Here is a 112,770-nt window from a genome sequence, read left to right as displayed (position 1 = left end):
AGACCTCCCAGGCCGTTCAGGAACTGGGGGAGGCACGACTGCCCGCAGCGGCGGGGCGGAGAACCGCGCACGACGGCACGACTGCCCGCAGCGGCGGGACGGACAACCACGCACGACGGCACGACTGCCCGCAGCGGCGGGACGGACAACCACGCACGACGGCACCGCTGCCCGCTGCTACGCGGGACGGAGAGCCGCGTACGGCGGCACGACTGCCCGTAGCTGGGCGGGCTGGACGGAGAGCCGCGTACGGCGCGGAGGGACGTGTCGGGGGGTGTTCGCCCGCAGCGGTTGGCGCGTCAGCACACGGCACTTCTGTGGCCGACCGATTCCGCGCCGTTCCGAGGACGGACACCCCCCGGCGCGGCCCGACCCACGCCGAAACAGAACGCGCCACCCGAACCCCCACCGGACCCGCGCAGGCCGCCGCAGGCGTTCCGTGACCGCCCGGTAGGGTCCCCGCGTGATCGAATTCGTACGGAACGCCCGGCTCTGGTTCGCGCCCGAGGAGATCCGGCGGGAGGGCAGCACCCCCGACTACCGGTTCTCGCTGGCGAACGAGCGCACCTTCCTCGCCTGGCTGCGCACCGCTCTCGCCCTGATCGGCGGCGGATTCGCGGTGGACCAGTTCCTGCCCGACCTGCGCTGGGGCTGGCGGGTGGGCCTCGCGCTGGCGCTGCTCGCGGCCGGCGTGTTGTGCTCGCTGCGCGCGGTGAACCACTGGGTGCGCTGCGAACGGGCCATGCGCCGCGGCGACGACCTCCCCGTCTCCCGCTTCCCGGCCCTGCTCAGCCTGGTCGTCGCCGTGGTCGCCCTGGCGATGGTCCTCGTGGTCCTCGTCGGATGGGAGGGCTGAGCATGAGCGCCGACGCGGACCCGGACGCCGACCCGGCCGCCCCCGGCCGCGACCCCGGGCTCCAGCCCGAGCGCACAAGACTCGCCTGGCGCCGCACGACCCTGTCCGGCACCGTCGTGGCCGTACTCGCCGCGAAGACCGCGCTGCACGGCGGCGCGACCCCCGCCGCGGTCGTCGCGGGCACCCTGTGCTGCGCTCTCTGGCTGGCCTTCCTGCGCATCGCCCACGGTCGCATCCGCACCCTGGCCTCGACGAACAGACCCCGCGCCCTGCCCCCTCCGTACGCCACGGCGGCCACCCTGTGCACGGTGGCGCTGGCGGTGTGCGGCGCGTTCCTCGTCTTCTAGAAACCGATAGAAACCGAAGGGACGCCCCACCCCCGCCCGCCCCGCTACTCCCGCCCCACCGTCACCACGATCTTGCCCCGAGTCCGCCCCTCCTGGTTCAACCGGTGCGCGTCCGCCGCCCGCTCCAGCGGGAACGTCTCCGACACGTGCACGCTCACGACCCCCTGCTCCACCAGCTCAGTCAACCGCAGCAGGTCCGCGGCGTCGGGGCGCACGAAGGAGTACCGCCCGCCGTGGTCGACGACGTCCGCGTCGGCGATCGACACGAGGCGCCCCTCGGTGGCGAGCAGGTTCGCCGAGACCGTCAGCGTCTCGCCGCCGACCGTGTCGAACACGGCGTCCACACCCTCGGGCGCCAGCCCCCGTACCCGTTCGGCCAGCCCCTCCCCGTACGCCACCGGCTCCCCGCCCAGCCCCCGCACGAAGTCGTGGTTGCGCTCGCTCGCCGTTCCGATGACCCGCGCCCCCAGGTGGCGTCCCAACTGCACGGCGATCGAGCCGACCCCACCCGCGGCCGCGTGCACGAGGACGGTCTCGCCCCGCTTCACCTCCAGCGCCTTCACCAGCACCTGGTACGCGGTCAGCCCGGTCAGCGGCAGCCCGGCCGCCTCCTCGTGGGTGAGATTGCGCGGCTTGCGCGCGAGGGTGCGCACGGGCGCCGCGACGTACTCGGCGAAGGTCCCCCGGGACAGGAAGTCCTCACGGACGTAGCCGATGACCTCGTCCCCGGCGGCGAACTCCGTGACGGAGGCCCCGGGCCGCACGACGACCCCCGAGACGTCCCACCCGGGGATCACGGGGAAGACGGGCTGGAGGACGGCGTCGAGATGGCCGTCGCGGCACTTCCAGTCGACGGGATTGACGGCGGCGGCCCGTACCTTCACGAGCACCGAGTCGGGACCGACCCGGGGATCCGGAACGTCCCCGTACTCCAGGGTCTCGGGACCGCCGTACCGTGCGTAACTGATCGCCTTCATGGCTCCGACCCTCCGGGGTACCCGGGCACCACGCAAGCTGAATGTCCAAATATGCACCGATAAGGTGAGGTCCATGACCACTCTCCACCAGGAACACCCCGCCCAGGACCACGCTCATGACCACGGCCGGGACTGCGGCCACACAGAGGTGCCCCACGGCGACCACGTCGACTACGCGCACGACGGGCACCTGCACCGGCAGCACGGCGGCCACTGGGACGAGTGCGAGCCCTCCGGGCACACCACGCACGAGAGCCACGACCACCGGCACGGCGAAGGCTGCGGACACGCGGGTGTCCTCCACGGCGGCCACGTCGACTACCTGCACGACGGCCACCGCCACGCCGCCCACGACGGCCACTGGGACGACCACTGACCGACGGCGACCCGCCCCGCCCCGCCCCGCCTTCACCCGTCACCCGTACCCCGTACCCCGTACCCACACATCACGCCCCCGCCCGACGGCTCCCCGCGCGCCCGCGCGGGGAGCCGTCGTCCTATGGTGGCGCCGATCACGTTCCGCTTCCCTACTGGACGGCATACCGACCGGTCGGCATCATGAGTCGGGTACTGTTCACCTGCCCGTAGGAGCGACGATGAGCCCCGACCACCCGCCCGGACTCGATCTCGACCGGTTGCGCGGCCTGCTCGACCGCGAGCGGCCCGGCCTGGTGACCGGCCCGCTGTCCGGCCGGCTGATCGAAGGCGGACGGTCGAACCTCACCTACGCGGTCTCGGACGGTACCGCGCGCTGGGTCGTACGACGACCCCCGCTCGGCCATGTCCTGGCCACCGCGCACGACATGAAGCGCGAGCACCGTGTCATCAGCGCCCTGCACCCGACGGACGTACCGGTGCCGCGCCCGGTCCTCCTCTGCGAGGACGAGGAGGTCATCGGGTCGCCCTTCTACGTCATGGAGTTCGTCGACGGCACCCCGTACCGCACCGCCGACCAGCTCGCCCCGCTCGGCCCCGAGCGCACCCGGGCCGCCGTGCTGAACCTGGTCGACACGCTCGTCGAGCTGCACGCGGTGGACCCCGCCGCCGTGGGCCTGGGCGACTTCGGCCGCCCCGAGGGCTTCCTGGACCGCCAGCTGCGCCGCTGGGCCAAACAGCTGGACGCCTCCCGCAACCGCGATCTGGCCGGCATCGACGAGCTGCACGCCACCCTCGGCCGGGAACTGCCCGGCTCCCCCGCCCCGACCGTCGTGCACGGGGACTACCGCCTGGACAACGTCCTGATCGGCGGCGACCGGGACGAGATCAACGCGATCCTCGACTGGGAGATGTCCACCCTCGGCGACCCGCTCACCGACCTCGGCCTGCTGGTGATGTACAGCATGCCGCTCGGCATGCCCGACTCCCCCGTCTCCACCACGGCCCAGGCGCCCGGCCACCCCGCCCCCGCCGAGCTGATCGAGCGGTATGCCGCGCGCTCGGGGCGCGACGTGTCCGCCGTCGCCTGGTACACGGCGTTCGCCTGGTTCAAGCTCGCCGTGATCCTGGAGGGCATCCACTACCGCTACACGCTGGGCCAGACCGTCGGCCGCGGCTTCGACCGCATCGGCGACCTCGTCCCCGTCTTCATCGAGCACGGCCTGACCACCCTTCAGGAAGGCTGAACCGTCATGGACTTCGCGTTCGACGCACGCACCGAGGAACTCCGCGCCAAGCTGCTCGCCTTCATGGACGAGTACGTCCACCCGGCCGAACAGGTCGCCCACGAGCAGCGAGCCCGGCTCGCCTCCCCCTGGGACACCCCGCAGGTCGTGGAGGACCTGAAGGCCGAGGCCCGTCGCCAGGGCCTGTGGAACCTCTTCCTCCCCGACGCCGAGCACGGCGCCGGCCTCACCAACCTCCAGTACGCGCCGCTCGCCGAGATCACCGGTCGCAGCCCGCACCTGGCGCCGACGGCGACGAACTGCGCGGCGCCGGACACCGGGAACATGGAGGTGCTGACCCAGTTCGCCGACGAGGCGCAGCAGAAGCAGTGGCTCCAGCCGCTGCTCGCCGGTGAGATCCGCTCGGCGTTCGCGATGACCGAGCCGGACGTGGCCTCCTCCGACGCCACGAACATCACCACGCACATCGAGCGCGACGGCGACGAGTACGTCATCACGGGCCGCAAGTGGTACATCTCCGGGGCGATGAACCCGGACTGCCAGATCTTCATCGTGATGGGCAAGACCGACCCGGACGGCGAGGACATCCGCCGCCAGCAGTCCATGGTGCTGGTCCCGCGCGACACGCCGGGCGTGACCGTCGACCGGGCCATGCAGGTCTTCGGCTACGAGGACCACTACCACGGCGGCCACGCCGAGGTGACCTTCGACCACGCGCGCGTGCCGGTGTCGAACCTGATCGGCGAGGAGGGCGGCGGCTTCGCCATCGCCCAGGCCCGCCTGGGACCGGGCCGCATCCACCACTGCATGCGGCTGATCGGCATGGCCGAGCGGGCCATCGAGCTGATGTGCCGCCGCGCGGTGTCCCGCGACGCGTTCGGCAAGGCGCTGGCCCAGCAGGGCGTGGTGCACAACTGGATCGCGGACGCGCGCGTCACCGTCGAGCAGCTGCGGCTCCTCGTCCTCAAGACGGCCTGGCTGATGGACACCGTCGGCAACCGGGGCGCCCACACCGAGATCCAGGCCATCAAGATCGCCACGCCCCGCGCGGTGGTCGACATCATCGACCGGGCGATCCAGCTGCACGGCGCGGGCGGCGTGAGCCAGGACTTCCCGCTGGCCGAGCTGTACGCGGGCGCCCGGACGCTGATGATCGCCGACGGCCCGGACGAGGTCCACCAGCGCTCGCTGGCACGCCGGGAGATCAAGAAGTACCTCTGAGCGAGGCGGCGCCCCCCGGAACCCGGGGGGCCGTCACCTCACGGCCGCAGTGCCCGCAGCAGCAGGTCGGCCAGGTGGTCTGCGACCTCCTGCGGGCCGAGCGGGCCGTCGGGCCGGTACCAGGTGGACAGGTGGTGGACGGAGCCGAAGTGGTAGTCCACCACCAGGTCGGCCGGGGACTCCTTGGTGAAGACGCCGGCCTGCTGGCCCTCCTCGATGAGCGCCCGGAAGCGCTCGTGGTAGCGCCGGCGCTCCGCACGCACCTGCCTGTTCTTCTCCGGGCTCAGCTGGTGCATGGAACGGAAGAAGATCGACGCGTCGTCGAGGTTGTCGATGGTCGTGACGACGACGTCGGCCGCCGCGTCCCGCACCCGCTTCTCGACCGGATCGTCGGAGTCCGCGAACGCGTCCAGGCGCTCCTGCTGGAGGCGCAGCACGCGCGCGTAGACCTCGTGCAGGAGGTCGTCCTTGGAGCCGAAGTAGTGGTACAGCGCTCCCTTGGTGACGCCGGCCGCCTCCACGATCTCCTGGACCGAGGTGCGGTCGTAGCCCTGCTCCGCGAAGAGCCGGGTGGCGGCGGCCAGGAGCCGCTGCGGCACCGGAGTGCCGTCCCCGTCCGTGGTCCTGGGCACTGCCGTCACCTGCCTTTCCGTTCTAGACTGTCCGTCTTCACTGTCCGCCGTCGTGCCTACGGGAACGCAGTTCCCGACGGAGGATCTTCCCACTAGCCGTCTTCGGCAACTCGGGCAGGATCTCCACCTGACGCGGGTATTTGTAGGCGGCCAGTCTCTCCTCGCAGTACGCGGCGAGCGCGTCCGGGTCCGTCTCGGCACCCGGACGGAGGCTGATGTACGCCTTGACGGTCTCCCCGCGGTACCCGTCGGGCACGCCGACGACGGCTGCCTCGCGCACCGCCGGGTGGGTGTAGAGGACGTCCTCCACCTCGCGCGGCCAGACCTTGAAGCCGGAGGCGTTGATCATGTCCTTCTTGCGGTCGACGACGTAGAGCCACCCCTGGGCGTCCATGAAGCCGATGTCGCCGGTGCGCAGCTCGCCGCCGGGGAAGGTCTCGGCGGTGGCGTCGGGGCGCCGCCAGTAGCCGGGGACGACCTGCGGACCGCTGACCACGATCTCGCCCTGCTCCCCGAAGGGCATCTCGGCGCCCTGCTCGTCGACGATCCGGACGACCGTCTCGGGGCCGGGCACGCCGACGGCGAGCGTCCCGGAGACCGGGTCGACGGGCGCCTCCAGGTGCGGTGGCACCGAGGCGCACGGCGCGGTGCACTCGGTGAGTCCGTAGCCGTTGCGGATGTACGGCCCGAAGCCCGCGCGGAACTTCTCCACCAGCGCGGGCGGCAGCGGGGCGCCGCCGGAGGAGATGTTCGCGAAGGAGGCGAAGTGCTCGCGGGTGACGGACGGGTGGGCGGCCAGCGCCATGAAGGCGGTGGACGGGCCGACCGTGTAGTGCGGCCGGTGCTCGGCGAAGGCGTCCAGCACGACACCCGGCTCGAAGCGGTACGCCAGGACGAGCGTGCCCACGCTGTTCAGGCAGGCGCCGAACTCGCAGACCATGCCGGTGATGTGGAACAGCGGCGCCAGCGCGAAGTAGACCGGCGCCTCGGGAAGACCGAGCCCGGTGCGCTGGCGCTCGGCGTTGTACATGATGTTGCGGTGCGTGTTGGTGGCGCCCTTGGGCGTGCCGCTGGTGCCCGAGGTGTAGCTGATGAGCGCGGTGTCGCCGGGCTCGGGGTCCCGGCCGGCCGGAGCCTTGTGTCCGGCGCGGGCTGCCTCCGCGAGGCCGTCGGCGTCGGTGGCGCCCGGCAGCCGCTCGAAGGTCAGCACGCGCGCGTCCTGGCGGGTCTGGAAGTCCAACTCGCACCCCGTGAGCACGATCCGCACCGGCGAGTGGGCCGCCGTCTCGCGCAGGTACGACTCCCAGGCCCGGTCGGAGCAGATCAGCGCGGCCACCTCGCCGTCCCGCAGGACGTGGCCGACCTCCCCCGACTTGTACATGGGGTTGACGGGCACGACGACCGCGCCCGCCTTCCAGGCGCCGAGGACGGCGAGCACGAAATGCGGGGAGTTCTGGAGCAGGACCGCGACCCGCTCGCCGCGCTCCAGGCCGCGCGCGGCGAGGTGCCCGGCGACGGAGTCGCTCAGCTCGTCCACCTCGCGGTAGGTGAGGCGGCCGTCGAAGTACGCGAGGAAGGCGCGGTCGGGTGCCTCGGCGGCGGCCCGGCGCAGGGCGTGCACCAGGGAGGCGTCCGGGTCGAGCGGGGCTTTCTGGGCGTCGGTCAGCAGGTCCAGCCAGGGCTTGGCCGCGTAACGGGAGCCGGTCATCGGGCCGTCGCCTCCTCCCACTGCCGCTGGAGCCGGTTCATGCCGTGCAGCCAGCGGTCGGGCTCGGCGGCGCGGGCCTGGTAGTACTCGGCGGCCTCGGGGTGCGGCAGGATCAGGAAGCGGTCCTCCTCGATGCCCTTGAAGAGGGCGTCCGCGACGTCCTGCGGCTCGATCGCGGTGGGCTGGAGCACCAGTTCGCCCGCGCTGCCGCTCGCGGTGAGCATGTCGGTGCGCACGCCCTGCGGGCAGATGGCGTGCACCTTGACCCCGCGGTGGCGGTACGTGAGGGACAGCCACTCGGCGAACGCGTAGGCGCCGTGCTTGGTGACGCTGTAGGGCGCGGCACCGATCATGGTGAGCAGTCCGGCGGCCGAGACGGTGGAGACGAAACGGCCGCTGCCGCGCTCCAGCCAGTCCGGGATCAGTTCGTGGGCCGCCCGTACGTGTGCCATGACGTTGACGTCCCAGGCGAGCGCCCAGACGGCCTCCTCGGCCGCCTCGGAACCCCCGGAGCCGACGCCCGCGTTGGCGCAGTACACGTCGACCGTGCCGCCGAGCGCCTCGCGTGCCTCGGTGACGATCGTGGAGGCGTCGCCCGGGACCGCGATGCCGCCGATCTCGCCGGCGACGGCCTTCGCCCGGTCGGCGTCCAGATCGTTGACGACGACCCGGGCGCCCTCGGCGGCGAAGCGGCGGGCCAGCGCGGCACCGATGCCGCCTCCCGCTCCGGTGACGACGACTCCGGCATCCTGCACGGTTTCCACCATCGGTCTCCCTCGACACGGCTGCGACACGACTGCGACACCACATGCGGGCTCTGCCGCAGCGCCAGACTAACCAGTCGGTATGTGCGACGGAAGGGGCGAACCGCGGTCTACTCCATTCCGTGCGGCACGCGGCGCGGGTTAGCGTGCGTGCGCATGACACCCGCCGCGATCACGGAGGTCACCGCATGACGCTGTCCAGACGGAACCTGCTCGCCACGACGGCCGCGGTGGCGGCCACCGCCACGGCCGTCACGACCGGCACGGCACAGGCGGCACCCGGAGGCCACGGCGGCCGCCGGCTGCGCACCGGCTTCGAGCGCCTCGCCGCCGACGGCTACGCCCTCCTCGACGGACAGAAGGTCGGCGTCGTCACCAACCCGACCGGCATCGCCCGGGACGTACGCCACATCGTCGACGTCATGCACGCCGACGACCGCGTGGACCTGACCGCCGTCTTCGGCCCCGAGCACGGCTTCCGCGGCACCGCGCAGGCGGGCGGCTCCGAGGGCCGCTACGACGACCCCGCGACCGGGCTGCCGGTCTACGACACGTACCTGAAGAGCGGGCAGCCGCTCGCGGACATCTTCACCGCGTCCGGCGTGGACACCGTCGTCTTCGACATCCAGGACGTCGGCGCGCGCTTCTACACGTACATCTGGACGCTGTTCGACTGCATGGAGTCGGCCCGGCTGGCGGGCAAGCGGTTCGTGGTCCTGGACCGGCCGAACCCGGTGACCGGGCGGGCGGCCCTCGGCCCGATCCTGCACAAGGAGTTCGCGACCTTCGTCGGCCGGCAGCCGATCGCCCAGGCGCACGGCATGACGGTCGCCGAGCTGGCGCGGCTCTTCAACGGCGAGTTCCTGACGTCGCCGGTGCCGCTGGAGACCGTGCCGATGTCGGGCTGGAAGCGCTCGGAGTTCTTCGACGCCTCCGGGCTGCCCTGGGTGCCGCCGAGCCCGAACATGCCGACGCCGGATTGCGCACTCGTCTACTCGGGCACGTGTCTGTTCGAGGGCACGAACCTGTCGGAGGGGCGCGGCACCACCCGCCCGTTCGAGCTGATCGGGGCGGAGGGCATCGACGGGAGCTGGGCCGCCGCCGCGAACGGCCTCGACCTGCCCGGCGTGCGCTTCAGGGAGGCGTACTTCGCGCCCACCTTCTCCAAGTTCCAGGGGAAGACCGTCGGCGGCGTACAGCTCCATGTGCACGACCGGGCCGCCTTCGACCCGGTGCGCACCGGGATCGCCCTCCTGGTGACCGCCAAGCGGAGCTGGGACGGCTTCGCCTGGCGGCCGGACAACTGGATCGACAAACTCACCGGCTCCACGCAGGTGCGCACGATGATCGACGCGGGGGCGGACACCGACGAGGTGGTGGGCGGCTGGGAGAAGGAACTGGCGGCGTTCCGCGGGACGCGCCGCCAGTACCTCCTCTACAGGTGACCGTGCGACCGGCCGGTCACCGGTGGGACGTGAACTCCACGACCTGCTGGTAGGTCGGCCGGTTCTGCCAGCCGATCCCGCCGTGCTTGATGCCGCCGAGGGTGCGGTGGATCACCGAGTCGGCACACCACTGGTCGCCCGCCGAGCAGTTGTCGTCGCCGGGATAGACCTGGGCGGGCGTCCGGCCCGCCGCCTCCTTCAGGGTGGAGACCAGGGTGTCCCGGCAGGCGGCGAGGTCGCCGTCGCCGCAGTACGCGCGCGCGAGCGGTCCCTGGACGGACTCGCCGAGCACGGACCGGATGTCCTTGTCGACATAGCTCCACCAGCCGTACTGGAAGGCACTGCCGGCGTGTGCGCCGGTCGGGCCGTGCGCGGCGGACGGGGACTCGTCGACGGGGAGGTTGCGGGTGAAGGCGGTGTAGAGGTCGCTGCCGAGGCCCGGTTCGAACTCGGCCTTCACCAGCAGCGGCCACCAGGCGTCCAGGGTGCGGATCGCGTCGGCGTGCGCGTACTTCCTGGAGCCGGCCGAGGCCTCCGTGCGCAGGGCGCCCGCCGCGTGCCAGGCCTTGAGCCGGTCCACGGCCTCCTTGGCCGCGGGGTCGGTCACCGGCGCGGAGCCGATCACCTTCAGCAGGTCCGGCAGTACGTCCTCGGCCCGCAGGTCGGCGAGGCCCGCCTCGGCCATGGCCTGCACCAGTGCGGCGCGGGTGACGCCGCCGTCGGCGACCAGCTTCTTCACGCGGTCGTCGAGGAGGTTGCCGCGGTGGACGGAGCCGTTGCCCCAGGGCGCGGTGGCGTAGTCCCTGGCCTGTTTGTTGTTCCAGGAGACGTAGTACTCCTGGTCGAGGGAGTGCGGATGGGCGGACGCCGGCGTGTACTCGGCCGTGTTCGCGGCCGGGTCCCAGTCCTTCCACTCGTACGCCGCCCGCGCCCAGACCGGGAAGTCGGCGTCGACGCCGTTCGCCCGTACCGGGTTGTCGCCGCTGTTGTAGTACGCGGTGTGCTCGGAGTCGGCGTAGAACCAGTTGAAGGTGTAGTTGATGTTCTGCACGGCGCTGCGGAAGCGCTCGGGGCCGTTCAGGTACTCCGGGTCGTTCAGCATCTGGAAGCCGATGATCGAGTCGGCCTCGTGCATGAATGAGGAGCGCAGGGTGGTGTAGGCGACCTTCTTGCCGCCGACCGTGGCACGGTACTCGACCGGGCCGTACTCGGTGCGCCAGGCCCGCATCGTGTAGGAGCCGGCCTTGGTGCCGTCCGCGACGGTCGGCTTCCACGCGTTCTTCCGCTCGATCTTCTCCATCGGCGTGCAGGTGCCGCGGTGGAGGTAGTGGTAGTCGTCCTGGCACAGTTCGACCGCGTAGGTGTCGATGATGTCCTGGCCGGAGGTGGTCGCGCTCCACGCGTAGTCCTGGCCGCGGCCGAGTTCGACGTACATGCTCAGGCCCGCGAAGGAGGCGCCGCGGGCGCTGATGCCCGGGCCCTGGATCTCCTGGAGCATGAGGAGCTGCGGCGCGAAGTAGCCGGTCTGCGGACCGAAGACGGCGACCGGATGGCCGCTCGCGGTGTGCTCGCCGCTGACGACGAGGGCGTTGGACATACCGCGCCGGGCCGAGGTCACGGCCGCGTCCGCCGCCGTGGCGGAGGCGCCGGTCGCGCTCGACGCGGCGGCGCTGCCCGTACGGTCGTACACCAGCGGTTCCGCCTCGACCGAGCCGGCGTCGGGCAGGGCACGGCCCTGGGGGTCGTCCGGTGCGGGCAGGTACGGGAAGCTGCCGGCGTGCTGGGTGAGGACCGCCTCGGGGTCGTTGCGCTGGCGGAAGGACTCCCAGACCTTCGTGCCCTCGGCCACGCCGTACTTCTCCTGGGCGGCGAGCAGCGAGAGCGCGTTGCTGACCTCGCCGCCGCCGCCCGCGCCGAAGAGGGAGCCGATGACGGAGGCCAGCGCGATCAGGTCGGTGCGCCTGAAGTGCTCGATGGTGCCGGCGTTGGTGATGGCGTTCTTGTGGCCGGTCAGGACGTACTCGCCGGGGAAGTAGCGGCCCTTGTCGGAGGCGTCGATGTAGGCGTTGACGCCGGCGACGTAGGCGTCCACGTCGGCCAGGGCCAGTTCGCCGCGCTCGCCGGCCTTGGCGGCGGCGCTCTCGATCTGGGCCGCCAGTTCGGCCTCGGTGTACGGGGCGCTGCGCCAGAACTGCTGCTCCAGTCCCTGGTTGGCGGGGGCGCCGCCGGCGAAGGGGGTCAACTGGCCTCGTCCGACGTGCCGGAAGAGGTCCATCAGCCACAGCCGGTCCTGTGCCGCCGCGTAGCCGGCGCCGAACTCGGTGCCGTAGCGGGTGGTGCCGGTGATGTGCGGCACACCGGTCCTCTTGTCGCGGACGATGGTCACGTCGCCGCGTCCCGCCGGGCGGACGGTGGAGGCGACCTGGCCGTCGGGGACGCCGAAGGAGGCGTCGTTGAAGAAGGTGCTGATCTTGTCGTTGGTGAGGCCGGAGTAGCCGGTGGCGAGGCCGGCGTAGGGCCCGAGTTGGTCCTCGGCGTGGGCGGGCTGGGTGCCGAAGGCCTGGTTGAGGAGGATCTGGGCCAGGGTGGCGTTGCCGTTCTGACCGGGCGGCAGGATGTCGGAACACCGGCCGCCGCAGTAGTCGTTGGCCGCCGCTTTCGAGGTCGTTCCGGCTGTCGCCGGTGTGGTCTTTTCCGAGATGGGAGCCGTTCCGGCGGCCATCGCGGGGGAAAGCGGCGACAAAAGACCGGCCAGGAGGGCGCATACGGACGCGCCCTTCAGGAACCCGTGGAAGCCGCGGGGAGTTCTCAGTCTGTCGAGGACGTTGCGTGGGGTGCGCCGTGGCATGGCAGCTCCTCCCGACGTGGGGTGCGCCGGACGTTACCGCCGGTATCCCCGAGTTGGAAGATGAACACGCGTCACTTTTTTGAGCGGGTGGATCGGCTTATGAGGGGCATCGGAAATCGGATGGAGCCGAATCGCGTGTCGATACGTCTATTCGGCGACGTCCGTTCGACGACGCCGAAGTGACCGAAGTACAGGTGCAGGTGTGACGGAGGTGCAGGGCGATGGCCGGTTTCCGGAGTCTGGCGAGACAGGTCCGCGATCCACGGTGCGACCTGGCGCTACGGCGCTATTCGCTGCGCAAGTGCCTTGAGCGGTTCGCCCCTTATGGGCACAGGGCGACCTGGGACCATCTGTGCTCCCGGGCCGGGTTCGGACCCGAGGACCGCTCCCCCGACCCAGCGCGGCTCGTGGCCGCACTGGAGGAACTGGAGGCGGCGCGTTCGGTGTGGCTGGCCTACGAGGTCGGGTTCGCCGAGCGACGCAGGAAGGAGAAGCACGACGGGCTGCGCAGGCCGGGCAGCGTGGACGACTGGCACCGGCTGACCTGGGGCGGATTCGGGGTCGCCTGGTGCGACGACCCCCGCGTCCATCCCGACGGGCCGCTGGCGGAGGTGCTGCGCGGGCTGATCTCCGCGCTGGAGCGTGAACCGGGCTCCGTGTGCCCGGTGTGCGACGGGGAGCGCCTCGTCTGGAAGTACGACCTGGACCACGAACCCTCGACGGGTCCCGTCTGCACCGACTGCGGGATCCTCGTCCCGCGGCCCGTCCTCACCCCGGACGCGCTGGCGGACGCCCGGAGGGGTCGGTTGCTGATGTCGGCCTAGGGGATGGCGCGTGGACCTTGCCGGGGGCGCGGGGTCCGGCACGCGTTCCCCCACTGCCTGAAGGGCGTGGGAGGTGCCCCCAGCGGCGTGTCGTCGGTTGCCAGGGCTCCGCCCTGTCGCCCTCCTCCGCCTTGCGGCCGCACGCACCGGGCCTCGCCCGGGTCGGCTGCAAGGCACCGTTGCCCGGAGCCGGCCTGATCCGAACGACACCCCACCGCGGAGGTGTGCCGGGGATGCCGCGCCTCCGCCGGCCCGTACGGGCCTCGCGGCCCGCGGGTGTTGTCAGTGGCGCCCCGCACCATGGGGGAATGGTGCAGGTGTGTGTGAACGGAGCCCGAGGGAGCGGCGACGGCGCGGTGGTGCCGCTGTCGCCGGAGGCGATCGCCGATTCCGTGGCCGCGGCGGCGGCCGCCGGAGCCACGGATGTCCATGTCCATCCCAAGACGCCGTGCGGGCAGGACACGTTGTCGCCTCGCGTACTCGCGGCCACGCTGGAGGCGATACGCGCACGGGTGCCGGCGTCGGTGCCGGTCGGCGTGACGACGGGCGCCTGGGCCGAGCCCGATGCCGCCGCCCGGGCGGCCCGGGTACGGAGCTGGACGATCCTGCCCGACCACGCCTCGGTCAACTGGCACGAGCCGGGCGCCGAGGAGGTCGCCGCCGCCTTGATCGAACGCGGGGTGGGTGTGGAGGCCGGCGTCTGGTCGGGCACGGACGGCGCGGCCCGGTTCCTGCGCTCACCGCTCGGACCGAAGGTTCTGCGGGTGCTGGCGGAGGTCACGGACACCGAACCGGCGACCGCGGAGGACACCGCGCTCGCCCTGCTGGCCGAACTCGGCACGGCCCACGGCCGCCCCGTCCTGCTGCACGGCGAGGACGCCGGTGCCTGGCCGGTCCTGCGGCTGGCCGGCCGGCTGGGCCTTCCGGCCCGCATCGGTCTGGAGGACACCCTGTGCCTGCCGGGCGGCCGCCGGGCCGCGTCCAACGCCGAGCTGGTCACCGAGGGGCTGGCCGAGTGGGCCTCGGCACGACGGGGCGGCGTCCGACACGGGGCCGGGTGACCGGATCGTCAGTCGCGGCACTCCACTTCCGGTCCGTGTCCGCGGCCACGGCCACCGCCACGGCTCGTGGCCGCGGCCTTGCGCCGGGTCGTGGAGTCGCGGCGCTCCACCAGCAGGCGGGAGCCGGTGAGGCGTTCGCCGAAGACGTCGTCGGGGTTGGACAGGACACAGGTGTCCAGGGACAGGCAGCCGCAGCCGATGCAGTCGGTGAGGTGGTCGCGCAGCCGGTTCAGCTGCTTGATCCGCTCGTCCAGTTCCGAGCGCCAGGCCTCGGAGAGCCGGGCCCAGTCGTCCTCGGTGGGCGTGCGCCCCTCCGGCAGCTCGGCGAGCGCCTCGCGGATCGTGGCGAGCGGAATGCCGACCCGCTGCGCCGCGCGTACGAAGGCGACCCGGCGCAGCGCGTCGCGGCTGTAGCGGCGCTGGTTGCCCGAGGTCCGGCGACTGCTGATCAGCCCTTTGGACTCGTAGAAGTGCAGGGCGGAGACGGCGGCGCCGCTGCGCGCGGCGAGCTGGCCGACCGTGAGCTCGTGAATCATCTCGGGAATCTGAGGCACTCCTCGAACCCTACCGACCCCGTCACCCGTGCGGCGCCCCCGGACGTTGACATGAGCGGCGCACGCGACCATGCTAAGCAGTCGCTTAGAGTCGCGTGAGCAGGTCGAGCGAGCAGAGAGGCCGGGACATGGCAGAGCCGAGGATCTTCACATCCGCCGACGAGGTGAAGGCGGCGGTGGGCGAGCAGCTGGGGTACACCGACTGGCTGGACGTCGACCAGAAGCGGATCGACCTGTTCGCGGAGGCGACCGGCGACCATCAGTGGATCCACGTGGACCCGGAGAAGGCCGCCGCGGGCCCGTTCGGCACCACCATCGCGCACGGCTATCTGACCCTGTCGCTGCTCCCGCTCTTCGGACCGCAGCTGATCGCGGTCGAGGGCGTGAAGATGGGCGTCAACTACGGCACCAACAAGGTTCGTTTCCCCTCCCCCGTCCCGGTCGGCTCGCGGCTGCGCGCCACGGCGACGATCACCGGCGTCGAGGACGTCAAGGGAGGGATCCAGGTGACCGTCGCCTTCACCGTGGAACGCGAGGGCGGCGACAAGCCGGTGTGCGTCGCCGAGTCGGTCTCGCGCTATTACTTCTGAGCGGCGCCGGCCGGTTCGGCTCCCACCATCCGCAGCACGAGGTCGGCGTAGAGCGCGCCGACCTCGTCGGGTGTCCGGGGGCCGTTGACGTTGAACCAGCGGGCCACGTCGATGCAGAGCGACAGCACGGCGAGCGTCGTGCCCTTCACGTCCGGCACGTCGAACTCGCCCGACGCCACTCCGTCGTCGATGATGCCGCGCACCGCGGCATCGCACTGCCTGCGCAGCGTGAGGATCTCGTCACGGGCCTCGGGGCCGAGCGCGTCCAGCTCGTACTGCACCACCCGCGCGGTCGTGCGCCGCCCTGCGTGCCAGCGCACGAAGGAGCTCACGGCGTCGGCGAGCCGCTCGGCGGCACTGCCCTCGCCCTGGGCCGCGGCCCGCAGGATGTCGACCGCCCGGTCGTGGCCGATCCGGCTGATGCGGTGGAGCAGCTCTTCCTTGGTCTTGTAGTGGATGTAGAGCGCGGCCGGGCTCATGCCGGCGCGGCCGGCGATGTCGCGGGTCGTGGTCGCGTGGTACCCGCGCTCGGCGAAGGCCTCCACCGCCGCGACCAGGAGCCGCCGGGCCGCGTCCGGGGTGACCCCTTCCCACGGCTCGACGTCGCCGCCCGTCGTCTCGGCCGCCGTACTCATCGCTTGTTCGCCCCTCTCGGTGACAGGAGCACCACCATACCGCCGAAGCTGAGCGATCGCTTAGTGCGGCCGTCGGGCGGACGCGTCATCCGACTTTCTCGAAGGGGTCGTGTTCGGCGAGGAGCTTCTCCAGTCTGGCCTGGTCCACGCGGCTCACGATCTGCCCGGCCTCCTGCCGGTCCCGGATGATCTTGGCCAGCGTGAAGGCCGAGGTGACGAGGTACAGGACGGCGACGGCGAGGAAGGCACGCACCCAGGCGTCGGCCTGGAGGTTGTAGATACCGACGGCGGTGGCGATCATCGCCACCGCGAACGAGGCCACGGCCTGTCCGTAGAAGGCTGCCGTGCTCTGCTGCTTGACCGGTGTGTCACTCATGGGGACAAGGGTCGGCGGATGTGGCCCCGGCCACATCCGCCGACGTACTCAGTTCTCGTACTCAGAGACCCTCCGGACAGGGCTCAGAAGGCCGAAACCCCGGTCAGCGCACGCCCGATGACCAGCTTCTGGATCTGACTGGTGCCCTCGTAGAGGGTCATCACGCGCGCGTCGCGCAGCAGTTTGCCCGCCGGGTACTCGTCGATGTAGCCGTAGCCGCCGAAGACCTGGAGGGCGTTGTTCGCGGCGCGGACCGCCGCCTCCGAGGCGAACAGCTTGGCCTTGGAGGACTCGACGGTGAAGGGCTGCCCGCGGTCGATCAGGTCGGCCACCCGCCAGGTCAGCAACCGGGCCGCGTCCACGTCGAGGGCGATGTCGCTGATCAGCTCCTGCACCAGTTGGTGGTGGGCGATGGTCTTCCCGAACTGCTCGCGCTCACCCGCGTACTTCACGGCGGCGTCCAGCGCGGCCTGGGCTATGCCGACACAGCCGGCCGCGACCGACATCCGCCCCTTGGCGAGGGCCGACATGGCGACCGAGAAGCCCTTGCCCTCGGCGGCCAGCATGGCGGAGGCGGGAACGCGGACGTCCTCCAGCACCACCTCGGCGGTGGCCTGGCCGCGCAGCCCGAGCTTGCCGTGGATGGTGCGGCGGCCGAGCCCGGGGGTGTCGGTGGGCACGAGGAAGGCGGAGACGCCCTTGTGGCCGGGGGCATCCGTGGAGCGGGCGAAGAGCAGCACGACATCGGCCCAGGTGCCGTTGGTGATGAACATCTTCGTGCCGTTGATGACGTAGTCGTCGCCGTCGCGGACCGCACGGGTGGAGAGGTTCCCGGCGTCCGACCCCGTGCCGGGCTCCGTGAGGCCGAAGCAGCCGACGTACTCGCCGGAGGTGAGCCCCGGCAGCCAGCGCCGCTTCTGCTCCTCGTCGCCCCAGGCGGCGATCGTCTTGGCGACCAGACCGAGGGAGACGGACACGATCCCGCGCACGGAGCTGTCGCCGCGGCCCAGCTCCTCCGTCACCAGGCAGTACGCGAGGTGGTCGCCGCCGGAGCCGCCGTACTCCTCGTCGACGGTCAGCCCGAGGAAGCCGACCTCGCCGAGCTTCTTCACGATGGACCGGTCCACCTCCTCGGCACGGTCCCAGGCGACGACGTGCGGGGCGATCTCGCGCTCCACGAAGTCCCGCGCGAGCTGCCGTACGGCGCTCTGCTCCTCGCTGAGCTCCAGGTTCATGCCGAGTCACCCCACAGAAAGACAGATCTCGAACGGCGGATCTTGGACAGATATTGAACGGCGGACATTTAAATTAGCACTGCTAGTTTACGGCCGCAGCCCTACTATGTGCGCCATGGCCCGACCGCGCAAGCCCCTGCTCAGCACCGACCGGATCGTCGAGACGGCCCGCGCGCTGGTGGACGCGGAGGGCCTCGCGGCCGTCTCCACGCGCCGGCTCGCCGCGGAGCTGGGAGTCAGCGGGCCCTCGCTCTACAACCACTTCCGCACCAAGGACGAGATCCTGGAGGCAGTCGCCGACTCGGTGAGCGCGCAGGTCGACCTGTCGATGTTCGAGGACGGCCGGGAGTGGCGGACGGCGCTGCACGACTGGGCCGTCTCCTACCGGGCGGCACTGCGCGACCACCCCAACATCGTCCCGGTCCTGGCCCACGGCCCCGGCCGCCGCCCGGCCGCACTGCATCTCGCGGACGCCGTCTACGGCGCGATGGTCGCGGCGGGCTGGCCCCCGGCCCAGGCCACGTCCATCGGCGCGCTGATGCGGTACTTCATCATGGGCTCGGCACTGGGTTCCTTCGCCGGCGGCTTCGTCGACGACGCCGGTGCCTACGACCCCGCCGACTACCCGCACCTCCAGCAGGCGCACCTCCTGGCCGAGCAGCAGGAGAAGATCGACGAGCGGGCCTTCGAGACCGGGCTGACGGCGCTGCTGGACGGGCTGGCGCAGCAGTACGCGCAGGTGGCGCGGGGCGCCTGAGAACACTTCGGCGCTCGCCGAACCGTGCGTGGCGCATCGTGGGACGCATGACCGACAAGGACGCCGAGGCGCCCGTGCTCGCGCGGCTGGCCGGGCTGATCGCCGACGAGACGAGGGCCGCCTGTCTGCTGGCGCTGCTCGACGGGCGGGCCTGGACCGCCGGTGAGCTGGCCCGGCACGCGGGGGTCGCCGCCTCGACGCTGAGCGAGCACCTCGGCAAGCTCGTCGCGGGCGGGCTGCTCGCCGAGGAACGGCAGGGGCGCCACCGGTACGTGCGGCTTGCCGACGAGCGGGTCTCGCAGCTGGTGGAGGACCTGGTCGCGCAGGTCGCGCCCGAGGCGGCGGCACGGCGTCCGCACACCCTGCGGGCGTCGAGCGCCGGATCGGCGATGGCCCGGGGCCGCACCTGCTACGACCACCTCGCCGGGCGGCTCGGCATCGCGATCACCGACGCGCTGACCGGGCGCGGCCTGCTGCGCCAGGACACCGGCTTCGCGCTCACGGACGCCGGGCTCGGCTGGTTCGAGACCGCCGGCATCCCCCTGAAGCCCACCGGCCGCCGGCCGCTGGCCCGTGCCTGCCTCGACTGGACCGAACGCCGTCCGCACCTCGCGGGCGTCGCGGGCGCGGCCCTGTGCCGGCACGCCCTGGAAACGGGCTGGTGCGTACGCATCGGATCGGAGCGCGCGGTGAAGGTGACGCCGGCGGGCGAGGAGGCGCTGTCCGAGGCGCTGGGCATCGACCCGGCGGGGCTGCGCTGAGCACCGGTTCCCGGTCCGAATCCCGCCAGCGGGAACAGCGTCCCGCTGCCTAGCCTCTGGAGCATGATGAGCACCGCCCGTCCCGCCGCTCTCCGCCGTCCGGAAGTCCTCGCGGCAGGCGCCGCCACGGTCACCGTCGTCCTGTGGGCCTCCGCCTTCGTGTCGATCCGCAGCGCGGGCGAGGCCTACTCGCCGGGCGCGCTGGCGCTCGGGCGGCTGCTGTCGGGCGTGCTGACGCTCGGCGTGATCTGTCTGCTGCGCCGGGAGGGACTGCCGGCACGGCCCGCCTGGCGGGGCATCGCGATATCGGGGCTGCTGTGGTTCGGCTTCTACATGGTCGTCCTGAACTGGGGCGAGCAGCAGGTGGACGCCGGCACGGCCGCCCTCGTGGTGAACGTCGGCCCGATCCTCATCGCGCTGCTCGGCGCCCGCCTGCTCGGGGACGCGCTGCCGCCGCGGCTGCTGGCGGGGATGGCGGTGTCGTTCGCCGGTGCCGTGACCGTGGGCCTGTCGGTGTCCGGCGAGAGTGGTTCCTCGCTGTTCGGGGTGGTGCTGTGCCTGCTGGCCGCCGTGGCGTACGCGGGCGGCGTGGTGGCGCAGAAGCCCGCGCTGGGGCACGCGAGCGCGCTCCAGGTGACGACCTTCGGGTGCCTGGCCGGGGCGGTGCTCTGCCTGCCGTTCACGGGGCAGCTGGTGACCGAGGCGGCCGACGCGCCCGTCTCCGCGACGCTCAACATGGTGTACCTGGGCGTGTTCCCGACCGCCCTGGCGTTCACGACGTGGGCGTACGCGCTGGCCCGTACGACCGCGGGCCGCATGGGCGCGACCACGTACGCCGTGCCCGCGCTCGTCGTGCTGATGTCGTGGCTGGCGCTGGGCGAGGTGCCTGGGCTGCTGACGCTCGCGGGAGGCGCGCTGTGCCTGGCGGGCGTGGCGGTGTCGCGGTCCCGGAGGCGGGCGCGGGCCGCGACCCCGGACGAGGTCACCGGGTCGCGGCCCGAGAACGTCTCGTGGTCAGCGTGAGCGTGCCCTGTCGGACAGCACCTTGATGGAGACCAGGGCGATCACCGACAGGCCGATGATGTAGCCGGAGACGGCCATCGAGGTGCCCGTAGCCTCCAGGAGCAGCACCATGACGAAGGGCGCGAGCCCGCCCCCGCCGACGGCCGCGATCTGGTAGCCGAGCGAGGCGCCGGTGTAGCGCATCTCCGGCGTGAACAACTCGGCGAACAGCGCGGCCTGGGGGCCGTACATGATGCTGAGGAAGCAACTGGCGACGAAGGTGCCGACCGCCAGCCACACCAGTGAGCCGGTGTCGACGAGCAGGAACAGCGGGACGGCCCACACCGCGATGCCGATTGCGCCGACGGTGTAGATCCGGATGCGGCCGAACTTGTCGGACAGGGCGGCGGCGGCCGGGATCAGCACCAGCTGGGTGAGGCTGACGCAGAGCGACACGGCGAGCACCGCACCGTGTTCCATGTCCAGTTCGCGGGTGGTGTAGTCGAGGACGCCGGTGATGAGGATGTAGAACGTCGCGGTGTTCACGGCGAAGGAGCCGCCGGCCAGCAGCACGGTGCCGAGGTGATCGCGCATGATCGTGCGCAGCGGGGACGACTGCTCGCTCTGCTCCTTCTCGGCCAGCGCGCGCTCGGCCTCCCGGAACTCGGGGGTCTCCTCGACGCGGGTGTGGATGTACCAGGCGAGTACGAGGACGAGCAGGCCGACCACGAACGGCACCCGCCAGCCCCAGGCATCGAAGGCCGACTCCGAGGTGAGCGCACCGGCCAGCAGGAAGACGGTGTTGGCGGTGACCACGCCGATGGGGACACCGAGCTGGACGACGCTGCCGTAGATGCCGCGCTTGCCCTCGGGGGCGTACTCGGTGGCCAGCAGCATCGCGCCGCCCCACTGGGCGCCCACGGCGATGCCCTGGACGATGCGCAGCAGGACGAGCAGGATCGGGGCGGCCACGCCGATGGTCTCGTACGTGGGCAGCAGGCCGATGCCCGTGGTGGCCACGCCCATCAGGGTGAGCGCGAGGACCAGCATCGGCTTGCGGCCCTTCTTGTCGCCGAGCTGTCCGGCGACGATGCCGCCGATGGGCCGGGCGAGGAAGCCGACGGCGAAGGTGGCGAAAGCGGCCAGGACCCCGGCGGTGGGGTTGCCGGCCGGGAAGTACAGGTCGCCGAGGACGAGGGCGGCGGCGATACCGAAGACGAAGTAGTCGTACCACTCGACGGCCGACGCGAGGGCGGCGGCGGTGGCGACGCGACGGCGGTTGGGGGCCGCGGGCGGTGCGGTGGCGGGGAGGCGCTGAGCGGAGGGGGTGGTGTCCATACGTGCACGCTCCGGGTGGTGCGGGGGGACGTCGGGGACGTGTGGGACGTTCCCGGGAACGTACTGACCGGACGGTATGTGGTCAACGGTCGTGCCGGATGTTCATCGAACGGCAAGCGAGACGGCGTGGGTGGGGAGGGCGGAGGTGCGAGCGGCACGCGGGCGCAGGGGACCGGGGCGCCGGGGCGGCCCCGGCACCCTCCTGCCCCGCGTGCGTGCGAGCCCGCGGCCGGGGCCTGGCGTTTGGATCATGCCGGCGTCGCGGGGCGTGGTGCGCACATCTGCGGCGTTGTCGCCGGTTGCCCGGGGCTCCGTCCTGCCGCCCTCCTCCGCCTTGCAGCCGCACGCGCCACGCCCCGCTCGGGCGGGCCGAGAGGTGCGGTCCCTCTCAGCCGACCCGATCCGGACGACAGGCCCTAGAACAACACCAGGGCCCGCCCGCCCTTGCCCGCCAGCATGTTCTCGAAGGCCGCCGGGATGCCGTCCAGGGCGATGCGCTCCGTGACCAGGGAGCCCAGGTCCAGGCGTCCGGCGCGGACGTGTTCGGCCAGCACCGGCAGGTCCCGGGCCGGGTCGGCGTTCCCGTAGACGCAGCCGGAGAGGGTTCGGCCCCAGTGGAAGATCTCCAGGGCGTTGAAGGTGACCTGCTGGTCCTTGCCGCCGATGCCGACGACCGTGGTGCGGCCGCCGCGCCGGGTGGACTCCCAGGCGGTGCGGATGGTGACCGCACGGCCGACGCACTCGACGGCGACGTCCACCCCCTGCTTGCCGGTGAGGGCGCGGATCTCGCGGGCCGTGGTCTCGGAGGCGATCAGGTAGTCGGTGGCGCCGGCGGCGCGGGCCAGCTCCTCCTTCTCGGGGGACACGTCGACGGCGACGATCTTGGAAGCGCCCGCGATGCGGGCCGCCTGGAGCGTGGCGAGGCCCACTCCCCCGACACCGAACACCGCGACCGTCTCGCCCGCACGCACCTTCGCCGAGTGGTGCACGGCGCCGTAGCCGGTGAGGACCGCGCAGCCGAGCAGGGCGGCGTCGGTGAGCGGGATGCCGTCCGGGACGGGCAGGACGCAGTCGGCGCCGACCACCGTCTCCTCGGCGAACGCGGCGACGTTCAGACCGGGGTGCAGGTCGGCGCCGTCGTCGGCGCGGCGGGCGTGCACGCCCGCGGCACCGGCCAGGGCGTTCGCGCACAGCCAGACCTCGCCGAGCGAGCAGGCGTGGCAGGTGCCGCAGGACGGGGCCCAGTTGAGGACCACGTCGTCGCCGGGCGCGACGCGGGTGACGCCCTCGCCGACGGCGAGGACCGTGCCGGCGCCCTCGTGGCCGAGGACGGCGGGGAGGGGCACGCGCATGGTGCCGTTGGACAGGGACAGGTCGGAGTGGCAGACCCCGGCGGCGGCGAGCTTCACCCGGACCTGCCCCGGGCCGGGCTCGGGCAGCTCGATCCCGGTGATCTCCAGCGGGGCGCCTACGGCGGGTACGACGGCGGCACGGACAGCGGTACGGACGGCCATGACGTGGACAACTCCCCTGGAGCTAGAACTGGAGGGACTTGGTCTGGAGGTACTCGGACAGGCCGTGCGGGCCCAGTTCGCGGCCCACGCCGGACTGCTTGTAGCCGCCGAAGGGCGCCAGCGGGTTGAACCGGCCGCCGTTGATGTCGACCTGGCCGGTGTCCATCCGGCGGGCGAAGGCGACGGCCTCCGCCTCGTCGCCGGCCCAGACGGCGCCGGCGAGACCGTAGACGGTGCCGTTGGCGATCCGGAGGGCGTCCGCCTCGTCCTCGTAGCGGAGGATGGACAGGACCGGCCCGAAGATCTCCTCCTGGGCGATGGTCATGCCCTCGCTCACGTCGGCGAAGACCGTCGGGCTGACGAAGTAACCCTGCTCGCGCGGGGCTTCGGGGCCGCCCGCGACGACGCGCGCGCCCTCGGCGACGCCCTTCTCGATGTAACCGCGCACGCGCTCCTGCTGCTTGGCGTTGACGACCGGGCCGATCCGGTCGCCGTACTTCGCGGCGGCCTCGGCGGCCAGCTCCACGGCCTCGTCGTACCGGTCGGCGTGCACGAGCATGCGGGTCCAGGCGCTGCACGTCTGGCCGGAGTTGGACATGACGTTGGCGACTCCGACGTTCACGGCCCTGGCCAGGTCGGCGCTCGGGAGGATGACGTTGGCGGACTTGCCGCCGAGTTCGAGGGCGACCTGCTTGACGGCGGCGCCGGCGATGGCGCCGATCCGCCGGCCCACGGCCGTGGAGCCGGTGAAGGAGACCAGGTCGACGCCGGGGTGCTCGGCGAGGGCCTGGCCGGCGACCGGGCCGAGGCCGGTGACCAGGTTGAAGACGCCCGCAGGGACGCCGGCCTCGTGCACCGCCTCCGCGAAGAGCTGGGCGGTGAGCGGGGTGTCCTCGGCGGGCTTCAGCACGATGGTGCAGCCGGCCGCGAGCGCCGGGGCGACCTTGGCGACGATCTGGTGGAGCGGGTAGTTCCAGGGGGTGATGGCCCCGACCACGCCGACCGGCTCGTGGTGCACGACGGAGTTGCCGATCTTCTCCTCGAAGGCGTACGTCGCCGCCAGCTCGGCGTAGGAGCCCGCGACCGCGATCGGGGCGGCGGCGTGCACGGCCTGCGAGAACTTCAGCGGCGAACCCAGCTCCGCGGTGACCGTCTCGGCGACCTCGTCCTTGCGGGCCACCAGTACGTCCCGCAGGGCGGCCAGGCGGGCGGCCCGTTCGGCGGGCGGGGTGGCGGCCCAGGCCGGCAGGGCGGCGCGGGCGGCCCGTACGGCGGTGTCGACGTCCAGGGCGGTACCGGCGGGGACCCTGCCGATCACCTGCTCGTCGGCCGGGTTCACGACCTCGATCGCGTCCCGGCCGTCGGCGGGCCGCCAGGCTCCGTCGATGTACATGCCGTCATGTGCCTTCATCGCGTTCCTTCCGGGCGGGCCTCGTCGTCCGCGCCCCAAACTAGCGCCGATAGTTTTACGGCACCAGGGGCGGCCGCCATGGTGGCGCGGGTCACCTTCCCGCCGGGCCCGGTCCCGGCGGGGTCACTCCTCCAGGTCCGGCAGCCGCGCCGGAGCGGGGCAGATCCGCTCGCCGTGCTGGTCGAAGACGAACAGGTGGGCGAGGTCGACGAGGAGGGGGACCTGCATGCCGTGGCGCAGGTCGATGTCGGGGGTGGTCCGGACGATCAGGTCACCGGGGAGGCGGCCGTCGGGGGCGGCGACCGCGGGTTGGGCGGCCTCGGCGTCCCCGGGGTCGTCCATGACCACCACCGGTCCGGCGCGCAGGGCGCCCGCCCGCTCCTTCAGCCGGTCCAGGACCGTGCCGTCGCGGCGGCGGCGCCTGGCGGGGCGGGTGGCGGGGCGCGGAGCCTCCAGGTCGGGCACGACGGCGGGCCGCGAGCCGGTGTTGAAGTGGACGAGGACCTCGTGCCCCTGGAACTCCACGTGCTCCACCAGGCCGGTGAGCAGCACCTCGCCGGGGCGGGCGGAGGCGGGCTTGGCGATCCGGACGGCCTCCGAGCGCAGGCCGACGATGACCTCGCGGCCCTGTTGGACGCGGAGCAGCTGGTGGTCCAGGGAGAGCGGCTCGGGCAGGCGCAGGAACTGCTTGCCCAGGCTGATCGTCATCGCGCCGTCGAGCGGCGCGCGGACGAGGCCGCGCAGGAGGTTGATGCGGGGGGTGCCGATGAAGGCGGCGACGAAGACGTTGCGCGGCAGGGCGTACACGGCACGCGGGCTGTCCACCTGCTGGAGCACGCCGCCGCGCAGGACGGCGACACGGTCGCCGAGCGACATGGCCTCGGACTGGTCGTGGGTGACGTAGATCGTGGTGACGCCCAGTGCCCTGGTCAGTTTGGTGATCTCGGCCCGCAGGTGGTTGCGGAGCTTGGCGTCGAGGTTCGACAGCGGCTCGTCCATGAGGAAGGCGCTGGGGTGGCGGGCGATGGCCCGGCCCATGGCGACGCGCTGGCGTTCACCGCCGGAGAGCTGGGCGGGGAAGCGGTCGAGGAGGTCCTCGATGCCCAGCATGCGGGCGGTGGCGTCCACGCGGGGGCCGGGGTCGGTCTGCGGATCCTCGACGCGCAGCGGGAAGCCGATGTTCCCGCGGGTGGTCATGTTCGGGTACAGGGCGAAGTTCTGGAAGACCATCGCCATGCTCCGCTCGGCGGGGAGCAGGTCGTTGGCGTACGCGCCGTCCAGCAGCAGCCGCCCGTCGGTGATCTCCTCCAGGCCGGCGATCATGCGCAGCACGGTGGACTTGCCGCAGCCCGAGGGGCCGAGCAGGACGAGGAACTCGCCGGGCGCGATGTCCAGCGAGAGCCGGTCCACCACGCGGACGCCTCGCGCGTAGGTCTTGCTCACGTCGTGCAGGGAGATGGCGCGTGTCATGGGAGGTGCCCCCGGGGGCTCACTGAGCGCTGGTGCTCCGCGGTCGGACGCCCTCGTGCGGGTCGTACGGGGCGTTTGAGTCACGGAAGCTAACGGAATGTGCGCGGCCGGGGGAAGACGCTGGACCGTATCTCGGTGCCACTGTCCACCTGGTGAGAAAGCGGACGACCGAATTCAGGAACGGGGCGTCTTGGGCGAGGGGCCCGGACGTGCTTGCGGCGCGGTCCGGCGGGCGGGGGAGGAGGGCGAGCGGGCCGCGGGGCGGGCGGGAACCGCGGGGCGGGCGGCAACCGCGGGGCAGGCGGGATGCGGCGGACGGGCCCAGGCCGCCGCCCTAGCGGCCCAACCGGCGCAGCGAACGGCGCCGGGGCGTGCCCTCGGGGATGCCCACGGCGGCCGGGACTCGCAGGGCAGGCGGGACGCGACGGACGGGCCCAGGCCGCCCTACCGGCCCAACCGGCGCAGCGAACGGCGCCGGGGCGTGCCCTCGGGGATGCCCACGGCGGCCGGGACTCGCGGGGCAGGCGGGACGCGACGGACGGGCCCAGGCCGCCCTACCGGCCCAACCGGCGCAGCGAACGGCGCCGGGGCGTGTTGTCGGGGGTCTCCTCGGGGGTGTCCGCAGGAGGTTCGGTGGGTGGGTGGTCCGTGGTCGGTTCGGTGGACGGGGCGCGCAGGGCTATGCCGGAGGAGAGGAGCAGGAGGGCACCGAGCATCACGAATGGCGCGGCCACACCCGCGACGCCGGCGATCAGGCCCGCCGCGGCGGGTGCGGCGACCTGGCCGAGGCGGTTGCCGGTCAGGCGCAGGGCGAGGGCGGTGGAGCGGGCTCCGTCGGGGGCCGCCTGGACGACTGTCGTCATGGACAGCGGCTGGCCGACGCCGAGGCAGAAGCCGAGGACGACCAGCATCAGCGCCAGCGCCCACACCGGCACCGGAAGCGCGACACCGGCGCACAGCAGGGCGGCCAGCAGACACGTGACCGTGAGCAGCGCGGTGCGGCCGAGCAGCCGCAGCAGGGGCGTCAGGACCAGCCGGCAGGCGATGGTGGCCGCCGCGCGGAGGCTGAGCAGTACGCCGATAACGGCCGGGGAGATGCCCCGGTGCTCGCCGACCACCGGCAGGTAGGCGGTGAGGATGTCGGTGGCGGACAGGACGGAGAGGCTGATCAGGATGCCCGCGGGCACGCCCCGGGCGCGCAGGATGTTCCCCACGGGCACGCGCGCGCCCGCCTCCGTGCGGGACTTGGCGGCCCCCGGGTGCTCTATGCGCCACAGCGACGTGAACGCGACCGCCGCGCCCGCGCCCGCCACCACCAGGGCCAGGGCGCTGCTGCCGGCCATGTCGTGGCCGCCGATCAGCGCGCCCGCCGCGATGGGCCCGACGAGTTGGCCGAGCGATGCGCCGATGGTGAAGTGCCCGAAGTTGCGGTCCTGTTCGTGCGGCGCGGACTGGCGGGCGACCAGCGACTGGGCGCCGATGACGAAGCAGAGGTGGCCGAGGCCCATGACGCCGCTCCACAGGGCCATCGCCCACAGGGAGCCCGCGATGCCGCTCAGCGCGCAGCCGCCGGCGATGAGCACCACGCCGACGGGCAGCAGGGGGGCGCAGCGGCCGTGGTCGGTGCGGCGGCCGAGCGGGACGGCGGCGAACAGCGGCAGCAGCGCGTACACGCCGGCGATGACGCCGACCGCCTGTTCGTCCGCGCCCAGCGCGAGGGCCCGGTAGGAGACGGCGGGCCGGGCCATCGACACCGCCCCCTGCGCGAAGCCGAAGGCGATGACGAGGCGGAGCAGCCAGCCGCGGTTTCCACCGGGCGCCATGGTCGTGTCCTTCCCGCGAACCCGAAATGCCGGCTCCCTGAACGAGTTCCCAGGGAGCCGGGCCGATCATCAGATGATGCCGAACAGGATGCCCGCCGCGAGAATCACGAGACTCGTCAGAACCGCCCACTTCACCACGAACCGCGTGTGGTCGCCGAACTCGACCTTGGCCATGCCGACCAGCACGTACACGGCCGGGACGAGCGGGCTGGACATGTGCAGCGGCTGGCCGACGATCGAGGCGCGGGCGATCTCCAGCGTCGACACGCCGTGGGCCTGACCGGCCTCGGCGAGCACCGGCAGGACGCCGAAGTAGAAGCCGTCGTTCGACATGAAGTAGGTCAGCGGCAGGCTCAGCAGACCGGTGACCAGGCCCATGTGCGGGCCCATGCCGGCGGGAATGGTGTCCACGAGCCAGTTGGCCATGTGGTCGACCATGCCGGTGCCGGTGAGGACGCCCGTGAAGACCGCGGCGGCGAAGACCATGCCGGAGACGTTGAGGACGTTGTCGGCGTGTGCCGCGATCCGGGTCTTCTGATCGGGGATGTGCGGGAAGTTGACGGTGAGGGCGAGCGCGGCGCCGAGCAGGAAGAGCACCGGGATCGGCAGCACCTCCATGATCATGGCGCTGAGCAGCGCCACCGTGAGCAGCGCGTTGAACCAGTACAGCTTGGGGCGCAGGGTGGGCCGGTTCGGGTCGAGACCCTTGAAGTCGTCGTCGGCGGCGTCGGACTCGCCGTCCTCGGCGGCGTCCCGGGACCCGAGGGACCCGGACCCACCCCCGCCCACAGATGCCTTCCCCGAACCCGCGCCCGAACCCGAACCCGAACCCGCGCCGACCAGCACCGTCTCGCTCTCCGGCTCCCGCACCAGCGCCTCGTCCAGCGTCAGCTTGCCCAGCCGCCTGCGCTCGCGCAGACCCAGCACGTACGACAGGGTGATGACCGCGAGCAGACCGACGGCCAGGGCCGGGATCATCGGGACGAAGATGTCGGTGGCGTCGACCTTCAGGGCGGTGGCGGCGCGGGCGGTGGGGCCGCCCCAGGGCAGGGTGTTCATCACGCCGTTGGCCATCGCGGCGACGCCGGTCATCACGACCAGGCTCATCTTGAGGCGCTTGTACAGCGGGTACATCGCCGAAACCGTGATCATGAAGGTGGTGGAGCCGTCGCCGTCCAGCGAGACGATGGCGGCGAGCAGAGCCGTCCCGACGACGATCCGCATCGGGTCGGCCTTGCAGAACTTCAGGATGGCCCGGACGATCGGGTCGAAGAGCCCGACGTCGATCATCACCCCGAAATAGACGATCGCGAACATGAGCATCGCCGCGGTGGGGGCGAGGCTGGACACGCCGTCGATGACGTAGTCACCGAGGTGGGCGCCCTTGCCGACGAACACGCAGAACAGTGCGGGGATCAGCACGAGCGCCGCGATCGGCGACATCTTCTTCATCATGATCAGGACCAGGAAGGTCGTGATCATGGCGAAGCCGAGGATGGTCAGCATGAGTGAGTACCTAACGTTCGCCCTTGAACATTCCACCGGGCAGGCGGTGCGAGCGACGTTAGGTGGCGCAAAGCAGCGTTAACAAGACGTTGACATGCGAGCAATAAGCGCAAAACTCCAGGTCACAGCGGTACGCCGGTCAGGGCCGGGGCGCAGGGGCGATCGCGACGGGTATGCCGTTGAGGACCGCGTTGCCCGAGAGCGGGTCGAGCAGGGTGCCGTCGAGGAGCTGGTTGACGTTGACGCCGGGCTCGGTGGCCGCGTGGGTCAGACGGGTACCGGGGCGGCCGTGGCCCCAGCCGTGCGGAAGGCTGACCACGCCCCGCCGCACCGCGTCGGTGACCTCCGCGGGGGCGGTCACCTCTCCCCCGGCGCCCGTCACGCGCACGGGCTCTCCGCTGCGCACGCCGAGCCGTTCGGCGTCGTCGGGGTGGACGTGCAGGGTGCAGCGGTTGGAGCCGCCGGTGAGGGCCGGGATGTTGTGCATCCAGCTGTTGTTGGACCTCAGATGGCGTCGGCCGACGAGGACGAGCCCGTCGGGCCGCTCGGTCAGGGCCTGCCGCAGCCGCGGCAGATCGTCGGCGATCGGCCCCGCCAGCAGCTCCACCTTGCCGCTGCGGGTCTTCAGCGGCTGCGGCAGCCGCGCGCGCAGCGGGCCGAGGTCGATGCCGTGCGGGTGGGCGAGCAGCCGCCGCAGGGACAGCCCGTCGGGCCGGACGCCGAAGCCGTCGCCGTAGGGGCCGAGGCGCAGCATCATGTCGAGCCGCCGCTCGGGGCCGTTCTCGCCGGTGAGCTGGGCGGTCAGTTCGCCCGGGTCCCGTCCGTGCACGGGTGAGTGCGGCTCCCGCACTGCCTTGCCGAGGGTCTGTTCGATCACCATGGCGTCGACGGCGGCCGGGTCGGCGCCGTGCCTGCCGGTGGCGGCCAGGATCAGCCGGGCCAGGATCTCGGTCTCGGCCATGCGGCCGGGTTCCAGCGGGACGGCGGGGCGGGTGTAGCGAACCTGGTTGCGCACGGCGAGCGTGTTGAAGGCGAAGTCGTGGTGCGGGCTCTGGGCCGGCGGGGGCGGCGGGAGGACGACGTGGGCGTGGCGCGAGGTCTCGTTGAGGTAGGGGTCGACGCTCACCATGAAGTCGAGCGAGGCCAGCGCCTTGTCGAGCCGGTCGCCGTCGGGTGCGGACAGCACGGGGTTGGCGGCGATGGTGACCAGCGCGCGCACCGGCTCACCCGCCTCGACGGCGGTGGGGGTGGCGGTGTCGATCTCCTCGGCGAGGGCGGACAGGGGCAGTTCGCCCTTGGCCTCGGGGTGTCCGCTCACCCGGGAGTGCCAGCGGCCGAGCGCGAACCCGTGGCCGGGTCCGGCGGGGCGGGGCGTCCTGTCGGTGGCGGCCTGCGGGAAGAGGGCGCCGCCGGGCCGGTCGAGGTTGCCGGTGAGGATGTTGAGGACGTCCACGAGCCAGCTGGCGAGCGTGCCGTGCGGGACGGTGCAGCTGCCGATGCGGCCGTAGACGGCGGCGGTGGGGGCGGCGGCGAGTTCGCGGGCGAGGGCGCGCGTCACGTCGGCGTCCACGTCGCAGGCGGCGGCGACGGACTCCGGCGTGAAGTCGGCTACGGCGTCGGCGAGTTCCGTGACCCCTTCGACGTGCGGGGCGAGGGCGCCCAGGTCCACCAGGCTCTCTTCGAACAGCACGTGGGCCATCGCGGCGAGGAGCAGGGCGTCGGTGCCGGGGCGGATCGCCACGTGCCGGTCGGCGAGCCTGGCGGTGCGGGTGCGGCGCGGGTCGATGACGGTGAGGGTGCCGCCGCGGGCCTTGAGCGCCTTGAGGCGGCCGGGGAAGTCGGGAGCCGTGCAGAGGCTGCCGTTGGACTCCAGCGGGTTGGCGCCGATGAGGAGCAGGTGGTCGGTGCGGTCGAGGTCGGGCACCGGAATGGCGTTGGCGTCGCCGAAGAGCAGCCCGCTGGAGACGTGCTTGGGCATCTGGTCGACCGTCGACGCGGTGAAGAGGCTGCGGGTGCCGAGGGCGCCTGTCAGGACGGTCGGGTAGAGGGCGCCGGCCATGGTGTGCACGTTGGGGTTGCCGAGGACGACGCCGACGGAGTCCGGCCCGTGCCGCTCGACGACGGGCCGGACACCGGCGGCGATCGCGTCGAACGCCTCCTCCCAGGTGGCCTCGTGCAGCTCACCGTCCCTGCGCACCAGGGGGGCGCGCAGCCGGTCGGGGTCGGAGTCGACGGCCCCGAAGGAGGCGCCCTTGGGGCAGATGAACCCGCGGCTGAACACGTCGTCGCGGTCCCCTCGGGCCGCGGTGACCGTGGTGCCGTCGATGGTGAGCGCCAGGCCGCAGGTGGCCTCGCACAGGGGGCAGATACGCAGGGCGGTGCGGGACACGGGTCCTCCCGTAGGGCGGCGGCGGCGACGCTCTCTCGCGGCGAGCATACCGACCGGTAGGCATGTTGGGGAGCCCTGTCAGGCAATCCGGGCGAGCCGGCCGGCGGACCGTGGGGCACCGCCCCGTCAGTCGAGCACCCGCCCCAGATACGCCCGCAGCAGTTCCCGGGCCTCCTCGATGATCTTCTCGTCCCCGCCCGGCGCGACCCGGAAGGCGAGCTGCACGAGGGCGTCGGCCGTCTCCACGGCGACGAGGAAGGTGCGGCGCAGATCGTCGTCCGGGCGGCGGCCGAGGTAGCCGGAGAGCAGCTCGGTCAGCCGGTCGGCGACGCGGTGGTTGGGGACGGTGTGGCGGCCGCCGACCGGGATCTGGTTGCCGAAGTCGATCAGCGAGAAGCCGGGGGCGGTCCGTTTCATCGCCAGGTACTCGTCGAGCACCGCGTCCAGCGCCCCGCGCCAGCCGCCGTCGCCCGTCTCCGTCAGCCGTTCGGCCACGCGCTCCGCGTAGCGCTCCAGGTTGCGCTGGGCCAGCGCGTCGGCCATCTGCCGCTTGTTGCCGAAGAAGCGGTACACGGAGCCGATGGGGACGTCCGCGCGCAGCGCCACGGCCCGGGTGCTCAGGGCGTCGTAGCCGACCTCGTCTAGGAGGTCCGCGCAGGCGTCGAGGATCCGGGTCAGCCGTTCGGCGCTGCGCCGCTGCACGGGGGCACGGCGGAGCGAGGTCGCGTGGGACACGGTCTTCATGATGCCCTTCCGCCGCGGTCCGGTGAACTGTGACCTTCAGTACGGCGGTGGCCACCTGCTCCGCTCACCGCACCGCCGTGCGGGCGGGAAGCGACTGGCCCTCCTTCCCCCCCGGCTCCGTGGGCTCCGCGTCCGACGCCGTGATGTCCGCCGTGCTCTCGACGGGTTCGCCGTCGACGGCCCAGACGGTGCCGTCGTCGGCGTACAGGCGGACCGTGAGCTGGTGGGTGCCGCGGGGCACGAGGCCGGCGGCGAGGCGGTACTCCGGTCCGCGCAGGCGGGTGAGGAGGTCGCCGTCGAGGAAGAGGTGGGCGACGCCGCGGCCGGCCACCGCCTTCGCCTCCGTCCCGGTCGGCGAGAACCTGAAGTCGCGGACGGTCAGGCGCACGACCCAGCTGTCGTCGGTCTCGGGCTGTACCTCGATACCGACCTCGGGAGCGCGCTCACCGTCCACTTCCCGGTAGCGCCGGCCCTCCGCGTCGGTGACGTCGAGCAGCCTGCCCTCCGGCGTGGCGGAGTCCCGGGCACCGGGTTCGCCCGTACCGCCCGTATCACTGGAGCCGCAGCCAACTGGTCCGGTCAGCAGGAGGACACAGACCGCGAGCACGGCGAGTACTCCCCGCATCCACGACATGACGGGAGACTAGAACACCGGTCCGACAGTCCGGATCCCCCGGGGGTCTGGTTCCGGTCATCCTCCTCCGGGACTACCCGCGTGGACCAGAACCCCCTACGACCTCTTGCGCGCGGGAAACCGCAATCCTACGGTGTCCCATAGGAATCGGGTGGGAATCGGGTTGCGAGGGAGCGATCAATGAGCGGGGACGCGCGGAAGACGGCGGAGGGGCTGGTCTACCTGTCCGGTTTCGGCAACGAGCACAGCTCGCAGGCCGTTCCGGGCGCCCTGCCCGAGGGCCGGAACTCGCCGCAGCGGGCGCCGCTGGGGCTCTACGCGGAGCAGCTGAGCGGCACGGCGTTCACGGAGCCGAGGGCGGACAACCGGCGCTCCTGGCTGTACCGGATCCGCCCGTCGGCCGCGCACCCGGCGTACACCCGCGCGGGCAACGGCGCGATCCGCACGGCGCCCTTCACCCAGGCCGTGCCGGATCCGAACCGGCTGCGGTGGAACCCGCTGCCCGAGCCGGAGGCGGGGACCGACTTCCTGGCGGGCCTGTGGACGCTGGGCGGCAACGGCGACGTCGCCCAGCGCACCGGCATGGCCGTGCACCTGTACCACGCCACGGCCTCCATGGAGCGCGTCTTCAGCGACGCAGACGGCGAGCTGCTGATCGTTCCGGAGCGCGGCGGCCTGCTGCTGCGCACCGAGTTCGGACTGCTGCACGCCGAACCCGGCCATGTGGCGCTGATCCCGCGCGGGGTCCGCTTCCGGGTGGAACTGCTCGACGAGGGGGCCCGCGGCTACGTCTGCGAGAACTACGGCGCCCCCTTCCGCCTCCCCGACCTCGGCCCGATCGGCGCCAACGGCCTGGCGAACGTGCGGGACTTCATGGCGCCGGTCGCCGCCTACGAGGACGTCGAGGGCCCGGTGGAGGTGGTCAACAAGTTCTGCGGCAACCTCTGGACCGCGACCTACGACCACTCCCCGCTGGACGTGGTCGCCTGGCACGGCAACCATGTCCCGTACGTCTACGACCTGCGCCGTTTCAACGTCATCGGCACCGTCTCGTACGACCACCCGGACCCGTCGATCTTCACGGTGCTGACCTCTCCGTCGGACACCCCCGGCCTCGCGGGCGTCGACTTCGTGGTCTTCGCGCCGCGCTGGATGGTGGGCGAGGACACCTTCCGGCCGCCGTACTTCCACCGGAACGTGATGAGCGAGTACATGGGCCTGATCGAGGGCGCCTACGACGCCAAGGCGGAGGGTTTCGTGCCGGGCGGCGGCTCACTGCACAACATGATGTCGGCACACGGTCCGGACCGGGAGACCTTCGACCGGGCGAGCGCGGCCGAGCTGAAGCCGCAGCGGATCGACGACGGGCTGGCGTTCATGTTCGAGACGCGCTGGCCGGTGACCCTCACGCCCCACGCGGCCCGCGCCGAACACCTGCAGCAGGGCTACGACGACGTCTGGCAGGGCCTGGAGCGTCACTTCCGCCCCTTGCACTGAGGATTCCCTACCGGTACGGATGGCCCGTGACCTCCTTCGCCCCGGACTCCATCGTCCTGAACCGCAAGCTGCCGCTGTGGTACCAGGTGTCGCAGTCGTTGCGCGCCTCGATACTGGGCCGCTCGCCCCGGGACCCGCTGCGCCTGCCCACGGAGGAGCAGTTGGCCGGTCACTACGGGGTGAGCGTGCTGACCATGCGACAGGCGCTGAAGGAGCTGGAGGACGAAGGGCTGATCACCCGGCACCGCCGACGCGGCACGTTCATCGAGCCCGACGCCCGGCGGGGCGCCCCGGTGCGGCTGCTGGGCTCGGTCGACGCGATCGTGGCCCAGCAGTCCGGCATGAAGGCCGAGCTGCTGGGCCACGGCACCGGGCCCGTGCCGCCCGAACTCGCCGAGTTCTTCCCGGACCTGGCGGAGACGGCGACGTACCACCGGCTGCGCTGCGACGAGAAGACGGGTGAGCCCACCAACCACGCCCACAACTACGTCCGGCCCGAGGTCGCCGCCCGCATCGACGTGGACGACCTGGCCCGCTGGCCGATGACCAAGGTGCTGCGGGACGTGGTGGGCATGGACATCAGCCGGATCACGGACACCGTGGAGGCCCGGCTCGCGGACCCGGAGACGGCGCGGCTGCTCGAAGTCCCGCTGCTCAGCCCGATCCTGCACTACACGGGCATCACGTACGACACGGCGGGACGGGTGCTGGACGTGGCGGTCATCCACTACCGGGGGGACCGCTTCTCGTTCACGGTCACCCTGGATGCCACGTGAGGCCCGGGCGCCCCGTCGTACGATGCCCAGCGTGACGCACGACGACGCTCCGCCGCTGGCGGACCTCATGCCGTGGTCCGTCGCACCGCCGCGGCTCGGCCGGGGGTGGCCGACGGCACCCGACGCGGCGTCCCTCAAAGCCCGCTGGGACGCCCTGATGAAGGCCGAGGGGCCCGACCGTGAGGGCATGCTGGTGCCGACGCGTTCGCGGACCGCGCACACGGCGGTCGGACAGCTGCCGGGCGGGGCCGGCGGCACCGAGCAGCTGGCGCGCGCCTCGGGGCCGTGTCCGGAGCCGGTCCGTGTGCTGCGCGCACCCTTCGACGAGCAGTGGCTCATTCCCGACCACCGGCTGATCGACGCGGCCCGTCCGGAGCTGTGGCGGGTGGCGGACGAGCGGCAGGTCTTCGTCGTGGAGGCACCCGGCGCCGCCGGCCCTCCCCTGCTCGTCGCGACCTCGCGGCTGCCGCTGCTGGGCGGAGCCCGGGTGCGCCCGCTGTACCGGCGTCCCGGCGGGACGGAGCCGAACCTGGCCCCCGGCCTCCTCGACCACCTGGCCGCCCGGCTCGGCCGGCGTCCCGCGCCGGGGGACGTGCTGGCCTGGGCGGTGGCGACCGTGCGGGAGGGCTCCGTCGTCCCGCTGACCGCGGACCCCGCGCTGTGGGAGCGCGGTGTCGGCCTGGGCCGGCGCGCCCTGTGGCTGATGCGCCGCGACGGGGAGCGCCCCAAGCTGCCCGGCGGCCGTCGCCCGTACGTCCGCGCACCACTGCCCGCGCGGCCGCTGACCCTGCGCTACGACCGGGACGAGGAGGCCCTGTACCTGGAAGAGGGCCGGGTCTCCCCCGTGCCGCCCGGTGCCTGGGACTTCGAGGTGGGCGGGGTGCGGGTGCTGGAGCAGTGGTTCGCGGCCCGTACCGCCGAGGGCGAGCCGGGCACGCTGGCCGCGATCCGCCCGGCCACCTGGCCGCAGACCTGGACGTCCGAGCTGCTGGAGCTGATCACGGTCCTCGCCCTGCTCGCCGAACTGCGGCCACGGTGCCGGGAACTGACCGTGACGGACGGGATCACGTCGGCCGAGCTGCGCGAGGCGGGCGTCCTGCCGGCGCCCCCGGCGGCCCACCGGCCGGCCTCCGTGCTGGACGGCCGGGAGGAGGGGCCGGAGGGGCAGCTGGTGCTGCTGTAGGCCCGCCCGACTCGGCGCGGTGGGTGCCGTGGGGCTGTTGCTGCTGTTCCGGTTCGCGACGACGTGGGTCGGGATATTCCTGGGGCTGCTCACCCGGAACGAGGAGGCCGCCGGTCAACCGGGCGGCGCGACCTTCATCCTGCCGCTGCTGTCCAACGCGTACATCCCGACCGAGGGACTGCCGGGCCGGCTGCGCACGGTCGCCGGGTGGAACCCGATCAGCGCGGTGACCACGGCGCTGCGCGATCTCTTCGGCAACGCGCCCGTGCCGGAGGGAGCCGCCTGGCCGGTGGCGCATCCCGTCGCCGGGTCGCTGGCCTGGTGCGCGGTGCTGCTCGCGGTCTTCGTCCCGCTCGCCGTACGCCGGTACGCGCGCGGAGAGGGCTGAGCGGGCCGCCGGCGGGCGCCACGCCGGGTGGGAATCGACGGGACGGACGTACGGAAGGGACGGACGTACGAACGGGTACGAGGCGTAGGGAGGTTTACCCGCGCTCGGGAGCACACCGGGGCGCCGCTGCGTGCCGTGGGGATGACGGACTGCGCGGCACCGCGCCGGGTCGGTGTGACCGCCGACGCGCGGGCCTAGTTGCCGCCGAACAGCGAGCGGCGCAGTCGGCGCAACGGCGCGAACAGCGAGACCCGGCGCACCCTGGCGCCCCTGCTGCTGCGCTTGTGCGCGGGCTCACGCGCGGTCAGCTCACGCATCAGCGACGTCGCCTCAACCGTCTCCCGTTGCGGGAGGGCAGGTCCTCCGAGCACCGCGAGATGACGGTCGAGACGCGAGCTGGCCGCGCTGCTTCCGCAAGTGATCGCAGGGACCCTTGCCCTGCTGCGCACTGTTATCTGTTCCATGTCACTCCCCACCCGTACGAGTCCACCCGGCCCGGGCAGAGTAACCCTATCGCCCCGGTACGGCATGCGTGTATCGCGGTCACAGGATTCACCTTCCCCGTAAGGGGGTTGACGACTACTCTCCGAATCCAGCAGATTCCAGGGTGAGTTGGACAACCGGCCTGCTCGTCGGGCGGGCCGAGCCCCCGTCGGGCTCGATCGTCACGGCCAGTGAGGTGGCGGCCCGGTTCAGGCCGGAGGCGACCAGGGGTGTGTCGCCGTCGAAGAGCCCGAGGGAGCGCGGTACGGCGCCGGGGCGCATGAGCCAGAGTTGGTGCACTCGGCCGCCGGACGGGTCCCCGTATCCGCTCAGGGTGACGACCGCGCGCCCCTCGGATGCGGAGGCGACCACTCCGATACTGCGGCCCCGGTCGTCCTCGCCGCTCGTCGCGCGGGCGTCCGGCGCGGCCAGAACGTGGGCGATCTCACGTGCCCGGTCCCGCGCGGTGTCCAGTTCGCCCTGTGTCCGGTTCGCCTGGACGGCGAAGAGCGAGGCGACCACGAGCGCCGCGGCGGCCGTCACCGTGGCGAAGGGCACCAGCAGGGGGCGCGGCCGGGACGCGCGGGAGCGCGCCGGCGGCGGCTGGACGCCCCACACGTGCGGCGGCAGCCGGCGCACGGGCCCGGGCGCGGGCTCCTGCGGAGTGCTCCGTACGGCGGCCAGGACCCGCCCGCGCAGGTCGGCCGGTGCCGGGGCGGCCGTGGACCAGGCCAGCCGGACGGCGTCCTCGGACAGCGCCCGCACCTCGGCGGCGCAGCGTTCACACCCCTCCAGGTGCCGCTCGAAGCGGACCCGTTCGGCGCCTTCGAGGGCGTCCAGGGCGTACGGGGCTGCGAGCGAGTGGAGGTCGCCGCGGCGCGGCAGCCGGCCGAAGAGGCTCATGCGGTGCCTCCCAGGCAGTCGCGCAGGCGGTTGAGTCCGTCTCTCATCCGTGTCTTCACCGTGCCCAGCGGAAGGGAGAGGCGCTCGGCGACCTCCCGGTAGGTGTAGCCGTCGTAGTAGGCGAGGGTGACCGACTGGCGCTGCAGTGCGGTCAGGCGGTCCAGGCAACGGCGCACCCACTCGCGTTCGAGGCCGGCCTCCACCTCCTCGGAGACCTGGTCGAAGGCGGGATGGTGGGCGCGGCGGGCCTCGCGCTGCTCGCGCTCGCCGGCCGCGCGGGCGCTGCGCACCCGGTCGACGGCGCGGCGGTGGGCGACGGTGAGGATCCAGGACAGGGCACTTCCCCGGCGCGGGTCGAACCGGGCGGCGGACCGCCAGAGTTCGAGCAGCACCTCCTGCGCCACCTCCTCCGACTGGGCGGGGTCGCGCACCACGCGCTGTACGAGTCCGAACACCGGTCCGGAGACCAGCCCGTACAGCTCCTCGAAGGCCTTCTGGTCACCGTCCGCCACGAGCATCAGCAGCTCGTCCGCCCCCACTCGGTCCCCCTCTCACCGCGGGCCGCGCCCGGCCCGTCCGTCACCACCGGGCGCGCGCAGCGTGCGCGCCCTCCGCAGGAGTTACGGATCGGCGGACGGAAAACGCGGGTCGGCCGGGCACGTGTTGGCCGCGGAAGGGGATTCCGGGCCCCTCCCGCGCCCATCCGGCTTCATCATTCCGGTTCTTTCCGGGTCCTTTCGGGGCTCTTTCGGGGCTCTTTCCGGGGCCGGCCAATCCGGGTCGGGGAGCGCTCCGAATGCCGGTGCGTCAGGGAAGTCGGCTCATCGGCACAGAGGACGGACGGCATGACACCTATCTCCGGAAGCGGTGGCGCGGGGCGCCGCCGGGGCGTGGCCACGCTGGTCTGCGGCGCGCTGGCCGCCGGAGGTCTCGCGGCCGCCGGCGTGACCGCGCTGGAACCTGGGGCGGCGTCCGCCTCCAGTCATCGGGAGGCCCCGCTGATTTCGGGGACCCCGCAGTACGACAACACGGACCTGTACGCCTTCGTGAGCCCGGACCGGCCGGACACCACGACGCTCGTCGCGAACTGGACCCCGTTCGAGGAACCGGCCGGCGGGCCGAACTTCTTCACCTTCGCGGAGGACGCCCAGTACGACCTGCACGTCGACAACAACGGCGACGCGCTGGGCGATCTGGTGTTCCGGTACACGTTTACCACGCACACGAAGAACGACAAGACGTTCCTCTACAACACGGGCCCCGTCACCAGTCTCGACGACCCGGATCTCAACATCACCCAGACCTACGACATCGACCTCATCAAGCTCCACGGAGGAAAGGAGGCCTCCCGGACGACGATCGCCCACGAGGTGCCGGTGGCGCCGTCGAACGTCGGCAAGGCGTCGATGCCGGACTACGGCGCGCTGCGCGACCAGGCGGTCCACGAGCTGGCCGGCGGGGCGCAGACCTTCGCCGGGCAGGCCGACGACCCGTTCTTCCTGGACCTGCGCGTCTTCGACCTGCTGTACGGCGGAAACCTGTCCGAGGTCGGCAACGACACCCTCAAGGGCTACAACGTCAACTCGATCGCGCTCCAGGTCCCCACCGCCATGGTCGTGGAGTCGGCCGAGCAGCCGGTGGTGGGCATCTGGTCGACGACGCAGCGCAAGAACGCGCAAGGGGAGTTCACCCAGGTCTCACGGATCGGCAACCCGCTGGTGAACGAGGTCGTCAACCCGCTGAAGGACAAGGACACGTTCAACGCGTCCGTGCCGGCCGACGACGCACAGTTCCTGCCGAACGTCACCAACCCCGAGCTGCCGAAGCTCATCGAGGCGATCTACAAGATCGAGGCGCCCGCCGAGCCGCGCGACGACCTCGTCGAGGTGTTCCTCAAGGGCGTCAAGGACCTCAACCAGCCGCCGCATGTCACGCCCTCGGAGCAACTGCGCCTCAACACCTCGATCGCACCGGCCGCAGAGCCGAAGCGCCTCGGCGTTCTCGACGGCGACAACGCCGGCTTCCCCAACGGGCGCCGGCTGGCCGACGACGTGATCGACGCCGCGCTCCAGGTGGTCGAGGGCGAGCTGGTCGGTGCCGCGAACGACCTGGGCGACGCGGTCGACGTCAACGACAAGGAGTTCGGGAAGGCCTTCCCGTACGTGGCGAACCCGACGGAGGGTTCACGCGGTCCGCTCGCCGACGGCACCGGCGAGGACAACGACGTGCGCAACCAGCTGGGCGACGCGCTGCGGCCGGCCGGCTCCGACGACACGACCCTCATCGCCGCCTCCGCGGGCGCCGGAGCCGTCGGCATCCTGCTGATCGGCGGCGCCCTGGCGTGGTGGCGCCGCATGCGAGGCCGGGCCTACTGACCGGCCCCACCGACTGGCGCGGTCCGCTCCCTTCCCCTCCCCCACGGCGGGCCGCGCCGCCTCCGCTCCCGTCTCCCGTACGTCGCTCGCACCGCTTGATCGCTTGATCGCTTGAGGAGAGGCATGGCCCCGCACAGTAACGACAGCGAACCGGTCAGTGAACCGGCCGAGGCTCCCGTCCCCCCGCCCGGGACGGGAGACGCCGAAGCCGGAGTCACCGGCGCCGGCCGGCGCCTGGCCGCCGTGCGGCGCTTCGCCGCGGCCGGGCGGCGCTGGCGGGGCTCGCGCTCGGTCGGGTGTGCCGCACTGCTGGCCGTGGCGCTGACCGCGGGGGCCGTCGCGGTCGACGGAGTTCGGGAAGGGCGGGGCGTGGTGGCGGCCGGTGTGCCGCGGGGCGGGCCGGGGATGCTGAACGGCGTCGGCCTGGACGCGGGTGTCCCGGCCCTGCAGGCCCGGCTCCGTTCCCAGCCGCGGGACTTCGGCGGCTGGGCCACGCTCGGACTGGCCTACGTCGAGCAGGCCCGCACCGACGGCGACCCCTCCCGCTACCCGCGGGCCGAGAAGGCCCTCAAGCGTTCCCTGGACCTGAACCCCGGCAACGACCAGGCCCTCGCCGGCCGCGCCGCCCTCGCCGCCGCCCGGCACGACTTCGCGGACGCGCTGGCGTACGCCGACCGCGCTCTGAGGTCGAACCCCTACAACGAACGCGCCCTGTGCTCCCGTATCGACGCCCTCGTCGAACTCGGCCGCTACGACGACGCGGCACGGGCCGCCGACACCGCCGACACCCGGCGGCCGGGCATCCCGGTCTTCACCCGGTACGCGTACGTCCGGGAGCTGCGCGGCGAGGTGGACACCGCGCGGCGGGTGCTGGAGCAGGCCCTCGCGGGTGCCTCCGCCCCCGCCGACGTGGCGTACGTCGCCACCCGGCTGGGCCGGCTCGCCTGGAGTCAGGGGGACCACCCGGCCGCCCTCGGCCACTACGCCCGTGCCCTCGCCGCCGACGACACCCACCTGCCCGCCCTGGAGGGCCGCGCCCGGGCGAAGGCCGCGAGCGGCGACGAGGCCGGCGCGGTCCGGGACCTGGAGAGCGTCGTCGCCCGCTCCCCGCTGCCCGGCCCGCTCGTCGCGCTCGGCGAGCTGTACGAGGCGCGGGGCGAGAAGGCGAAGGCCCGCGAGCAGTACACCCTCGTCGACGCCTGGACGGCGCTCGCCCGGTCCGGCGGCGTGAACGTCGACCTGGACACCGCCCTCGCCGCCGCCGACCACGGCGACAAGGACGCGGCCCTGCGCGCGGCCCGCGCCGAATGGGACCGCCGCCCCACCGTGCACACCGCGGACGCCCTCGCCTGGGCGCTGCACGTGAGCGGCCGCGACGCGGAGGCGTTGCCGTACGCCCGCCGGGCCACGGCCACGGGCTACCGCAACGCCGCGTTCCTCCACCATCTGGGCGTCATCGAGCGCGCGGTGGGGCGGGACGGGGACGCCCGCCGCCATCTGACGGCGGCACTGGAACTGAACCCGGGCTTCTCGCCCCTCGGCGCGCGCGAGGCCCGCACGGCGCTCAAGGACCTGGAGACGGCGCGTTGAGCCCCGACCGCTCCCGCCGCTCCCGTGGCCCCCGCCGCTCCCGCCGTCTCCTGGCGCGCGGCGCCGCCGTACTCACCGCGGCCTGCGCCCTCGCCCTGTTCCCCTCGGCCGGGGCGAGCGCGCATCCGCTCGGCAACTTCACCGTCAACCGTTACGACGGTCTGGTCGCCGCCCCCGGCGAACTGCGCGTCGACCACGTCGAGGACCTCGCGGAGATCCCGGCCACCCAGGCCGGCCCCGACGTCGAACGGCTCGGCATCGCGGAGTGGGCCCGGCAGCGCTGTGCGAAGGCCGCCCGGGACAGCGGGCTCACCGTCGACGGCCGTGCGGTCGGCCTCACCGCGCAGCGCAGCCACGCTCGCGTGCGGCCCGGTCAGGCCGGGCTCGACACCCTGCGCCTGGAATGCCGGCTCACCGCGCCGATGCCCGAGGCCGCCGAGGCGACCGTCGGCTTCCGGGCCGCCGGTGCCTCGTCCGGTCCCGGCTGGCGCGAGATCACCGCGCGCGGCGACAGCATGACGCTCACCGAGTCGGACGTGGCGACGGCATCCGTCTCGCGCGAACTGACCCGCTACCCCGAGGAACTGCTCTCCTCCCCGGCCGACACCGCGAGCGCGTCCCTGCGCGTCCGGCCCGGCGGGCCCGCGCTGGACCGGGAACGGCAGCAGGACGCCCCCGCCGCCTCCGTCCTGCCCCGGGGCGCCGACCGCTGGACCCGCGCCCTGGACTCCCTGGTCGCCCGGCACGACCTGACACTCGGCTTCGCAGGCCTCGCCCTCGTCGTCGCGGTCGCCCTGGGCGCGATGCACGCGCTCGCGCCGGGCCACGGCAAGACGCTGATGGCCGCGACGGCCGCCGCCCGGGGAGGCGGGGCCCGGCTGAAGGACGTCCTGCCGATGGCCGCCTCGGTGACGGTCACGCACACCCTGGGTGTGGTCGCCCTCGGCCTCCTGGTCACCGCGGGCTCGGCGGCCGCGCCCTCGGTCGTCGCCTGGCTCGGCATCGCCAGCGGTGTCCTGGTGACGCTGGCGGGCGCGAGCCTGCTGCGCCGCGCGCTTCGTCACCGGGGCCACGCGCACGCCCATGCCGACAGCCACCACCAAGACCACCACCACGACCACGACCACGGCGACGACCACGGTCACGGTCACGGTCACGGTCACGGTCACGGCGACGACCACGGTCACAGCCACAGTCACGGCTCCCGCACCCACACCCACCCCACTTCCCCCTCCCTCCGCGGCACGATCCTCCTCGGATTCGCCGGCGGGCTCGTGCCCAGTCCGTCCGCCGTGGTGGTCCTCGTCGGCGCGGCCGCCCTCGGCCAGGCCTGGTTCGGCCTCCTCCTCGTGCTCGCGTACGGCGTCGGGCTCGCCCTCACCCTCACCGCGGCCGGTGCCGCGGTCGTGCGGCTCGGCGGCGGCGCGAGCCGCCTGCTGCGGCGGCGTCCCCGGTGGACGTCGGGCCCGCTGGCCGGGCTGGTGCGCCGGGCCACTCCCCTCGGGTCGGCGTTCGTCGTGGTGGTCCTCGGGGCCGGATTGGTGTTCAGGGGGGCCGCATCCGCACTCGGCTGAGCTACTTTTGGGATGCATGCGGGAGTGATTCGGGCCCGTTGCGGGGAATGTCCGCGCGAGACCTCATAGGGGGCGCCGGTGTCCGGAGAACCCGGCGGTGAGCGCGTGATCGACGGCCGCTACCGCCTCCTGTCCCCCCTCGGCGAGGGCGGCATGGGCACGGTGTGGCGCGCCCGCGACGAGGTGCTGCACCGCGAGGTCGCCGTCAAGGAGGTGCGCGCGCCCGCCGGGTTGCCGGAGACCGATGTGCGCCGGATGTACACGCGGCTGGAGCGCGAGGCGTGGGCCGCCGCCAGGGTCGCCCACCACAACGTGGTCACGGTGTACGACGTGGCCACCGACGGCGGCCGGCCCTGGATCGTGATGGAGCTGGTGCGCGGGCTGTCGCTGGCCGACCTGCTGGGGGCCGAGGGCCCGCTGGAACCGCCGCGGGCCGCGCGGATCGGTGCCGAGGTGCTGGCCGCGCTGCGGGCCGCGCACGGGGCGGGGGTGCTGCACCGGGACGTGAAACCCGGCAACGTGCTGCTGTCGAACGACGGCCGGGTGGTGCTCACCGACTTCGGGATCGCCATGGTCGAGGGCAGTTCGGCGCTGACCATGACCGGCGAGGTCATCGGCTCGCCCGAGTTCCTCGCTCCGGAACGGGCGCTGGGCCGCACGCCCGGTCCCGAGTCCGACCTCTGGTCGCTGGGCGTGCTGCTCTACACGGCGGTCGAGGGCGCCTCGCCCTTCCGTCAGGACACCCCGCTGAGCACCCTGCGGGCGATCGTCGACGAGGAGTTGCCGCCGCCGCACCGGGCCGGCGCGCTCGCGCCCGTCATCGAGGGCCTGCTGCGCAAGGACCCGGCGGAACGGCTCCCGGCCGAGCGTGCCGAGCGGGAGCTGCGGGTCCTGGGAGCCGGGGGCGGTGCGCCGACGGCGGACACGGTGCCGGCCGGCGCGTACGCCCCCACCGTCGCGGCCCGTCCGGAGCCGGTCCGGCCGACTCCGCCGATGCCGATGCCGATGCCGATGCCGATGCCGGGGCCGGGGCCAGGGCCGGCGACTGCGACGGCCGCCCGGTCCGCGCCCACCTCGCCCGGGGGCCGGGACCGGCGCGCGCGTGCGGTGCTGGTCCTGGGGCTGGCGGTGCTCGCGCTCGCACTGGCCGGAGTGACGTACGCGCTGCTGAACCGCTCGGACGGCGGTGGCGGTACGGAGGGTTCGGGCGGAAGCCGGGGCCCTGGGGCGAGTTCGGCCGCGCCGAGCCGGACGGAGTCGAGTGAGGAGCCGAACCCGTCGGCCTCCGGCAGCCACAGCACGGAGAGCAGTCCCGCACCGCAGTCGGTGAAGGTCTCCGTGGCGGGCTCGCACACCGGATACTCGGGGGTCTGTCCTCCGCCGCACGACCTGGCACCCGCCTTCACGGCGACGTTCACGGTGGGGCGGCTGCCCGCGCGGCTCGGCTACCGCTGGGTGACGGAGGACGGGTCGGTCTCCGACCCGGGGTGGAAGACGTTGTCCTTCCCCGCGGGAGGTGACCGCGTACGGCAGGACACGGTCGTCGTGACGACTAACAACGACAGCGGCACGTTCGAGAGTGCCGTCCGCGTGGAGGTGCGGTCTCCGGTGGAGACCACGTCGAACTCGGTGGCGTTCTCCGTGGCCTGTGGAACGGGGACGGGGACGGGGACGGAGGGGGAGACCCCGACGGGCGGGGCTTCCCCCTCCCTCTCCCCCTCTCCTTCTCCTTCCGCTTCCGGTCAGGCGGCGCCGTTGAGGACCGGCAGGTAGCCGCCGGACTGGCCGGCCGCGGTCGGGTGGTACGACTCGCCGATGTTGAGCCAGTTCACGCTGTGCAGCCAGGAGTTGCCGGAGCAGATCTCGTGGCCGGTGAAGGTGGGACGTACGTCGCCGAAGGTGAAGCCGTGGTCGGCGGCGCGCTTGGCGATGGCGGTGTTGAGGTGGTCGGAGGCGTCGTTGATCGCCTTCCGCTTGGTCTCGGAGAGGCCGATGCAGGAGGCGCCGAGCTGGTAGAAGCGCGGGTAGCCGAGGACGACGACGCGGGCGCTGGGCGCCTTGCCGCGGATGGCCGAGTAAACGCTGTCGAGGTTGCCGGGGAGTGTCGAGTCGACGTACGCCCTCGCGGTGGCGATCCGCGACAGGCAGGAGCTGTCGGACTGGAGCACGCACGTCATCATGACGTCGGAGAAGCCGGCGTCGGTGCCGCCGACGCTGATCGAGACCAGGCCGGTGGCGGAGCCGAGCGGGCCGAGCTGTCCGGCGAGAACATCACCCGTACGGGCGCCGGAACAGGCGGTGAAGTCGAACGACGAAGGTGAGTTGGCGGCGGCCCACAGGTACGGATGGGCCTTCGTGCTGCGCTTGCAGTCGCCGCTGGAGCCGATGTAGCTGCCCGCTCCGACCCCGGAGGAGTAGGAGTCGCCGAGCGCCACATAGCCGTCGGCTGCGGCGGGTTGGGCCGCCTGAGCGGACGCGGCCCCGGTGAGGGCGGCGCCGGCGGCGAGGAGGAGCGAACTCAGGAAGCCGACAAGTCGGGAACGTCTCATGGAACCTCCTATAGCAGGATCTCCGCTACAACCGTGGTAGCGGCTACGCGCGTTGACAGGAAGTGTCCATGCCAAGAAATGGCTGACAGTCATTCAATATCGGACGAAAGTCAGCGCGCACATCAGTGCGCCCTTGACGCTCTCCTGCGGGCTGCGTCACATTGAGGCCCGGCATCTTGGGCTTCGGGGGGCAAAGCGGAACGGTCCGGGGGACCGGCGCCGCGTGCAAACGCCCCACAAGAAGCACGGATGGCGGCAAACCAACAAAAACGTGAGACCTGCTTCCAGGTCTTGCCATACGGGTTCAATCGTCAATACCGTCATACATCTCCCGCATCGGTACGTCGGCAAGCGGCTCAGGGGAGGGCTCGAGGCCGCGGCGGGCCGGGGTGGGACGCGCGGTAGGGGGGTGCCGTGCTCGGTGACCGCATCGGTGACCGGGCCGTGCCGCGCAGTCGGCTGCCGTTTCTTTCCGGCGTCGACAGGCTTTGCCAGCTCACCTGGCACGCACGGAGATCCATGCCGTCGCGCCGTGGGTGATAACCCCCCTTTCGAACCGGATACAGAGCCGGACCGCCCCTGGGGCGGGCGGTCCGCCGGACGAGAGGGAACAGACTCATGAGCTCAGTCCTGCAGCCGGCGTCGACGGGCAACGATCCGTCGTCCGGTCAGACATCCGATCCGTCACCGGCCGAGAAGTACCGGCCCGTCTCCTCGCACCTGGCGATTGCTCCGCCGGTGAGCGTGGTGATACCCGCCATGAACGAGGCGGAGAACCTCCCCTACGTCTTCAAGACACTGCCCGACTGGGTCCACGAGGTCGTCGTCGTGGACGGCAACTCCACCGACAACACCGTCGAGGTCGCCCGGGAGCTGTGGCCGGACGTCAAGGTCGTCGAGCAGCGCGGCAAGGGCAAGGGGGACGCGCTGATCACCGGCTTCAAGGCGTGCACCGGCGACATCATCGTGATGGTCGACGCCGACGGTTCGGCCGACGGCCAGGAGATCGTGTCCTACGTGTCCGCGCTCGTCTCCGGCGCCGACTTCGCCAAGGGCTCCCGCTTCGCCAACGGCGGCGGCACCGACGACATGACTTTCATCCGCAAGCTCGGCAACCGCGCGCTGTGCGCGGTGGTCAACCGGAAGTTCGGCGCCCGCTACACCGACCTCTGCTACGGCTACAACGCCTTCTGGCGGCACTGCCTGGACAAGATCGACCTCGACTGCACCGGCTTCGAGGTCGAGACCCTGATGAACATCCGGGTCGTCAAGGCCGGCCTGAAGGTTCAGGAGATACCCAGCCACGAGTACCTGCGCATCCACGGCGTCAGCAACCTGCGTGCCGTGCGGGACGGGCTGCGGGTGCTCAGAGTCATCCTCGACGAGCGCTCCAACCGGCGCGCGCTGCGCAGCCGTACGCACGCGCCGACGCTCGCCTCGGTCGGCTCCGCCACCCCCGCCACCCCCGTCACCCCGGTCGTCCCGGTCGTCCCGGTCGTCCCGGTCCGAAGGAAGGCGTCTTGAGCGGTACCGGCGCTCCCCTCACGATCTCCGTCGTGATCTGCGTCTACACCGAGGACCGCTGGGAGGACATCCTCGCGGCGGTCTCCTCGGTGCGGGTGCAGTCCCACCCGGCCCGGGAGACGCTGCTGGTCGTCGACCACAACGAAGCGCTCCGGAACCGGCTGCTGAAGGAGTACAAGGAGACACGGGACGTGCGGGTGCTCGCCAACGCGGGCCCCCGCGGCCTGTCCGCCGGACGCAACACCGGCATCGCCGCCTCACGCGGGGAGGTGATCGCCTTCCTCGACGACGACGCCGTGGCCGAGCGCGACTGGCTGGGGCACTTCGCCGAGGGGTACGCCGACCCGGCGGTCGTCGCCGTCGGCGGGCGCACGGTGCCGATCTGGGCGTCGGGGCGCCGTCCCGGATGGTTTCCGGAGGAGTTCGACTGGGTGGTGGGCTGCACGTACCGGGGCCTGCCGCCCGGCCGGGTCCGGGTGCGCAACGTGCTGGGCGGCAACGCCTCCTTCCGGCGCGAGGCGTTCGACGCGGCGGGCGGCTTCGCCACCGGCATCGGACGCGACGGCGACAAGCGTCCGCTGGGCTGCGAGGAGACGGAGCTGTGCATCCGGCTCACCCGCGCCCGGCCCGACGCGGTGCTGCTGATCGACGACCGGGCGGTGGTCCACCACCGGGTGCCCGAGGTGCGCGAGCACTTCGGCTACTTCCGCACCCGCACCTACGCCGAGGGCCTGTCCAAGGCCCTGGTGGCGCGCAGCGTCGGCGCCGGCAAGGGGCTGGAGTCCGAACGCCGGTACGCCACCCGGGTCCTGCCGGCCGGTGTGGTGCGCGGGCTGCGCGACGCCGTGCTGGCCCGGCCGGGCGGCGCGGGACGGGCGGGCGCGATCGTCGCCGGGGTGCTCACGGCGGCGGGCGGCTACGTGGTGGGGAGCGTACGGGCACGGCGCGGCGGGGCGACGTTCTCCGTGGCGCCGGTCGAGGGGGGCGCGCATGGCTGAGGAGCGCGAGGAGTACGACGCGCGCGTGCCGATCCTCATGTACCACGCGGTCGCGGCCGACCCGGACGACGCGACCCGCGTCCTGTCGGTGACCCCGGAGGCGTTCGCCGGGCAGATGGCGGCGATCGCCGACCGGGGCATCACCCCGATCGGCACCGCGGAGCTGGCCGCCGCGTGGCGCTCCGGCCGGCCGCTGCCGAAACGGCCCGTCCTCATCACCTTCGACGACGGCTACGAGGGGGTGCACCGGCACGCCCTGCCCGCCCTCGCCGAGCACGGCTTCCCGGCCACTGCCTTCGTCACGACCGGCTGGCTGCGCGGCCCGTACGACACCGGGGGCGCCCCGGACACCATGCTCGACTGGGAGCAGGTCCGCGAACTGGCCGCCGGCGGCGTGGAGATCGGCGGGCACAGCCACACCCACCCACAGCTCGACCAACTCGGCGAGCAGCGGTTGCGGTACGAGCTGATCCACTGCAAGGAGATCGTCGCCGACCAACTGGGCTCCGTACCGGCCTCGTTCGCCTACCCCTACGGGTACTCCGACCGCCGGGTGCGGCGGGCGGTGCGCGAGACGGGGTACGCGCAGGCGCTCGCCGTCGGCAACGGCCTGGCGCGCCGCGCCCAGGGGCCGTACGCCCTGCGCCGGGTCACCGTACGCAGGAGCACGGGGCCCGACGAGTTCGCCCGGTTGGTCGAGGGCCGCGCGATCGCCCGTACCTTCGCCCGGGACCGGGCCCTCACCAAGGGGTACGCCGTTCTCCGCAGGACACGGCGGGTGCGGGGGCGGGTGTCGGGGGCCGGTGCCTGAACCACCGGCCCGCCCTACCGTCGGCCGCCCAGTCCCCGCCCGCCGTGTGCCGTCCTTGCCGCGTGTGCCAGGGAAACCGGGTGCACGCGGCGGCCGTGTGCCGGATCATGGCGGCATGTCCGTGAACCCGCACGAGGCCCTGCCGATCCGGCTCAACGTCGACGACAGCGACTCCCCGTCCGATGTCGTCGACGCGCTGTTCCTCGGCCGTTTCGCCACCGGCGAGCAGCCGTACTCGCACGCGGCGAACATCGACCGCGTACGGTCCGGTGCGACGCTGCTGCCACCCGGCGCGCGCGTGCTGCGGATCGCCCGCGACGACGACCGCAGCGCGACGCTGGCGGAGGGCGACGGCTGGACGCTGCTGATCTCGCGCTGGAACCGGGGCGCCGACGTCACGGTGACGGCGACCAGCGCCGACCTGGCCGAGAAGGTGCTCGGCGACGCGACGGACGGCGCGGCGGACGAGCCCGAGCCACAGCCGGAGAACGTGGCGATGGGCTTCTGGTACGTCTCCCCGCGGCGCGGCCCGCACCGCACCACCCGGCAGATCTCCGCGGGCACCTGGGACGAGGTCCGGGTCAACTACACGGCTCCGGTCGCGGACGCCATGGACGGCCTGATGAAGACGACCCCCGAGGACATCGCGGGCCGGCTGCTGCTCCTGCACGGGCCGCCCGGCACCGGCAAGACGTCGGCGCTGCGCACGCTCGCCCGGTCCTGGCGGGACTGGTGCCAGGTGGACTGCGTCCTCGACCCCGAGCGCCTCTTCTCCGACGTGGGCTACCTGATGGACATCGCCATCGGCGAGGAGGACTCGGCGGGCAAGGGCCGCTGGCGGCTGCTGTTGCTGGAGGACTGCGACGAACTGATCCGGGGCGAGGCCAAGCACACGGCGGGCCAGGCGCTGTCCCGCCTGCTGAACCTCACGGACGGGCTGCTCGGCCAGGGCCGCAACGTCCTGGTCGGCGTCACCACCAACGAGGACCTGGAACGCCTCCACCCCGCCGTCGTCCGCCCCGGCCGCTGCCTGGCCCGCATCGAGATCGGCCCGCTGACCCGCCGGGAGGCGGTGGACTGGCTCGGCACCGAGGAGGGGGTGAGCCGCCAGGGCGCGACGCTGGCCGAGCTGTACGCGCTCCGCCGGGGCACCTCGCCGGCCTCGCTCCCGGAGCCGCGGGACGGCACGGAGGCCGGACTGTACCTGTAGCGGGGGCGGTCGGGTGTTTTGATGGGGGTATGACCCTGTTCGTCGGCACGTCGGGCTGGCAGTACCGGGACTGGCGGGACGTCCTGTACCCGCCCGGCCTGCCCGTCCGGCTGTGGCTGGAGCGGTACGCGGCCGGCTTCGCGACGGTCGAGATCAACAACGCGTTCTACCGGCTGCCGTCGCGGGAGACCTTCAAGGCGTGGCGGGGCCGGGTGCCGGCGGACTTCGTGGCCGCGGTGAAGGCGAGCCGCTACCTCACCCACATCAAGCGGCTGCGGGACCCCGAGGAGCCGGTCGACCGCCTGATGACCCACGCGGCCGGTCTGGGCGACCGCCTCGGCCCGGTCCTGCTGCAACTCCCGCCGACCCTGCGCGGCGACGCGGCCCTCCTGGATGCCTGCCTCGCCTGCTTCCCGCCCGGCATCCGGGTCGCGGTGGAACCCCGGCACGAGTCCTGGTGGACACCCGGGGTGCGGGACGTACTCACGGCGCGGGGCGCCGCACTGTGCTGGGCCGACGTCCGGGCCCGCCCGGTCGCCCCGCTGTGGCGCACCACCGACTGGGGCTACGTCCGCTTCCACCAGGGGCGAGCCGCACCCTGGCCGCACTACGGCCGCCGGTCCCTGGCGACATGGGTCGACCGCATCGCGAACACCTGGCCGGACGACCACGACGTCTACGCGTACTTCAACAACGACCCGAACGCGGCAGCGGTGAGCGACGCGCAGACTTTCGCCAGACTGGCCCGTACTTCTGGACTCACGGTCACTCGAACCCCCTAGGCCCTGTCGTCAGACTCCCGTCGTCCGCCCGGAGGGCGGGCCTCGCGGCGTCAGGTGCGTGCTCTCGGCGCGCGGCACCCTGACCCTCGTACTGGATGTACTTGGGTCAGGGCCCCGTGCGGCGAGAGTGCGTGATGGCGTCGCGAGGCAGACGGGAGTCTGACGACAGGGCCTAGAGCGCGGGGAACTGCGCGACGAGCCACGACGCGACGCACCCGCGGACAAGAACAGGCCCCCGCCAGAACGGCGCTCACCCCCCGTAGGCCACCCGCAGGGCATCCCGCACCGCGGCCTCCGCATCCCCCTCCGCGATACCGAGCCGCCGCGCCCGCGACGCATACTCCTGCGCGGCGGACGCCACCTCCCGCTCCGCCGCCGAGCCCGCGGCAGCGACGAACGTCCCGTTGCGCCCCCGCGTCTCGATCACCCCGTCCCCCTCCAACGCCCGGTACGCCTTGGCGACCGTGTTCGCGGCGAGCCCCAGGGACTCCGCCAGCCCGCGCACGGTCGGCAGCCGGTACCCGACCGGCAGCGCCCCCGACCGCGCCTGTTCGGAGATCTGCGCGCGCACCTGCTCGTAGGGCGGGGCACCGTCGTCGATGTGGATCTTCAGAGTCACGCGGCGATTGTCCCGCATCCCCGGGAAAATGAGAGGCACCCGACCGCCCGTCCGCCGTAGCGTGCGCTCACATGACCGTTCTCGTGCGCGACCTGCGTCCCGACGATCCGGCCGACGCCGCGGCCTTCGCCCGTGTCCGCCATGTCGCCCTGCCGTTCATCCTGTGGACGCCCGAGGCCGTCGTCCACCATCTCCTGCACACCCACCCGGACGCCCGGAGCCGGTCCCTCGTCGCGGAGGAGAACGGGGAGATGATCGGCACGGCCCAGGTCGGGCTGGTGCACGACAGCCCGGAACCCGGTCAGGCGTACCTCAACATCTACGTCCACCCGGACCGGCTCCGGCGCGGTGCCGGCGGGCTGCTGGTGCGCACGGCCGAGGAGTACCTCGCCACCGAGGGGGCGACGAAGCTGTTCGCCTGGGTGCTGGACGAGCCCGCCAACCTGGCTTTCGCCGAGCGGCACGGCTACGAACGTCGGCGCTCCGCCCACTTCCTCCGCTTCGACCTGGCTAACGGCACGCTCCCGCCCCTGCCGTCCCCTTCCCCGGGCGTCGAACTGCGCACCGCCGCCGTCTTCGCCGACGATCCCCGCCCGGTGTTCGAGCTGGACGCGGAGACGCTGGCGGACGAACCGAGCGACGTCGACATCGAGTTCACGGACTACGAGGCCTGGCTCGCGGAGACCTGGCGGCACCCGCTCCTGAACCGTGAACTGACCACGGTCGCGGTCGTCGACGGCCGCCCCGTCGCCTTCAGCGTCGCCTACACCGACGGTGGCACCCGCTATGCGACCGCGATGACCGGCACGGTCCGCGCCCACCGCGGCCGGGGTCTCGCCAAGCTCGCCAAGACCGACGCCCTGCACCGGGCCCGCGCCGCCGGCTACACGGAGGCGCTCACCGGAAACGACACCGACAACGCTCCGATGCTCGCCATCAACAAGTGGCTCGGGTACGAGGTCTGCGGAACGGAGGTGCGCCATGTCCGCGAACTCGGCTGACTCGCCGACCGGGGTGGACGTCGTCCTGGTCAAGGCGGGCCGTACGAAGATCCGGTACGCGGGCGAGTTGCTGCACGACGACGGCACCCGCCTGGCGGTCCGCGCCCCCTGGGCCGGTGCCGGCATCCGCGACTTCGGCTTCGTGCGCTTCGAGGCGGGTGACGTCTTCACCGAGTACTACTGGCGCGACCGGTGGTACTCGGTGAAAGAGGTCCGGACGGCGGCCGGCCTGCTCAAGGGCTGGTACTGCGACATCACCCGCCCCGCCGTACTGACCGGCACGGAGCTGGTCGTGGAGGACCTCGACCTGGACCTCTGGCGCTCCGCGGACGGCACGGACGTACTGCGGCTGGACGAGGACGAGTTCGCCGAGAGCGGCCTGGCGGAGCGGGACCCCGCGGCCGCGGCCGCCGCCGTGGCCGCACTGGACGAACTGGAGCGGCTGGCCCGCGGGAGCGGATTCACGAACCTGCTGGACTAGGGCCTGTCCTCACTCCGGTATCACGACCACCGCGTACCGCTCGTCCGCCACCTCCCTCCCCCACAGCGACGGGTCGTCCGACAGCCGTTCCACGCGCGTCTCGCCGGCGAGCGGGGCGAGGAGGGAGGCGAGCCGGTCGGCAGCCATGCCGACCGGGGCGACGCTCCCCCACACGCCCTCGACCAGGACCAGGCGCCCTCCGGGACGGAGCAACTCCCGCCAGTGCCGCAGCGCCCGGCCGGGGTCGGGCAACGTCCACAGCACGTGCCGGACCAGCACGGCGTCGAAGCGCTGTCCACCCACCGGCGGTGCCGCCGCGTCACCGGTGATGAACACCGCGTCACGGCCGGCGAGTTTGGCCCTCGCCCGCGCCACCATGGCCGGGGACAGGTCGACGCCGGTGACGCGGTGTCCCTGTTCGGCCGCGAGGAGCGACAGGGTGCCGGTGCCGCAGCCCAGGTCGAGGACGTCGCCGGGCCGCGCGGGCAACCAGGACGCCAGCCGGACCGCCCACGCCCGGCGCGCGCCCGCGTCGCGCAGACCGTGGTCCGGTTCGTCGTCGAAGGTGGCGGCCTCCGCGTCCCAGTCGATACTCGACGCGGTCGTCTCGTCACTGCGGTTCGCCATGCCGCCAAGAGTGACACCCGCCACTGACAACGGATCCGGGACACCGGATCGTGACAACCGCCACTGACAGGCGTGCATCGATGAGTAAGTCTCGGGGAAAGGGTCTACCTCCGTGAGAACGCGGAACCCGGTGGATCCGTAAGGAGGCAGCCATGCGCCGTCTGACCGTGCAGAAGCCCCTGAAGAAGACCGACGCCCGCCGAGTCCGTGAGGAGCCCGACGAGCGCCCCTCGGGACGCCCGGAGGTCCGCAAGGACATCGCGCGCACGTGGTGGCCGGACAACTGACCGGGCCGGTCACGTCATGAGACGCGTCACAGCAGCCGCTTACGGTAGTGGACGCGGTCGTAGGGCCCGTCCACTCGGCGTTCCACGACCTCGTACCCGTACTTCGGGTAGATCTCCTGGTTCTCCCACATCAACGCGTTCGTGTAGAGCCTGACCTCGGGCAGGCCCAGCGCACGCGCGTGTGCCTCCACGAACCGCAGCAGCCGCCGCCCCACGCCCCTGCCGTGCGCGTCGGGGTGGACGGCGACGCTGTCGAGGAAGAGGTGGTCGGGGAACGCCTCCAGGACCACCAGGCCCACTGGACCCACTGGGCCCGCGTGGCCCGCGTGGCCCGCGTGGCCCGCGTGGCCCGCTGCGGGCTCGCCCGCGGCTTCCGCGACGAACACCTTCCCCGCGGCCACGTTCGCCGCGTGATCGGCCTCCATCGGCTGCGGCACCACTCCGATGCGCTCGACGCAGGGGCGGTAGGCGGCTTCGGTGACCGCCTTCACCGCCGGTAGGTCGGCGGCCGTCGCCGGCCGGATCCGCTCTTCTGCCATGGCTCGAACGGTAGCTACCTCAGCGCAGCCTGAGCACTCCCTTAACGCGACCATAAGGATCTCCATCACCCGTCGCCAGCAGGCGATTCCACGGTTTCTTGGGGCTAGTTTGCTGATCACCCCCACGGGTTCACGGCCCAAGTCCCACGTCCCCAGTGACCGTTCGAGGAGTTCCCCATGCCCGCACCGTCCGCGTCCCGCAAGGTCGCCGCCGTCGCCGTCGCCGGCCTCGCCCCGCTCGCCCTGACCACGCTTGCCGCCGCTCCCGCGGCTGCGCACGGTTCGATGGGCGACCCGGTCAGCAGGGTGTCGCAGTGTCACGCCGAGGGCCCGGAGAGCCCGAAGTCGGACGCGTGCAAGGCGGCGGTCGCGGCGGGCGGAACGCAGGCGCTCTACGACTGGAACGGCATCCGCATCGGCAACGCCGCCGGGAAGCACCAGGAGCTGATCCCGGACGGCAAGCTGTGCAGCGCCAACGCCCCGGCCTTCAAGGGGATGGACCTGGCCCGCGCCGACTGGCCCGCGACCAGTGTGAGCAGCGGCTCGTACACCTTCAAGTACCGCGTGACGGCCCCGCACAAGGGCACCTTCAAGGTGTACATCACCAAGCCCGGTTACGACCCGGCGGGGCCGCTGGGCTGGGGCGACCTGGACCTGTCCGCACCGGTCGCCACGGTCACCGACCCGGCCGCCTCCGGCGGTTTCTACACCTTCTCCGGGGCCCTCCCCGAGCGTTCCGGCAAGCACCTGCTGTACGCGGTGTGGCAGCGTTCGGACAGCCCGGAGGCGTTCTACTCCTGCTCCGACATCTCCTTCGGCGGCGACAACGGCGCCGCCGGGAGCGTCGACTCCGCGGGCGGTGCCGCCCCGGCCCCGGCCGCCTCCGCTCCGTCCGAGGAGCAGATCGCGGCCGCGGCCGACAAGTCGACGATCGAGCACAACGGCCACGGCGACCAGGACGCCGGGACGACGACGGACCCGACGGACCCGACGGACCCGGCCGCCCCGGACGAGACGTCGGACGAGACGTCCGGCGGGGCCCCGGAGGACGCCTCGACGCCGGCCGCCGGTGGCGAGCCCAACCAGGTCAAGGCCGCCGGCGCGGGCACCGAGAACCTCGCCGAGACCGGCGGCGACGGCACCACGCCCTACGTCGCCGTCGGTGGCGCCGCCGCCCTGGCAGTCGGCGCGGCCGTGCTGTTCGCGTCGGTCCGCCGGCGGGCCGCGGCCGGGGGCCGGCACAGCGGCTGACCCAGGACACGGGGGAACGCGGGGCCTGTCCGGCGGCTCAGACCGGACAGGCTCCGCTCGGCGCGCCGTGCGCCTCGCGGGTCGAAGTCCATCGAAGTCAGCCGAAGTCATTCGTTGCGTGTCTACATCTCGTACGCCACCCCCGCGCAGCGGCAGCAAGGAGCTGTGCGCCTGGCGGGGCGAGATCCCGGCGGGCACGAAGGCGCCCGCGCACACCGTCAACCGGGAGGAGATCTTCCACCTGCTCGCCGGCGAACTGCTGATCACCCTGGACGGCCGGACCGAGCGCGTCGCCGCGGGCGACACGGTGATCATCAACCCGGGGGCGACCCTCGCCGTCGAGAACCCCACCGACCGGACCGCGACGTCCTGGGTCACCACGTCCGTCGGCCTGGAGGCGGAACTGGCCGACGGCACCCGGATCACTCCCCCGTGGGCCAACTGACCCACGGGGGCCTCACGCCGCCAGCGACCCCGGCATCACCGCCCTCGGCCCGAACTTCGCCCGCGCGCGGTCCGCGACCTCCTCGATCCGGCGGACCTTCTCGTCCACGGGGTCGAAGGTGAGCTGGTGGCAGGCCTGCTCGGCGGAGGCCAGACCCTCGGCGCGCAGGGCGAGCGAGCGGACCCGGGCACGCTGGAGGCCGAGTGCCTCGTACATGTCGTACGCGGCCCGCGTCAGCGCCGCCGAGTGCGCGGTCGGCTCCTTCAGGGTGCGGCCGCGGGTCGTGGCGGAGCGGTCGGCGTAGCGCACGGTGAGGGTGAGGGAGCGGCACACCTTGTCCACGGCGCGCAGCCGGGCGCCCAGTTCCTCGGTGGCCGAGAGCAGGGCACGGCGGTGCCGGTCGGGGTCCAGTTCGTCGCGGTCGAAGGGGCGGTCGGCGGCCAGTGAGCGGGAGACGCCGTTGGGAACGACCCGGCCGCGGTCGACCCCGTTCGCCTTCTCGTGCAGCTCACGGCCGGTTTTCGCGCCGACCAGGCGCTGGAGTGTGGACAGGGGCGCGGCGGCGACCCGGCCGAGGGTGTCGAGGCCGTACTCGCACAGCGTCCGGGCGGTCGCGGTGCCGACGCCGGGCAGCGCGGCGACGGGCTTCCCGGCGAGGAACTCCGCCACCGCCCCCTCCGGTACCGCGCGGGTCAGCCCGGGCCGGGCGTCCCGCAGCGCCATGCGGGCCGGCATCGGGCTCGGTCCGGCGCCGATCACGCAGTCCACGCCGTACAGCGCGAGGGCGCGGACGCGGATCACCGAGGCCAGTTCCACGGCGTCGCGCCCGAAGTACCGCTCGGCGCCCCGCAGATCGGCCAGCGCCCCGTCCGGCGGCAGCGCCTCGACGACCGGCGTGAACTCCTCCAACAGCCCCAGCAGCCGGGGCAGGGCCGCCTCGTACATCGGCGGCAGCTGGAAACGTACGCAGAGAATGGTCATCCCGCACTCCCCGGACTCTGGTGCCACAACTTCCTTCCCACCGCGGGCCCTTCGCCCGCGGGGCGCAGATCGGCCCATGGATGCATCTCGTACCCCGTGGGCATGCGGATGCGCCGTTGCTCCATCGGGTCCTGGGCCGCGGAACCCGCCGGTGCCGGCTGCCCGTCCGAACCGGCGAGGCGTCTGCGCGTCGGCCCGTCCTCGGGATCGCCGCCCCGGCTTCCGCCCGTACCGGCCAGCCGGGCCGCGACGCCCTCCAGCCCCTCCTCCCGGCGCACCTCCAGCAGGTCGGCGAGGTTCCAGGCGGCGGAGCCCACCACGCTGAGGCTGCGCGGGCCGCGCCGCTGCACCACCCCCCGCACCAGCAACAGCCAGGAGTGGAAGACGGTGTGCGCGCAGGCGTCGTGCGAGTCGTCGAAGAAGGCGAGGTCGACCAGGCCGGTCCCGTCGTCGAGGGTGGAGAAGATGACCCGGCGGCCGGAGCGGATCGGCGGCGTCTGGGTCGCCGCCTTGGCGCCCGCGACCAGCACCGTCTCCCCGTGCCGGGCCTCGCGCAGCCGCTTGGCCGACATGACGCCCAGCTCGTTCAGGAAGGTGCGGTGGTCGTCCATCAGGTTGCGCGAGGCGTCCATGGAGAGCACGCCCAGCTCGGCGCTGAGCTTCTCCGCCGAGGTGAGGTCGGGCAGCCCGGCGGGGGCGGTCCTGCGTCCGCCGGACAGGGGGAGCTGGTCGCCGCGTCCGGCGCGGGCGCCGCGGTGCAGCTCGGTCAGGTGCAGTTGCAGGTCGCGGCGGTTGGCGCCGAACGCGTCCAGCGCGCCGACCTGGGCGAGCCGTCCGGCCAGCGGCCTGCTGGGGCGGGCGCGTTCCCAGAAGTCGAGCAGGGAGGCGTACGGCTGCCCCTCGGCGATCCGCGCCGCCTCGGCCTCGCTGATGCCGTGCACGTCCAGGAGGGCGAGACGGAGGCCCCACACCTTCGCCCGACGCGGGGATTCAGACACCAGTTCGATCCTGTGTGCGGCCCCCGACTTGTTCACGTCCAACGGCAGGATCGGCACCCCGCGCCGCCGCGCGTCCGCCAGCAGCAGCCGCTTGGGATACATGCCGGGGTCGTGCGTGAGCAGACCGGCGTAGAAGGCGGCCGGGTGATGGGCCTTCAGCCACGCCGACTGGTACGTCGGCACGGCGAAGGCGACCGCGTGCGCCTTGCAGAAGCCGTACGAGCCGAAGGCCTCGACGATCTCCCAGGTCCGCTGAATCGTTTCCGCGTCATAACCGTTCGCCGTCGCGTGCTGCGCGAACCACACCTTGATCCGCCCTTGCGACTCCGGGTCGGACAGCCCGCGCCGCACCCGGTCCGCCTCGCCGCGTCCGCAGCCGGTCATGATGTCCACGATGTCGATGACCTGCTCGTGGAAGACGACGACCCCGTACGTGCCTCTCAGGGGCTCCGACAGATCGTCGTGCGGGTAGCGCACCGGTGCCCGCCCGTGCCGGGCCTCGATGAACGGCCGCACCATGTCGGCGGCGACCGGACCGGGCCGGAAGAGCGAGATGTCGACGACGAGATCGTGGAAGGTGGCCGGCTGGAGCCTCCCGACCAGGTCCCGCTGCCCCGGCGACTCGATCTGGAAGCAGCCCAGCGTCTCGGCGGAGCGGATCATCCGGTACGTCGCCGGATCGCCGTCCGGCACCGAGTCCAGGTCGACCTCGGTGCCCGACGCCCGCTTCACCTCGGCGACCGCGTGCGCCATGGCCGACTGCATCCGCACGCCGAGCACGTCCAGCTTGAGCAGCCCGAGGTCCTCGACGTCGTCCTTGTCGAACTGCGCCATGGGGAAGCCCTCGCCGCTGGTCGGCATGACCGGCGTACGGGAGAGCAGGGAGGCGTCCGAGAGGAGCACTCCGCAGGGGTGCATGGCGACGCCGCGCGGGAGGGCGTCGAGGCCCTCCACCAGCTCCCAGAGCCTGCCGTACCGCCCCCCTCCTTCCCGCCGGGATTCCCCCGCCAGTTCCTTGAGTTCGGGCAGCTCCTCCAGGGCCGCGCGGGCGTCGCGGGCGCGGATGTGCGGGAAGGACTTGGCGACGCGGTCGATCTCGGCCGGGTCCATGGACAGCGCGGCGCCGACGTCGCGGATGGCGTGGCGCACCCGGTACGTCTCCGGCATGGCGACCGTGGCCACCCGCTCGGTGCCGAACCTGCCGATGATCGCCCGGTAGACCTCCAGGCGGCGGGCGGACTCCACGTCGATGTCGATGTCGGGCAGGACCACCCGCTCCCTGGACAGGAAGCGTTCCATCAGCAGCCCGTGCTCGACCGGGTCGGCGTGCGCGATGCCGAGGAGGTGGTTGACGAGCGAGCCCGCGCCGGAGCCGCGCGCCGCGACCCGGATGCCCATCTCCCGCACGTCGTCCACGACCTGGGCGACGGTGAGGAAGTACGAGGCGAAGCCGTGGTGGGCGATGATGTCCAGCTCGTGGTGCATCCGCTCCCAGTAGTGCCGCGCGCCGGAGGAACGGTCGTAGCCGCGCCGCACCATGCCCGCCGCCGCCCGGGAGGCGAGCGCGCGCTGGGCGGTGCGGCGGCCGGCGCCCACGAGGTGCGGTTCGGGGAAGTGGACGGCGCCCATGCCGAGGTCGTCCTCCGGGTCGACCAGGCACTCGGCGGCCGTCGCCCGCGTCTGCTCCAGCAGGCGGTGGGCCACCTCGCGCCGGAAGCCCGCGGACTCGACGATCCGCTCGGCGGCGTGCCGCATGGCATCCGCGTCCTTGAGCCAGGCCTCGCCGGAGTCCAGTTCCTTGGTGGCGTCGATCGGGACCAGGCGGCGGGCGGCGTCCAGCACGTCGGCGACCGGGCCCTGGCCGGGGTCCGCGTAACGGACGGCGTTGGCGAGCACCGGCCGGATGCCCTGCTCGGCGGCGAAGCCGACGGTGCGGGCGGCCAGGCGCAGGGAGCCGGGGCCGGTCCCTTCACGGCCGTGCCAGACGGCCTCCAGCCGCAGGGCGTCGCCGTAGACCTCCCGCCAGGGGGCCAGGAGCCGCGCCGCGCGGTCGGGACGGCCGGCGGCGAGGGCGCGGCCGACGTCGGAGTCGGGGCCGAGCAGGACGGTCAGGCCGTCGGCGCGGTTGTCGGCCCAGGAGAGCAGGGGCGTGTCCGGCGCGGTGTGGGCGGCGGACACCAGCCGGCACAGGTCGGCCCAGCCGCGTCCGCCGTCCCGGGCGAGGAAGGTCACCCGCGGGGCCGACTCGTCGACGAAGGCGCCTCCACGCACGGGGACGCGGCGCCGGTCCCGGCGTACGGAGGTCTCCGTGCGGTCCGCTTCGGGCTCGGGGGCGGCCACCGCCAGCTCGGCGCCGAACAGCGGACGGATGCCCGCCTTCGCGCAGGCCTTGGCGAAGCGGACCGTGCCCGCGAGGGTGTCGCGGTCGGTGAGGGCGAGGGCGTCCATGCCCCGCTCGGCGGCGCGCTCGGCCAGCCGCTCCGGGTGGGAGGCTCCGTAGCGGGCGGAGAACCCGGAGACGGTGTGCAGATGCGTGAAACCCGGCACACGCACCTCCCGATCTCATGAACCCGACGCGCTTATCGAACGCCTGTTCCCAACTACCTCACCCCCACCATAGACCAATTTTCGAATGTGTGTGCGACATCCGTTCGGCCCCGTCCCACCTGCGCAAACGCCCGTCGCCCCGGACCGTGGGGGACATGTCGCACACCCCGGTCACCGACCGTCGCAGCGGCTCCTTCCTCAGTGAGGTGAAGGACGCCGTCACCCCGCGGGCCACCCTGCTCGTGCTCGGCGTGATCGCGCTCCAGCTGCTGTTCATCGCCTCCTACGTGGGGGCGCTGCACGACCCGAAGCCGAAGGACGTGCCCTTCGGGGTGGTCGCGCCCACGGCGGCCGCCGAGCAGACGGTGGGCAGGCTGGAGCGGCTGCCCGGGTCGCCGCTGGATCCGCGCACGGTGGCCGACGCGGCGAGCGCCCGGAAGCAGATCATGAACCGGGAGATCGACGGCGCCCTGGTCGTCGACCCCTCCGGCCGCACCGACACCCTGCTGGTCGCCTCCGGCGGCGGAACCGTCCTCGCCACCACCCTGGAGGGCCTGGCCGCCAAGGTGGAGAAGGCCGAGGGCCGCACGGTGCGGACCGTCGACGTGGCGCCGGCCTCGCCCCAGGACTTCGACGGGCTGTCGTCCTTCTACCTGGTGGTGGGCTGGTGCGTGGGCGGCTATCTGTGCGCCTCGATCCTGGCGATCAGCACCGGCGCCCGGCCCGCCAACCCGCGTCGCGCGGCGATCCGGCTGATCGTGATGGCCCTGGTGTCGATCGCCGGCGGACTCGGCGGCGCGGTGATCATCGGGCCGATCCTGGGCGCGCTGCCCGGCAGCGTGGTGGACCTGTGGGGGCTCGGCGCGCTGATCACCTTCGCGGTGGGCGCCGCCACGCTCGCCCTCCAGGGCGTCTTCGGGATCGTCGGCATCGGGCTGGCGATCCTGCTGGTGGTGATCGCGGGCAACCCGAGCGCGGGCGGCGCCTTCCCGCTGCCGATGCTGCCGCCGTTCTGGAAGGAGATCGGCCCGTGGCTGCCACCGGGCGCGGGCACCTGGGCGGCCCGCTCGATCGCCTACTTCAAGGGCAACGACACGACCGTCTCCCTGCTGGTGCTGTGGGCGTGGGCGGTCGCGGGGACGGTGATCACGATCCTGGCGGCCGGACTGCGCCGCATGCGGCAGGAGGCGGAGCTGCCGACGCAGGCAGGCTGACCCGCGGGGCCGGCCGGACCGCCGTACGCACGCGAGCACGCGGAAGTCCCGCCCCTCGCGCGGGACGGGACTTCAGCTTGCGATGTGGGTGCGCTCAGCCGATCTGCGTACCGGTGGCCGACAGGGCCTCCGTCACCGGCTGGAAGAAGGTCTCGCCGCCCGAGGTGCAGTCGCCGCTGCCGCCGGAGGTGAGGCCGACGGCCTTGTCACCCGAGAAGAGCGAGCCGCCGCTGTCACCGGGCTCCGCGCAGACGTCGGTCTGGATCAGGCCGTTGACGATGTCGCCGCCGCCGTAGTTCACGGTGGCGTCCAGGCCGGTGACCGTGCCGGAGTGCACCTGGGTGGTGGAGCCGCTGCGGGTCACCTCCATGCCGACGGTGGCGTCGGCCGCGCCCGAGATGGCCTGCGAGGAGCCGTTGTAGAGGTTGACCTCGCTCGGGTGGTCCACCTGGCCGGTGTACTTGACCAGGCCGTAGTCGTTGTCCGGGAAGCTGGACGTCACGTTGTCGCCGAGCTGGGTGCCGGAGGAGTCCTGCCAGCTGGTGATGGACTCGGTGCAGTGACCGGCGGTCAGGAAGTGCGGCTCCCCGCCCTTGGTCACGTTGAAGCCGAGCGAGCAGCGGCCGCTGCCGTCGGTGATGGCGTCGCCGCCCGCGATGAAGGGCTTGTACTCGCCCTTGGTCCGCTTGAGCTCGGCCTTGGCACCGAGCCCGTCGACCACCTTGGTCAGCCTGGCCCACTCGGCCTTGGAGACCGTGCGGTCGGCGGTGACGACGACCTTGTTGGTGGTCGGGTCGGTCGCCCAGGAGGTGCCCGGGATGGTGGCGTCCTCGGTGAGGGTGGTGCGGGCGCTCTTCAGCTCGGCGAGCGAGTTCTCGACGACTCTCGCCTCGGCGCCGGCCTCCTCGACGGTCTGCGCGGCGGCTTCGTCGAGCACGTTGACGACGAGGCTCTTCGCCTGCGCGTCGTAGTACGTACCCGCCGCGTCGGTGCCGAGGTCGCCGAGCAGCGTGGAGGCGAGCTTTCCGGCCGCCGTGACCGACAGGGTCTCGGGGGCGGAGGCCTGCGGGGCCTCGCTGGCGTTCGCACTCTGGAAGGTGACTCCCGCGGCGATCAGTGCGGTGATACCCGCACCTACGACTGCGGCGCGCCGCCTGGGTATGCGTCGGTGCTTCAACTCACGTCCTCCTGTGGGGGGTCGGCCCGGGAGATTGTGGGGACCTCACGGGCCGGAAGGCTGGTTGACGAGCGCTCACTCTTCCAACCCCCACAGGGGGCACACAAGGTCGACTTCAGGACGTGCGCACGACAACTTCAGCGCGCACACACGCCCTTCACCATTCATGTCCCTTCCAGCAGGATTCGCGCGGCCAACACTCCAGCAAACGCTACGAGCGAGTAACCGGGAACCGGGCGACAAGGTCTGGCCATGTCTTGAATTCGCCCCTTGCGTCGCGGCCTCCGAGTGTGCGTCTACACGCGGTGGCGGCGCCGGCCCCCGCAAAGGGGGAGGACGAAAGGGGGACAAAGGGGAGCCCCCGCACACCGGTCGGTGTGCGGGGGCTCGTCGTGCTGCCGGCTGCGCTTCGGTGTACGGACCGACGGACTAGTAGACGCTGACGCCGTAGGCGCTCAGGGCCTCCGTGACCGGCTGGAAGAACGTCGTACCGCCGGTGCGGCAGTTGCCGCTGCCGCCGGAGGTGAGACCGTACGCGGTGCCGTTGCTGCCGTAGAGCGAGCCGCCGGAGTCGCCGGGCTCGGCGCAGACGTTGGTCTGGATCAGCCCGCCGACGACGTCGCCGCCGCCGTAGTTGACGGTGGCGTTCAGGGCGGTGACCCGGCCGCTGTGGGTGCCGGTGGTGGAACCGTCACGGATGACGGTGGTGCCCACGCTCGGGGTGGCCGCACGGGTGATGTCCACGCCGTTCGCGGTGCCGGGCCGGCTGACGGAGCCGGAGTACCGCACGATGCCGTAGTCGTTGCCCGGGAAGCTGGAGCCGGCCGTCGAGCCGATGACCGAGGTGCGCCCGGAGTTCGAGTACCAGGTGCCCGCGCCGTCGGTGCAGTGACCGGCGGTCAGGAAGTACTCGGTGCCGTTGCTGCTGCGGACGTTGAAGCCGAGGGAGCAGCGCCAGCTGCTCGCGTAGATGGCGTCGCCGCCCTGGATGAGCTTGTTGAACGTGCCGGGGGTGCGCTTGATCGTGAGCGCGCCGGCCTTGTCGCCGGCCTGCTCCTTGATCTTCGCGATCTCGGCCTGGGAGACCGTGCTGTCGATCGTGACAAGCACCCGGCCGGTCTTGCCGTCGACGGCCCAGGCGGTGCCCGGGACGTCGGCCTGAAGCACCGCGCCGCTGGCGCTGTTGAGCTCGGCGGCGCTGAAGGTGGCCGGAGTGGGTGCGGCGTTCGCGCTGGGGATCGCGAGAGCGGCCGCGGCCACGAGGCCGGAGGATACGGCGATCAGCCGGGTCCGTCTCGTGATGCCGCTGCGGGGGGTGGTGCGCTTGATCCTCACTTTTCGTTCCTCCACAAAGGAAGTCGGGGGCCCTCTTGTGGGGTGGGGGCCCGTGAGGCGCAGTCAGGGATGGACGCCCGGGTTCCGGGTGCGTCGTGCCCCTGACAAGCGCTGAGGTTGGAGTATTCGGCCGAACGACCGGTCGGCGCAAGAGTGCCTTTCGGCCGTCAATCTTTGAACGACCTTTGTGCGGCCTTTGTACGGCCTCCGGGAGGCCCTCCAACGACCTTCACCAACCCCCGGCGGAGCTCAGCGCAGTTCGCGCTCCCCCGCCTCGATGCGGACGTCCAGGGTGTTCCCCGGCGGCGGGAAGGGGCAGACGAAGTGGTCGGCGAAGGCGCACGGCGGCAGCAGCGCGCGGTTGAGGTCGACGACCGTACGGCCCTCGGCGTCCGGCGCGGCCGGGCGCAGGAACCGGAAGCGGTAACTGGTGCTCCCGCTGGTGGCGTCGGCGAAGACGGCCCACAGCGAGCCGTCCGCCTCCACGCTCACCTGGAGCGTCAGGTGCCGCCCCTCCAGAGTGAAGGCCAGCTCACCGCCGAGACCGAGTCCGCGCTCCCGCCCGTCCGCGTTCGGCACCCGCACACTGCGCAGCCCCGTGTCGTACGGCGTGAAGCGCCCCGGCACCGACCAGCGCGGGTCGTAGGGCGTGGCCGCGATGCCCCGGAACGCCCGGCGCGCCTCGGCGGCCGGGTCGAAGTCGCGCACACCCCAGGCGCCCTCGCGCAGGAGGACGACGATCCGGCGCTCGCCGCAGGCCACCCGGGCCGCGCTCGCCGGCCCCGGGTCCGCCGTGAGCCGTACCTCGCCGTCGAGGGGCCGCCCGTCCACGGTGAGCCCGTCCGCCCCGGTGGCCGTCAGCAGTACCGCGTCGCCGTCCGCCGCCCAGTTCCCGGGGATGTCCGGAAGTTGCCCGTCCGGATAGTCCGCCGGCCAGTACGTGCCGGTCAGCGCGAGGGGCCCGTAGGGCGCCGACACCGCCGCGATGCGCTGCTCGTGCCACCGCTTCCACTCGTCGGATGCGTCCGTCGTCATGGAGACAACCCTCGCACAACGGACCGCCTCAGCAGTTGCAGCCGCAGTCGCAGCCGTCGCATCCGCACCCGTCGTCACCGCAGCACTCGCAGCAACTGCAGCAGTCACCGCACCCGCCGCAGTCACAGTTGGTGCACGAGCCCTCCTTGGGCTCCCCGGTCCAGGGGTCGTGGTATGTGCCGCAGCACAGCTGGCACGTACAGGCCAGCCCCAGCCACACGGCGCACCCTGCGAGCAGCCCGCGCCGGTCGCGGCGGGGCGGCTCCGGAGGCGTCGGCCCGCCCGGGGCTCCCGGGGCTCCCGGGGTGCCGGGCGGGGCGTACGGGTGGCTGCCGTGGGCGCAGGAGACGGTGCCGAAGGCGCGGTCGACGGAGTTGCCCAGCTCGTGCACGAGCAGCCGGTGCACCAGCCGGCCGTCACCGAACTCGGCCTCGCGCAGTGCGAACCGCACCCCGCGCACGGCGTCGTCCGCCAGCCGCCGGGCCTCCGTGAGCGGGGTCCCCGTGGCGGTGAGCGGGTTCCAGGCGCCCGACGCGGCGTCAGCTTCCCTGTCCTGAACGGCGTCGAGGAGATGGGCGAGCCGGCCGAAGAGACGTCCGGCCTCGGCGAGCGGCTCCGCGTTGTGCGGCCGCCCGGCGAGGTACGCGGTGTGCGCGAACGCGGCCGCGGTCGCGGTCTCGGTCGGCTCGGTGACGGTGAGCAGGGGCGTGCCGGGCCCGGCGAGCGCCTCGATGCCGCCCTGCCGGTCAACGGCGTCGACCAGTACGCCGGTGTCGAACCCGACGGCACTGCCGCCGCGCGCTCCGGCCGCGTCCCAGCCCGTGGCGACCCGGCGGGCGGCGAGGGCCACCGGCCGGCGGGCCAGCAGCCCGTCCCCGTCGGCGACGTGGTCACGCACCTTGGCCGAGGCCAGCACCAGGGAGACGGCCGCCGCGAGCCGGGCGCCCTCACCGTGCGCGACGGAGGCGGTACGCATCCCGCGCAGCGGACACGGCCCGGCCTTGCGCCGCCCGGAACCTCCGGCGGCCCCGGCCGCACCGTGGGCCTGAGCCTCCGTCAAAACCGATATGAGCAGCCCGTCATAGTTCGTCACGATCCGCGCGAATTGTCCGTGGTCCTTGCGCAGTGCGAGGCACAACCCGCACAAATGCGCCATCCACTGGCTCGTGAGGCTTTCTCCGAGCCGGTGCCTGCATGGCCTGACGATTCCGAACATGACATTCCCCCGTGGTGCGTACGACGTTGAGCTGCGGCATCGTATCGATCGCCGCGTTCACCCGTACGCGCCCTCCCTCACCCATGTGCCGGGAAGAATCATATTTCACTCACAGTCAGCATCCGTTTGGGAAAGGACCCTTGGGACACAAGGACTCTCGACGGATTCGCTGTGCACCAGTACCGTCACAAACCCCCCGGGCGGCGTCTATCCACTTGGCGCGACGTCCGCATCATGGATGACCATAGGGATGCGGAAGCACGAAAGACCGCTGTGAGAGGAGGCGTCCATGGGATCGGTACGCAAGGCGAGTGCGTGGCTCGGCCTCGTCGACGACAACGATGACGAGCGCTACTACGACGACGACTACACCGAGGGCTCCGACTCCGGGGACGCCTGGGTCACGGACCCGCGGGTGAAGGTGGCCTCCGACGTGGCGGAGGAGAAGGGCCGCCGCATCGCGACCGTCACCCCGGACAGCTTCCGGGACGCACGGTCCATCGGCGAGCTGTTCCGGGACGGGGTCCCGGTCATCATGAACCTGACGGCCATGGAGGCCACCGACGCCAAGCGCGTGGTCGACTTCGCGGCCGGACTGATCTTCGGTCTGCGCGGTTCGATCGAGCGGGTGTCCACCCGGGTGTTCCTGCTGAGCCCGGCCGACACCCAGGTCATCAGCGGCGAGCCGGCCGCGCACCGTTCCGACGGTTTCTTCAACCAGAGCTGAGGCGGGGCCGCACACCACGGCCCCGCCCCCGCCGGACCCCCACGCGCTCCTGCCGACCGGCTACCGGAAGGCGTCGAGTCCGGTGAGCGCCTTGCCCAGCACCAGCTGGTGCATCTCCACGGTGCCCTCGTAGGTGAGCACCGATTCCAGGTTCGTCGCGTGCCGCATCACGGGGTACTCGAGGGAGATCCCGTTGGCGCCGAGGATCGTGCGGGCCGTACGGCAGATGTCGATGGCCTCGCGTACGTTGTTGAGCTTGCCGAAGCTGACCTGCTCGGGACGCAGGCGGCCGGCGTCCATGCGCCGCCCGAGGTGGTGGGCGAGCAGAATCCCCTTGTGCAGTTCGACCGCCATGTCGGCGAGCTTGGCCTGGGTGAGCTGGAAGCCACCGATGGGCCGCCCGAACTGCACCCGCGACTTCGCGTACTCCACGGCCGCCTCGAAGGAGCTGCGGGCCGCGCCCATCGCGCCCCAGACGATGCCGTAGCGGGCGTGGGAGAGGCAGCTGAGCGGTCCGCGCAGGCCGGTCACCTCCGGCAGCACGGCGTCGGCGGGCAGCCGCACGTCGTCGAGGACCAGCTCGCTGGTGACGCTGGCCCGCAGCGACCACTTGTGCTTGATCTCGGGCGCGGAGAAGCCGGGGCTGTCGGTCGGCACGACGAAGCCGCGGATCCCGTCCTCGGTCTGCGCCCAGACGACGGCGACACCGGCCACCGACCCGTTGGTGATCCACATCTTGCGCCCGTTGAGGACCCAGTCCCCACCGCCCTCGCGCTTGGCGTGGGTCCGCATGTTGGCGGGGTCGGAGCCGTGGTCGGGCTCGGTCAGCCCGAAGCAGCCGATGACCTCGCCGGCGGCCATGCGCGGCAGCCAGGTCTGCTTCTGCTCCTCGCTGCCGAAGCGATGGATGGCGTACATGGCGAGGGAGCCCTGCACGGAGACGAGCGACCGGATGCCGGAGTCGGCCGCCTCCAGCTCCAGGCAGGCGAGCCCGTACTGCACGGCACTCGCGCCGGCGCAGCCGTAGCCGTCGAGGGACATGCCGAGGGCGCCGATGGAACCGAGTTCGCGGGCGAGGTCCCGGATGCCGGGCAGCTCGCCGTTCTCGTACCACTCCGCGATGTGCGGCAGTACGCGGTCCGTGGCCCAGGTGCGAACGGTGTCCCGGATCGCCAGGTCCTCCGGTGCGAGGAGGTCGTCGACGCCGAGGGGGTCGGCGGGGTCGAACGCGGGCAGCTTGGGGGACGAGGCCATGGGACACCCTCCGGAACGATAAAACTAGCAGTGCTAGTTACGGCTCGGAGCCGACGTTACGCGGCAGTGTGGCGCACGTCCACCCTGCTCTCCCACCCACCGGCGACTGCGCTCGCGCCCCACCGCCCGCCGCGAGCCGCCGGCGGCTGCGCGCCCCCACGGGCGGCGTCCACCCCGCTCCCGACGCCTCCTGCGGTGAACAGGTGGTGCGTGGGTGGGAGACCAATCGTTCACACCGAGACGCGGGACTCCACCGCGTCCCGAGGCGCGGGCACGGCCACCGCCTCACACTGCATGACCCGTGGCAACCGCAACGCCATCACCGCCCCCAGCAACAACAACCCCGCACTCACCACCAACGTCACATGCAGCCCGTGCACGAACGCGTCCCCCGCAGCCCGTCGCAGCGCGACCCCCGCGGGCCCGCCAAGCCGCGCGGCCACCTCGTACGCCTCCCCCAGCGAATGCCCCGCCGCCACCGACGCCGTCCCCGGCACCCCGGGCACACCCCCCGCCAGCCCGGGCGCGTACGCCGCGTTCATCACGCTGCCCAGCAGCGCGATCCCGATCCCGGCGCCCAGCTGGTACGACGTCTCCCCGATCGCCGCCGCCCCGCCGGCCTGCTCCTGCGGCGCCTCGCTCAGCATCGACTCGTACGCCCCGAAGAGCGTCGTCTCCAGCCCGAAGCCGAGCAGCACGAACCCCGAGAGCATCAGCGCGCAGTTGTCGGCCCGCCCCAGCGCCGTCAGCAGCACCACCGCGAAGGCGGTCAGGCAGAACCCGGCACACACCATCCGGCGCGGCCCGAACCGCCGCAGCATCCGCGCGCCCGCCAGCCCCGCCGCCATCGCCGCGAAGGTCAGCGGCAGCAGCCGCAGCCCGGTCTCCAGTGGCGACAGCCCGAGCACCAGCTGCAGGTACTGGGCCGCGATCAGTTCCAGGCCCACCAGCGCCAGCATCGCCAGCACGATGCACCCCACCGCCGTGCTGAACGCCGGCCGCCGGAACATCTCCAGGTCCACCAGCGGGTGCGTGCGCCGCCGCTGCCGTCGTACGAAGGCGACCAGCAGGGCCGCGCCCACCACCAGCGGCAGCACGGTGAGCACGCTCGCCACCGGCTCCCCGCCGCCCAGCCGCTTCACGCCCAGGACGACGCCGAACAGGCCGCCCGCCGCCATCAGCGCGCCGACGACGTCCCAGGGCCCGCGGCCGTCGCCCTTCGACTCGGGCAGCAGCAGCCGCCCCACCGGGAGGCTGACCAGCATCAGCGGGATGTTGACGAGGAAGACCGAGCCCCACCAGAAGTGCTCCAGCAGGAAGCCGCCGAGCAGCGGGCCGGCCGCCGCGCCGACCGCGGCCACGGCGCTCCAGACGCCGATGGCCATCGCCCGTTCCCGCCGGTCGGGAAAGACCTGGCGCAGGATCGACAGCGTCGCCGGCATGATCATCGCGCCGCCGACGCCGAGCAGCGCGCGGGCCACGATCAGCAGCTGGGCGCTGTCGGCGAGGGCTGCCAGCGCGGAGGCGACGCCGAAGAGCGCGTAGCCGAGCAGGAGGACCCGTCTGCGGCCCACCCGGTCACCCAGCGTGCCGAACAGGATCAGCAGCGAGGCGCAGACGAGCGGGTAGATGTCGACGATCCAGAGCAGTTCGATCGCGCCCGGCCGCAGGTCCTCGGTGACGGCGGGGACCGCCACGTGCAGCACGGTCGCGTCGACGGCGACGAGCAGCAGGCTGACGCAGAGGACGACCAGGACCACCCAGCGGTTGGCACCGGCCCCGGCCGCCCGACGGCGCAGCGCGGCGGCAGCCGTGGTCGTCCCGGACATGTGCGTACCTCCAAGATGTTCCCTCGCGTCCGGCGGGCCGCGCGGGGTGGGGACTCCCCTGCGGCTCGGCCGGAGAGGAGCGGGGTCTCCGGGCCGTGCTACGGAACGCGAGTGACTCGCCAGAGTACGCGAGAGAGCGCACCACACATGTGGCGGGCCTCACACATCCCGCGTGACCTGCGTGGCATCCACCACCGCGTTCCACCGACCCGCCCGCCCCGGCCCGCGGGGCCCCACCGCGCCCGCAGATAATCGAGCCCGTGACCGATCTCGCGACGCGCACGGCGGGCCGCGCCGGTGCTCTGCGCCGGGCCGCCCCGGCGCTCCTCGGCTACGCGGCCGTACGCACCCTGGGCCTCCTCGCCCTGGCCCTGTGGAGCGCCGCGCACGACAAGAGCGCGTACACGCTGCTGACGGCCCGCTGGGACTCCCTCTGGTACACCGGGGTCGCCGACCAGGGCTACGGCTACGAGGTGCGCCTGCCGAACGGCGACGTGCACTCCAACCTGGCCTTCTTCCCGCTGCTGCCCTGGCTGGAGCGGCTCGGCGCGGCGATCTCGCCCCTGTCGTACGCGGATGCGGGCTTCGTCGTGAGTCTGCTCGCCTCGCTCGCCGCGGCCTGGGGGATCTTCGCGGTGGCCGACCGTGTGTACGGCCGGAATGAAGAAGGCGCGAAGCGCGGCCTTGGAAGGGTGGTGGCGGGAGACGGGCGGGCCGGGACGTGCGCGGTGCTGCTGTGGGCCGTGCTGCCGGTAGGAATCGTGCAGTCCATGGCGTACAGCGAGTCCCTGTTCACGGCGCTGGCCGCCTGGTCGCTGTACGCGGTGCTGACCGGGCGCTGGGTGACGGCGGGGGCGCTGGCCGCGCTGGCCGGGCTGACCCGTCCGGTCGGACTCGCGGTGGCGGCGGCGGTGTGGGCGGCCGCGGTCGTGGCATTCGCGCGAAGCCGGAGCGCCGACGCCCCGGACGGCGCCCACGGCCCGGCGCGCGCCCCCGGTGACGGCGCGCGGCGTGTGCTCGGCATGTTCCTCGCGCCCCTGGGCGCCGCCGGGTACGTGCTCTGGGTCGGGCACCGCACCGGTAAGGGCCCGCTCGGCTACCTCGACGTCCAGGCCGGCTGGCGCAACGGCTTCGACGGGGGCGTGGCCTTCGCCCGTTTCGTCGCCGGGAGGTTCACGGGGTTCCCGTCGGCCCTGGCGGGGGTCGGGCTGGTCGTCGGGGTCGCACTGCTGGTCTGGCTGTACGTCGCGTGCGTACGGCAGCGCCAGCCGCTCGCGCTGCTGGTGTACGCGGGGACCGTCACCGTCCTCGCCCTGTGCGCGTCGAGCTACTTCGGCTCGAAGCCCCGGCTGCTGATGCCCGCCTTCCCGCTGCTGCTGCCCCTCGCCGCCGCTCTCGCCCGGCTGCGAACCTCCAGGTCGGCGCTGATCGTGAGCGGTGCGGCGGTGGCTTCGGCGGCGTACGGGGCGTTCTGGCTGAACGGCTCCGGCCCGCCCTGACCGGCCCGGGGGCGCCCGATGGCCGCCGGGAGAATTCCGTACCAGCATTCGGTTAACGAATTCATAAGCACGATAAAACCGCCGACCGGGCCGATCAAAGGAAATGAAGTCCACGGCCGCCCTGGATTGCGGATTCCTCGAAAATAAGCCACTGCCTGAGAGGAATCCCACATCACATCGTCATCACAAAGCCGTTGATTCGGCCGGGATCACTCCTCACTCGCTGTAACGTCGATTGGGTGCGTACCGAACGGAACCTCACCCGTCTGGACCGGGTGTTCGCGAGACTGGACCGGGAGCCGGAACGACCGGCCCACCTGGATGTGCCGGTGATGAGCCGGCACAGGATTGCGCTGTTCGCCGGGACCCTCGCGTTCTATATCGCGATCGTGTGGGCCGTGGTCATCACCTCGTGGCTGGTCCGGCTCGACTGGCAGGTCATGTTCTTCCGGCCCTACCAGCAGTGGCCGGAGATCCACGCGTTCGTCGACTACTACGTGGTGCTCGGCCAGCGCGGCCCCACCGCGGTGATGGTCGCGGCGTGGCTCGGCTGGCGCTCCTGGCGGCAGCACACACTGCGTCCCCTGCTCGCGCTCGGTGTCTCCCTGCTCCTGCTGAACGTCACGGTGGGAGCCGCCAAGATCGGCATGGGCCGGCTCGGGCCGCACTACGCGACCACCGTCGGCGCGAACGAGATGTGGCTCGGCGGCGATATATTTCCGAGCGGTCACACCGCGAACGCCGTCGTGACCTGGGGCATCCTGGCCTATCTGGCCTCGACGCCGAGGGCGCGGCGCTGGCTGTCGGCCCTGTCGGCGGTCGTTTCACTCGGGGTGGGCATGTCCACCGTCTACCTCGGTACGCACTGGCTCAGCGACGTGCTCCTCGGCTGGGCCGCGGGGCTGCTGATCCTGCTGGCGCTGCCGTGGTTCGAACCGCTGATCACCCGGGCCGAGGCCTGGATCCTCAGCGTGCGCGACCGCTGGTTCGCCCGCCTCGGCCGCAGGACGGCGACGAAGCGGCCGGTCAGCCCGCCCGCGGTTCCCACGCCACCCGCCGCCGACCCGGAGAAGGCCCCGCTCCGCGAGCCGGTCGCCGCGCCCCGCACCCGGGTCCCGGCATACCTCGCTCCGGGCCCGCACACGGCCCGCTCGGACCGTACACCGGTGACCCCGGCCGGCAGCCGCAGGCCGCCGCACACCGACCGCCACCCGCGCGGCGCGACCCCGGCCGCACGGCCCGTGTCGGGCGGCTGACCCGGCGCGGGGGCCGGTACGCACAGCCTCTCCCCCGCGCGTCAGCCCTTCCAGGCCCGCGCCACGCGGCCGTCCTTCACCTCGAAGTTGAGGCGGCCCACGCGGTACTCCATGGTGATGACCGTCCCCGGCGCCAGTGACCGCACCGTCGACCAGCCGCGCTCCCGCGCGAGCCGTTCGGCCGCCTCGGATTCGAGGCCGACGTATGCGTCCGGACTGTCCTGGGGTTCGGCCGGTGGTGTCGGAATCGGTGCCATGCCGCCACGCTATGCCCTGCTCCACGACCGGGGAAGCCCAGGCCGGTAACCGGGCCGCAGGGGCACCTACGGTCACATTTCTGTCACAGGATCACGGTCCCTGTTTTGGTCGAACTCCGTCACCCGGACGGACGGTTTCGTACGCCTTCCGTGGACCGGGCAGGCGAATTGCCGCGTGTCGCATCACCCATCGAATAGTCGGACGGAAAAGGGTTCCGAAGCGCCCCTGACGCTCCCCTGGCATTTCACGTTCGAGCACGCCGAACGGACTTGCGGATGACTTGCGGAGATCGGACATCGGCACAGGAAACACATCGCCCGCACACAGGTACGGCGGCTGTCGGTGGCCTGCCGGCGGTTTCGGAAAGGTACTGTCCGCGGCCGTCAGGACTCCAACGGGGTGACGGACAGCGACAGGTCGTTGTCCCGGGTGTAGTACGGCCCGGCCTCCACGGCGCCGTGCGGCGTGCGCACGCGCGCGCGTGGATAGGTGAAGACGGGGTGCTTGTCGGCGACGTCGTCCAGCAGCCGCGCGAGGCGGACGACCGGACCGGGCTCACCGGCGGGCCGCAGCCACAGGTCCCACTCGCCCGGCGCGAGAGCGTCGTAGGGCACGGTGAAGCCGAACTCCGCCCGGTCGGCCGCGACGTCCAGCCGGCGTACGGCGCCCTCGCCGGCGCCGGACCGGGCCCGCACCTCGGCGTGGGCGCCGGAGACGATCTGCGTGCCGTACACCCGCCCGCGTACGGTCAGCCCGCCGTCCGCGAGGCCGAGCTCGCCCGTCTCCGCGTGCGGGGCGCGCAGCCAGCTGCGGACGGTGAGGTTGCCCTGCCGGGTGGCGTACGGGATGCGGACGGCGACGTGGCCGAGCAGTCCGCCCGGGGTGCGGTCGGCGAGGGAGCGCAGGTCGGTGACGCCGGGCACCAGGCGCCGCGGTTCACCGGCGCAGACACGCGCGTAGGCGTCCCAGCGACCCTCGGGCAGGGCCACGCTGCTGGGCAGCGCGGCGCGCAGCCTGCCCTCGGCGGCCGGGGCCAGCGGCAGGCTGACCGTGTCGTCGGCGGAATCGGCGGGGCCGGCACCATCGGCGGCGCGGCGGCGCAGTATGAGGAGGGCCGCCCCGGTCTCCCCGTGCGCGGCGACGTCGAAGGTCAGACCGCCCGCGGAGTCGCCGATGCAGTCGGCGCGCAGCGGGGCGGCCGATGGGGCCGGCGGCGTCATGCGGTGCGGTTCCTCCCTGGGCTTCTCGTCGTCCGGTAAGACCCGGAACCCCGCCTTCTGGTTGGCCGTGTCCGATTGCGATGTGGTCACGACCGGAAGCGGGCCCGCGGCCGGAGCGCCGCCGTACGCCTCCCAGACCGTCCCGTCGCCCCAGGCCAGCCCGCCATTACCTCGGGTATCAGCTATTTCCGGACACCCACTTCATTCGCTGATGCCCTGATTTGTCGACCAACCAGCATAGCGGCGCCCGACCCACTCCGCCGGGCCAACGCCCTTGTTCCGCACATCAGTTGTCGGCGAGTGGGCGGTTCAGCCCGGCGGATGACCGTGCGCGCCGGATGGTTCGATTCGGTTGGCCATGGGGCGTGACTCCCGCCACAGATCGCCCGTTGTCATCTGCATGAGCCGGGGATCCGCCCGGACCACGGCCCGGGAGCCACCCGGTCCGGTCACGCACCGCATCCCGAGGGAGCCACCCGTGCCGCGCATGCTCGACGTCAGCGACGACGTACGCGCCGAGATCGGCGACGAAGAAGCCGACCGCCTGCTCGCCGGGGAGTCCGCCCCGGGCAGCTACGACTGCACGTCCTGCCGCACCCCGGGCGACTGCGAGCAGGAGCGCACCAGCACCGTTCTCTTCATCGGGGACGAGACCGCCGTCCTCGCCTTCGCCCACGCCGGCTGTCTTCCCTCGCAGGTCGTGAAGGTCACCGAGGAGCAGCTCCAGGGCGCCGTGAAGTCCATCCACGCCGACAACGCCCGCCCCGAGCCCGAGCAGGCCGCACCCGAGAAGGTCGCGTCCGAGCAGGCCGTGCTCGGCGTCACCAGCGGACTGATCCTGATCGCCGGAGAGCTGCACCCGGCCCTCGTGGTGGAGCCGACCGCCCCCATCGCGCGGCCCGGCACGTCCGGCGCCGGCGACGACTTCCTGCCGCTGCTCATCGAACAGGGCTTCATGCCGGTCATCGAGCTGTCCACCGCGCCGGCCGTGCTGCACGGGTGGTCGGTACTGCTCGCGATGGGCCAGCTGCACGCGGTGCTCCAGCCGGGGACGAACGGCGGCCGGCCGGTGGCCTGGTGGCAGGCGCACCAGCCCCTCCAGGTCACCGAGGGCTGGCGCACGGCGGCCAACAAGCACCAGCAGGTGCTGATGTTCGCGGCACCCGTCGGGACGATCGGACGGCAGCCGCGCGAGGACCTGCTGCGGGACGCGCTGGACAAGGCGGCGGCGAACGGGCAGCTGGTCGCGGCGGCGCTGCCGCTGGCGGGAACCTGAGACTTCTCCGTGCGGGCGTCGGACGCCCGCGGCCTGGGCCGCATCTCTTCCAGTGCAAGGTCGTTTGGACATACGTGTACGCATACGACGCCTTCCACCGCCAGGGCGGCCCCTCGGCCACGCCGATCTACGACGCGCTCTACGCCGAGTACGTCAGGTCCTTCCGATCACTGCCGGGGGATCGCAGCGGCGAGGAGGAGCTGGGGTTCACGTCCTTCCGGAGCATCCCGCGCAGCAGGGGCGCATACAGCGCCTACAGCGCGGGCGCCCACAGCGCCCGCGTCGGCCAGCAGTCGATGTGGCAGCGCGTCGGCACGCACCACGTCCCGGCCGCGCTGCCACCGGCTCCGCGCTCAGGTGCCTGACAGCCACCTGAGCGATGAGAGCGGCGAGAGAGGGCGGCCCCGGCCGGGGTCGCCCTCTCTCGCCGCTCTCATCGCTGTCTCAGCCGGTGCCGCTACTTCTTCTTCGCGCCGCGCTTCTCGCGCACCCGCACCGAGATGTGGATCGGCGTCCCCTCGAAGCTGAACTCCTCGCGCAGCCGGCGCTCGATGAAGCGCCGGTAGCCCGCCTCGATGAAGCCGGAGGCGAAGAGCACGAACCGCGGGGGCTTGGTGCCCGCCTGCGTACCGAACAGGATGCGGGGCTGCTTGCCGCCTCGCACCGGGTGCGGGTGGGCGGCGATCAGCTCACCGAGGAAGGCGTTCAGCCGGCCCGTCGGGACGCGGGTCTCCCAGCCGGCCAGCGCGGTCTCGATCGCCGGGACCAGCTTCTCCATGTGCCGCCCGGTCTGCGCCGAGACGTTGACCCGCGGTGCCCACGCCACCTGGCCGAGCTCGGTCTCGATCTCCCGCTCCAGGTAGTAGCGGCGCTCCTCGTCGAGGGTGTCCCACTTGTTGAAGGCGACGACGATCGCGCGTCCCGCCTCGACGGCCATGGTGACGATCCGCTGGTCCTGGACCGAGATCGACTCGGAGGCGTCGATGAGGATGACGGCGACCTCCGCCTTCTCGACGGCGGCGGCGGTGCGCAGCGAGGCGTAGTAGTCGGCGCCCTGCTGGAGGTGGACACGCTTGCGGATGCCCGCCGTGTCGACGAACTTCCAGGTGACACCGCCCAGCTCGATCAGCTCGTCGACCGGGTCGCGGGTGGTGCCGGCCATCTCGTTGACGACGACCCGGTCCTCGCCCGCCACCTTGTTCAGCAGCGAGGACTTGCCGACGTTGGGCCGGCCGATCAGGGCGATGCGGCGCGGGCCGCCGACGGCTGTGCCGAAGGTCTGGGCCGGGGCCTCGGGCAGAGCCTCCAGGACCTTGTCCAGCATGTCGCCGGTGCCGCGGCCGTGCAGCGCGGAGACCGGCTGGGGCTCCCCCAGCCCCAGCGACCACAGGTAGGCGGCGTCGGCCTCGCCGCTCGGGCCGTCGACCTTGTTGGCGCACAGCACGACGGGCTTGCCGGCCTTGCGCAGCAGCCGTACGACCGCCTCGTCGGTGTCGGTGGCGCCGACCTTGGCGTCCACGACGAAGACGACCGCGTCGGCGGCCTCGATCGCGTACTCGGCCTGCGCGGCCACGGAGGCGTCGATGCCGAGGACGTCCTGCTCCCAGCCGCCGGTGTCGACGACCTTGAAGCGGCGGCCGGCCCATTCGGCCTCGTAGGTGACGCGGTCGCGGGTGACGCCCGGCTTGTCCTCGACGACGGCCTCGCGGCGGCCGATGATCCGGTTCACCAGGGTCGACTTGCCGACGTTGGGGCGGCCGACGACGGCGAGGACGGGCAGCGGGCCGTGCCCGGCCTCCTCGATCGCGCCCTCGACCTCCTCGGCGTCGAAGCCCTCTTCCGCGGCGAGCTCCATGAACGCCTCGAATTCGGCGTCGCCAAGCGCCCCGTGGTCGTGCTCCTCGCCCGAGCCCTCGGAGTGGATGTGGTCGTTCATGAAGTCCGTACCTCGTTCATCGTGGTGATCGTGGCGCACCCTGTTTCGCCGGGCGGGCCACTACTCAGTGTCGCCTAGCGCCCGGTGAGGCGCCTGGCGTTTTCCAGGTGCGCGGTGAGCTGCTTCTGGATGCGTTCGGTCGCCTCGTCCAGCGCCTTGCGGGTCCGCCGTCCGCTGCCGTCGCCCGCGTCGAAGGGATCGCCGAAGACGACGTCGATGCGGGAGCGCAGCGGGGGCAGCGCCTTTATCAACCGTCCGGGCCGGCCGGAACTTCCCAGCACCGCGACCGGGACGATCGGGGCTCCGCTGCGGACCGCGAAGTACGCGAGCCCGGCGCGCAGCGCGGCGAAGTCGCCCTCGCCCCGGGTGCCCTCCGGGAAGATGCCCAGCACGCCGCCGTTCTCCAGGACGCCCAGCGCCTGGGTGATGGCGGTGCGGTCGGCGGTCGAGCGGTCCACCTTCAGCTGGCCGATGCCGAGCAGAAAGGGGTCCAGCGGACCGATGAACGCCTCCTTCTTGATCAGGAAGTGCGTCGGCCGGGGCGCCACGCCCATGACCATCGGGCCGTCGACGTTGTGCGAATGGTTGACGGCGTAGATCACCGGCCCGGTCGCGGGCACCCGCCAGGCGCCGAGCACGCGCGGCCGGAACAGCCCGTACATCAGGCCGACGCCGATGCGCCGCCCGATCTCGGCACCCTTCTCGGAGGGTACGGGCGGGGTGGAGGGTGCGGTCACTTCCCCGCCCGCTTCTCCTCGACGAGGGTGACGACGCACTCGATGACCTGCGCGAGGGTGAGCTCGGTGGTGTCCACCTCGACCGCGTCGTCCGCCTTGGCCAGCGGCGACGTCTTACGGCTGGAGTCGGCCGCGTCCCGCTTGATCAGGGCCTCGCGGGTGACGTTGACGTCGGCGCCCTTCAGCTCGCCGCTGCGGCGGGCGGCGCGGGCCTCCGCCGAGGCGGTGAGGAAGATCTTCAGGTCGGCGTCCGGCAGCACGGTCGTCCCGATGTCCCGGCCCTCGACCACGATGCCGAGCGGGGCGGAGGCGGCGATGGTGCGCTGCAGCTCGGTGATCCGGGTCCGCACCTCGGGGACGGCGCTGACCGCGCTGACCTTGGAGGTGACCTCCTGGGTGCGGATCGGGCCGGCCACGTCCACGCCGTCCACCGTGATGGTGGGGCCCGCCGGGTCGGTGCCCGAGAGGATCTCGGGCTTTCCGGCCGCGGCGGCGATGGCGTGCGGGTCGTCGGTGTCTATGCCGTTGTTGACCATCCACCACGTGATCGCCCGGTACTGGGCGCCGGTGTCCAGGTAGCTCAGGCCGAGCTGTGCGGCGACGGCCTTCGACGTGCTCGACTTGCCCGTGCCGGAGGGGCCGTCGATGGCGACAATCACGGCCGGGACGGTCGGGGCGGCGCCGTTTTCCACGAGGGGACACCTTCCTGGTGCGGTGCGGTGGGTGGTGTGCGGGACGCGAAGGCGTCCCGCACAAGGTTACTGGCTCTCCGAGACCCGTCCGACAGCCGCCCGGAACCCGGGATCGGCGGCGGGCCCCGGGGACCACCCGCGGGCCCCGAGGGTCACTGCCGGATCGCCCAGCCCCGTTCCTTGAGGGCCGCCGTCAGCACCGGAGCCGCCTTCGGCTCGACCATGAGCTGCATGAGGCCGGCCTGCTGTCCGGTCGCGTGCTCGATCCGTACGTCCTCGATGTTGACCCCGGCCCGTCCCGCGTCCGCGAAGATGCGGGCCAGCTGGCCGGGCTGGTCGTCGATGAGGACCGCGACGGTCTCGTAGACGCGGGGTGCGCTGCCGTGCTTGCCCGGCACCCGCACCTGCCCGGCGTTGCCCCGCCGCAGCACCTCCGCGATGCCGGTGCCGCCCTCGCGGCGCTTGTCCTCGTCGGAGGACTGAAGCGCGCGCAGGGCCCGCACCGTCTCCTCCAGGTCGGCGGCGACGTCGGTGAGCAGGTCGGCGACCGGCCCGGGGTTGGCGGAGAGGATGTCGATCCACATCCGGGGGTCGGAGGCGGCGATCCGGGTCACGTCGCGGATGCCCTGCCCGCACAGCCGTACGGCTGCCTCCTCGGCGTGCTCCAGCCGGGCGGCGACCATGCTGGAGACCAGGTGGGGCATGTGCGAGACGAGGGCCACGGCGCGGTCGTGGGCGTCCGCGTCCATCACCACGGGAACCGCGCGGCAGTGCGAGACCAGCTCCAGGGCGAGGTTCAGCACCTCGGTGTCGGTGTCCCGGGTCGGGGTCAGCACCCACGGGCGGCCTTCGAAGAGGTCTTTGGTGGCCGCCAGCGGGCCGGACTTCTCGCGGCCGGACATGGGGTGCGTGCCGATGTACGCCGCGAGGTCGAGCCCCCGCGCCTCCAGCTCGCGCCGCGGGCCGCCCTTGACGCTGGCCACGTCGATGTACCCGCGGGCGGCGCGGCGCCCCATGGCGTCGGCGAGCACGTCGGCCACCAGGGCCGGCGGCGCGGCGACGACCGCGAGGTCGACCGGCCCGTCCGGGGCCTCGTCGGTGCCGGCGCCCAGTGCGGCGGCCGTACGGACCTGCTCGGGGTCGCGGTCGGCCAGGTGGACGGTGACGCCCCGCTGGGTCAGGGCGAGGGCGGCGGAGGTCCCGATGAGGCCGGTGCCGATGACGAGTGCGGTTCTCACTGGGCGATGTCCTTGCGCAGGGCCGCGGCGGCGCCGAGGTAGACGTGGGCGATCTCGGCACGCGGCCGGTCGGACTCGATGTGGGCGAGGACCCGGACGACGCGGGGCATGGCGCCCTCGACGTCCAGTTCCTGGGCGCAGATCAGCGGCACGTCGGTGATGCCGAGCTTGCGGGCGGCGGCGGCCGGGAAGTCGCTGTGCAGGTCGGGCGTCGCCGTGAACCAGATGCTGATCAGGTCGTCGCCGGTCAGGTCGTTGCGCTCCAGGACGGCGGTCAGCAGTGCCGCGACCTGCTCGTCCATGTGCCCGGCCTCGTCCCGCTCCAGTTGGACGGCGCCCCGGACCGCTCGTACCGCCACGGCGATGCTCCTTGCTGACGTGTGTATCGGTTGTTGGTCCGTCCAGCCTAGTCAGCCCGCCGCGTACGGGCCCGGGGCGCCCGTCTCCTGAGACGCTGGCCCCGGCCGGAACCTCCCCTTCCCCGGAGCTGCGACATGACCCACACCCCGACCCGCCGTACGGTCCTCCTCTGCACGGGAGCCGCCGCGCTCTCCGTGGGCTGCGGCGGCGGAGGCGGGGACGGCGACGGCGGCGACTCCTCGGCCGCCTCGCCCGGGCAGGAGCTGGCGCCGACGAGCGACATCCCGGTCGGCGGCGGCAAGATCTTCGCGGACCGGAAGGTCGTGGTGACGCAGCCGGAACAGGGCGAGTTCAAGGCCTTCTCGGCGGTCTGCACCCACCAGAACTGCCTTGTGTCCGACGTGCGGGACGGATCCATCGACTGCGCCTGCCACGGCAGCAGGTTCAGCATCACCGACGGCGCGGTGGAGCAGGGGCCGGCGACCGAGCCGCTGTCGGAGGAGCGGATCGCGGTGGACGGAAATTCGGTCCGGCTGGCGTGAGCCGCCCGCGTACGCTCCGGGCATGGAACCCGAGACCCTGGTACGCGACCACACCGTTTACGCCTGTGTCATGGGTTCGCGCGCCTTCGGTCTGGCGACGGAGGACAGCGACACCGACCGCCTTAACGGCGCCTCACCGCGCTGGTGAGCGGGGTCTGGTGCGTGCAGCCGCCAGGCGGAGGAGGGCGGCAACGCGATGGGGGCCCCCGCGCGAGCGCAGTCGGGCGTGGGGGGTTGACAGCCGACGACAACGCCGCAGACGCGCGTGCCAGACCCCGCGTCTGCGGCATGATCCGAACGGCAGGCCCTGGGTCGGTGTCGAGGGCGTCGGTCATGCGCTCAGGCGTCCCAGAGCGCTCCGAGGGCCAGCAGGTCGCCCCGGTACTCGATGCGGTCGGCCCACTCGGCGGGCCAGGCGTCGGCGCCCAGGTGAGCGCCCGCGAAGGCACCCGCGAGGCAGGCGATGGAGTCGGAGTCGCCGGCGGTGCAGGCACCGCGGCGCAGGGCGGTCAGCGGCTCGTCGACGAAGAGCAGGAAGCAGAGCAGCCCGGCCGCCATGGCCTCCTCGGCGATCCAGCCCTCGCCCACCGCGAGGCACGGGTCGGTCTCGGGCGAGACGGTGCGCACCGCCTCCTGGAGGCGGTCGAGTATCGCCAGGCACTCGTCCCAGCCGCGGGTGATGAAGTGCTCGGGCGTGGGGTCCTGGGAGCGGGTCCACAGGTCGCCGAGCCAGCGCTCGTGGTAGCGGGTGCGGTTGTCGTAGGCGTACGACCGCAGCAGCCCGACCAGTCCGGTCGGCTCGGCTCCCTCGGCGAGCAGCCGTACGGCGTGCGCGGTGAGGTCGGACGCGGCGAGCGCGGTGGGGTGACCGTGGGTGAGCGCGGACTGCAACTGTGCGGCGCCCGCGCGCTGTTCGTCACTCAGGCCGGGGACGAGCCCGACCGGCGCGACGCGCATGTTGGCGCCGCAGCCCTTGGAGTGGATCTGGGCGGCGTCCTGCCAGGGGCGGTCCGGGCGCTCCAGGAGGTCGCAGGCCGTGAGGCAGGTGTTGCCGGGAGCCCGGTTGTTCTCCGGCGACCGGTTCCAGGCGATGAACTCCTGCCGTACGGGCTCCGCCATCGCCTCGGGCGCGAGGGCTCCGCGGTCCATGGCCGTCCGCAGCCCCTTCCCCAGCGCCAGCGTCATCTGGGTGTCGTCGGTGACGATCGCGGGCCGGGGCAGTCCCATCTCCCGCCAGGGTCCGCACTTGGCGAGGATCGACGGGACGTCGTCGAACTCGGTCGGGAAGCCGAGCGCGTCCCCGAGGGCGAGACCGGTGAGGGCCCCGGTGGCGGCGCGCTTGGTGACGGTGGTCGTGGTCATGCGGGGCGTCCTTCCCGAGGGGGGCGGAGCAGGGGCGGGTGCAGGGTGGTGGCCGGGCCGGAGCGGTACAGCGCGGCCGGTTTGCCTCGGCCGCCGGTGAGGCGGGCGGCGCCCGGGACGGGTTCGACGAAGCCCGGGGTGGCGAGGACCTTGCGGCGGAAGTTGGGCCGGTCCAGGACCGTGCCCCACACCGTCTCGTAGACCTGCTGCAGCTCGCCGAGAGTGAACTCGGCCGGGCAGAAGGCGGTGGCCAGGCAGGTGTACTCCAGCTTGGCGCCGACGCGTTCCCGGGCGTCGGCCAGGATCCGGCCGTGGTCGAAGGCGAGGTCGCGGGCCTTGTCGTACGGCGCCCAGCGGGCCTCGGCCGCGTCGCCGCCGCCGTGCGGTTCGGGAGGGTCGGGCAGCAGGGCGGCGAACGCGACCGACACGACCCGCATCCGGGGGTCGCGGCCGGGCTCGCTGTAGGTGCGCAGCTGCTCCAGGTGCAGCGCGCCGACGTCGGCCAGGCCGGTCTCCTCGGCCAGCTCCCGGCGGGCCGCCGCCTCCGCCGACTCGTCCGGCAGCAGAAAACCGCCGGGCAGTGCCCAGCGGCCGGCGTACGGCTCCTGCCCCCGCTCGACGAGCAGCACGTGCAGCGCGTCCGCGCGGAGGGTGAGGACGGCGAGGTCGACGGTGACGGCGAAGGGTTCGAAGGCGTGCTTGTCGTAGCCGTGCACAGACGGCCACCCCCTTAATAGTCACCTGGACTATAAAGGGGGTGGCCGACCCGTCACAACCCTCGCGGCACCTGAGCGCCTAGAGTTCGACCTCCTGCATCAGCATCCCGACCTCCGTGTTGGACAGCCGGCGCAGCCAGCCCGACTTCTGGTCGCCCAGGGTGATCGGGCCGAAGGCGGTGCGCACCAGCTTGTCGACGGGGAAGCCCGCCTCCGCGAGCATCCGGCGGACGATGTGCTTGCGGCCCTCGTGGAGGGTGACCTCGACCAGGTAGTTCTTGCCGGTCTGCTCGACGACCCGGAAGTGGTCCGCGCGCGCGTAACCGTCCTCCAGCTGGATGCCGTCCTTGAGCCGCTTGCCGAGGTCGCGCGGGATCGGGCCCACGATGTGCGCGAGGTAGGTCTTCTTCACGCCGTACCGGGGGTGGGTCAGGCGGTGCGCCAGCTCGCCGTGGTTGGTGAGCAGGATCACGCCCTCGGTCTCGGTGTCGAGCCGCCCGACGTGGAAGAGCCGGGTCTCTCGGTTGGTGACGTAGTCACCGAGGCACTGCCGGCCGTCCGGGTCCTCCATGGTGGAGACGACACCGGCGGGCTTGTTGAGCGAGAAGAACTGGTACGACTGCGTGGCCACGGTCAGGCCGTCGACCTTGACCTCGTCCTTCTCCGGGTCGACCCGCCTGCCCTGCTCCAGCACGATCTCGCCGTTGACCTCGACCCGGGCCTGCTCGATCAGCTCCTCGCAGGAACGCCGGGAGCCGTAGCCCGCGCGCGCGAGGACCTTCTGCAGCCGCTCGCCCTCCTGCTCGGCCCCGGGGAAGGTCTTGGGAGGCTTGACGTCCTTCTTGCCCGCGTACCGCTCGCGGTTGCGCTCCTCGGCACGTGCCTCGTACTCGCGGGACGTGGCCGGGACCGAGCGCCCCCGCTGCAGGGGCTTCTTCGGCCCGCCCTTGGCGCCGCCGCGGGCCGCCGGGCCGCGGCCCGACTTCGGGCCCTCGTGGGTGGCGCCGGGACCCACGTCGTAGCGCCGCTCCTCGGGGCGCGGGTTCTTCGGACGGCCGCCCTGCTTGTTGTCGCGGTTGCCACCGGCGCCGCGGGGGCTACCGCTGCTCCCGCCGCGGGGGTTACCGCGGCCACCGCTGCTCCCGCCGCGGCCGCCGCTGTTGCCACCACGGCTCCCGCCGTTGTTTCCGCTGCTGTTCCTGCCGCTGCTGCTTCGCATCAAAGTTCCGTCTTGTCGTCTGCGTCCTCGGAATCCGGGGCGTCCGGATCGAACGACGGGACCCCTTCCAGTGTCTCGGCCTCGATCGCCGCCGCCTCCGGGAGGAAGGGCGCGAGCTCCGGGAGCTCGTCCAGGCCGCGCAGGCCCATCCGCTCCAGGAAGTAGTTCGTCGTCACGTACAGGATCGCACCTGTTTCGGGTTCCGTGCCCGCCTCCTCCACCAGACCCCGCTGGAGGAGGGTGCGCATCACACCGTCGCAGTTCACGCCGCGCACCGCGGAGACGCGGCCGCGGCTGACCGGCTGGCGGTAGGCGACCACCGCGAGGGTCTCCAGCGCGGCCTGGGTGAGGCGGGCGTGCTGACCGTCCAGGACGAAGCCCTCGACGGCCGCGGCGTACTCGGGGCGGCTGTAGAAGCGCCAGCCGCCCGCGATCAGGCGCAGCTCGAAGCCGCGGCCCTGGACGGTGTACTCGTCGGCCAGCTCGCGCAGCGCGTCGGCGATCTGCCGCCGGGGCCGCTGGAGTATCCGGGCGAGGTGCTCCTCGGTCGCGGGCTCGTCGACGACCATGAGGACGGCTTCGAGAGCGGGCTTGAGTTCGAGGTCGGCGACGGCCTCCGGCCCGCCCGCGGCCTCCGTGGTCTCCTCACTCACGCCTTCCGCTCCTCCTCGGTCCTGTCCGGCGGCCGGTCGAACTCGTCGGTCACCACCGGCTCGGTGTCCGCGTCCCCGCCCGTCCAGCGCACCAGCAGGTCACCGAGCGCGGTCTCCTGGTCCAGCTCGACGGCCTTCTCCCGGTACAGCTCCAGCAGGGCGAGGAAGCGGGCGACGACGGTCAGCGTGTCCTCGGTGTCCTCGACCAGGAGGCGGAAACTCGCCTGTCCCAGCTCCTTCAGGCGGGCGACCACGATCCCGGCCTGCTCCTGCACGCTGACCAGCGGCGCGTGGATGTGCTCGACGTAGACCTGCGGCTTGGGCTTGGGCTGCATCGCCTTGACGGCGAGCTTGGCGAAGCCCTCCGGCCCGATGCTGATGACGACCTCGGGCAGCAGCTCGGCGTGCTGGGGCTCCAGCCCGACGGTACGGGGGTAGCGGCGGGCCTCGGCCTCGAGCCGCTCGTTGAAGATCTCCGCGATCTGCTTGTACGCACGGTACTGAAGCAGCCGTGCGAAGAGCAGGTCGCGGGCCTCCAGCAGCGCCAGGTCGGCCTCGTCCTCGACCTCGGCGGCGGGCAGCAGCCGGGCCGCCTTCAGGTCGAGCAGTGTGGCCGCCACCACCAGGAACTCGGTCGTCTCGTCGAGGTCCCAGTCCGGCCCCATCGCCCTGATGTGGGCCATGAACTCGTCGGTCACCTTGGAGAGCGCGACCTCGGTGACGTCCATCTTGTGCCTGGAGATCAACTGGAGGAGCAGATCGAACGGCCCCTCGAAGTTGGCGAGCCGCACCTTGAAGACACCGTCGCCACCCTCGTCGTGCGTGCCCCCGGGGAGCGTGTGAGGCGCCTCACCGGTCTCCGGCGGGTGCTCGGCCCCGCCGCCCGCCGGAGCCGCCGACACCACGGTGGACTGCTCCGCCACCGCTCCCGGCGCGACCATGGGCGCCGCCCCGGCGCCCTCCGCCGCCCCGGCGCCCTCCGAGGCCGATGGGGCTTTTGAGGACGCGCTGGACGGCCGCGCCGCCGCTCCCGGCAGCACAGAGGGCGACTGCACGGCAGCGTGCGCCGCCCCGGTTGCCTCCGGCGCCGCGGCGGGCGGCCGCGGGGTGGTCCGCGGACGAGAGTCCGTCACGGCTTGCGGCTCGCCCCGGGCACCGGCGTCCGCGCGGGCGCGCCCGTCCTCCGGAGAGGTCGCCGTGCGGGGGGTCTCCCGCAGGAGCGCGTCAGTCCGTGGTGAGGCTTTCGACGCCGGGGTTCGCGGCGGCTCCTCGGAGGGCGCCGCCCGCGCGACCGCGGGGCCGGACGGCACCGGCTCGGGTGCCCCGGACGTCTCGGGGAGCGGCGGAACCGGCGGAGCCGCCCGCTCCCCCGGACCTCGCCCCAGCGCACGCCGACGGCCGGCGCGGGCGCCGGGGCGGGGGGCGTCGTTCGAGGTCATGGCCCCCGCAGGCTACCGCTAGCGGCCGCGCAGCCGTCGTACGAGGATGCTGGCGTCCCCGCGGGTCTCCAGATCGGCGAGGACCACGGCGACCGCCTCGCGGACGATGCGGCCGCGGTCGACGGCCAGTCCGTGCTCGCCCCGGAGCACCAGGCGGGCGTGCTCCAGGTCCATCAGTTCCTCGGCGGAGACGTACACGGTGATCTTCTCGTCGTGGCGCTCACGGCCGCTGGGTCGGCGCGAGGGCGACCGCCCACGCTTGCGCGGCTGGGCGGTGGCAGAACCTTCCTGCACGCCCACGCCCGGCACGGAGCCCCGCGCGGAGCGTTCCGCGCCCCGGCTGCGCGACTCGCCCGCCGAGCCCGGTTCGGCGTCCGCCGCGGCGTGCTCCGCGCCCTCGCCGTCACCGCCCTGCGCGGGCACCGACTGCGGTGCGTCCTCGGCGGCGGCCTGGTCGCTCTCCCCCGCCGGCGCCGGCACCCGCGCCTCGCCGTTGGCCGGTCGCCGCGGGGAGGACGCCTGGAGCCCCATCCCCCCTGTCGTACGGAAGAGTTCGTCGGCCCCCGGCAGACTCACTCGGCGTGACACCGGGCGAGCACCTCCCTGGCGAGCTGGCGGTAGGCGGCGGCACCGACGGAGTTGGAGGCGTACGTGGTGATCGGCTCACCGGCGACCGTGGTCTCCGGGAAGCGGACCGTACGTCCGATGACCGTGTGGTAGACGTGATCGTCGAAAGCCTCGACGACACGCGCGAGCACCTCACGGCTGTGGACCGTGCGCGAGTCGTACATCGTGGCGAGGATGCCGTCGAGCTCCAGGTCGGGGTTGAGCCGCTCCTGGACCTTCTCGATCGTCTCGGTCAGCAGCGCCACACCGCGCAGCGCGAAGAACTCGCACTCCAGCGGCACGATCACCTTGTGCGCGGCCGTCAGCGCGTTGACCGTGAGCAGGCCGAGCGAGGGCTGGCAGTCGATCACGATGTAGTCGTAGTCGTCCATCAGCGGCTTCAGCGCCCGCTGCAGCGTGGACTCGCGCGCGACCTCGCTCACCAGCTGCACCTCGGCCGCCGACAGGTCGATGTTGCTGGGCAGCAGGTCCATGTTGGGGACCGCGGTCTTCAGCAGCACCTCGTCGGCCGCCATGCCCCGCTCCATGAGCAGGTTGTAGACGGTGAGGTCGAGCTCCATCGGGTTGACGCCGAGACCGACCGAGAGCGCGCCCTGCGGGTCGAAGTCGACGAGCAGCACCCGGCGCCCGTACTCGGCGAGCGCGGCACCCAGGTTGATGGTCGACGTGGTCTTGCCGACGCCGCCCTTCTGGTTGCACATCGCGATGATCTTCGCGGGGCCGTGCTCGGTCAGCGGGCCCGGAATCGGGAAGTAGGGCAGCGGGCGTCCGGTCGGTCCGATGCGCTCACGGCGCTGGCGGGCCGCGTCGGGCGCGAGCGTGGCGGCGTACTCGGGATCGGGCTCGTACTCCGCGTCCGGGTCGTAGAAGTGCCCCTCGGGCAGTTCGTCGTAGTCGGCGAAGTGGTTGCGGGACGCGCCACTTCCGTTGCCGGCCCTGGCGTTCACGTGTTGGCCATCCATACTCATGTGTGCTGTCTGAGTTGCCTGCGGACTCTGGTGGGCTGCGAAGGTGCGTACAGCGACGGAGCCGACAGCCTCGAGACGCCCGGGGCCGTGGGCCCGTGCAGGCGTTCCTGGTTGACCACCCCCGGGAGTAAATGTCGACTCATTCACAAGTCGTCTTACCTCCTTGGTGACCAGGAAACTTCTAGACAGGTCAGCGTGGCACCATGCCGACGTTCGGCGACTCTATGGCGTGTCGGGCGTCCGCAGCAACACAATCCGCCGGACCCGGCCCGATGTGTCGGCAATGAAACATCCCTCTGTCAAGGGCGTACGGACGTCGCACAGCAGGTTTCATCGGTGTGCGAATCGGTTGAAGCGTTACGTTCGAGGCGAGTTGGCCGAGAATCGCAAAGTGACCATACACACACCCGGCCGGACCTTGTCGGGCAAGGTCCGGCCGGGCGTGTGGGGTTGACGGCGACTGTTGACGTATCGCCTTTTCCGGTTGGTGACTTAGCCGAGCAGGGTGGCCGGGTCGACGTACTCCAGACCGTGCGCCTCGGCGACCTCGCGGTAGGCGACCTTGCCGTCATGCGTGTTGAGGCCCTTGGCGAGCGCGGGGTCACGGCGCAGCGCCTCGACCCAGCCGCGGTTCGCCAGCTCCACGATGTACGGCAGCGTGGCGTTGGTGAGGGCGTTGGTGGAGGTGTTCGGCACCGCGCCCGGCATGTTGGCGACGCAGTAGAAGACCGAGTTGTGGACCTTGAAGGTCGGCTCGGCGTGCGTGGTCGGGTGCGAGTCCTCGAAGCAGCCGCCCTGGTCGATCGCGATGTCGACAAGAACACTTCCGGGCTTCATCCGGGAGACCAGCTCGTTGGTGACCAGCTTCGGGGCCTTGGCGCCCGGGATGAGCACCGCGCCGATGACCAGGTCGGCGTCGACGACGGCCTTCTCCAACTCGAAGGAGTTGGACATGACGGCCTTGACCTTGGTGCCGAAGATCTTGTCGGCCTCGCGCAGCTTGTTGATGTCGCGGTCGAGCAGCGTCACGTCGAAGCCCATGCCGACGGCGATCTGCGTGGCGTTCCAGCCGGAGACGCCACCGCCGATGACGACGGCCTTGGCCGGGGTCACGCCGGGCACGCCACCCGGAAGCACACCGCGGCCGCCGTTGGGGGCCATCAGGTGGTAGGCGCCGACCTGGGGGGCCAGCCGGCCCGCGACCTCGGACATCGGGGCCAGCAGCGGCAGCGCGCGGCTGGGCAGCTCGACGGTCTCGTAGGCGATCGCGGTGGTGCCGGACTCGACGAGCGCGTCCGTGCACTCCTTGGATGCGGCCAGGTGCAGGTAGGTGAAGAGCGTCTGGTCCTTGCGGAGGCGGTGGTACTCCTCCGCGATGGGCTCCTTGACCTTCAGCACCAGGTCGGCGGTGGCCCAGACCTCGTCGGCGGTGTCGAGTATCCGCGCGCCTGCGGCGACGTACTCGGTGTCCGGGATGGAGGAGCCGACGCCGGCCGCGCGCTCGATGACGACCTGGTGACCGTGGCGCACCAGCTCGTGCACGCCGGCGGGGGTGATGGCCACCCGGAACTCGTTGTTCTTGACCTCGCGGGGGATACCGACCTTCACGTCGATCACGGTCCTTGGCTCAGAGGGTTGGGCTATTTCTACACATACCCGCGCACACGTGGGCGCAACGGGAGAGACCGCGAGAAGGTGCGGCAGAGCCAGTCTAATGAAGGTGTTCCCGCTGTCCAGCCTTTCAAAGCATCAATCTTCAGACGATGCGCTACGGATTTCGCAGGCCTCGGCGGGATCTTCCCTCAGCATGCGATCCGCTGCGCTCCGCTGCAGTCCGGCGGCGGTGGGATCGCCGAGGTGGTCGAGCGTGTCCGCCAGCCGCAGGTGCAGCGCGGCCTGGAGCCGGACGTCCTCGGCCCTGCGGGCCCACTCGGCGGCCTCCTGGCAGGTGCGCAGCGACTCCTCGGGGCGTCCGGCGTACTCCTGCACGCGGGCCAGTTCACTCAACGCCCGCGCGTGCGCGGCCACGTCGCCGGCCTTGCGGTACCCGGCGGCCGCGGCGCGCCAGCCCCGCTGCGCCTCGCCGTAGCGGCCGGCGTAGGTGTGCGCGGTGGCGAGCCGGCCGTAGACGCGGGCGGCGTCGGCGCGCTCGTCCCGGGCGAGGCGCTGGGCGAGCGCCCGGCCGAACCAGTCGGCGGCCCGGTCGTAGTCGCCGAGCTCCAGATGAGCGCCGCCTACGGATTCCATCGCGCGGCCGGTCGCGTACGGGTCGTTCGCCTCGCGTCCGGCGTCCAGCGCGGCCCGGTAGCGGACCAGGGCCTCGGCGGTGCGGCCGGTACGGGCGTCCAGGTCGGCCAGGTTCAGCAGGGCGGCCGCCTTCTCCCGGGGCAGCTCTCGGCGCTCGGCCACGTCGAGGACGAGGCGGTGGATGCCGTACAGGTCGGGCGCCGCCGCCTGGGTGCCGAAGTGGGCCACCATGGTCCGCACCAGCTGGGACATCAGCCTGCGGGCGAGGGTGTCCAGCTCCCCGTCGGCGACCGCGAGCCGCGCCGCGGCCAGCAGGGCGGGCCGGCGGACCCGCAGCCAGTCGGCGGCGGCCCTCGGGTGGGGGAAGCGCAGGGCACGCGGCATACCGAGGAGCTTCTCGCGGGCCTGCGGGCTGTCGGTCTCGGTGACCGCCCGGCAGGACTGGAGCAGCCGCACCGTCCGCTCCAGCATGCGGGCGCGGGCGAGCTGAAGCTCGGCCGGCCGTTCGTGGGTCTCGGCGAGAGCCCGCAGCAGGGCGTGCAGGCACCCGGGGACCTCGTACTCGGGCAGCGGCGAGTCGACCGCCCGCAGCACGCCGAGGGCGACGAAGTCGTCCAGGGTGGTGCGGGCGCCGTTGACCGAGCAGCCGGCGAGCGCGGACGCGGTGTGCGGGTCGACCAGGCCGGCCGGGGCGAGGGAGAGCAGGCGCAGTATCCGGGCGGCGGGGCTGGGCAGGGACGCGTGGGCGAGGCGGAAGACGCGGCTGAGGGCGGTGCCCTCGTCACCCTCCGCATGCACGTGCTTGGCGAGGTCGGCGACGGCCGCCTGGGGACGGGCCGCGAGCCAGCCGCCGGCCAGGGCCAGCACGGCGGGCTGGGCCTGGCAGACCTCGACCAGTTGTTCGGCGGCCCGGGGGTCGACGGTGATGCGGACCGAGCCGGTGTGCCGGGACAGCAGTTCCACGGCCGACTTGGTGTCCAGGCCGCCCAGCGTGCACGGGCGGACGTCCGCGATGCCGGTCAGCGGGCCCTCGGCGACGACGACGGCCAGGCAGTCCGGGGTGTCCGGCAGCAGGGCGTCGACCTGCTCGGTGTCGGCCGCGTCGTCGAGCAGGAGCAGAACCCTGCGGTCGGCGAGGGCGGTGCGGAGCGCCTCGGTGAGGTCGTCCTCGTCGGCCCCGGGCGGGTTGGGGCGGTCCAGCTCGCTCAGCAGTTCCCGGGCGAGCCGCCCGACGGGCACCCGCGTGCCGTCCGGTTCGCTCAGCCGGACGCGCAGCACGCCGTCGGGGTAACCGTCCGCTACCTGGGCGGCCAGCTCCTCGGCGAGCGCGGTACGGCCGGAACCGGGCCGGCCGGCGATGAGCAGCACGCGCGCGCGGGGTGCCTTGCGGCCGGAGAGGGTGTCCAGGCCCGCGCGCTCGATGTCGGCGCGCAGCTCCTTCAACTCCCGGGTGCGGCCCAGGAACCGACTCTCCTCAGCAGGGTCCTCCGACAGCCGTACGCCGTCCGTGTCCACCGCCTGATCCGTCACGGGCCACACTCCCGATCCCACCGCACGCCGGCACCCGCCGGAACCCCGGTTCGGGCGTTTCCAGAGCCTAGTTCACGCTCTGCTACGTTCCCTGCGGAGCGCGGCGGGCACATCCCTCGATCGGATCAACCGATGGTCACACCACGGCGGGCGAGAGAGTGGTTCTCAGGCCTCGAACGGCCGCGCCGGCCACGGCGCCCGAGCCGGGCGGAGCGCGTCGAGCCCATCGCCCTGCTCCGCCGCGACCAGCGAGAGCACGCCCACGACCAGGCAGTTGTTGTGCAGGTCGCCCGCGAGCACACCCCGGACCAGGTCCGCCACGGGCACCCGGGCCAGCTCCATGTCGGCCTCCTCGTCCTCGACCTCGAAGCGCTCGCCCTCGGCCTCCGACAGGTTCCGGGCGAGGAAGATCCGCACGGCCTCGTCGCAGCCGCCGGGGGTGGTGTAGACGTCGGTCAGCACCCGCCAGTCCTCGGCCTTGACGTGCGCCTCCTCGTACAGCTCGCGCTGGGCGGCGTGCAGCGGGTTCTCGCCGGGGACGTCGAGCAGACCGGCCGGAATCTCCCACAGCTTCTCGCGCACGGGGTGCCGGTACTGCCGGATGACCAGGGCCCGCCCCTGGTCGTCCAGGGCGAGGACGGCCACGGAGCCGGGGTGGACCTGGTAGTCGCGGGTCACCACGGAGCCGTCGGGCATGACCACGTCGTCCGTACGGACGGAGGTCTTCTTCCCCTGGAAGGGAGTCTCTGTGCCCCGGACCTCCCACTCCTCGGGGATGTCCTTGATCGTGCTGCCCGTCATGCCTGACCTGCCCTTCCAGACGTACGCGAAAAGCCGGGGCCGCGCCGTTGAATGCGCGCGCCCCGGCCACCGTACAACTGGTGTGTTACTTCGACGTCTTCCGCTCGACCGCGGCCTTGACCAGCCCGGCGAAGAGCGGGTGCGGGCGGGTCGGGCGCGAGCGCAGCTCCGGGTGCGCCTGCGTGGCGACCAGGTAGGGGTGCACGTCGCGCGGGTACTCGACGTACTCGACGAGCTTGCCGTCCGGGGAGGTGCCCGAGAAGAGGATGCCCGCCTTCTTCTCCAGCTCCGCGCGGTAGGTGTTGTTCACCTCGTAGCGGTGGCGGTGCCGCTCCTCGACGTACTCCTTGCCGTCGTGGACCTCGCGCACGATGGAGCCCTCGGCCAGCTTGGCCGGGTACATGCCGAGCCGCATCGTGCCGCCCATGTCGCCCTCGCCCGCCACGATGTCCAGCTGCTCGGCCATCGTGGAGATGACCGGGTGGGCGGTGGCCGGGTCGAACTCGGTGGAGTTGGCGTCCGTGATGCCGGCCAGGTTGCGCGCGGCCTCGACCACGATGCACTGCAGGCCCAGGCAGAGGCCGAGCAGCGGGATCTTGTTCTCACGGGCGTAGCGGATCGCGCCGACCTTGCCGAGCACGCCCCGGTCGCCGAAGCCGCCCGGGATGCAGATGGCGTCGACGTCACCGAGCTGCGCCTTGGCGCCGGCCGCCGTCTTGCAGTCGTCGGACGTGACCCACTTGATCTTCACGCGGGCCTTGTTGGCGAAGCCGCCCGCGCGCAGCGCCTCGGTCACCGAGAGGTAGGCGTCGGGCAGGTCGATGTACTTGCCGACCAGGGCCATCGTGATCTCGTGGTCGGGGTTGTGGACGCGGTCGAGCAGGTCGTCCCAGGTCGTCCAGTCCACGTCGCGGAACGGCAGGTCCATCTTGCGGACGACGTAGGCGTCCAGACCCTCGGTGTGGATGACCTTGGGGATGTCGTAGATCGAGCGGGCGTCGGGGCAGGCCACCACGGCGGCCTCGTCGACGTCGCACATCAGCGAGATCTTGCGCTTGATCGCGGTCGGCACCTCGCGGTCGCAGCGCAGCACGATCGCGTCCGGCTGGATACCGATGTTGCGCAGCGCCGCGACCGAGTGCTGGGTCGGCTTCGTCTTCAGCTCACCGGAGGGGCCGATGTACGGCAGGAGCGAGATGTGGACGACGAAGACGTTGTCGCGGCCGACCTCGTGCCTCACCTGGCGGACGGTCTCCAGGAACGGCAGCGACTCGATGTCGCCGACCGTGCCGCCGACCTCGGTGATCACGACGTCCACCTCGTCCGTCGCCATGCGGCGGATGCGGTGCTTGATCTCGTTGGTGATGTGCGGGATGACCTGGACCGTGTCGCCCAGGTACTCGCCGCGCCGCTCCTTGGCGATCACCGTGGAGTACACCTGGCCGGTGGTGACGTTGGCGGAGCCGTCGAGGTCGCGGTCGAGGAAGCGCTCGTAGTGGCCGATGTCCAGGTCGGTCTCGGCGCCGTCGTTGGTGACGAACACCTCGCCGTGCTGGAAGGGGTTCATCGTGCCAGGGTCGACATTGAGGTACGGGTCGAGCTTCTGCATCACGACGCGCAGACCCCGTGCCTTGAGCAGCATGCCGAGGCTGGAGGCGGTCAGCCCCTTGCCGAGCGAGGAGGCGACACCCCCGGTGACGAAGATGTGCTTGGTCGTCGAAGCTGTGCTGTTTCGAAAAGCAGCGGGCGGCATGGCCAAAGGGGGGCTCCCGTGGTCGCGGTCTGGGGTGCGGTGCGCTCGTCGTCCGACCCGGTCGTACCGGGTTGCCGTCGGTGGCGCCGTCGCTGCGGTTCCGGGGTTTTTCTCCCACCGGTCCACGGGCTACCAGCGTATCAGCGCCTCGGGGCGATGGCTTCCGGCCACCCTCCGCGCACGCTCGGACACTCAGGCGCGCGGCTCACCGTTTCCTCACCCGTTGGTCACTCGTTCGGCGGACCCGGGTTGCCCGGACCGGCACACAGATCATCTGCGTGCGTCGTATCCTGCTCGGACGTTCGCTGCCGAGCCCGCCCGGCGACGCGGCACCACCCCTCGCCCGTCAGCGCCGGAACAACGAGAGCTCGTCAGTTCGTTGAGCAACAATTGTCGTTTGCGGCACAGCGTTTGGCTTCACGGCCGAACGGCTGCTTTGCTTCATGACTCAACGACGCATGACAAACCCCCCTTGACCGCACCAGCGACCGCCCCCTCGTGGGGGTGACGTGGCCGTTCGACTGGAGTTGCACGTGGCCGGGCGCATCGAAGACTACGCACTCATCGGAGACATGCAGACCGCCGCCCTGGTCTGCCGGGACGGCACAGTCGACTGGCTGTGCCTGCCCCGCTTCGACTCGCATGCCATCTTCGCCGGTCTGCTGGGCACCGGGGAACACGGCTTCTGGCGGCTCGGACCCGCCTACGCCCCCGGCGCCGAACCGCCCACCGCGGCCCGGCGGACCTACCGCGGCGACTCGCTGATCCTGGAATCCGAGTGGGACACCCCGCGCGGCACGGTCCGGGTGACCGATTTCATGCCGCCGCGCGACGGCGCGCCGCAGGTGATCCGGATCGTGGAGGGTGTCTCCGGCCGGGTGCCGATGCGCTCGGAGCTGCGGATGCGGTTCAGCTACGGCCGCGTCGTCCCGTGGGTGCACAAGCACGAGGGCCGCACGGTGGCCGTCGCGGGCCCCGACTCGGTGTGGTTCGACACAGAGGCCGAAACCTACGGCAAGGCACTGACCACGTACGCGGACTTCACGGTCTCGCCGGGTGAGCGGATGGCCTTCACCATCTCCTGGGAGCCCTCGCACAAGGAGCCGCCGGCGCTGCCGGAGCCCGAGCAGTCGCTGGAGGCCACCGAGGACTTCTGGCGCGACTGGGTCGAGCACTGCACGTACCACGGTCCCTACCGGGAGGCCGTGGTCCGCTCCCTGATCACGCTGAAGGCCCTCACCTACGCCCCCACCGGCGGCATCGTCGCCGCGCCCACCACCTCGCTGCCGGAGGACATCGGCGGCGTCCGCAACTGGGACTACCGCTACACCTGGCTGCGCGACGCGGCGATCACCCTCTCCTCACTGCTGCGCACCGGCTACCGCGAGGAGGCCCGCGCCTGGCGCGAGTGGTTGCTGCGCGCGGTCGCGGGCGACCCGGAGAACCTGCAGATCATGTATGGCATCGCCGGCGAGCGCGAGCTGGGCGAGGCGGAGCTGGACTGGCTGCCCGGCTACGAGAACTCCACCCCGGTCCGGGTCGGCAACGGCGCCGCCCACCAGCTTCAGCTCGACGTCTACGGCGAGGTCACCGAGGCCCTGCACCTGGCCCACATGACGGGCCTGTCCCGCAACGACTACGCCTCGCTGCTCCAGCTCAAGCTGATCCGCTACCTGGAGGACCACTGGCAGGAGCCGGACGAGGGCATCTGGGAGGTGCGCGGTCCGCGCCGCCACTTCGTGCACTCCAAGGTGATGGCCTGGGTCGCCGTCGACCGCACCATCAAGCTGATCGAGTCCGGCGACGCCGACGGCCCGCTGGAGCGCTGGAAGCAGCTGCGCGAAGACATCCACCGGGACGTGTGCGAGAAGGGCTACGACAAGGAACGCAACACCTTCACGCAGTCCTACGGCTCCCAGGAGCTGGACGCCTCGCTGCTGCTGATCCCGCAGATGGGCTTCCTGCCGCCGGACGACAAGCGGGTCATCGGCACCATCGAGGCCATCCAGCGTGAGCTGTCCACGTCCGACGGCTTCATCCTGCGCTACCCGACGGAGGGCGGCAGCGAGGGCGTCGACGGCCTGCCCGGCGACGAGGGGGCCTTCCTGGCCTGCTCGTTCTGGATGGCCGACGACCTGGCGATGATCGGCCGCGTGGACGAGGCCCGCAGGCTCTTCGAGAAGCTCCTCTCCCTCCGCAACGACCTCGGCCTCCTGGCCGAGGAATGGGACCCCCGCCTCCAACGCCAGGTCGGCAACTTCCCCCAGGCCTTCAGCCACGTCCCCCTGATCGACACGGCACTGAGGCTGACGGCGAGCGGGGCGTACGGAGGCTGACACAACCGACTGCCCGCCGCCGCCCCCGCCGCGGGCAGTCATGCACCGCCGCCCCGCCGGGCAGTCGTACGCCGCCGCCCCCGCCGCGGGCATTCCTGCACCCCGCCGGCCGCTGCGGGCAGTCGTGCCGCTGGGGCGGCACGGGTGGGCGCAGCGGCACCCCGCCGGCGCCGGGCCGCGCCACCCACCCCCGGCCCACACCCACGCCGGGCACGCGGCTTCCACAGCTCACGCCCAAGACCCAAGGCACCCGGCACCCGGCACCCGGCACCGAAGATGTGCCCGCCCCACACCCCCAGGTACCGTCCGCTCCATGAACACCCCCAGCGCACCCCCGCCCTCGGGGATCACCGTGCAGCGCGCCCTGGAACTCCCCGGCCTCCGCAGCGGCCTCCCGGAGATCCTCGCCGGCGCCGACCGCCTGCACCGCACCGTGCGCTGGGTCCACGCCGGCGAGGTCCCCAACATCGCCTCCCTCCTCAAGGGCGGCGAACTCCTCCTCACCACCGGCTACGGCCTCGGCACCCGCCCCGCCGAACAGCGCGCCTTCGTCCGCACCCTCGCCGAACGCGGCATCGCGGCCCTCGTCGTGGAACTCGGCCCGCGCTTCGCCAGCCTGCCCGCCGCCCTCGTGGACACCGCCCGCGCGGCCGGACTGCCGCTGGTCCAGCTGCACCGCGAGGTGCCGTTCGTGACGGTCACCGAGGAGATCCACACCGAGATCGTCAATGGCCACTACGCACTGGTCCAGCGGGCCGAAGAGGTGCACCGCCGTTGCACGGAGGCCCTCCTCGGCGGCGGCGGGGTCCCCCGGGTGCTCGGCATCCTGGCCGACTTCGGCGGCAACCCGGTCTTCCTGGAGACCACCGACGGCCGCCTGCTGTACGCCGCCGGCGCCGGCCCCGAGGGCGCCGACCCGCTCCAGGTGTGGGAGGGGCTGCGTGGCCCGCACAAGGAAGCCCCGCCTCCGGCGGGCTCGGTCCTGGTGGACGTGCCCGGCGGCGGCCCCGCCACCGGTTCGGTACGCGCCCGGCTCGTTCTCCTGCCCGTACGGTCCCCGCTGGCGCCGGTGCACCGGATGGCGGCCGAGCGGGCGGCCGGCATCCTCGCCGTGGTGCTGATGCAGGCCCGTCAGGAGGAGGAACTCGCGGCGCGCGGGCGCGGCGACTTCCTCACCGACCTCGCCGAGGGCCGGATCACCCCGGAGGACGCGCCGGCGCAGGCCCGCGTCCTGGGCTTCAAGCCGGGCGCCGGCCCGCTGCTCCCGGTGGTGATGCGGCTCGGCGACACCCTGTCCCCCGCCGGTGGCGGCTGGGCGGTGCTGGCGCGCGCGGTCGCCGAGGAGCTGGCGTCGGTCGGAGTACCGGTCCTGCTGGGCGTACGGCCGGTGGAGGGCCGGGTGCCGCTGCTGCTGGGCCTGCGCACGGAGTCGGAGCGGACGGCGGTCGCCGACCGGGTCGCGGTGGCGTTGCGGGCGGGTGTGGAGCGGGCCGGGATGCAGCCGCCGGGGGCGCAGCCGCCCGTCGTGGTCGTCGGAGTGGCCGGCGGCTGGGCGGCGGCGTCCGCGAGTCTCAGGCACGCGGCGGAGACGGCGACCGCTGCCCAGGGCCTCACCGACCGGCCTTGGTACGACGCCCGGCGCCTCGACATCGACCTGCTGCTGTGGCGGCTGCGCGAACATCGGGACCTCGCGGCCTTCGTGGACCGGGCGATCGGTCCCCTGCGCGACCACGACAACCGTGCCAAGCCGCCCCTGCTGCCCACCCTCCAGACGTACCTGGCGCACGCGGGCCGCAAGGCGGAGACGGCGCGCGAACTCCATCTCAACCGGCAGACGCTCTACAACCGCCTGGCACGGATCGGGGAGTTGCTGGGCACCGACCTCGACGACCCGCAGACCGTCCTGGCGTTGAGCCTGGCCCTGCGCGCCCGACGGCACGTGCCCTAGTCCAGGGCGCCTAGAGCAGCGGCGTGGGCTGCGTCAACTCGTCGTAGACGCTGAGGACCTGGGCGACGGTCTCGTCCTCGGTCGGCCAGGTGGCCGCCTGCCGTACGCCCCGCTCCTCCAGGTCCTCGCACCGTCCCGGGTCGGCGAGCAGCCGGACGACGGTGTCGGCGAAGGCCTCCGCGTCCCCGTCCGGGACGAGTTCGGCGGCGTCGCCGACGAGTTCGGGGGTGCCGCCCACGTCGCTCGCGACGAGCGGCACGCGCGCGTGTAGCGCCTCCTGGGCGAGGACGGAGCGCGCCTCCCGGCGGCTCGGCAGCAGGGCTAGGTCGGCCGCGGCCAGAAGGTCGGTGACGTCGTCGCGGCTGCCGATGAGCACCACCGGCAGGCCCTCGCCCTCGATCCGCCGCTGCAACTCCGCGCGCAGCGGGCCCTCCCCGGCGACGACGACCAGCGGTACCGGGTCGAGCCGGCGCCAGACACGGGCGGCGTCGAGCAGGACGTCGTAGCCCCGGTGCCTCTCCAGGGAGCCGACGGCGATCAGCAAGGGGCGGCCGACGGCGCCGAGTTCGGCCCGGATCTTCGGGCGCCGCCGGTCGGGGTCGTCGGGTTCGGCCGGCCGGCACGGACGGGCGGGGAGCGCGACGGGGCCGAGCCGGGCGTCCCGCGCGCCCGTTCGCCGCGCCCGGTCGACCAGCTCCGAGGTGGCGCCGAGCACCACCGTGGCGGCCTTCATCACCCGTCGTTCCAGGACGCGCAGCAGTTGGGCGCGCGCTCCTTCGGCCTGGACCCGGTCGTGCCAGGTGACGACGAGCGGAGTGCGGACCCGGCGGCCGCCGAGGGCCAGTGCGGCACGGAAGGAGGCGTGCAGCCCGTGCGCGTGCACCAGGTCGGCGTCCGCGCACACCGCCCGCAGCGCGGCGACGGAAACGGGGTCGCTGCTGCGCGGCACGTGCACGTGGTCGGCTCCGGCGCCGGTGAAGTCGTAGGTGCGTTCCGCATCGGCGGGGGCGCACACCGTCACCTTCACGCCCCGTGCGACGAGCCCCGCGGCCAGGGAGCGCACGTGCGTGCTGCTGCCGGCGTTGCCGCCGCCCAGCACCTGCACGGTGCGCAGCGGCGACTGGCCGTGCGGTGAGTGGCTGCTCACGGGGGTCACGTGGCCGGGAACTCCTGGTTCGGCTGGGGACGGTCACGAAGAAGAACGTACAGAAGGACGGTGCGGAGAGGGCGCGCCGCGCGGTTTCCAGCGCGTTACTCCGTCAAGGATGCCAGGCCGTACGGGTGTTCCGGGAACGACGACCGTCCCGTGCGGGCGGCCGTCGGGGCAACGAGGCGGGGTCGGTTCACTCACACGAGTGAGCGTGCCGCCTCGCTCACCCTCTCCCCGTACGCCGCCGCGGCCACGAGTGCGACGGCGTGCGCGGCCCCGCCATCGCCGGTTCCACCCCCGCGGGTGCGTGCACCCGGTGCCGTCCACCCGCGGCTCCGACGGGGCGCCGACCAGGCGCCGCCGACGTCCCGCGCCCCAGCCCGCCGGCCAGGCCTACGCGTCCGACCGTGCCGTCGCGAGCAGTTCCTCCGCGTGGGCCCGGGCCGTCTCCGAGTCCTCCTGGCCGGCGAGCATGCGGGACAGTTCGCGGATCCGGTCCTCGCCCTCCAGTACCTTGACGCCGGACCGGGTCACCGAGCCGTCGTTCGTCTTCTCCACCAGCAGCTGCCGGTCGGCGAACGCGGCGACCTGCGGCAGATGTGTGACGACCACGACCTGCGCGCTCCTCGCGAGGCGTGCGAGGCGCCGCCCGATCTCCACCGCCGCCTTGCCGCCGACACCGGCGTCCACCTCGTCGAAGAGGTACGTCGGCACCGGATCCGTGCCCGCGAACACCACCTCCACGGCCAGCATCACGCGCGACAGCTCACCGCCGGACGCTCCCTTGGCGATCGGCCGCGGCGGCGCGCCGGGATGCGGGGCGAGCAGCAGCTCGACCTCGTCGGCACCCGACGGCCCGTACGCGACCGCGCGTCCACCGACCTCCACGCCCTCCGGATCCTCGGTCTGCCGGATCTCGAAGGACACGCGCGCGTGCGGCATGGCGAGCGAGGCCAGCTCGGCGGTCACCGCGGCGGCGAACCGCTCGGCGGCGTCCGTCCGCGCGTCCGTCAGTGCCTGCGCCAGTCCGCCCAGTTCCGCCCGGAGCGCGTCCCGTTCGGCGGTCAGCTCGCCGATCCGCTCGTCGTCGCCGTCCAGCTCGGTCACCCGCGCGGCGCTCTGCTCGGCCCAGGTCAGCACGGCGGCGACGTCCTCGCCGTACTTTCGCGTCAACGCGGTGAGCGCGGCCCGGCGCTCCTCGACCGCCGCCAGCCGCAGGGGGTCGGCGTCCAGGTCGTCGGCGTATCCGGCCAGTTCCCCGGCCACGTCGCGCAGCAGGATCCCGACCTCGCCGATCCGCTCGGCGAGCGCGGCCAGCGCCGGGTCGTGCGACCGCACGGCGTCCAGGGCCCGCTGCGCGCCCGCGACGAGCGTCGCCGCGTCGACGCCCTCGGGGTCCTCCGGATTGCCCGCCAGGGCGGCGTGAGCGGCCGTGGCGGCCGACGCGAGCGCCTCGGCGTGGCCCAGCCGCTCCGCCTCCTCGGCCAGCTCCACGTCCTCGCCGGCCCGCGGCTCGACGGCCGACACCTCGTCGAGGCCGTAGCGCAGCAGATCGGCTTCCTGGGCGCGCTCACGCGCGCGCGTGGTGATCTCGTCCAGCTCCGTGGCGACGGCCCGCAGGCGCCGGTAGGCCTCGGCGTACTTGGCGAGCGGCCCGGCGACCGCGTCCCCCGCGTACCGGTCCAGGGCCTGCCGCTGCCGGGACAGTTTGAGCAGTCCCTGCTGGTCGGTCTGCCCGTGCACGGCCACCAGTTCGTCGGCCAGCTCGGCGAGCAGCCCCACGGGCACTGACCGCCCGCCCAGGTGAGCGCGCGACCGCCCCTCGGCGGAAACGGTACGGCTGATCAGCAGCGCCCCGTCGTCCAGCTCGGCCCCGGCCTCCTCGGCCCGGACGGCGACCGCGGCGTCCCCGGGCACGGCGATCCGCCCCTCGACGACCGCGTTCTTCGCCCCGATCCGCACGAGCGCCGCGTCCGCGCGTCCGCCCAGCAGCAGCCCCAGGCTGGTGACCACCATGGTCTTGCCGGCACCCGTCTCACCGGTGACAGCGGTGAACCCGGGCGACAGCTCGACCACGGCGTCGTCGATGACTCCGAGCGACCGTATCCGCATCTCCTCAAGCACGGACACGACCATACGAGGTCCGGGGCGGCGAGTGCGACCGGCCCACCCTTGTCACCCGGGGGAGGACATCGCCGCCGGGGGCGCGGGACCGTGCTGACAGCGGCCGCGCCGCGGGGCGTGCCCCGGCCACGGACAGCCCGCGGGCGGGGCGCGGCGGAACCACCCCTTCGAGTCAGCTAGTGCGGCGCCCCGCGCCACCCCGAAACGGGCAACGCGAACTTCGCCACCAGGCGATCCGTGAACGACGCATGGTGCAGCCGGGCCAGCCGCACCGGCACCGCCCCCCGCCGCACCTCGACCCGGGCCCCCGGCGGCAGGTCCACCGTCCGCCGCCCGTCGCACCACAGGACACCCGGCGGAATGTGCGGCAGCACCTCCACCGCGAGCACGGAATCCGGCGAGGTCACCAGGGGCTTAGCGAACAGCGCGTGTGCGCTGATCGGCACCATCAGCAGCGCCTCGACCTCGGGCCACACCACCGGTCCCCCGGCGGAGAAGGCGTACGCCGTCGACCCGGTCGGCGTCGACAGCACGATGCCGTCGCAGCCGAACCCCGTCACCGGCCGCCCGTCGATCTCCAGCACGACTTCGAGCAGCTTCTCGGCGCCGGCCTTCTGCACGGCGGCCTCGTTCAGCGCCCAGTCGGTGTGCACGATGTCGCCGTTGCGGTGCACGACGACGTCGACGGTCATCCGCTCCTCGACCTCGTACGCCCGGTTCACCACCCGGTCGACGACCTTGTCGAGGTCGTCGCGCTCGGCCTCCGCGAGGAAGCCGACCCGGCCGAGGTTGACGCCGAGCATCGGCACCCCGGACGCGCGGGCGAACTCGGCGCCGCGCAGCAGGGTCCCGTCACCGCCCAGCACGATCAGCAGCTCGCACCCGTCGAGGCACTGCGGGGTGGCCTCCCCGACCAGCTCCACCTCGCCCGGCAGCGGCAGGTCGCACGCCTCGGCCTCCAGGACGCGCACCCCGAGCCCGGCGTTCAGCAGCCCCTTGACCACGAGCTCCGCGCTGCGGATGGCCGCGGGACGCCCGGTGTGGGCGAGCAGGAAAACAGTACGAGCTCGGTTCTGTGTCAACGCGGCCCCTCCGCCACTGCACGGTCAACGTCGGCCGGGTCCAGTTCACCGGACCCGGCCCGCAGCCACAGAAAGTACTCGACGTTCCCGGAGGGACCGGGCAGCGGACTGGCGGTGACCCCCTTCACTCCGAGTCCCAGTTCCCAGGCCCTGCGGGCGACTCCCCGTACGGCCTCGGCCCGCAGCTGCGCACTGCGTACCACTCCCCCGCTGCCCAGCCGCTCCTTGCCCACCTCGAACTGCGGCTTCACCATCATCACCAGGTCGGCGTCCGGCCGCGTGCACCGCACCAGGGCGGGCAGTACCAGTCCGAGCGGGATGAAGGACAGATCCCCCACGACAAGGTCCACGGGCTCCCCATCGATCGCTTCCGGCGTCAACTCGCGTACGTTCGTACGGTCCTTGACGGTGACGCGTTCATCCTGCCGGAGAGACCAGGCGAGTTGTCCGTAACCGACGTCGACGGCGACGACGTGGGCGGCGCCCGATCGCAGCAGTACGTCGGTGAAGCCTCCGGTGGACGCGCCGGCGTCCAGCGCCCGCCGCCCCTCGACGACGAGCCCCTGCGGTACGAAGGCATCGAGGGCACCGGCGAGCTTGTGGCCGCCGCGCGAGACGTAGTCGGGGTCGCTGTCGTCGGAGGTCACCACGATCGCGGCGGCGGTCTCCACCTGCGTGGCGGGCTTGGCCGCGACGGCCTTGCCGACGGTGACCCGCCCGGCGGCGATCAGCTGGCTGGCATGCTCGCGCGAGCGCGCCAGTTTGCGGCGGACCAGCTCCGCGTCGAGACGGCGGCGTGCGACTCCTGCCACGTTCGGTTCAGCTCCTGTTTTCGTACGGCTCATCGGGCTCGCGGCCCGAAGGGCCTCGTTGAGGGGTGGTGGTCGGGTGACGGGTGGGGGCCGGAGGTCCCGGGCGGGCGTCGAGCGCGGTGAGCGCGTCGCGCAGCCCCCGGTGTACATCCTCGTACACCTCGACATGTCCGTCCGTGGCCAGGTGGTCGGCGTCGGCCAGCCGCGCCAGCCGGGCGTCCACCTCGGCGTTTCCGGTGGGGGCGCGGGGGACGTCGAGGGGGGCGGGCGCGGCGGGGTCGTGCTCCGGCGCCCGCGCCTCGGACGGGCCCCCGTCGGTTTCCCGCGCCGCCGGCTCCGGTACTGCGTCGCTCATGCCCCGACGCTACCGCGTACCGCTGCGGTACGGTCGGTCCCGATGGCGACGACTGAGGAGTGCCGCGCCGCACTCGACAAGCTCTCGGACAGCATGCGCAGTGCCGAAGGGGACGTGCGGTCGGCCGCCGAGCCGGACCGCTCGGTGAGCTGCCACATCACCGACCTGGACGTCACCTTCGCCGGGCGCATGGCGGACGGCCGGATCGACGTGCGCGAGACCCTTGAGGGGCCGCCGCGGGAGAAGGCCGAGATCAGGCTGGCGATGACCGGCGACGACCTGGTGGCCCTGGTCGGCGGCGAGCTGAACTTCGCCAAGGCCTGGGGCTCGGGCCGGGTGAAGCTGGAGGCGGGCCTGCGCGACCTGTTCCGTCTCAGGAAGCTTTTGTAGCCGCCATCTTCTCCGGCCTGCCGCCCGCTGCCCCGCCCCGCGTCCCGCGCGCGGCCGGCACCACCAGCGGCGTACCCGTCTCCGGGTCGTCGATGACCTGGCAGCGCAGCCCGAAGACGCGCTCGACGAGTTCGGCCGTGACGATGTCCTTCGGCGCGCCCTCGGCGATGATCTCCCCGTCGCGCAGGGCGATGAGGTGGGTGGCGTACCGGGCGGCGTGGTTGAGGTCGTGCAGGACGGCCACGAGCGTGCGGCCCTGCTCCTCGTGGAGTTCCGCACAGAGGTCGAGGACGTCGATCTGGTGCTGGATGTCCAGGTACGTCGTCGGCTCGTCGAGCAGCAGGAGCGGGGTCTGCTGGGCGAGCGCCATGGCGATCCACACGCGCTGGCGCTGACCGCCGGAGAGTTCGTCGACATAGCGCTCGGCGAGTTCCGAGATGCCGGTCTGGGCCATCGACTCCTGGACGACCCGCTCGTCCTCGGTCGACCACTGGCGCAGGATGCCCTGGTGCGGGTAGCGGCCCCGGCCGACGAGGTCGCCGACGGTGATCCCATCGGGCGCGATGGACGACTGCGGCAGCAGACCGAGGGTCCGCGCGACGTGCTTGGCGGGCATCGACTGGATGACCGATCCGTCCAGCAGCACGCGGCCCTGGGTCGGCTTGAGCATCCGCGACAGGGCCCGCAGCAGGGTGGACTTGCCGCACGCGTTGGGGCCGACGATCACGGTGAAGGAGTTGTCGGGTATCTCCACCGACAGCTGCTCCGCGATGACCCGCTGGTCGTAGGCGAGGGTGACGTTCTCGGCGGTCAGGCGGCTCACGTTGCTCCTTTGGTTTTGGGGGGTGCCGTTCGGATCACGTCGCGGACGCGGGGTCCAACACGCCCACCTGCGGCGTTGTCGTCACTCGCCGACTCCCCCACGCTCGGCTTCGCTCGCGCGGGGGGACCCCCATCGCGTCGACTCCCTCCTCCGCCTTGCACCTGGACGCGCCAGACCCCGCTCACCGGCGCTGAGAGGAACCGCCGATTTCCTGCAACCTGATCCGAACGGCACCCCCTGATCCCGCTGTGGGTACCGGCGCCGGCGCTCATATCCGGCCCGCCTTGCGCTCGGTGACCAGCAGCCACAGCAGGTAGACGCCGCCGAGTACGCCGGTGACCACGCCCACGGGCAGCTGGTCGGCGCCGAAGGCCCGCTGCGAGATCCAGTCGGCACTGACCAGCAGGGCGGCACCCATGCACACGGACGGCAGCAGGTTGGGGCCGGGCGAGCGGGTCAGGCGCCTGGCGAGCTGCGGCGCGGTGAGCGCGACGAAGCTGACCGGCCCCGCGGCGGCGGTGGCGGCGGCGGTGAGCAGTACGGCGGCCACCATCAGCAGCGCCCGCACGCGCTCGACGCGCACTCCGAGGGCGTACGACACGTCGTCGCCCATCTCCATCATCCGCAGCGCCCGTCCGTTGGTGAGAACGAGCGGGACGAGCACGGCGCACAGCGCGAGCAGGGGCCAGACATGGTCCCAGTCACGGCCGTTGAGGGAGCCGGTCATCCAGACGACGGCGCGGGAGGCGTCGACGATGTCCGCACGGGTGAGCAGATAGCCGTTGACCGCCGTAACGATCGCGGACATGCCGATTCCGACCAGGACCAGCCGGTACCCGTGCACGCCCCGCTTCCAAGCGAGCAGATAGATGGCGAGGCCGGTCACCAGGCCGCCCACGAGCGCACCGACGGTGACCTGCGCCGAGCTGCCGGAGAACAGGACGATCATCGTGAGGGCGCCGGCCGTCGCGCCCTGCCCGAGGCCGAGCACGTCCGGGCTGCCGAGCGGGTTGCGCGAGATGGCCTGGAACAGGGCGCCGCCCAGCCCCAGCGCGGCACCGACCAGCAGCCCGACCAGGACCCGCGGCAGCCGCAGTTCGTTGACGATGAACTCCTGACTGGCGTCGCCCTCGCCGACGAGAGTTCTGAGCACGTCCGCGGCCGGTATCTCGAAGTCGCCCGTGCCGATGAGTACGACGCTCGCCGCCAACGCGACGACCAGCAGCAGCACGACGACGACGGTGGCCCGGACGTCCAGCCGGAACGAGAGCCCGCCCGGGCTCCGCACCGCACGGTTGGTCTTCACGGTTCTCCCGGTCTTCACAGCTGTGCCGTCCTCCGCCGTCGTACGAGATAGATGAAGACCGGCCCGCCCAGGACGGCGGTGACGATACCGACCTGAAGCTCCGAGGGCCGCGCGACGATCCGGCCGAGGACGTCCGCTCCCAGAAGCAGCACGGGCGACAGGATCGCGGCGTACGGCAGGATCCAGCGCATGTCGGGCCCGGTGAAGGAGCGGACGATGTGCGGGACCATCAGTCCGACGAACACGATCGGCCCGCAGGCGGCGGTCGCGGCCCCGCACAGCACGGTCGCCGCGAGCATGGACAGCGCCCGGGTGCGGTTGAGATCGGCACCGAGGGCCCTGGCGGTGTCGTCGCCCATCTCCATGGCGTTGAGCGGCCGGGAGAGCGCGAGGGCAAGGACCGTGCCCGCCACGAAGAACGGGAGCACCTCCTTGATGGTGCCGTTCGTCGCCGACGAGAGCGAACCCACCGTCCAGAAACGCATCCTGCCCAGCGCCGCGTCGTCCATGATCATCACGGCCTGGAGATAGCCGAACAGCGCGGCGCTGATCGCGGTGCCGGCCAGCACCAGCCGCACCGGCGTGGCCCCCCGGCTGCCGCCCAGGAACCAGACCAGCGCGCCGACCCCCGCCGCACCGGCGAAGGCGAACCACACGTACCCGGTCAGCGAGGTGACGCCGAAGAAGGTGATGGCCGTGACGACCGCGGCGGAGGCGCCCGCGTTGATGCCGAGCAGCCCGGGATCGGCCAGCGGATTGCGGGTGAGCGCCTGCAGTACGGCGCCCGCGAGGCCGAGCGCGGCACCGGCGAGCAGACCGAGCACGGTCCGCGACAGCCGTTCGCTCACCACGACGTCGCCGTATGTGCCCGAGTCGTGGAACAGGCCGTGCCAGACCTGCGCCAGTGACAGGTCCTTCGCGCCGATCGCGATACTCGTCACCGCGATGAGCACCAGGACCGCCGCCGAGACGGGCAGCCCGACGGCACGTAGGACACGGCGCTTGGGGGGCGGCGCGGGGGCGGTCTCCGCGCGCTGTTCGGGGGGACTGTCGACCAACACGCAGTTAGGTTAGCCTACCCTGCCAATCGATCACGATCCCGAGGATCTCTCCCCGCTCCGCACGCGGCCGGGCCCCTGCCCCGTACGACGACTCACAACCCCAGTCGCGCCAACGCCTTCCCCGAGTCCAGTCCGCACCCGGCCTCCCCGCCCGCCGTCCAGGCCGCAGCGCACAGCGCACGCAACCCGTCCAGCGCCGCGCCGTCGCCCTCCAGCTCCAGCCGTTCCTCGCGGGCCGTGGCCGTCCAGCCACCGCAGTGGAACCCGAGGTTCCCGTCTCCGCCGCCCGTGACTTCCGGCTGCCCGGTGAGCAGCCCGCGCAGATCGGCGTCGACATACGTCGGCCGGTGCTGCGGCGGTGCCGCCAGCAACTGCGCCCCGCCGGTCACGCCGGTCAGGACGAGCAGCGAGTCGACCTCACCGTTGAACGCGCCCTCGATGTCCGTGTCCAGCCGGTCGCCCACCACCAACGGCCGCTGCGCGCCGGTGCGCAGGATCGTCTCCCGGTGCATGGGAGGCAACGGCTTCCCCGCGACCTGCGGGTCGGCGCCGGTGGCGATCCGCACGACCTCCACCGCCGCGCCGTTGCCCGGCGCGATCCCGCGGGCGCCCGGGATCGTCAGGTCGGTGTTGGAGGCGTACCACGGCACACCGCGCGCGATGGCGTAGCAGGCCTCCGCGAACCGCCCCCACGGCAGCTCGGGCCCGCCGAACCCCTGCACGACGGCCGCCGGATCGTCCTCCGCGGACTCCACGGGCTCCAGGCCGCGCTCTCGCAGCGCCACCCGCAGCCCGTCGCCGCCGATCACCAGTACCCGCGCCCCCGACGGCACCTGCTCGGCGATCAGCCGGGCCACCGCCTGCGCCGAGGTGATGACGTCGTCGGCACCCGTCGGTATGCCCAGCTCGGTCAGATGCTCGGCGACCGCGTCAGGGGTCCGGAGCGCGTTGTTCGTGACGTACGCCAGACGCATGCCGCCCGCGCGGGCCGTGGCGAGCGAGTCGACCGCGTGAGCGATCGCGTTCCCCCCCGCGTACACCACGCCGTCCAGGTCGAGCAGCGCCGTGTCGTACGCCTCGCTCAGGCCCCGCCCACTGCCCTCGGGCCTCGTCCTGACGCTCCGGCTCATTGCACATCGCTCCTCGTTCGACGCCTTTCCCCCGATCATCCCCCATGCCACTGACACACGTACGATGCCGGGATGAACACAGCAGGTCACCCGGAAGCAACGGCGCGCCGGGGCCTGGAACTCACCCCGTTCCGAGGCCTCCGCTACGACCCCGACCGGGTCGGCAGCCTGGCCGCCGTGACGTCCCCGCCCTACGACGTCGTGGTCCGCCCCGACGGCCTGCTCCACCTCGAGTCCGCCGACCCGTACAACATCGTCCGGCTGATCCTGCCCCAGGCCGCCACGCCCGGGGCGCGCAACGACCAGGCCGCCCACACCCTGCGGCGCTGGATGGCCGAGGGCGTCCTGACCGCCGATCCCGAACCGGGCCTGTACGTCTACGAACAACGCGACGGCGACGGCATGCTGCAACGCGGCATCATTGGCGCCCTGCGCGTGTCGGACCCGTCGGAGCAGGTCGTCCTGCCGCACGAGGACGTCATGCCGCACGTCGTCGCCGACCGCGCGGCGCTCATGCGGGCCACCTGGGCGAACCTCGAACCCCTGCTCCTCACCTACCGCGGCGACGGCCCCACCGCGGCCACGACCACCGTCGTGGAACGCACCGCCGAGCGGCCCCCGCTGCTCTCGACGACCACGGAGGACGGCTTCTGCCACCGCCTGTGGTCGGTGACGGACCCCGACGACCTGTCCCGCGTCCGGTCGGAACTGGCGCGGCACCAGGCCCTCATCGCCGACGGCCACCACCGCTGGGCGACCTATCGCACGCTCCGCGCGGAGCACCCTTCCCCCAGCCCCTGGGACCACGGCCTGGTCCTCCTGGTCGACACGGCCCGCTACCCGCTCCGGGTCCGCGCCATCCATCGCCTCCTGCACGACCTCCCGGTGAGCGACGCCGTGGCCGCCCTGGACGGCCACTTCCGCGTCCGACGCCTCGACACGCCGCGGGCCGCGTCCATGGACGCCCTGGCGAAGGCGGCCGAGGCGGGCAACGCCTTCCTGCTCGCCGGCGACGGCGCCTTCCATCTCGTCGACCGGCCGGACCCCGGCCTGCTGGCCCGCACGGTCCCCACCGATCGCCCCGAGGCCTGGCGCACTCTGGACGCCACGGTCCTGCACGCCACCCTCCTCGCCCACGTCTGGCACGTCCCGGACGACTCCGCCGCCCACATCTCCTACATCCACCACACGGCGGCCACCGTCGAGAAGGCCGAACGCGACGGCGGCACGGCGGTACTGATGCACCCGGTGCGTGAGGAGGTCGTCCGCGAACTGGCCCAACAGGGCGTCACGATGCCCCGCAAGTCGACGTCCTTCGGCCCGAAGCCGGCCTCGGGCCTGGTACTGCGCGCGCTGGACCTGTGAGCCGACACGACGAAGGGGCGGAACCGTAAGCCGGTCCCGCCCCTTCGTCGTCGTCACGCCACGGCCGTCAGTCCTTCTCGCCGTCCGCGTCCTTGTCCGCGCCCCTGTTCTCGGCGGAGGGGCTCTCCACGCCGCCCTCGCCCTCGCGCTCCTCGTCAAGGGCGTCCATGAACTCGACGCCGTCCAACTCGGCGAGGCGGTCGGAGGCGTCCGTGCTGCCGTCCCGGTCGGACTCCACGGCCTTCGCGAACCACTCCCGTGCCTCCTGCTCCCGGCCGGCGGCCAGCAGCGCGTCGGCGTAGGCGTACCGCAGTCGCGCGGTCCAGGGCTGTACGGAGTTGGAGGCCAGCTCGGGGCTCTGCAACGTCACGATGGCCGCGTCCAGCTGCCCCATGTCACGCCTGGCGCCGGCCGCGACGAGCCGCATCTCGACCTGACCGGCCTTGTCCAGCTTGTGCACCTCGGGGGCACCGGCCATGTCCAGCGCCTTCTCCGGCCGACCGAGCCCACGCTCGCAGTCGGCCATGACCGGCCACAGCTCGACGGACCCGGTCATCCGCCGCGCGGCCCGGAACTCGGCCAGAGCCTCGCTGTACTTCTGGTTGGCGTACGCGGCGAACCCGCCCGCCTCCCGTACGGCGGCGACACGGGACGCCAGACGCAGAGCGATCTTGGAGTAGGCGTACGCCGCCTCCGGGTCCTCGTCGAGAAGCCGGGCGACCATCACCAGGTTCCTGGCGACGTCCTCCGCAAGCGTCTTGGGCAGACTCTGAAGCTCCTGCCGTACGTCCTTGTCGATCTCGTCGCCGGTGACCTCCTCGGGAATCGGCAGGCGCTTGATCGGCTCGCGGTCCCGGTCCCGGTCCTCACGGAAACGGCCACCGCCGCCGTGCCGGTCGTCACGCCCTCGGAAACCACCGGGACGCCCGCCGCGGTCGTCACGCTGCGGCCCACGGCCCCCACGGTCGTCCCGGCCGCGGTACCCACCACGCTCACCACCGCGACTGTCGTCACGCCGACCGAAGCCGCCGCGCTCGCCACGATTGTCGTCACGACGGAAACCACCACGATCGCCACCACGGTCGTCACGACGGTAAGGGGGCCGACCGCCGCGGTCGTCACGGCGGTCACCGCGATCACCACGGTCGTCCCGACGGAAGGAGGGACGGTCACCACGATCAGCGCGATCATCGCGACGGAAGGAGGGGCGGTCGCCACGGTCGCCGCGGTCGTCGCGACGGAAGGGCGGCCGGTCACCGCTGCGGTCGTCACGACGGAAGGAGGGACGGTCACCACGGTCGCCGCGGTC

Annotated in this window: 101 protein-coding genes and 3 pseudogenes; 43 read left to right on the top strand and 61 right to left on the bottom strand. The window is 72.7% G+C overall.

Annotation, left to right across the window (positions count from 1 at the left end; all coding sequences use genetic code 11):
* Positions 1–463: 463 nt before the first annotated feature.
* Positions 464–856: a DUF202 domain-containing protein gene (locus tag ACIQ1J_RS18260; RefSeq protein ID WP_210961777.1), complete on the top strand. Its 393-nt coding sequence runs from the start codon at positions 464–466 to the stop codon at positions 854–856.
* A gap of 2 nt (positions 857–858) precedes the next feature.
* On the top strand, positions 859–1,203 hold the full coding sequence (locus ACIQ1J_RS18255) for a DUF202 domain-containing protein (protein WP_403557788.1): 345 nt from the start codon (positions 859–861) through the stop codon (positions 1,201–1,203).
* A 44-nt stretch (positions 1,204–1,247) separates the two neighbouring features.
* Here the strand turns inward: ACIQ1J_RS18255 and ACIQ1J_RS18250 are convergent, their stop codons facing one another.
* Positions 1,248–2,180 (bottom strand): NADP-dependent oxidoreductase, encoded by a 933-nt coding sequence (locus ACIQ1J_RS18250; protein WP_403557786.1) that lies wholly within the window; start codon positions 2,178–2,180, stop codon positions 1,248–1,250.
* 73 nt (positions 2,181–2,253) lie between these two features.
* On the opposite strand from ACIQ1J_RS18250, the gene ACIQ1J_RS18245 reads away from it, so the two are divergent.
* From ACIQ1J_RS18245 to ACIQ1J_RS18235, 3 genes are all read left to right on the top strand, one after another.
* Positions 2,254–2,556 carry a hypothetical protein gene (locus tag ACIQ1J_RS18245; protein ID WP_403557784.1) on the top strand — a complete coding sequence of 101 codons (303 nt, stop codon included), beginning with the start codon at positions 2,254–2,256 and terminating at the stop codon, positions 2,554–2,556.
* Positions 2,557–2,776: 220 nt separating this feature from the next.
* Positions 2,777–3,802 (top strand): phosphotransferase family protein, encoded by a 1,026-nt coding sequence (locus ACIQ1J_RS18240; RefSeq protein WP_403557782.1) that lies wholly within the window; start codon positions 2,777–2,779, stop codon positions 3,800–3,802.
* A gap of 6 nt (positions 3,803–3,808) precedes the next feature.
* Complete coding sequence (locus ACIQ1J_RS18235; RefSeq protein WP_403557780.1) at positions 3,809–5,023, top strand: acyl-CoA dehydrogenase family protein; 1,215 nt, start codon at positions 3,809–3,811, stop codon at positions 5,021–5,023.
* A 38-nt stretch (positions 5,024–5,061) separates the two neighbouring features.
* On the opposite strand, the gene ACIQ1J_RS18230 is transcribed toward ACIQ1J_RS18235, so the two are convergent.
* From ACIQ1J_RS18230 to ACIQ1J_RS18220, 3 genes are read right to left on the bottom strand one after another with little or no spacing between them, the layout of a single operon-like run.
* Positions 5,062–5,655, bottom strand: coding sequence for a TetR/AcrR family transcriptional regulator (locus tag ACIQ1J_RS18230; protein WP_210961783.1), 594 nt, complete (start codon positions 5,653–5,655; stop codon positions 5,062–5,064).
* 37 nt (positions 5,656–5,692) lie between these two features.
* Positions 5,693–7,363 (bottom strand): class I adenylate-forming enzyme family protein, encoded by a 1,671-nt coding sequence (locus tag ACIQ1J_RS18225; RefSeq protein ID WP_403557778.1) that lies wholly within the window; start codon positions 7,361–7,363, stop codon positions 5,693–5,695.
* Entirely contained in the window at positions 7,360–8,130 is a 771-nt protein-coding gene (locus tag ACIQ1J_RS18220) for an SDR family oxidoreductase (protein WP_403557776.1), read from the bottom strand. The genes ACIQ1J_RS18225 and ACIQ1J_RS18220 overlap by 4 nt, the downstream gene beginning before the upstream one ends.
* Before the next feature lie 185 nt (positions 8,131–8,315).
* On the opposite strand from ACIQ1J_RS18220, the gene ACIQ1J_RS18215 reads away from it, so the two are divergent.
* Positions 8,316–9,572: an exo-beta-N-acetylmuramidase NamZ domain-containing protein gene (locus tag ACIQ1J_RS18215; protein WP_403557774.1), complete on the top strand. Its 1,257-nt coding sequence runs from the start codon at positions 8,316–8,318 to the stop codon at positions 9,570–9,572.
* A 16-nt stretch (positions 9,573–9,588) separates the two neighbouring features.
* Here ACIQ1J_RS18215 and ACIQ1J_RS18210 read toward each other — a convergent pair whose 3' ends face one another.
* Entirely contained in the window at positions 9,589–12,420 is a 2,832-nt protein-coding gene (locus ACIQ1J_RS18210; protein WP_403557772.1) for a penicillin acylase family protein, read from the bottom strand.
* Positions 12,421–12,641: 221 nt separating this feature from the next.
* Here ACIQ1J_RS18210 and ACIQ1J_RS18205 point away from each other — a divergent pair, with 221 nt between their 5' ends.
* Together ACIQ1J_RS18205 and ACIQ1J_RS18200 are read left to right on the top strand one after the other, a co-directional pair.
* Positions 12,642–13,244, top strand: coding sequence for a hypothetical protein (locus tag ACIQ1J_RS18205; protein WP_210961788.1), 603 nt, complete (start codon positions 12,642–12,644; stop codon positions 13,242–13,244).
* Between the two features lie 308 nt (positions 13,245–13,552).
* On the top strand, positions 13,553–14,305 hold the full coding sequence (locus ACIQ1J_RS18200; protein ID WP_403557769.1) for a 3-keto-5-aminohexanoate cleavage protein: 753 nt from the start codon (positions 13,553–13,555) through the stop codon (positions 14,303–14,305).
* 8 nt (positions 14,306–14,313) lie between these two features.
* Here the strand turns inward: ACIQ1J_RS18200 and soxR are convergent, their stop codons facing one another.
* Positions 14,314–14,859, bottom strand: a complete 546-nt coding sequence (gene soxR / locus ACIQ1J_RS18195; RefSeq protein WP_403557767.1) for a redox-sensitive transcriptional activator SoxR — start codon at positions 14,857–14,859, stop codon at positions 14,314–14,316.
* 128 nt (positions 14,860–14,987) lie between these two features.
* Between soxR and ACIQ1J_RS18190 the strand changes: the two genes are divergently transcribed.
* Entirely contained in the window at positions 14,988–15,449 is a 462-nt protein-coding gene (locus tag ACIQ1J_RS18190) for a MaoC family dehydratase (protein WP_210961790.1), read from the top strand.
* Here ACIQ1J_RS18190 and ACIQ1J_RS18185 read toward each other — a convergent pair.
* From ACIQ1J_RS18185 to ACIQ1J_RS18175, 3 genes are all read right to left on the bottom strand, one after another.
* Positions 15,440–16,084 carry a TetR/AcrR family transcriptional regulator gene (locus ACIQ1J_RS18185; RefSeq protein ID WP_403557765.1) on the bottom strand — a complete coding sequence of 215 codons (645 nt, stop codon included), beginning with the start codon at positions 16,082–16,084 and terminating at the stop codon, positions 15,440–15,442. The two genes, ACIQ1J_RS18190 and ACIQ1J_RS18185, sit on opposite strands and share 10 nt — an antisense overlap.
* 85 nt (positions 16,085–16,169) lie before the next feature.
* On the bottom strand, positions 16,170–16,460 hold the full coding sequence (locus ACIQ1J_RS18180) for a YiaA/YiaB family inner membrane protein (protein ID WP_403557763.1): 291 nt from the start codon (positions 16,458–16,460) through the stop codon (positions 16,170–16,172).
* Positions 16,461–16,543: 83 nt separating this feature from the next.
* Entirely contained in the window at positions 16,544–17,695 is a 1,152-nt protein-coding gene (locus tag ACIQ1J_RS18175; RefSeq protein ID WP_403557761.1) for an acyl-CoA dehydrogenase family protein, read from the bottom strand.
* A gap of 115 nt (positions 17,696–17,810) precedes the next feature.
* Here ACIQ1J_RS18175 and ACIQ1J_RS18170 point away from each other — a divergent pair, with 115 nt between their 5' ends.
* The 3 genes from ACIQ1J_RS18170 to ACIQ1J_RS18160 all read left to right on the top strand — a co-directional run bounded on the left by ACIQ1J_RS18170 (position 17,811) and on the right by ACIQ1J_RS18160 (position 20,236).
* Positions 17,811–18,452, top strand: coding sequence for a TetR/AcrR family transcriptional regulator (locus ACIQ1J_RS18170; protein ID WP_121746075.1), 642 nt, complete (start codon positions 17,811–17,813; stop codon positions 18,450–18,452).
* A 47-nt stretch (positions 18,453–18,499) separates the two neighbouring features.
* A complete protein-coding gene (locus ACIQ1J_RS18165) occupies positions 18,500–19,213 on the top strand; it encodes an ArsR/SmtB family transcription factor (RefSeq protein ID WP_403557758.1) in 714 nt (237 codons plus the stop codon).
* Positions 19,214–19,276: 63 nt separating this feature from the next.
* Entirely contained in the window at positions 19,277–20,236 is a 960-nt protein-coding gene (locus ACIQ1J_RS18160) for a DMT family transporter (RefSeq protein ID WP_403557756.1), read from the top strand.
* Here the strand turns inward: ACIQ1J_RS18160 and ACIQ1J_RS18155 are convergent.
* From ACIQ1J_RS18155 to ACIQ1J_RS18115, 9 genes are all read right to left on the bottom strand, one after another.
* Positions 20,228–21,553, bottom strand: a complete 1,326-nt coding sequence (locus ACIQ1J_RS18155; protein WP_403557754.1) for an MFS transporter — start codon at positions 21,551–21,553, stop codon at positions 20,228–20,230. The two genes, ACIQ1J_RS18160 and ACIQ1J_RS18155, sit on opposite strands and share 9 nt — an antisense overlap.
* A 416-nt stretch (positions 21,554–21,969) precedes the next feature.
* The gene (locus ACIQ1J_RS18150; RefSeq protein WP_403557752.1) at positions 21,970–23,067 is read right to left on the bottom strand and encodes a Zn-dependent alcohol dehydrogenase; all 1,098 of its coding nucleotides are present in this window, start codon (positions 23,065–23,067) and stop codon (positions 21,970–21,972) included.
* A gap of 22 nt (positions 23,068–23,089) precedes the next feature.
* Positions 23,090–24,478 (bottom strand): aldehyde dehydrogenase family protein, encoded by a 1,389-nt coding sequence (locus ACIQ1J_RS18145; protein ID WP_403557750.1) that lies wholly within the window; start codon positions 24,476–24,478, stop codon positions 23,090–23,092.
* A gap of 123 nt (positions 24,479–24,601) precedes the next feature.
* Positions 24,602–25,948, bottom strand: coding sequence for an ABC transporter ATP-binding protein (locus tag ACIQ1J_RS18140; protein ID WP_403557748.1), 1,347 nt, complete (start codon positions 25,946–25,948; stop codon positions 24,602–24,604).
* Between the two features lie 554 nt (positions 25,949–26,502).
* A complete protein-coding gene (locus tag ACIQ1J_RS18135; RefSeq protein WP_403557746.1) occupies positions 26,503–27,771 on the bottom strand; it encodes an MFS transporter in 1,269 nt (422 codons plus the stop codon).
* A 69-nt stretch (positions 27,772–27,840) separates the two neighbouring features.
* Positions 27,841–29,277, bottom strand: coding sequence for a CitMHS family transporter (locus ACIQ1J_RS18130; RefSeq protein ID WP_403557744.1), 1,437 nt, complete (start codon positions 29,275–29,277; stop codon positions 27,841–27,843).
* Between the two features lie 139 nt (positions 29,278–29,416).
* Positions 29,417–31,666: a molybdopterin oxidoreductase family protein gene (locus ACIQ1J_RS18125; protein ID WP_403557742.1), complete on the bottom strand. Its 2,250-nt coding sequence runs from the start codon at positions 31,664–31,666 to the stop codon at positions 29,417–29,419.
* Positions 31,667–31,792: 126 nt separating this feature from the next.
* Complete coding sequence (locus ACIQ1J_RS18120; protein WP_403557740.1) at positions 31,793–32,410, bottom strand: TetR family transcriptional regulator; 618 nt, start codon at positions 32,408–32,410, stop codon at positions 31,793–31,795.
* Positions 32,411–32,474: 64 nt separating this feature from the next.
* Positions 32,475–33,044, bottom strand: coding sequence for a hypothetical protein (locus tag ACIQ1J_RS18115; RefSeq protein ID WP_403557738.1), 570 nt, complete (start codon positions 33,042–33,044; stop codon positions 32,475–32,477).
* 180 nt (positions 33,045–33,224) lie between these two features.
* Between ACIQ1J_RS18115 and hmgA the strand changes: the two genes are divergently transcribed.
* The 4 genes and pseudogenes from hmgA to ACIQ1J_RS18095 form a co-directional block, all read left to right on the top strand.
* Positions 33,225–34,541 (top strand): homogentisate 1,2-dioxygenase, encoded by a 1,317-nt coding sequence (gene hmgA / locus ACIQ1J_RS18110; protein WP_403557736.1) that lies wholly within the window; start codon positions 33,225–33,227, stop codon positions 34,539–34,541.
* Between the two features lie 26 nt (positions 34,542–34,567).
* Complete coding sequence (locus ACIQ1J_RS18105; RefSeq protein ID WP_210961806.1) at positions 34,568–35,317, top strand: GntR family transcriptional regulator; 750 nt, start codon at positions 34,568–34,570, stop codon at positions 35,315–35,317.
* 22 nt (positions 35,318–35,339) lie between these two features.
* Positions 35,340–36,500 carry a type ISP restriction/modification enzyme gene (locus ACIQ1J_RS18100; RefSeq protein ID WP_403557734.1) on the top strand — a complete coding sequence of 387 codons (1,161 nt, stop codon included), beginning with the start codon at positions 35,340–35,342 and terminating at the stop codon, positions 36,498–36,500.
* 10 nt (positions 36,501–36,510) lie between these two features.
* Positions 36,511–36,888: pseudogene (locus tag ACIQ1J_RS18095) on the top strand (ABC transporter permease); the annotation flags it as partial.
* Positions 36,889–37,082: 194 nt separating this feature from the next.
* Here ACIQ1J_RS18095 and ACIQ1J_RS18090 read toward each other — a convergent pair.
* The 3 genes from ACIQ1J_RS18090 to ACIQ1J_RS18080 all read right to left on the bottom strand — a co-directional run bounded on the left by ACIQ1J_RS18090 (position 37,083) and on the right by ACIQ1J_RS18080 (position 38,813).
* Positions 37,083–37,352: a hypothetical protein gene (locus ACIQ1J_RS18090; RefSeq protein ID WP_345638409.1), complete on the bottom strand. Its 270-nt coding sequence runs from the start codon at positions 37,350–37,352 to the stop codon at positions 37,083–37,085.
* A gap of 115 nt (positions 37,353–37,467) precedes the next feature.
* Entirely contained in the window at positions 37,468–38,274 is an 807-nt protein-coding gene (locus ACIQ1J_RS18085; protein WP_403557732.1) for an anti-sigma factor domain-containing protein, read from the bottom strand.
* The gene (locus ACIQ1J_RS18080) at positions 38,271–38,813 is read right to left on the bottom strand and encodes a sigma-70 family RNA polymerase sigma factor (RefSeq protein WP_403557730.1); all 543 of its coding nucleotides are present in this window, start codon (positions 38,811–38,813) and stop codon (positions 38,271–38,273) included. The genes ACIQ1J_RS18085 and ACIQ1J_RS18080 overlap by 4 nt, the downstream gene beginning before the upstream one ends.
* A 306-nt stretch (positions 38,814–39,119) precedes the next feature.
* Between ACIQ1J_RS18080 and ACIQ1J_RS18075 the strand changes: the two genes are divergently transcribed.
* The 4 genes from ACIQ1J_RS18075 (at position 39,120) to ACIQ1J_RS18060 (ending at position 45,586) form a co-directional block, all read left to right on the top strand.
* A complete protein-coding gene (locus tag ACIQ1J_RS18075) occupies positions 39,120–40,649 on the top strand; it encodes a DUF4331 domain-containing protein (protein ID WP_403557728.1) in 1,530 nt (509 codons plus the stop codon).
* A 123-nt stretch (positions 40,650–40,772) separates the two neighbouring features.
* Positions 40,773–42,239 carry a tetratricopeptide repeat protein gene (locus ACIQ1J_RS18070; protein WP_403557726.1) on the top strand — a complete coding sequence of 489 codons (1,467 nt, stop codon included), beginning with the start codon at positions 40,773–40,775 and terminating at the stop codon, positions 42,237–42,239.
* Positions 42,236–43,813, top strand: coding sequence for a sulfite exporter TauE/SafE family protein (locus tag ACIQ1J_RS18065; RefSeq protein WP_403557724.1), 1,578 nt, complete (start codon positions 42,236–42,238; stop codon positions 43,811–43,813). Before ACIQ1J_RS18070 ends, ACIQ1J_RS18065 begins: the two co-directional genes overlap by 4 nt.
* Before the next feature lie 78 nt (positions 43,814–43,891).
* Positions 43,892–45,586 carry a serine/threonine-protein kinase gene (locus tag ACIQ1J_RS18060; protein WP_403557722.1) on the top strand — a complete coding sequence of 565 codons (1,695 nt, stop codon included), beginning with the start codon at positions 43,892–43,894 and terminating at the stop codon, positions 45,584–45,586.
* Here the strand turns inward: ACIQ1J_RS18060 and ACIQ1J_RS18055 are convergent.
* On the bottom strand, positions 45,556–46,362 hold the full coding sequence (locus tag ACIQ1J_RS18055; protein ID WP_403557720.1) for an SGNH/GDSL hydrolase family protein: 807 nt from the start codon (positions 46,360–46,362) through the stop codon (positions 45,556–45,558). The genes ACIQ1J_RS18060 and ACIQ1J_RS18055 overlap by 31 nt on opposite strands.
* 618 nt (positions 46,363–46,980) lie before the next feature.
* Between ACIQ1J_RS18055 and ACIQ1J_RS18050 the strand changes: the two genes are divergently transcribed.
* The 5 genes from ACIQ1J_RS18050 (at position 46,981) to ACIQ1J_RS18030 (ending at position 51,687) form a co-directional block, all read left to right on the top strand.
* Positions 46,981–47,886: a glycosyltransferase family 2 protein gene (locus ACIQ1J_RS18050; RefSeq protein ID WP_403557718.1), complete on the top strand. Its 906-nt coding sequence runs from the start codon at positions 46,981–46,983 to the stop codon at positions 47,884–47,886.
* The gene (locus ACIQ1J_RS18045; RefSeq protein WP_403557716.1) at positions 47,883–48,884 is read left to right on the top strand and encodes a glycosyltransferase family 2 protein; all 1,002 of its coding nucleotides are present in this window, start codon (positions 47,883–47,885) and stop codon (positions 48,882–48,884) included. The genes ACIQ1J_RS18050 and ACIQ1J_RS18045 overlap by 4 nt, the downstream gene beginning before the upstream one ends.
* Positions 48,877–49,695 carry a polysaccharide deacetylase family protein gene (locus ACIQ1J_RS18040; RefSeq protein WP_403557714.1) on the top strand — a complete coding sequence of 273 codons (819 nt, stop codon included), beginning with the start codon at positions 48,877–48,879 and terminating at the stop codon, positions 49,693–49,695. The genes ACIQ1J_RS18045 and ACIQ1J_RS18040 overlap by 8 nt, the downstream gene beginning before the upstream one ends.
* Positions 49,696–49,810: 115 nt before the next feature.
* Positions 49,811–50,905 (top strand): DUF5925 domain-containing protein, encoded by a 1,095-nt coding sequence (locus ACIQ1J_RS18035; RefSeq protein WP_210961815.1) that lies wholly within the window; start codon positions 49,811–49,813, stop codon positions 50,903–50,905.
* 29 nt (positions 50,906–50,934) lie between these two features.
* Positions 50,935–51,687 (top strand): DUF72 domain-containing protein, encoded by a 753-nt coding sequence (locus ACIQ1J_RS18030; protein WP_403557711.1) that lies wholly within the window; start codon positions 50,935–50,937, stop codon positions 51,685–51,687.
* Between the two features lie 250 nt (positions 51,688–51,937).
* On the opposite strand, the gene ACIQ1J_RS18025 is transcribed toward ACIQ1J_RS18030, so the two are convergent.
* The gene (locus tag ACIQ1J_RS18025) at positions 51,938–52,306 is read right to left on the bottom strand and encodes a GntR family transcriptional regulator (protein WP_403557709.1); all 369 of its coding nucleotides are present in this window, start codon (positions 52,304–52,306) and stop codon (positions 51,938–51,940) included.
* 71 nt (positions 52,307–52,377) lie between these two features.
* Here ACIQ1J_RS18025 and ACIQ1J_RS18020 point away from each other — a divergent pair, with 71 nt between their 5' ends.
* Both ACIQ1J_RS18020 and ACIQ1J_RS18015 read left to right on the top strand, forming a co-directional pair.
* A complete protein-coding gene (locus tag ACIQ1J_RS18020) occupies positions 52,378–53,307 on the top strand; it encodes a GNAT family N-acetyltransferase (protein ID WP_403557707.1) in 930 nt (309 codons plus the stop codon).
* A complete protein-coding gene (locus tag ACIQ1J_RS18015) occupies positions 53,288–53,788 on the top strand; it encodes a DUF402 domain-containing protein (protein WP_403557705.1) in 501 nt (166 codons plus the stop codon). The genes ACIQ1J_RS18020 and ACIQ1J_RS18015 overlap by 20 nt, the downstream gene beginning before the upstream one ends.
* 9 nt (positions 53,789–53,797) lie before the next feature.
* On the opposite strand, the gene ACIQ1J_RS18010 is transcribed toward ACIQ1J_RS18015, so the two are convergent.
* On the bottom strand, positions 53,798–54,415 hold the full coding sequence (locus ACIQ1J_RS18010) for a class I SAM-dependent methyltransferase (RefSeq protein WP_403557703.1): 618 nt from the start codon (positions 54,413–54,415) through the stop codon (positions 53,798–53,800).
* 152 nt (positions 54,416–54,567) lie between these two features.
* Between ACIQ1J_RS18010 and ACIQ1J_RS18005 the strand changes: the two genes are divergently transcribed.
* Positions 54,568–54,702 carry a hypothetical protein gene (locus tag ACIQ1J_RS18005; RefSeq protein ID WP_282107485.1) on the top strand — a complete coding sequence of 45 codons (135 nt, stop codon included), beginning with the start codon at positions 54,568–54,570 and terminating at the stop codon, positions 54,700–54,702.
* Between the two features lie 26 nt (positions 54,703–54,728).
* Here ACIQ1J_RS18005 and ACIQ1J_RS18000 read toward each other — a convergent pair whose 3' ends face one another.
* Complete coding sequence (locus ACIQ1J_RS18000; protein WP_403557700.1) at positions 54,729–55,241, bottom strand: GNAT family N-acetyltransferase; 513 nt, start codon at positions 55,239–55,241, stop codon at positions 54,729–54,731.
* 177 nt (positions 55,242–55,418) lie between these two features.
* Here ACIQ1J_RS18000 and ACIQ1J_RS17995 point away from each other — a divergent pair, with 177 nt between their 5' ends.
* Together ACIQ1J_RS17995 and ACIQ1J_RS17990 are read left to right on the top strand one after the other, a co-directional pair.
* Entirely contained in the window at positions 55,419–56,492 is a 1,074-nt protein-coding gene (locus ACIQ1J_RS17995; RefSeq protein WP_403557698.1) for a lytic polysaccharide monooxygenase, read from the top strand.
* 109 nt (positions 56,493–56,601) lie between these two features.
* Positions 56,602–56,937 carry a cupin domain-containing protein gene (locus ACIQ1J_RS17990; RefSeq protein ID WP_403558219.1) on the top strand — a complete coding sequence of 112 codons (336 nt, stop codon included), beginning with the start codon at positions 56,602–56,604 and terminating at the stop codon, positions 56,935–56,937.
* Between the two features lie 12 nt (positions 56,938–56,949).
* On the opposite strand, the gene ACIQ1J_RS17985 is transcribed toward ACIQ1J_RS17990, so the two are convergent.
* Positions 56,950–57,918: a DNA polymerase thumb domain-containing protein gene (locus ACIQ1J_RS17985; protein WP_210961822.1), complete on the bottom strand. Its 969-nt coding sequence runs from the start codon at positions 57,916–57,918 to the stop codon at positions 56,950–56,952.
* The gene (locus tag ACIQ1J_RS17980; RefSeq protein WP_403557695.1) at positions 57,915–61,463 is read right to left on the bottom strand and encodes a DNA polymerase III subunit alpha; all 3,549 of its coding nucleotides are present in this window, start codon (positions 61,461–61,463) and stop codon (positions 57,915–57,917) included. The genes ACIQ1J_RS17985 and ACIQ1J_RS17980 overlap by 4 nt, the downstream gene beginning before the upstream one ends.
* A gap of 155 nt (positions 61,464–61,618) precedes the next feature.
* Between ACIQ1J_RS17980 and ACIQ1J_RS17975 the strand changes: the two genes are divergently transcribed.
* Positions 61,619–62,677, top strand: coding sequence for a DUF3533 domain-containing protein (locus ACIQ1J_RS17975; RefSeq protein ID WP_403557693.1), 1,059 nt, complete (start codon positions 61,619–61,621; stop codon positions 62,675–62,677).
* A 94-nt stretch (positions 62,678–62,771) separates the two neighbouring features.
* Here ACIQ1J_RS17975 and ACIQ1J_RS17970 read toward each other — a convergent pair whose 3' ends face one another.
* From ACIQ1J_RS17970 to ACIQ1J_RS17955, 4 genes are all read right to left on the bottom strand, one after another.
* Positions 62,772–63,854 (bottom strand): S1 family peptidase, encoded by a 1,083-nt coding sequence (locus tag ACIQ1J_RS17970; RefSeq protein ID WP_403557691.1) that lies wholly within the window; start codon positions 63,852–63,854, stop codon positions 62,772–62,774.
* A 429-nt stretch (positions 63,855–64,283) separates the two neighbouring features.
* On the bottom strand, positions 64,284–65,189 hold the full coding sequence (locus tag ACIQ1J_RS17965) for a S1 family peptidase (protein WP_403557689.1): 906 nt from the start codon (positions 65,187–65,189) through the stop codon (positions 64,284–64,286).
* A gap of 249 nt (positions 65,190–65,438) precedes the next feature.
* Entirely contained in the window at positions 65,439–66,224 is a 786-nt protein-coding gene (locus ACIQ1J_RS17960; protein WP_403557687.1) for a DUF1684 domain-containing protein, read from the bottom strand.
* Between the two features lie 28 nt (positions 66,225–66,252).
* Complete coding sequence (locus ACIQ1J_RS17955) at positions 66,253–67,440, bottom strand: DUF5685 family protein (protein ID WP_403557685.1); 1,188 nt, start codon at positions 67,438–67,440, stop codon at positions 66,253–66,255.
* A 289-nt stretch (positions 67,441–67,729) separates the two neighbouring features.
* On the opposite strand from ACIQ1J_RS17955, the gene ACIQ1J_RS17950 reads away from it, so the two are divergent.
* Entirely contained in the window at positions 67,730–68,167 is a 438-nt protein-coding gene (locus tag ACIQ1J_RS17950; RefSeq protein WP_121746110.1) for a cell division protein SepF, read from the top strand.
* A 60-nt stretch (positions 68,168–68,227) separates the two neighbouring features.
* Here the strand turns inward: ACIQ1J_RS17950 and ACIQ1J_RS17945 are convergent, their stop codons facing one another.
* Positions 68,228–69,421: an acyl-CoA dehydrogenase family protein gene (locus ACIQ1J_RS17945; RefSeq protein ID WP_403557683.1), complete on the bottom strand. Its 1,194-nt coding sequence runs from the start codon at positions 69,419–69,421 to the stop codon at positions 68,228–68,230.
* Between the two features lie 230 nt (positions 69,422–69,651).
* Complete coding sequence (locus tag ACIQ1J_RS17940) at positions 69,652–71,250, bottom strand: MFS transporter (protein WP_403557681.1); 1,599 nt, start codon at positions 71,248–71,250, stop codon at positions 69,652–69,654.
* A gap of 260 nt (positions 71,251–71,510) precedes the next feature.
* Here ACIQ1J_RS17940 and ACIQ1J_RS17935 point away from each other — a divergent pair, with 260 nt between their 5' ends.
* Positions 71,511–72,749 carry a mannosyltransferase family protein gene (locus ACIQ1J_RS17935; RefSeq protein ID WP_403557679.1) on the top strand — a complete coding sequence of 413 codons (1,239 nt, stop codon included), beginning with the start codon at positions 71,511–71,513 and terminating at the stop codon, positions 72,747–72,749.
* Positions 72,750–72,988: 239 nt separating this feature from the next.
* Positions 72,989–74,005 (top strand): phosphatase PAP2 family protein, encoded by a 1,017-nt coding sequence (locus tag ACIQ1J_RS17930; protein WP_403557677.1) that lies wholly within the window; start codon positions 72,989–72,991, stop codon positions 74,003–74,005.
* A gap of 41 nt (positions 74,006–74,046) precedes the next feature.
* Here the strand turns inward: ACIQ1J_RS17930 and ACIQ1J_RS17925 are convergent, their stop codons facing one another.
* Positions 74,047–74,262 (bottom strand): I78 family peptidase inhibitor, encoded by a 216-nt coding sequence (locus ACIQ1J_RS17925; RefSeq protein ID WP_403557675.1) that lies wholly within the window; start codon positions 74,260–74,262, stop codon positions 74,047–74,049.
* A gap of 384 nt (positions 74,263–74,646) precedes the next feature.
* Positions 74,647–75,483 carry a hypothetical protein gene (locus tag ACIQ1J_RS17920; protein WP_403558218.1) on the bottom strand — a complete coding sequence of 279 codons (837 nt, stop codon included), beginning with the start codon at positions 75,481–75,483 and terminating at the stop codon, positions 74,647–74,649.
* 478 nt (positions 75,484–75,961) lie between these two features.
* On the opposite strand from ACIQ1J_RS17920, the gene ACIQ1J_RS17915 reads away from it, so the two are divergent.
* Positions 75,962–76,759, top strand: a complete 798-nt coding sequence (locus tag ACIQ1J_RS17915; RefSeq protein ID WP_403557673.1) for a hypothetical protein — start codon at positions 75,962–75,964, stop codon at positions 76,757–76,759.
* A 74-nt stretch (positions 76,760–76,833) separates the two neighbouring features.
* Positions 76,834–77,124 (top strand): hypothetical protein, encoded by a 291-nt coding sequence (locus tag ACIQ1J_RS17910; RefSeq protein WP_403557671.1) that lies wholly within the window; start codon positions 76,834–76,836, stop codon positions 77,122–77,124.
* A 92-nt stretch (positions 77,125–77,216) separates the two neighbouring features.
* Here the strand turns inward: ACIQ1J_RS17910 and der are convergent, their stop codons facing one another.
* The 5 genes from der to aroH form a co-directional block, all read right to left on the bottom strand.
* Positions 77,217–78,695 (bottom strand): ribosome biogenesis GTPase Der, encoded by a 1,479-nt coding sequence (der, locus tag ACIQ1J_RS17905; RefSeq protein WP_403557669.1) that lies wholly within the window; start codon positions 78,693–78,695, stop codon positions 77,217–77,219.
* A 74-nt stretch (positions 78,696–78,769) separates the two neighbouring features.
* A complete protein-coding gene (locus ACIQ1J_RS17900) occupies positions 78,770–79,432 on the bottom strand; it encodes a 1-acyl-sn-glycerol-3-phosphate acyltransferase (protein ID WP_210964353.1) in 663 nt (220 codons plus the stop codon).
* Complete coding sequence (cmk, locus tag ACIQ1J_RS17895; protein ID WP_210964354.1) at positions 79,429–80,124, bottom strand: (d)CMP kinase; 696 nt, start codon at positions 80,122–80,124, stop codon at positions 79,429–79,431. Before cmk ends, ACIQ1J_RS17900 begins: the two co-directional genes overlap by 4 nt.
* Positions 80,125–80,276: 152 nt before the next feature.
* The gene (locus ACIQ1J_RS17890; RefSeq protein ID WP_403557666.1) at positions 80,277–81,362 is read right to left on the bottom strand and encodes a prephenate dehydrogenase; all 1,086 of its coding nucleotides are present in this window, start codon (positions 81,360–81,362) and stop codon (positions 80,277–80,279) included.
* On the bottom strand, positions 81,359–81,721 hold the full coding sequence (aroH, locus tag ACIQ1J_RS17885; RefSeq protein WP_210964356.1) for a chorismate mutase: 363 nt from the start codon (positions 81,719–81,721) through the stop codon (positions 81,359–81,361). The genes ACIQ1J_RS17890 and aroH overlap by 4 nt, the downstream gene beginning before the upstream one ends.
* Positions 81,722–81,856: 135 nt before the next feature.
* On the opposite strand from aroH, the gene ACIQ1J_RS17880 reads away from it, so the two are divergent.
* Complete coding sequence (locus ACIQ1J_RS17880) at positions 81,857–82,264, top strand: Rieske (2Fe-2S) protein (protein ID WP_403557664.1); 408 nt, start codon at positions 81,857–81,859, stop codon at positions 82,262–82,264.
* Between the two features lie 22 nt (positions 82,265–82,286).
* Positions 82,287–82,385: pseudogene (locus ACIQ1J_RS17875) on the top strand (DNA polymerase beta superfamily protein); the annotation flags it as partial.
* A gap of 218 nt (positions 82,386–82,603) precedes the next feature.
* Here the strand turns inward: ACIQ1J_RS17875 and ACIQ1J_RS17870 are convergent.
* From ACIQ1J_RS17870 to ACIQ1J_RS17820, 11 genes are all read right to left on the bottom strand, one after another.
* On the bottom strand, positions 82,604–83,626 hold the full coding sequence (locus ACIQ1J_RS17870) for an ADP-ribosylglycohydrolase family protein (protein WP_403557662.1): 1,023 nt from the start codon (positions 83,624–83,626) through the stop codon (positions 82,604–82,606).
* Positions 83,623–84,342, bottom strand: a complete 720-nt coding sequence (locus tag ACIQ1J_RS17865; protein ID WP_403557660.1) for an NUDIX domain-containing protein — start codon at positions 84,340–84,342, stop codon at positions 83,623–83,625. The genes ACIQ1J_RS17870 and ACIQ1J_RS17865 overlap by 4 nt, the downstream gene beginning before the upstream one ends.
* A 79-nt stretch (positions 84,343–84,421) precedes the next feature.
* Positions 84,422–85,561 carry a pseudouridine synthase gene (locus ACIQ1J_RS17860; RefSeq protein WP_403557658.1) on the bottom strand — a complete coding sequence of 380 codons (1,140 nt, stop codon included), beginning with the start codon at positions 85,559–85,561 and terminating at the stop codon, positions 84,422–84,424.
* Entirely contained in the window at positions 85,561–86,214 is a 654-nt protein-coding gene (gene scpB, locus ACIQ1J_RS17855) for an SMC-Scp complex subunit ScpB (protein WP_403557656.1), read from the bottom strand. Before scpB ends, ACIQ1J_RS17860 begins: the two co-directional genes overlap by 1 nt.
* Positions 86,211–87,269 (bottom strand): segregation and condensation protein A, encoded by a 1,059-nt coding sequence (locus tag ACIQ1J_RS17850; protein ID WP_403557654.1) that lies wholly within the window; start codon positions 87,267–87,269, stop codon positions 86,211–86,213. Before ACIQ1J_RS17850 ends, scpB begins: the two co-directional genes overlap by 4 nt.
* Positions 87,270–87,671: 402 nt before the next feature.
* Complete coding sequence (locus tag ACIQ1J_RS17845; protein WP_403557652.1) at positions 87,672–88,184, bottom strand: hypothetical protein; 513 nt, start codon at positions 88,182–88,184, stop codon at positions 87,672–87,674.
* A 41-nt stretch (positions 88,185–88,225) separates the two neighbouring features.
* A complete protein-coding gene (locus ACIQ1J_RS17840; RefSeq protein ID WP_210964363.1) occupies positions 88,226–89,248 on the bottom strand; it encodes a ParA family protein in 1,023 nt (340 codons plus the stop codon).
* Positions 89,249–89,740: 492 nt separating this feature from the next.
* Entirely contained in the window at positions 89,741–90,865 is a 1,125-nt protein-coding gene (gene ald / locus ACIQ1J_RS17835) for an alanine dehydrogenase (protein WP_403557650.1), read from the bottom strand.
* Positions 90,866–90,997: 132 nt separating this feature from the next.
* Positions 90,998–93,025: a tetratricopeptide repeat protein gene (locus ACIQ1J_RS17830; protein ID WP_403557648.1), complete on the bottom strand. Its 2,028-nt coding sequence runs from the start codon at positions 93,023–93,025 to the stop codon at positions 90,998–91,000.
* Positions 93,026–93,190: 165 nt separating this feature from the next.
* Complete coding sequence (locus ACIQ1J_RS17825) at positions 93,191–93,826, bottom strand: NUDIX domain-containing protein (protein WP_403557646.1); 636 nt, start codon at positions 93,824–93,826, stop codon at positions 93,191–93,193.
* A gap of 85 nt (positions 93,827–93,911) precedes the next feature.
* Positions 93,912–95,579: a CTP synthase gene (locus ACIQ1J_RS17820; RefSeq protein ID WP_210964379.1), complete on the bottom strand. Its 1,668-nt coding sequence runs from the start codon at positions 95,577–95,579 to the stop codon at positions 93,912–93,914.
* Positions 95,580–96,112: 533 nt separating this feature from the next.
* Here ACIQ1J_RS17820 and ACIQ1J_RS17815 point away from each other — a divergent pair.
* Entirely contained in the window at positions 96,113–97,915 is a 1,803-nt protein-coding gene (locus tag ACIQ1J_RS17815) for a glycoside hydrolase family 15 protein (protein WP_403558216.1), read from the top strand.
* A 313-nt stretch (positions 97,916–98,228) separates the two neighbouring features.
* Positions 98,229–99,863, top strand: coding sequence for a PucR family transcriptional regulator (locus ACIQ1J_RS17810; RefSeq protein ID WP_403557644.1), 1,635 nt, complete (start codon positions 98,229–98,231; stop codon positions 99,861–99,863).
* 10 nt (positions 99,864–99,873) lie between these two features.
* Here ACIQ1J_RS17810 and ACIQ1J_RS17805 read toward each other — a convergent pair whose 3' ends face one another.
* The 5 genes from ACIQ1J_RS17805 to ACIQ1J_RS17785 all read right to left on the bottom strand — a co-directional run bounded on the left by ACIQ1J_RS17805 (position 99,874) and on the right by ACIQ1J_RS17785 (position 105,386).
* A complete protein-coding gene (locus ACIQ1J_RS17805) occupies positions 99,874–101,019 on the bottom strand; it encodes a glycosyltransferase family 4 protein (RefSeq protein ID WP_403557642.1) in 1,146 nt (381 codons plus the stop codon).
* A gap of 387 nt (positions 101,020–101,406) precedes the next feature.
* The gene (gene recN / locus ACIQ1J_RS17800) at positions 101,407–103,149 is read right to left on the bottom strand and encodes a DNA repair protein RecN (protein WP_403557640.1); all 1,743 of its coding nucleotides are present in this window, start codon (positions 103,147–103,149) and stop codon (positions 101,407–101,409) included.
* 164 nt (positions 103,150–103,313) lie between these two features.
* Positions 103,314–104,219 (bottom strand): NAD kinase, encoded by a 906-nt coding sequence (locus tag ACIQ1J_RS17795; protein ID WP_121746136.1) that lies wholly within the window; start codon positions 104,217–104,219, stop codon positions 103,314–103,316.
* On the bottom strand, positions 104,216–105,031 hold the full coding sequence (locus ACIQ1J_RS17790; RefSeq protein ID WP_210964371.1) for a hemolysin: 816 nt from the start codon (positions 105,029–105,031) through the stop codon (positions 104,216–104,218). Before ACIQ1J_RS17790 ends, ACIQ1J_RS17795 begins: the two co-directional genes overlap by 4 nt.
* Positions 105,032–105,038: 7 nt before the next feature.
* A complete protein-coding gene (locus ACIQ1J_RS17785) occupies positions 105,039–105,386 on the bottom strand; it encodes a hypothetical protein (RefSeq protein ID WP_403557637.1) in 348 nt (115 codons plus the stop codon).
* A gap of 42 nt (positions 105,387–105,428) precedes the next feature.
* On the opposite strand from ACIQ1J_RS17785, the gene ACIQ1J_RS17780 reads away from it, so the two are divergent.
* Positions 105,429–105,776, top strand: a complete 348-nt coding sequence (locus ACIQ1J_RS17780; protein ID WP_403557635.1) for a sterol-binding protein — start codon at positions 105,429–105,431, stop codon at positions 105,774–105,776.
* Here the strand turns inward: ACIQ1J_RS17780 and ACIQ1J_RS17775 are convergent.
* The 4 genes from ACIQ1J_RS17775 to ACIQ1J_RS17760 form a co-directional block, all read right to left on the bottom strand.
* Entirely contained in the window at positions 105,760–106,599 is an 840-nt protein-coding gene (locus tag ACIQ1J_RS17775; RefSeq protein WP_210964374.1) for an ABC transporter ATP-binding protein, read from the bottom strand. The two genes, ACIQ1J_RS17780 and ACIQ1J_RS17775, sit on opposite strands and share 17 nt — an antisense overlap.
* Before the next feature lie 268 nt (positions 106,600–106,867).
* On the bottom strand, positions 106,868–107,905 hold the full coding sequence (locus ACIQ1J_RS17770) for a FecCD family ABC transporter permease (RefSeq protein ID WP_403557632.1): 1,038 nt from the start codon (positions 107,903–107,905) through the stop codon (positions 106,868–106,870).
* 14 nt (positions 107,906–107,919) lie between these two features.
* A complete protein-coding gene (locus ACIQ1J_RS17765; RefSeq protein WP_210964376.1) occupies positions 107,920–108,966 on the bottom strand; it encodes an iron ABC transporter permease in 1,047 nt (348 codons plus the stop codon).
* Positions 108,967–109,058: 92 nt separating this feature from the next.
* Positions 109,059–110,096, bottom strand: a complete 1,038-nt coding sequence (locus ACIQ1J_RS17760) for an HAD hydrolase-like protein (RefSeq protein ID WP_403557630.1) — start codon at positions 110,094–110,096, stop codon at positions 109,059–109,061.
* Between the two features lie 72 nt (positions 110,097–110,168).
* Between ACIQ1J_RS17760 and ACIQ1J_RS17755 the strand changes: the two genes are divergently transcribed.
* Entirely contained in the window at positions 110,169–111,461 is a 1,293-nt protein-coding gene (locus ACIQ1J_RS17755; RefSeq protein WP_403557628.1) for a DUF1015 domain-containing protein, read from the top strand.
* A gap of 67 nt (positions 111,462–111,528) precedes the next feature.
* On the opposite strand, the gene ACIQ1J_RS17750 is transcribed toward ACIQ1J_RS17755, so the two are convergent.
* On the bottom strand, positions 111,529–112,293 hold the full coding sequence (locus tag ACIQ1J_RS17750) for a hypothetical protein (RefSeq protein ID WP_403558214.1): 765 nt from the start codon (positions 112,291–112,293) through the stop codon (positions 111,529–111,531).
* Positions 112,294–112,350: 57 nt separating this feature from the next.
* On the opposite strand from ACIQ1J_RS17750, the pseudogene ACIQ1J_RS17745 reads away from it, so the two are divergent.
* Positions 112,351–112,770, top strand: a pseudogene (locus ACIQ1J_RS17745) (hypothetical protein); the annotation flags it as partial.

Source organism: Streptomyces sp. NPDC097107, assembly GCF_044762405.1.
Taxonomy (GTDB): Bacteria; Actinomycetota; Actinomycetes; order Streptomycetales; family Streptomycetaceae; genus Streptomyces; species Streptomyces thinghirensis.
This window is presented reverse-complemented; position numbering and strand designations above follow the sequence as displayed.

Excerpts from the sequence above, each read along its gene's own strand:
- ACIQ1J_RS18255 (WP_403557788.1), top strand. The coding sequence starts at position 859 with ATGAGCGCCGACGCGGACCCGGACGCCGACCCGGCCGCCCCCGGCCGC.
- ACIQ1J_RS18250 (WP_403557786.1), bottom strand. The coding sequence starts at position 2,180 with ATGAAGGCGATCAGTTACGCACGGTACGGCGGTCCCGAGACCCTGGAG.
- ACIQ1J_RS18245 (WP_403557784.1), top strand. The coding sequence starts at position 2,254 with ATGACCACTCTCCACCAGGAACACCCCGCCCAGGACCACGCTCATGAC.
- ACIQ1J_RS18240 (WP_403557782.1), top strand. The coding sequence starts at position 2,777 with ATGAGCCCCGACCACCCGCCCGGACTCGATCTCGACCGGTTGCGCGGC.
- ACIQ1J_RS18235 (WP_403557780.1), top strand. The coding sequence starts at position 3,809 with ATGGACTTCGCGTTCGACGCACGCACCGAGGAACTCCGCGCCAAGCTG.
- ACIQ1J_RS18225 (WP_403557778.1), bottom strand. The coding sequence starts at position 7,363 with ATGACCGGCTCCCGTTACGCGGCCAAGCCCTGGCTGGACCTGCTGACC.
- ACIQ1J_RS18220 (WP_403557776.1), bottom strand. The coding sequence starts at position 8,130 with ATGGTGGAAACCGTGCAGGATGCCGGAGTCGTCGTCACCGGAGCGGGA.
- ACIQ1J_RS18215 (WP_403557774.1), top strand. The coding sequence starts at position 8,316 with ATGACGCTGTCCAGACGGAACCTGCTCGCCACGACGGCCGCGGTGGCG.
- ACIQ1J_RS18210 (WP_403557772.1), bottom strand. The coding sequence starts at position 12,420 with ATGCCACGGCGCACCCCACGCAACGTCCTCGACAGACTGAGAACTCCC.
- ACIQ1J_RS18205 (WP_210961788.1), top strand. The coding sequence starts at position 12,642 with ATGGCCGGTTTCCGGAGTCTGGCGAGACAGGTCCGCGATCCACGGTGC.
- ACIQ1J_RS18200 (WP_403557769.1), top strand. The coding sequence starts at position 13,553 with ATGGTGCAGGTGTGTGTGAACGGAGCCCGAGGGAGCGGCGACGGCGCG.
- ACIQ1J_RS18190 (WP_210961790.1), top strand. The coding sequence starts at position 14,988 with ATGGCAGAGCCGAGGATCTTCACATCCGCCGACGAGGTGAAGGCGGCG.
- ACIQ1J_RS18185 (WP_403557765.1), bottom strand. The coding sequence starts at position 16,084 with ATGAGTACGGCGGCCGAGACGACGGGCGGCGACGTCGAGCCGTGGGAA.
- ACIQ1J_RS18180 (WP_403557763.1), bottom strand. The coding sequence starts at position 16,460 with ATGAGTGACACACCGGTCAAGCAGCAGAGCACGGCAGCCTTCTACGGA.
- ACIQ1J_RS18175 (WP_403557761.1), bottom strand. The coding sequence starts at position 17,695 with ATGAACCTGGAGCTCAGCGAGGAGCAGAGCGCCGTACGGCAGCTCGCG.
- ACIQ1J_RS18170 (WP_121746075.1), top strand. The coding sequence starts at position 17,811 with ATGGCCCGACCGCGCAAGCCCCTGCTCAGCACCGACCGGATCGTCGAG.
- ACIQ1J_RS18165 (WP_403557758.1), top strand. The coding sequence starts at position 18,500 with ATGACCGACAAGGACGCCGAGGCGCCCGTGCTCGCGCGGCTGGCCGGG.
- ACIQ1J_RS18160 (WP_403557756.1), top strand. The coding sequence starts at position 19,277 with ATGATGAGCACCGCCCGTCCCGCCGCTCTCCGCCGTCCGGAAGTCCTC.
- ACIQ1J_RS18155 (WP_403557754.1), bottom strand. The coding sequence starts at position 21,553 with ATGGACACCACCCCCTCCGCTCAGCGCCTCCCCGCCACCGCACCGCCC.
- ACIQ1J_RS18150 (WP_403557752.1), bottom strand. The coding sequence starts at position 23,067 with ATGGCCGTCCGTACCGCTGTCCGTGCCGCCGTCGTACCCGCCGTAGGC.
- ACIQ1J_RS18145 (WP_403557750.1), bottom strand. The coding sequence starts at position 24,478 with ATGAAGGCACATGACGGCATGTACATCGACGGAGCCTGGCGGCCCGCC.
- ACIQ1J_RS18140 (WP_403557748.1), bottom strand. The coding sequence starts at position 25,948 with ATGACACGCGCCATCTCCCTGCACGACGTGAGCAAGACCTACGCGCGA.
- ACIQ1J_RS18135 (WP_403557746.1), bottom strand. The coding sequence starts at position 27,771 with ATGGCGCCCGGTGGAAACCGCGGCTGGCTGCTCCGCCTCGTCATCGCC.
- ACIQ1J_RS18130 (WP_403557744.1), bottom strand. The coding sequence starts at position 29,277 with ATGCTGACCATCCTCGGCTTCGCCATGATCACGACCTTCCTGGTCCTG.
- ACIQ1J_RS18120 (WP_403557740.1), bottom strand. The coding sequence starts at position 32,410 with ATGAAGACCGTGTCCCACGCGACCTCGCTCCGCCGTGCCCCCGTGCAG.
- ACIQ1J_RS18115 (WP_403557738.1), bottom strand. The coding sequence starts at position 33,044 with ATGTCGTGGATGCGGGGAGTACTCGCCGTGCTCGCGGTCTGTGTCCTC.
- hmgA (WP_403557736.1), top strand. The coding sequence starts at position 33,225 with ATGAGCGGGGACGCGCGGAAGACGGCGGAGGGGCTGGTCTACCTGTCC.
- ACIQ1J_RS18100 (WP_403557734.1), top strand. The coding sequence starts at position 35,340 with ATGCCCAGCGTGACGCACGACGACGCTCCGCCGCTGGCGGACCTCATG.
- ACIQ1J_RS18090 (WP_345638409.1), bottom strand. The coding sequence starts at position 37,352 with ATGGAACAGATAACAGTGCGCAGCAGGGCAAGGGTCCCTGCGATCACT.
- ACIQ1J_RS18085 (WP_403557732.1), bottom strand. The coding sequence starts at position 38,274 with ATGAGCCTCTTCGGCCGGCTGCCGCGCCGCGGCGACCTCCACTCGCTC.
- ACIQ1J_RS18075 (WP_403557728.1), top strand. The coding sequence starts at position 39,120 with ATGACACCTATCTCCGGAAGCGGTGGCGCGGGGCGCCGCCGGGGCGTG.
- ACIQ1J_RS18070 (WP_403557726.1), top strand. The coding sequence starts at position 40,773 with ATGGCCCCGCACAGTAACGACAGCGAACCGGTCAGTGAACCGGCCGAG.
- ACIQ1J_RS18055 (WP_403557720.1), bottom strand. The coding sequence starts at position 46,362 with ATGAGACGTTCCCGACTTGTCGGCTTCCTGAGTTCGCTCCTCCTCGCC.
- ACIQ1J_RS18050 (WP_403557718.1), top strand. The coding sequence starts at position 46,981 with ATGAGCTCAGTCCTGCAGCCGGCGTCGACGGGCAACGATCCGTCGTCC.
- ACIQ1J_RS18040 (WP_403557714.1), top strand. The coding sequence starts at position 48,877 with ATGGCTGAGGAGCGCGAGGAGTACGACGCGCGCGTGCCGATCCTCATG.
- ACIQ1J_RS18035 (WP_210961815.1), top strand. The coding sequence starts at position 49,811 with ATGTCCGTGAACCCGCACGAGGCCCTGCCGATCCGGCTCAACGTCGAC.
- ACIQ1J_RS18030 (WP_403557711.1), top strand. The coding sequence starts at position 50,935 with ATGACCCTGTTCGTCGGCACGTCGGGCTGGCAGTACCGGGACTGGCGG.
- ACIQ1J_RS18020 (WP_403557707.1), top strand. The coding sequence starts at position 52,378 with ATGACCGTTCTCGTGCGCGACCTGCGTCCCGACGATCCGGCCGACGCC.
- ACIQ1J_RS18015 (WP_403557705.1), top strand. The coding sequence starts at position 53,288 with ATGTCCGCGAACTCGGCTGACTCGCCGACCGGGGTGGACGTCGTCCTG.
- ACIQ1J_RS18010 (WP_403557703.1), bottom strand. The coding sequence starts at position 54,415 with ATGGCGAACCGCAGTGACGAGACGACCGCGTCGAGTATCGACTGGGAC.
- ACIQ1J_RS18005 (WP_282107485.1), top strand. The coding sequence starts at position 54,568 with ATGCGCCGTCTGACCGTGCAGAAGCCCCTGAAGAAGACCGACGCCCGC.
- ACIQ1J_RS18000 (WP_403557700.1), bottom strand. The coding sequence starts at position 55,241 with ATGGCAGAAGAGCGGATCCGGCCGGCGACGGCCGCCGACCTACCGGCG.
- ACIQ1J_RS17995 (WP_403557698.1), top strand. The coding sequence starts at position 55,419 with ATGCCCGCACCGTCCGCGTCCCGCAAGGTCGCCGCCGTCGCCGTCGCC.
- ACIQ1J_RS17985 (WP_210961822.1), bottom strand. The coding sequence starts at position 57,918 with ATGACCATTCTCTGCGTACGTTTCCAGCTGCCGCCGATGTACGAGGCG.
- ACIQ1J_RS17975 (WP_403557693.1), top strand. The coding sequence starts at position 61,619 with ATGTCGCACACCCCGGTCACCGACCGTCGCAGCGGCTCCTTCCTCAGT.
- ACIQ1J_RS17960 (WP_403557687.1), bottom strand. The coding sequence starts at position 66,224 with ATGACGACGGACGCATCCGACGAGTGGAAGCGGTGGCACGAGCAGCGC.
- ACIQ1J_RS17955 (WP_403557685.1), bottom strand. The coding sequence starts at position 67,440 with ATGTTCGGAATCGTCAGGCCATGCAGGCACCGGCTCGGAGAAAGCCTC.
- ACIQ1J_RS17950 (WP_121746110.1), top strand. The coding sequence starts at position 67,730 with ATGGGATCGGTACGCAAGGCGAGTGCGTGGCTCGGCCTCGTCGACGAC.
- ACIQ1J_RS17945 (WP_403557683.1), bottom strand. The coding sequence starts at position 69,421 with ATGGCCTCGTCCCCCAAGCTGCCCGCGTTCGACCCCGCCGACCCCCTC.
- ACIQ1J_RS17940 (WP_403557681.1), bottom strand. The coding sequence starts at position 71,250 with ATGTCCGGGACGACCACGGCTGCCGCCGCGCTGCGCCGTCGGGCGGCC.
- ACIQ1J_RS17925 (WP_403557675.1), bottom strand. The coding sequence starts at position 74,262 with ATGGCACCGATTCCGACACCACCGGCCGAACCCCAGGACAGTCCGGAC.
- ACIQ1J_RS17920 (WP_403558218.1), bottom strand. The coding sequence starts at position 75,483 with ATGACGCCGCCGGCCCCATCGGCCGCCCCGCTGCGCGCCGACTGCATC.
- der (WP_403557669.1), bottom strand. The coding sequence starts at position 78,695 with ATGAACGACCACATCCACTCCGAGGGCTCGGGCGAGGAGCACGACCAC.
- ACIQ1J_RS17880 (WP_403557664.1), top strand. The coding sequence starts at position 81,857 with ATGACCCACACCCCGACCCGCCGTACGGTCCTCCTCTGCACGGGAGCC.
- ACIQ1J_RS17870 (WP_403557662.1), bottom strand. The coding sequence starts at position 83,626 with ATGACCACGACCACCGTCACCAAGCGCGCCGCCACCGGGGCCCTCACC.
- ACIQ1J_RS17860 (WP_403557658.1), bottom strand. The coding sequence starts at position 85,561 with ATGCGAAGCAGCAGCGGCAGGAACAGCAGCGGAAACAACGGCGGGAGC.
- ACIQ1J_RS17845 (WP_403557652.1), bottom strand. The coding sequence starts at position 88,184 with ATGGGGCTCCAGGCGTCCTCCCCGCGGCGACCGGCCAACGGCGAGGCG.
- ACIQ1J_RS17840 (WP_210964363.1), bottom strand. The coding sequence starts at position 89,248 with ATGAGTATGGATGGCCAACACGTGAACGCCAGGGCCGGCAACGGAAGT.
- ACIQ1J_RS17825 (WP_403557646.1), bottom strand. The coding sequence starts at position 93,826 with ATGACGGGCAGCACGATCAAGGACATCCCCGAGGAGTGGGAGGTCCGG.
- ACIQ1J_RS17820 (WP_210964379.1), bottom strand. The coding sequence starts at position 95,579 with ATGCCGCCCGCTGCTTTTCGAAACAGCACAGCTTCGACGACCAAGCAC.
- ACIQ1J_RS17810 (WP_403557644.1), top strand. The coding sequence starts at position 98,229 with ATGAACACCCCCAGCGCACCCCCGCCCTCGGGGATCACCGTGCAGCGC.
- recN (WP_403557640.1), bottom strand. The coding sequence starts at position 103,149 with ATGGTCGTGTCCGTGCTTGAGGAGATGCGGATACGGTCGCTCGGAGTC.
- ACIQ1J_RS17785 (WP_403557637.1), bottom strand. The coding sequence starts at position 105,386 with ATGAGCGACGCAGTACCGGAGCCGGCGGCGCGGGAAACCGACGGGGGC.
- ACIQ1J_RS17780 (WP_403557635.1), top strand. The coding sequence starts at position 105,429 with ATGGCGACGACTGAGGAGTGCCGCGCCGCACTCGACAAGCTCTCGGAC.
- ACIQ1J_RS17760 (WP_403557630.1), bottom strand. The coding sequence starts at position 110,096 with ATGAGCCGGAGCGTCAGGACGAGGCCCGAGGGCAGTGGGCGGGGCCTG.
- ACIQ1J_RS17755 (WP_403557628.1), top strand. The coding sequence starts at position 110,169 with ATGAACACAGCAGGTCACCCGGAAGCAACGGCGCGCCGGGGCCTGGAA.